General features: G+C 53.5%; 97 protein-coding genes and 3 tRNA genes (2 of these 100 only partly in view). 33 read left to right on the forward strand and 67 right to left on the reverse strand.

Annotation, left to right across the window (positions count from 1 at the left end; translation table 11 throughout):
- The 4 genes from CEK60_RS10675 to CEK60_RS10690 all read left to right on the forward strand — a co-directional run.
- Positions 1 to 449, forward strand: the 3' end of a protein-coding gene (locus tag CEK60_RS10675; RefSeq protein ID WP_089039008.1) for an MFS transporter. It extends 718 nt beyond the left edge of the window; the window shows 449 of its 1,167 coding nt (coding positions 719-1,167); the start codon falls outside the window, past its left edge; its stop codon occupies positions 447 to 449.
- Positions 450 to 680: 231 nt separating this feature from the next.
- Entirely contained in the window at positions 681 to 899 is a 219-nt protein-coding gene (locus CEK60_RS10680) for a DUF1656 domain-containing protein (RefSeq protein WP_089039009.1), read from the forward strand.
- Positions 899 to 1,771 (forward strand): efflux RND transporter periplasmic adaptor subunit, encoded by an 873-nt coding sequence (locus CEK60_RS10685; RefSeq protein ID WP_089039010.1) that lies wholly within the window; start codon positions 899 to 901, stop codon positions 1,769 to 1,771. The genes CEK60_RS10680 and CEK60_RS10685 overlap by 1 nt, the downstream gene beginning before the upstream one ends.
- Positions 1,772 to 1,774: 3 nt before the next feature.
- Positions 1,775 to 3,850 carry an FUSC family protein gene (locus CEK60_RS10690; RefSeq protein ID WP_089039011.1) on the forward strand — a complete coding sequence of 692 codons (2,076 nt, stop codon included), beginning with the start codon at positions 1,775 to 1,777 and terminating at the stop codon, positions 3,848 to 3,850.
- A gap of 65 nt (positions 3,851 to 3,915) precedes the next feature.
- Here CEK60_RS10690 and CEK60_RS10695 read toward each other — a convergent pair whose 3' ends face one another.
- Positions 3,916 to 5,112, reverse strand: coding sequence for an MFS transporter (locus tag CEK60_RS10695; protein ID WP_232471502.1), 1,197 nt, complete (start codon positions 5,110 to 5,112; stop codon positions 3,916 to 3,918).
- Positions 5,113 to 5,436: 324 nt separating this feature from the next.
- Entirely contained in the window at positions 5,437 to 6,465 is a 1,029-nt protein-coding gene (locus tag CEK60_RS10700) for an SO_0444 family Cu/Zn efflux transporter (protein WP_089039013.1), read from the reverse strand.
- Positions 6,466 to 6,538: 73 nt separating this feature from the next.
- On the opposite strand from CEK60_RS10700, the gene CEK60_RS10705 reads away from it, so the two are divergent.
- Positions 6,539 to 6,982, forward strand: a complete 444-nt coding sequence (locus tag CEK60_RS10705; RefSeq protein WP_089039014.1) for a MerR family transcriptional regulator — start codon at positions 6,539 to 6,541, stop codon at positions 6,980 to 6,982.
- 51 nt (positions 6,983 to 7,033) lie between these two features.
- Positions 7,034 to 7,561, forward strand: coding sequence for a hypothetical protein (locus CEK60_RS10710; RefSeq protein ID WP_089039015.1), 528 nt, complete (start codon positions 7,034 to 7,036; stop codon positions 7,559 to 7,561).
- Between the two features lie 79 nt (positions 7,562 to 7,640).
- Here CEK60_RS10710 and CEK60_RS10715 read toward each other — a convergent pair whose 3' ends face one another.
- On the reverse strand, positions 7,641 to 9,164 hold the full coding sequence (locus tag CEK60_RS10715) for an MFS transporter (protein ID WP_089039016.1): 1,524 nt from the start codon (positions 9,162 to 9,164) through the stop codon (positions 7,641 to 7,643).
- Between the two features lie 222 nt (positions 9,165 to 9,386).
- Here CEK60_RS10715 and CEK60_RS10720 point away from each other — a divergent pair, with 222 nt between their 5' ends.
- Both CEK60_RS10720 and CEK60_RS10725 read left to right on the forward strand, forming a co-directional pair.
- Positions 9,387 to 9,980, forward strand: a complete 594-nt coding sequence (locus CEK60_RS10720) for a TetR/AcrR family transcriptional regulator (RefSeq protein ID WP_232471503.1) — start codon at positions 9,387 to 9,389, stop codon at positions 9,978 to 9,980.
- Positions 9,981 to 10,006: 26 nt separating this feature from the next.
- Positions 10,007 to 11,188, forward strand: coding sequence for an AAA family ATPase (locus CEK60_RS10725; RefSeq protein ID WP_089039018.1), 1,182 nt, complete (start codon positions 10,007 to 10,009; stop codon positions 11,186 to 11,188).
- A gap of 26 nt (positions 11,189 to 11,214) precedes the next feature.
- Here CEK60_RS10725 and CEK60_RS10730 read toward each other — a convergent pair whose 3' ends face one another.
- From CEK60_RS10730 to CEK60_RS10740, 3 genes are all read right to left on the reverse strand, one after another.
- The gene (locus tag CEK60_RS10730; RefSeq protein WP_089039019.1) at positions 11,215 to 12,006 is read right to left on the reverse strand and encodes a PhzF family phenazine biosynthesis protein; all 792 of its coding nucleotides are present in this window, start codon (positions 12,004 to 12,006) and stop codon (positions 11,215 to 11,217) included.
- Between the two features lie 209 nt (positions 12,007 to 12,215).
- Complete coding sequence (locus CEK60_RS10735) at positions 12,216 to 14,342, reverse strand: TonB-dependent siderophore receptor (RefSeq protein ID WP_089039020.1); 2,127 nt, start codon at positions 14,340 to 14,342, stop codon at positions 12,216 to 12,218.
- Positions 14,343 to 14,678: 336 nt separating this feature from the next.
- Positions 14,679 to 15,788 (reverse strand): MFS transporter, encoded by a 1,110-nt coding sequence (locus tag CEK60_RS10740; RefSeq protein WP_232471504.1) that lies wholly within the window; start codon positions 15,786 to 15,788, stop codon positions 14,679 to 14,681.
- A gap of 223 nt (positions 15,789 to 16,011) precedes the next feature.
- Here CEK60_RS10740 and CEK60_RS10745 point away from each other — a divergent pair, with 223 nt between their 5' ends.
- The gene (locus CEK60_RS10745) at positions 16,012 to 16,308 is read left to right on the forward strand and encodes a DUF1330 domain-containing protein (protein ID WP_089039021.1); all 297 of its coding nucleotides are present in this window, start codon (positions 16,012 to 16,014) and stop codon (positions 16,306 to 16,308) included.
- Between the two features lie 235 nt (positions 16,309 to 16,543).
- Here the strand turns inward: CEK60_RS10745 and CEK60_RS10750 are convergent, their stop codons facing one another.
- Positions 16,544 to 17,173, reverse strand: coding sequence for a virulence RhuM family protein (locus CEK60_RS10750; RefSeq protein WP_198361496.1), 630 nt, complete (start codon positions 17,171 to 17,173; stop codon positions 16,544 to 16,546).
- 214 nt (positions 17,174 to 17,387) lie between these two features.
- On the reverse strand, positions 17,388 to 18,197 hold the full coding sequence (locus CEK60_RS10755) for a sulfite exporter TauE/SafE family protein (protein WP_089039022.1): 810 nt from the start codon (positions 18,195 to 18,197) through the stop codon (positions 17,388 to 17,390).
- Between the two features lie 107 nt (positions 18,198 to 18,304).
- Here CEK60_RS10755 and CEK60_RS10760 point away from each other — a divergent pair, with 107 nt between their 5' ends.
- A complete protein-coding gene (locus tag CEK60_RS10760) occupies positions 18,305 to 19,096 on the forward strand; it encodes an AraC family transcriptional regulator (protein WP_089039023.1) in 792 nt (263 codons plus the stop codon).
- A gap of 257 nt (positions 19,097 to 19,353) precedes the next feature.
- The gene (gene cml, locus CEK60_RS10765) at positions 19,354 to 20,547 is read left to right on the forward strand and encodes a CmlA/FloR family chloramphenicol efflux MFS transporter (protein ID WP_198361514.1); all 1,194 of its coding nucleotides are present in this window, start codon (positions 19,354 to 19,356) and stop codon (positions 20,545 to 20,547) included.
- 183 nt (positions 20,548 to 20,730) lie between these two features.
- Here the strand turns inward: cml and CEK60_RS10770 are convergent, their stop codons facing one another.
- Positions 20,731 to 21,681 (reverse strand): DUF808 domain-containing protein, encoded by a 951-nt coding sequence (locus CEK60_RS10770; protein ID WP_089039025.1) that lies wholly within the window; start codon positions 21,679 to 21,681, stop codon positions 20,731 to 20,733.
- A 147-nt stretch (positions 21,682 to 21,828) separates the two neighbouring features.
- Positions 21,829 to 22,962: a Fic family protein gene (locus CEK60_RS10775; RefSeq protein ID WP_089039026.1), complete on the reverse strand. Its 1,134-nt coding sequence runs from the start codon at positions 22,960 to 22,962 to the stop codon at positions 21,829 to 21,831.
- 150 nt (positions 22,963 to 23,112) lie between these two features.
- Here CEK60_RS10775 and CEK60_RS10780 point away from each other — a divergent pair, with 150 nt between their 5' ends.
- The 3 genes from CEK60_RS10780 to CEK60_RS10790 all read left to right on the forward strand — a co-directional run bounded on the left by CEK60_RS10780 (position 23,113) and on the right by CEK60_RS10790 (position 24,104).
- Entirely contained in the window at positions 23,113 to 23,361 is a 249-nt protein-coding gene (locus tag CEK60_RS10780; protein WP_089039027.1) for a type II toxin-antitoxin system ParD family antitoxin, read from the forward strand.
- Positions 23,361 to 23,660 carry a type II toxin-antitoxin system RelE/ParE family toxin gene (locus CEK60_RS10785; RefSeq protein WP_089039028.1) on the forward strand — a complete coding sequence of 100 codons (300 nt, stop codon included), beginning with the start codon at positions 23,361 to 23,363 and terminating at the stop codon, positions 23,658 to 23,660. Before CEK60_RS10780 ends, CEK60_RS10785 begins: the two co-directional genes overlap by 1 nt.
- A 102-nt stretch (positions 23,661 to 23,762) precedes the next feature.
- On the forward strand, positions 23,763 to 24,104 hold the full coding sequence (locus CEK60_RS10790; RefSeq protein ID WP_232471505.1) for a LysR substrate-binding domain-containing protein: 342 nt from the start codon (positions 23,763 to 23,765) through the stop codon (positions 24,102 to 24,104).
- Between the two features lie 119 nt (positions 24,105 to 24,223).
- Here the strand turns inward: CEK60_RS10790 and CEK60_RS10795 are convergent, their stop codons facing one another.
- From CEK60_RS10795 to CEK60_RS10805, 3 genes are all read right to left on the reverse strand, one after another.
- Positions 24,224 to 24,823 (reverse strand): lysozyme inhibitor LprI family protein, encoded by a 600-nt coding sequence (locus CEK60_RS10795; protein WP_089039029.1) that lies wholly within the window; start codon positions 24,821 to 24,823, stop codon positions 24,224 to 24,226.
- Between the two features lie 24 nt (positions 24,824 to 24,847).
- Entirely contained in the window at positions 24,848 to 25,612 is a 765-nt protein-coding gene (locus CEK60_RS10800; RefSeq protein ID WP_089039030.1) for a CPBP family intramembrane glutamic endopeptidase, read from the reverse strand.
- 90 nt (positions 25,613 to 25,702) lie between these two features.
- Entirely contained in the window at positions 25,703 to 26,569 is an 867-nt protein-coding gene (locus tag CEK60_RS10805) for a LysR family transcriptional regulator (RefSeq protein WP_089039031.1), read from the reverse strand.
- A gap of 122 nt (positions 26,570 to 26,691) precedes the next feature.
- Between CEK60_RS10805 and CEK60_RS10810 the strand changes: the two genes are divergently transcribed.
- The 5 genes from CEK60_RS10810 to CEK60_RS10830 are packed head-to-tail and all read left to right on the forward strand — an operon-like array spanning position 26,692 to position 32,454.
- Positions 26,692 to 27,918, forward strand: coding sequence for a pyridoxal phosphate-dependent aminotransferase (locus CEK60_RS10810; protein ID WP_089039032.1), 1,227 nt, complete (start codon positions 26,692 to 26,694; stop codon positions 27,916 to 27,918).
- Positions 27,915 to 28,787 (forward strand): phosphonopyruvate hydrolase, encoded by an 873-nt coding sequence (locus CEK60_RS10815; protein ID WP_089039033.1) that lies wholly within the window; start codon positions 27,915 to 27,917, stop codon positions 28,785 to 28,787. Before CEK60_RS10810 ends, CEK60_RS10815 begins: the two co-directional genes overlap by 4 nt.
- Before the next feature lie 16 nt (positions 28,788 to 28,803).
- Positions 28,804 to 29,805, forward strand: coding sequence for an ABC transporter ATP-binding protein (locus CEK60_RS10820; RefSeq protein WP_089039034.1), 1,002 nt, complete (start codon positions 28,804 to 28,806; stop codon positions 29,803 to 29,805).
- Positions 29,798 to 31,462, forward strand: coding sequence for an ABC transporter permease (locus tag CEK60_RS10825; RefSeq protein WP_198361498.1), 1,665 nt, complete (start codon positions 29,798 to 29,800; stop codon positions 31,460 to 31,462). Before CEK60_RS10820 ends, CEK60_RS10825 begins: the two co-directional genes overlap by 8 nt.
- Before the next feature lie 11 nt (positions 31,463 to 31,473).
- The gene (locus CEK60_RS10830) at positions 31,474 to 32,454 is read left to right on the forward strand and encodes an extracellular solute-binding protein (RefSeq protein WP_089039036.1); all 981 of its coding nucleotides are present in this window, start codon (positions 31,474 to 31,476) and stop codon (positions 32,452 to 32,454) included.
- 686 nt (positions 32,455 to 33,140) lie between these two features.
- Here CEK60_RS10830 and guaA read toward each other — a convergent pair.
- Positions 33,141 to 34,718 carry a glutamine-hydrolyzing GMP synthase gene (gene guaA, locus CEK60_RS10835; protein WP_009722237.1) on the reverse strand — a complete coding sequence of 526 codons (1,578 nt, stop codon included), beginning with the start codon at positions 34,716 to 34,718 and terminating at the stop codon, positions 33,141 to 33,143.
- Between the two features lie 96 nt (positions 34,719 to 34,814).
- A complete protein-coding gene (gene guaB / locus CEK60_RS10840; RefSeq protein WP_038481789.1) occupies positions 34,815 to 36,284 on the reverse strand; it encodes an IMP dehydrogenase in 1,470 nt (489 codons plus the stop codon).
- 175 nt (positions 36,285 to 36,459) lie between these two features.
- Here guaB and xseA point away from each other — a divergent pair, with 175 nt between their 5' ends.
- On the forward strand, positions 36,460 to 37,800 hold the full coding sequence (xseA, locus tag CEK60_RS10845) for an exodeoxyribonuclease VII large subunit (RefSeq protein WP_089039037.1): 1,341 nt from the start codon (positions 36,460 to 36,462) through the stop codon (positions 37,798 to 37,800).
- A 189-nt stretch (positions 37,801 to 37,989) separates the two neighbouring features.
- On the opposite strand, the gene argA is transcribed toward xseA, so the two are convergent.
- The 3 genes from argA to CEK60_RS10860 form a co-directional block, all read right to left on the reverse strand.
- On the reverse strand, positions 37,990 to 39,306 hold the full coding sequence (gene argA / locus CEK60_RS10850; protein WP_089039038.1) for an amino-acid N-acetyltransferase: 1,317 nt from the start codon (positions 39,304 to 39,306) through the stop codon (positions 37,990 to 37,992).
- 146 nt (positions 39,307 to 39,452) lie between these two features.
- Complete coding sequence (locus CEK60_RS10855) at positions 39,453 to 40,718, reverse strand: inorganic phosphate transporter (protein WP_089039039.1); 1,266 nt, start codon at positions 40,716 to 40,718, stop codon at positions 39,453 to 39,455.
- 9 nt (positions 40,719 to 40,727) lie between these two features.
- Positions 40,728 to 41,408: a TIGR00153 family protein gene (locus CEK60_RS10860; protein WP_089039040.1), complete on the reverse strand. Its 681-nt coding sequence runs from the start codon at positions 41,406 to 41,408 to the stop codon at positions 40,728 to 40,730.
- A 135-nt stretch (positions 41,409 to 41,543) separates the two neighbouring features.
- Between CEK60_RS10860 and CEK60_RS10865 the strand changes: the two genes are divergently transcribed.
- Entirely contained in the window at positions 41,544 to 42,452 is a 909-nt protein-coding gene (locus CEK60_RS10865) for a CYTH domain-containing protein (RefSeq protein ID WP_089039041.1), read from the forward strand.
- A gap of 29 nt (positions 42,453 to 42,481) precedes the next feature.
- Positions 42,482 to 43,405, forward strand: a complete 924-nt coding sequence (locus tag CEK60_RS10870) for an ion transporter (protein ID WP_089039042.1) — start codon at positions 42,482 to 42,484, stop codon at positions 43,403 to 43,405.
- A 73-nt stretch (positions 43,406 to 43,478) separates the two neighbouring features.
- Here the strand turns inward: CEK60_RS10870 and CEK60_RS10875 are convergent, their stop codons facing one another.
- From CEK60_RS10875 to CEK60_RS10890, 4 genes are all read right to left on the reverse strand, one after another.
- Positions 43,479 to 44,909, reverse strand: a complete 1,431-nt coding sequence (locus CEK60_RS10875) for an esterase-like activity of phytase family protein (RefSeq protein ID WP_089039043.1) — start codon at positions 44,907 to 44,909, stop codon at positions 43,479 to 43,481.
- Between the two features lie 366 nt (positions 44,910 to 45,275).
- Positions 45,276 to 46,052, reverse strand: coding sequence for a 5'-nucleotidase, lipoprotein e(P4) family (locus CEK60_RS10880; RefSeq protein WP_089039044.1), 777 nt, complete (start codon positions 46,050 to 46,052; stop codon positions 45,276 to 45,278).
- 269 nt (positions 46,053 to 46,321) lie between these two features.
- A complete protein-coding gene (locus tag CEK60_RS10885; RefSeq protein ID WP_089039045.1) occupies positions 46,322 to 46,945 on the reverse strand; it encodes an L-threonylcarbamoyladenylate synthase in 624 nt (207 codons plus the stop codon).
- Positions 46,946 to 47,008: 63 nt separating this feature from the next.
- Complete coding sequence (locus CEK60_RS10890; protein WP_089039046.1) at positions 47,009 to 47,953, reverse strand: PHP domain-containing protein; 945 nt, start codon at positions 47,951 to 47,953, stop codon at positions 47,009 to 47,011.
- Between the two features lie 164 nt (positions 47,954 to 48,117).
- Here CEK60_RS10890 and CEK60_RS10895 point away from each other — a divergent pair, with 164 nt between their 5' ends.
- Both CEK60_RS10895 and mnmC read left to right on the forward strand, forming a co-directional pair.
- Positions 48,118 to 48,417, forward strand: coding sequence for a YciI family protein (locus CEK60_RS10895; RefSeq protein WP_038481742.1), 300 nt, complete (start codon positions 48,118 to 48,120; stop codon positions 48,415 to 48,417).
- A gap of 171 nt (positions 48,418 to 48,588) precedes the next feature.
- Positions 48,589 to 50,607, forward strand: a complete 2,019-nt coding sequence (gene mnmC, locus CEK60_RS10900) for a bifunctional tRNA (5-methylaminomethyl-2-thiouridine)(34)-methyltransferase MnmD/FAD-dependent 5-carboxymethylaminomethyl-2-thiouridine(34) oxidoreductase MnmC (protein ID WP_089039047.1) — start codon at positions 48,589 to 48,591, stop codon at positions 50,605 to 50,607.
- Here the strand turns inward: mnmC and CEK60_RS10905 are convergent.
- From CEK60_RS10905 to ccmA, 13 genes are all read right to left on the reverse strand, one after another.
- A complete protein-coding gene (locus CEK60_RS10905; RefSeq protein WP_089039048.1) occupies positions 50,601 to 50,873 on the reverse strand; it encodes a YheU family protein in 273 nt (90 codons plus the stop codon). The genes mnmC and CEK60_RS10905 overlap by 7 nt on opposite strands.
- The gene (gene ligA, locus CEK60_RS10910; protein WP_089039049.1) at positions 50,870 to 52,933 is read right to left on the reverse strand and encodes an NAD-dependent DNA ligase LigA; all 2,064 of its coding nucleotides are present in this window, start codon (positions 52,931 to 52,933) and stop codon (positions 50,870 to 50,872) included. The genes CEK60_RS10905 and ligA overlap by 4 nt, the downstream gene beginning before the upstream one ends.
- Positions 52,934 to 53,020: 87 nt before the next feature.
- Positions 53,021 to 54,925 (reverse strand): cell division protein ZipA, encoded by a 1,905-nt coding sequence (zipA, locus tag CEK60_RS10915; RefSeq protein WP_089039050.1) that lies wholly within the window; start codon positions 54,923 to 54,925, stop codon positions 53,021 to 53,023.
- Between the two features lie 888 nt (positions 54,926 to 55,813).
- On the reverse strand, positions 55,814 to 59,305 hold the full coding sequence (smc, locus tag CEK60_RS10925) for a chromosome segregation protein SMC (protein WP_089039052.1): 3,492 nt from the start codon (positions 59,303 to 59,305) through the stop codon (positions 55,814 to 55,816).
- A 33-nt stretch (positions 59,306 to 59,338) separates the two neighbouring features.
- Positions 59,339 to 60,586 (reverse strand): c-type cytochrome biogenesis protein CcmI, encoded by a 1,248-nt coding sequence (gene ccmI, locus CEK60_RS10930; RefSeq protein ID WP_089039053.1) that lies wholly within the window; start codon positions 60,584 to 60,586, stop codon positions 59,339 to 59,341.
- Positions 60,583 to 61,053, reverse strand: coding sequence for a cytochrome c-type biogenesis protein (locus tag CEK60_RS10935; RefSeq protein ID WP_089039054.1), 471 nt, complete (start codon positions 61,051 to 61,053; stop codon positions 60,583 to 60,585). Before CEK60_RS10935 ends, ccmI begins: the two co-directional genes overlap by 4 nt.
- On the reverse strand, positions 61,044 to 61,571 hold the full coding sequence (locus tag CEK60_RS10940; protein WP_089039055.1) for a DsbE family thiol:disulfide interchange protein: 528 nt from the start codon (positions 61,569 to 61,571) through the stop codon (positions 61,044 to 61,046). The genes CEK60_RS10935 and CEK60_RS10940 overlap by 10 nt, the downstream gene beginning before the upstream one ends.
- Complete coding sequence (locus CEK60_RS10945; RefSeq protein WP_089039056.1) at positions 61,568 to 63,586, reverse strand: heme lyase CcmF/NrfE family subunit; 2,019 nt, start codon at positions 63,584 to 63,586, stop codon at positions 61,568 to 61,570. The genes CEK60_RS10940 and CEK60_RS10945 overlap by 4 nt, the downstream gene beginning before the upstream one ends.
- 52 nt (positions 63,587 to 63,638) lie before the next feature.
- The gene (gene ccmE, locus CEK60_RS10950) at positions 63,639 to 64,148 is read right to left on the reverse strand and encodes a cytochrome c maturation protein CcmE (RefSeq protein WP_038481712.1); all 510 of its coding nucleotides are present in this window, start codon (positions 64,146 to 64,148) and stop codon (positions 63,639 to 63,641) included.
- The gene (gene ccmD / locus CEK60_RS10955; RefSeq protein WP_089039057.1) at positions 64,138 to 64,371 is read right to left on the reverse strand and encodes a heme exporter protein CcmD; all 234 of its coding nucleotides are present in this window, start codon (positions 64,369 to 64,371) and stop codon (positions 64,138 to 64,140) included. The genes ccmE and ccmD overlap by 11 nt, the downstream gene beginning before the upstream one ends.
- The gene (locus CEK60_RS10960; RefSeq protein WP_089039058.1) at positions 64,371 to 65,111 is read right to left on the reverse strand and encodes a heme ABC transporter permease; all 741 of its coding nucleotides are present in this window, start codon (positions 65,109 to 65,111) and stop codon (positions 64,371 to 64,373) included. Before CEK60_RS10960 ends, ccmD begins: the two co-directional genes overlap by 1 nt.
- Before the next feature lie 14 nt (positions 65,112 to 65,125).
- Positions 65,126 to 65,824 carry a heme exporter protein CcmB gene (gene ccmB, locus CEK60_RS10965; RefSeq protein ID WP_172422509.1) on the reverse strand — a complete coding sequence of 233 codons (699 nt, stop codon included), beginning with the start codon at positions 65,822 to 65,824 and terminating at the stop codon, positions 65,126 to 65,128.
- Positions 65,825 to 65,872: 48 nt separating this feature from the next.
- The gene (gene ccmA, locus CEK60_RS10970; RefSeq protein ID WP_089039059.1) at positions 65,873 to 66,493 is read right to left on the reverse strand and encodes a cytochrome c biogenesis heme-transporting ATPase CcmA; all 621 of its coding nucleotides are present in this window, start codon (positions 66,491 to 66,493) and stop codon (positions 65,873 to 65,875) included.
- Between the two features lie 260 nt (positions 66,494 to 66,753).
- On the opposite strand from ccmA, the gene CEK60_RS10975 reads away from it, so the two are divergent.
- Positions 66,754 to 67,152 (forward strand): LexA family protein, encoded by a 399-nt coding sequence (locus CEK60_RS10975; protein ID WP_089039060.1) that lies wholly within the window; start codon positions 66,754 to 66,756, stop codon positions 67,150 to 67,152.
- Between the two features lie 27 nt (positions 67,153 to 67,179).
- Positions 67,180 to 67,806: an IMPACT family protein gene (locus CEK60_RS10980; RefSeq protein ID WP_089039061.1), complete on the forward strand. Its 627-nt coding sequence runs from the start codon at positions 67,180 to 67,182 to the stop codon at positions 67,804 to 67,806.
- 117 nt (positions 67,807 to 67,923) lie between these two features.
- Here CEK60_RS10980 and CEK60_RS10985 read toward each other — a convergent pair whose 3' ends face one another.
- The 3 genes from CEK60_RS10985 to CEK60_RS10995 form a co-directional block, all read right to left on the reverse strand.
- Positions 67,924 to 69,246, reverse strand: coding sequence for a sodium ion-translocating decarboxylase subunit beta (locus CEK60_RS10985; protein ID WP_089039062.1), 1,323 nt, complete (start codon positions 69,244 to 69,246; stop codon positions 67,924 to 67,926).
- 12 nt (positions 69,247 to 69,258) lie between these two features.
- Positions 69,259 to 71,073 carry a sodium-extruding oxaloacetate decarboxylase subunit alpha gene (gene oadA, locus CEK60_RS10990; RefSeq protein ID WP_089039063.1) on the reverse strand — a complete coding sequence of 605 codons (1,815 nt, stop codon included), beginning with the start codon at positions 71,071 to 71,073 and terminating at the stop codon, positions 69,259 to 69,261.
- A 93-nt stretch (positions 71,074 to 71,166) separates the two neighbouring features.
- On the reverse strand, positions 71,167 to 71,424 hold the full coding sequence (locus CEK60_RS10995; protein ID WP_089039064.1) for an OadG family protein: 258 nt from the start codon (positions 71,422 to 71,424) through the stop codon (positions 71,167 to 71,169).
- Between the two features lie 127 nt (positions 71,425 to 71,551).
- On the opposite strand from CEK60_RS10995, the gene CEK60_RS11000 reads away from it, so the two are divergent.
- Positions 71,552 to 72,550: a tRNA dihydrouridine synthase gene (locus tag CEK60_RS11000; RefSeq protein ID WP_232471506.1), complete on the forward strand. Its 999-nt coding sequence runs from the start codon at positions 71,552 to 71,554 to the stop codon at positions 72,548 to 72,550.
- 152 nt (positions 72,551 to 72,702) lie between these two features.
- Here CEK60_RS11000 and CEK60_RS11005 read toward each other — a convergent pair.
- From CEK60_RS11005 to CEK60_RS11075, 14 genes are all read right to left on the reverse strand, one after another.
- Positions 72,703 to 72,779: transfer RNA gene (locus tag CEK60_RS11005), tRNA-Arg, on the reverse strand.
- 67 nt (positions 72,780 to 72,846) lie between these two features.
- A tRNA-Arg gene (locus tag CEK60_RS11010) sits at positions 72,847 to 72,923 on the reverse strand.
- A 29-nt stretch (positions 72,924 to 72,952) separates the two neighbouring features.
- Positions 72,953 to 73,045: transfer RNA gene (locus tag CEK60_RS11015), tRNA-Ser, on the reverse strand.
- A gap of 124 nt (positions 73,046 to 73,169) precedes the next feature.
- On the reverse strand, positions 73,170 to 73,358 hold the full coding sequence (gene csrA / locus CEK60_RS11020; protein WP_009722197.1) for a carbon storage regulator CsrA: 189 nt from the start codon (positions 73,356 to 73,358) through the stop codon (positions 73,170 to 73,172).
- A 194-nt stretch (positions 73,359 to 73,552) separates the two neighbouring features.
- Entirely contained in the window at positions 73,553 to 74,803 is a 1,251-nt protein-coding gene (locus CEK60_RS11025) for an aspartate kinase (RefSeq protein WP_089039066.1), read from the reverse strand.
- 97 nt (positions 74,804 to 74,900) lie between these two features.
- A complete protein-coding gene (gene alaS / locus CEK60_RS11030) occupies positions 74,901 to 77,510 on the reverse strand; it encodes an alanine--tRNA ligase (protein WP_089039067.1) in 2,610 nt (869 codons plus the stop codon).
- Between the two features lie 169 nt (positions 77,511 to 77,679).
- Positions 77,680 to 78,141, reverse strand: a complete 462-nt coding sequence (locus CEK60_RS11035; protein WP_089039068.1) for a regulatory protein RecX — start codon at positions 78,139 to 78,141, stop codon at positions 77,680 to 77,682.
- A gap of 16 nt (positions 78,142 to 78,157) precedes the next feature.
- On the reverse strand, positions 78,158 to 78,706 hold the full coding sequence (gene rfbC / locus CEK60_RS11040; protein WP_089039069.1) for a dTDP-4-dehydrorhamnose 3,5-epimerase: 549 nt from the start codon (positions 78,704 to 78,706) through the stop codon (positions 78,158 to 78,160).
- Positions 78,707 to 78,709: 3 nt separating this feature from the next.
- Entirely contained in the window at positions 78,710 to 80,056 is a 1,347-nt protein-coding gene (locus CEK60_RS11045; protein ID WP_089039070.1) for an NAD(P)H-dependent oxidoreductase, read from the reverse strand.
- Positions 80,057 to 80,063: 7 nt separating this feature from the next.
- Positions 80,064 to 80,840, reverse strand: a complete 777-nt coding sequence (rfbF, locus tag CEK60_RS11050; protein WP_089039071.1) for a glucose-1-phosphate cytidylyltransferase — start codon at positions 80,838 to 80,840, stop codon at positions 80,064 to 80,066.
- Positions 80,837 to 81,955, reverse strand: coding sequence for an NAD-dependent epimerase/dehydratase family protein (locus CEK60_RS11055; protein WP_089039072.1), 1,119 nt, complete (start codon positions 81,953 to 81,955; stop codon positions 80,837 to 80,839). The genes rfbF and CEK60_RS11055 overlap by 4 nt, the downstream gene beginning before the upstream one ends.
- A gap of 48 nt (positions 81,956 to 82,003) precedes the next feature.
- Positions 82,004 to 83,038: a glycosyltransferase family 2 protein gene (locus CEK60_RS11060; RefSeq protein WP_089039073.1), complete on the reverse strand. Its 1,035-nt coding sequence runs from the start codon at positions 83,036 to 83,038 to the stop codon at positions 82,004 to 82,006.
- Between the two features lie 555 nt (positions 83,039 to 83,593).
- On the reverse strand, positions 83,594 to 84,655 hold the full coding sequence (recA, locus tag CEK60_RS11070) for a recombinase RecA (RefSeq protein ID WP_089039074.1): 1,062 nt from the start codon (positions 84,653 to 84,655) through the stop codon (positions 83,594 to 83,596).
- An 89-nt stretch (positions 84,656 to 84,744) separates the two neighbouring features.
- The gene (locus tag CEK60_RS11075; protein ID WP_089039075.1) at positions 84,745 to 85,278 is read right to left on the reverse strand and encodes a CinA family protein; all 534 of its coding nucleotides are present in this window, start codon (positions 85,276 to 85,278) and stop codon (positions 84,745 to 84,747) included.
- A 161-nt stretch (positions 85,279 to 85,439) separates the two neighbouring features.
- Here CEK60_RS11075 and mutS point away from each other — a divergent pair, with 161 nt between their 5' ends.
- Together mutS and fdxA are read left to right on the forward strand one after the other, a co-directional pair.
- Positions 85,440 to 88,007, forward strand: a complete 2,568-nt coding sequence (mutS, locus tag CEK60_RS11080) for a DNA mismatch repair protein MutS (protein WP_089039076.1) — start codon at positions 85,440 to 85,442, stop codon at positions 88,005 to 88,007.
- Between the two features lie 155 nt (positions 88,008 to 88,162).
- On the forward strand, positions 88,163 to 88,486 hold the full coding sequence (gene fdxA, locus CEK60_RS11085; protein ID WP_009722190.1) for a ferredoxin FdxA: 324 nt from the start codon (positions 88,163 to 88,165) through the stop codon (positions 88,484 to 88,486).
- 445 nt (positions 88,487 to 88,931) lie between these two features.
- Here fdxA and eno read toward each other — a convergent pair whose 3' ends face one another.
- From eno to pilM, 12 genes are all read right to left on the reverse strand, one after another.
- Positions 88,932 to 90,221, reverse strand: coding sequence for a phosphopyruvate hydratase (eno, locus tag CEK60_RS11090; RefSeq protein WP_089039077.1), 1,290 nt, complete (start codon positions 90,219 to 90,221; stop codon positions 88,932 to 88,934).
- A 70-nt stretch (positions 90,222 to 90,291) separates the two neighbouring features.
- On the reverse strand, positions 90,292 to 91,161 hold the full coding sequence (gene kdsA / locus CEK60_RS11095) for a 3-deoxy-8-phosphooctulonate synthase (protein ID WP_038481648.1): 870 nt from the start codon (positions 91,159 to 91,161) through the stop codon (positions 90,292 to 90,294).
- 17 nt (positions 91,162 to 91,178) lie between these two features.
- On the reverse strand, positions 91,179 to 92,834 hold the full coding sequence (locus tag CEK60_RS11100; RefSeq protein WP_089039078.1) for a CTP synthase: 1,656 nt from the start codon (positions 92,832 to 92,834) through the stop codon (positions 91,179 to 91,181).
- Positions 92,835 to 92,972: 138 nt separating this feature from the next.
- On the reverse strand, positions 92,973 to 94,391 hold the full coding sequence (locus tag CEK60_RS11105; protein WP_089039079.1) for an FAD-dependent oxidoreductase: 1,419 nt from the start codon (positions 94,389 to 94,391) through the stop codon (positions 92,973 to 92,975).
- Between the two features lie 33 nt (positions 94,392 to 94,424).
- Positions 94,425 to 98,882: a glutamate synthase large subunit gene (gene gltB, locus CEK60_RS11110; protein WP_089039080.1), complete on the reverse strand. Its 4,458-nt coding sequence runs from the start codon at positions 98,880 to 98,882 to the stop codon at positions 94,425 to 94,427.
- A 527-nt stretch (positions 98,883 to 99,409) separates the two neighbouring features.
- Complete coding sequence (gene aroB, locus CEK60_RS11115; protein WP_089039081.1) at positions 99,410 to 100,516, reverse strand: 3-dehydroquinate synthase; 1,107 nt, start codon at positions 100,514 to 100,516, stop codon at positions 99,410 to 99,412.
- The gene (aroK, locus tag CEK60_RS11120; RefSeq protein ID WP_038481630.1) at positions 100,513 to 101,079 is read right to left on the reverse strand and encodes a shikimate kinase AroK; all 567 of its coding nucleotides are present in this window, start codon (positions 101,077 to 101,079) and stop codon (positions 100,513 to 100,515) included. Before aroK ends, aroB begins: the two co-directional genes overlap by 4 nt.
- Positions 101,079 to 103,124, reverse strand: coding sequence for a type IV pilus secretin PilQ (pilQ, locus tag CEK60_RS11125; RefSeq protein WP_089039082.1), 2,046 nt, complete (start codon positions 103,122 to 103,124; stop codon positions 101,079 to 101,081). Before pilQ ends, aroK begins: the two co-directional genes overlap by 1 nt.
- 34 nt (positions 103,125 to 103,158) lie before the next feature.
- Positions 103,159 to 103,680 carry a pilus assembly protein PilP gene (locus CEK60_RS11130; protein ID WP_089039083.1) on the reverse strand — a complete coding sequence of 174 codons (522 nt, stop codon included), beginning with the start codon at positions 103,678 to 103,680 and terminating at the stop codon, positions 103,159 to 103,161.
- On the reverse strand, positions 103,677 to 104,303 hold the full coding sequence (locus tag CEK60_RS11135) for a type 4a pilus biogenesis protein PilO (RefSeq protein WP_089039084.1): 627 nt from the start codon (positions 104,301 to 104,303) through the stop codon (positions 103,677 to 103,679). Before CEK60_RS11135 ends, CEK60_RS11130 begins: the two co-directional genes overlap by 4 nt.
- Complete coding sequence (locus CEK60_RS11140) at positions 104,300 to 104,869, reverse strand: PilN domain-containing protein (RefSeq protein WP_089039085.1); 570 nt, start codon at positions 104,867 to 104,869, stop codon at positions 104,300 to 104,302. Before CEK60_RS11140 ends, CEK60_RS11135 begins: the two co-directional genes overlap by 4 nt.
- Positions 104,866 to 105,927, reverse strand: coding sequence for a type IV pilus assembly protein PilM (gene pilM, locus CEK60_RS11145; protein ID WP_089039086.1), 1,062 nt, complete (start codon positions 105,925 to 105,927; stop codon positions 104,866 to 104,868). Before pilM ends, CEK60_RS11140 begins: the two co-directional genes overlap by 4 nt.
- A 193-nt stretch (positions 105,928 to 106,120) precedes the next feature.
- On the opposite strand from pilM, the gene CEK60_RS11150 reads away from it, so the two are divergent.
- A complete protein-coding gene (locus tag CEK60_RS11150; protein WP_089039087.1) occupies positions 106,121 to 108,649 on the forward strand; it encodes a penicillin-binding protein 1A in 2,529 nt (842 codons plus the stop codon).
- Positions 108,650 to 108,728: 79 nt separating this feature from the next.
- Here CEK60_RS11150 and CEK60_RS11155 read toward each other — a convergent pair whose 3' ends face one another.
- The 3 genes from CEK60_RS11155 to CEK60_RS11165 are packed head-to-tail and all read right to left on the reverse strand — an operon-like array spanning position 108,729 to position 112,291.
- The gene (locus CEK60_RS11155) at positions 108,729 to 110,741 is read right to left on the reverse strand and encodes a TRAP transporter permease (protein WP_089039088.1); all 2,013 of its coding nucleotides are present in this window, start codon (positions 110,739 to 110,741) and stop codon (positions 108,729 to 108,731) included.
- A gap of 33 nt (positions 110,742 to 110,774) precedes the next feature.
- Entirely contained in the window at positions 110,775 to 111,287 is a 513-nt protein-coding gene (locus tag CEK60_RS11160) for a DUF1850 domain-containing protein (RefSeq protein WP_089039089.1), read from the reverse strand.
- 44 nt (positions 111,288 to 111,331) lie between these two features.
- The gene (locus CEK60_RS11165) at positions 111,332 to 112,291 is read right to left on the reverse strand and encodes a TAXI family TRAP transporter solute-binding subunit (protein WP_089039090.1); all 960 of its coding nucleotides are present in this window, start codon (positions 112,289 to 112,291) and stop codon (positions 111,332 to 111,334) included.
- 262 nt (positions 112,292 to 112,553) lie between these two features.
- Between CEK60_RS11165 and csiR the strand changes: the two genes are divergently transcribed.
- The 3 genes from csiR to CEK60_RS11180 all read left to right on the forward strand — a co-directional run.
- Positions 112,554 to 113,243 carry a DNA-binding transcriptional regulator CsiR gene (gene csiR / locus CEK60_RS11170; protein ID WP_089039091.1) on the forward strand — a complete coding sequence of 230 codons (690 nt, stop codon included), beginning with the start codon at positions 112,554 to 112,556 and terminating at the stop codon, positions 113,241 to 113,243.
- 83 nt (positions 113,244 to 113,326) lie between these two features.
- The gene (locus CEK60_RS11175) at positions 113,327 to 114,505 is read left to right on the forward strand and encodes an acyl-CoA dehydrogenase (protein ID WP_083001338.1); all 1,179 of its coding nucleotides are present in this window, start codon (positions 113,327 to 113,329) and stop codon (positions 114,503 to 114,505) included.
- A gap of 22 nt (positions 114,506 to 114,527) precedes the next feature.
- On the forward strand, positions 114,528 to 115,343 hold the 5' portion of the coding sequence (locus CEK60_RS11180) for a CaiB/BaiF CoA transferase family protein (RefSeq protein ID WP_089039092.1). The gene runs 399 nt beyond the window's last position; the window shows 816 of its 1,215 coding nt (coding positions 1-816); its start codon is at positions 114,528 to 114,530; its stop codon lies beyond the right edge, outside the window.

Genomic DNA, 115,343 nt, shown 5'->3' on the forward strand with positions numbered 1-115,343 from the left:
CGATTACCGGCTATTTATGGGTATGGGGGATTGGCGGCGTCGTGGGCAGTTTTCTGATTGGGCCTCTGGTGGACAGATTTATCGGCCCTGTGATTACCCTGGCAATTATGTTGCTGCTCTCTCTAGCGCTCATTGCTCTTCCTGTCACGGCGTCGGTTCACCCACTGCTGACGTTACTGCCTATTGCGCTTTGGGGTGCTGTGGGCTGGGCGCTGCAAGTGCCACAAAACAACGAGCTGATTCGTACGCGCCAACCCCACGGCGACGGTAACCTGGCGGTTGCCCTCAATGAATCAGCGCTCTATTTAGGCAGTGCGATAGGCGCTGCCAGCGGAGGCATTATATTGGCCCTCCAGCTTCCCGTTTCGACACTTGCGATTGGGGCGGGGGTTGTCGCCGCGGTAGGTGCGGCAACCCAGCTAATCATCGTCATGCGCACGAAGCGCTAGCTCAGTTCGTGCACGCCAAGTGGTATGAAGAGTGCCGCTTGGCGGTTGTGCATAGATCGGCCTCATGCTTAACACCTGAACAGCGCGTATTTCGATAAAGCAAGATTAGCTTACGCTTTCTATACTGCTGATTATTAGCAGTGTCAGAAGTGGTCGCAAAACAACTGACCCTCCGAGAGTTAACGTACTCATATTGTTTCTATTATTGTTCTCCAGCTATTCAAGGATATTATGGGTCTTCAGGAAATCGCTGTCGGTGGCATCCTTCTTAGCCCACTGCTGATCTATGCCCTCTTGGGCTTCATCGCCACGCTGGTGACCCGCACGCTGCTTCACTGGGTGCTGGGGCAGCATACATTGTGGTACGCAGCGTGGTTCGATCTGTCGCTCTTCGTCATCCTTACGGCTGGCATTACCTGTGTATTTACTATTCTGCTCGGGGGTTCTTGATGCGCCATTCGCTCCGACTGCTACTTACTCTGGTTATTGTCGCACTTGCTATTGCCGCCGGTACTTGGCTATGGCGTTACTATCTTTATACTCCCTGGACCCGCGACGCTCGCATTCATGCAGAGGTCGTCACGATTGCGCCTGATGTATCGGGCTGGGTGCATACGCTCAATGTTACCGATACCGATTACGTTACCCAGGGCGACGTACTGTTTGAGATTGATGACACTCGTTATCAAACGGCAGTCGACAGAGCCCAGGCCACGGTTGAACACCGTCAAGCAACGCTCGAACTCAGCCGCGCAGAAGAGAGCCGGCGGAACCAACTGCGTAGCAGTCGTGCGATTAGTGCAGAAGACCAGCAGGTTGCCCAAATCAACTCACGTATTGCTGCTGCCGATCTCAATCAGTCCCAGGCCGACCTCATCAGTGCCCAGCTTGATCTAGAACGAACACAAGTAACGGCGCCGGTCAGCGGCCATGTGCTTAACGTGCAATTTGTGGCGGGTAACTACGTAAATCGCGGCACCTCGGTAATGGCACTGATCGCCGCCAACTCTTATTACGTGGTGGGCTATTTCGAAGAGACCAAAATGGCGTCGATCAACGTAGGCGACCCGGTCGAGATCATTCTAATGAACGGCGCCCCCCATCTGGATGGCCGAGTGGCGGGTATTGGCCGAGGCATTGCCGATAGCAACACCACCCTTAACCAGCAACTACTACCACAGGTGGCGCCAACGTTTAACTGGGTGCGCTTGGCACAGCGCATCCCAGTACGCATTTCGTTAGACAACGTCCCTGACGACACGCTGCTTAGCGTCGGCATGACAGCAACGGTACGCGTCCACGCTGCCGAACAGCCTGAGTGATTCATGTCGCCGTTTGTTAATACCTACCTGACGCCCAATGCCACGGCGGTTAAGTTCGCTATCAAAACCACCTTGGCAATGATGCTGGCACTCTATGTGGCTCTCTGGTTCGACCTGGAAAGACCTTACTGGGCGCTAATGTCGGCTGCTTTTCTCCAGGTTCGACCGATGAGCGGCATGGTGATCGAAAAAGGCATCTGCCAGCTTAGCGGCACTTTTATCGGTGCCGTTGCAGGTATCGTGATAATGGCGCTGTTCGTCCAAGCACGCATACCCGCACTGATCGTATTGACGGCCTGGATTATGCTGTGCACTTATGTCGGTTCACTGTGGCGTAACAACTACACTTACGGCTGCCTGATGGCTGCCGTCACTGCGATGCTGATTGTGGTGATTTCCAGCGGCAGCACACCAGCGGGTATTTTCGATATCGCCGTGGCCCGGCTTTCCGAACTGGGGCTAGGTGCAGTCTGCGCGATGCTGGTCAGCTCGCTACTCTGGCCATCCCATGTAGGTGCACACCTTGCCACCCAGGCCGACAGCGTCATCAACGAAGCCTTCGAGCATGCCGCCCTGCGTTTGGAAGCCAGCAACGATATTCCAGCGATGCAGAAAGCTCTGCGGAGTAGCCTAGCGCCATTAACACTACTGGAAACCGATAGCCAAGCGGCCCGTTTTGAGGGCCCTGTCGGCCCCGGCCGAGTACGCGCCACCCACGTACTAACGCGGCGTACACTGCGCTTTTTCGCCAACCTTCAAGCACTCCATCAACTGATGTACGACCACGCCGATCGGCTCGACCCACAAAGTATCGAGCTTGCATGTCGGGTCGCTCAGGGCTTTCGTGAGGCAGAACACGTCAAGGGGGTCGCTAAAGCAAGAAAAGCACTCCAGGTGCTACGCCATCAGGTTCATGAAAGTGACCAGGAGAGCAGCATCGCCCCGCTCGACCAGCGCCTTCGCTTGGGACTTCGCGAATCGATTGGCCATGCGCTGGTGATGCTCGACGCCCGCGAGGCAATTGCTTCACCGGGGCGCCATAAACTACGCTCATCGCCGCTAGCCTGGCACCGTGACCACCTTGCCGCCACTATTAACGCCATACGCTCGGGATTATTGTTTGCGCTACTGGCAACCTTCTGGATTGTTACCGCCTGGAATAGTGCCATGATCGCTATGATGCTGGGCACGCTGTTCTCAGCCTTCTTCGCTAGCCGCGAAAACCCAGTCGCTATCACGATGATGTTTTACAAAGGCATGTTGGCGGCGATTCCCAGCGCCTTTCTATTCGGCCATGTACTGCTCTCCCAAGCCAATGGTTTTCCGATGCTAGCGATGCTGTTTGGCACGCCACTATTTTTAGGCTTACTGGGAGCCACGAACCCGGCCACCATGGGGTACTGTTTAGCCTTTGCTATTTTCAACATTCTGCTGACCATGCCTGGCAACGGCATGGATTTCACTTTCGACAGCTTCGCCAACCGGGTGGTGGCCGTGGTGATTGGGCTAACCTGCGTCGTTATGGCTTTCCGCCTACTGCCAGGGCCAGGTGCACGACTTAGGAGGCGGCGTCTGATTAAGGCGATTTCCCAGGATATCGATGGGCTACGCCGACGCTCGATTCGAGATGCTGAAACCCGCTTCAGCGGCCATATGGCCGACCGACTACTGCAGCTCGCTCAGCACGACGATATGCTCCCCGAGGACCAACGCCATCTGTTTATTTTAGGCCTGACAGGGCTCGACTTGGGCACCGCGATGTTGCGCCTACGTGACCGTCTCGACGATGCGCCGCACCCGTTAATCCGCCGAACGCACCAAGACCTACTGCAGACGCTAGCCAACGGTTTTGCAGAGAGTGCCAACGGGCGGCCGCCCCAAGGCATTCGCGAAGCCGGTAAGCAGTTGGAAGCGGCGATTGAGGCCTACGGTGACATTCCCGCCGACCGTCTCGTGCTCATGAAAGGCTTGGTTGAACGACTCGAACTGGCCTTAGAGCGTCTTGCGCGTATTATGGCGGAGCGGCCACATAGTAAGCCTTCAGCTAAACAGCGCTTGTCGACACCCGCATCACAGTGAGCGAATAAATCAATGTTATAGAGCGTTTCGACTTTGCCAGCGAGATTGCCGAGAATCTCCTTGCCCTAACTAAAGCGTAGCTGATGGGGCGCTTTAGATTGATCAAAACGGAGGCTCATCACTATCAGTCCAATAAAAATCACCCCAAGCATCAGCCATGCCTGCTCAAATCCTCCCAGCAAGTCTTTTATCAACCCCGCCGCGATAGGTGCTAAAGAGGCAATGAGATAGCCGATGCCCTGTACCCAAGCAGTCAACTGACCAGCTAGCACGGGATCGTCTGAGTGATCCATAGTGATGATCAAGCTTAAGGGAAAAAGGCCACCTATTCCTAACCCCAGCAGCGCGGTTGCCAACCAAGCCATGGTTTTAGGCATTAGCCCAAGAAGCAAAAAGCCTGCCACCGACAACAGCAGTACCAGCAATAACACCGGGCGACGGTCTTTCATTTGTTGAGCCAGTATCGGAAACGTTAGGCCAGCCATCACCTCGATGGCCGTTAGCCAACTAAGCGCCAGCCCCGCTTGCGTTTCAGACCAACCTAAATGGATAAAGGTGGGCGGAATCCAAGCCAGAAGGCAGGTATAACCCGCCGTGCCTAAACCAAAGAAAATTGCCAACGACCAAAACCGAGGCTGCCGCGCCATCGCTGAAAAAGCGATGCTAACGCTGTTGTTTTGACTAGGGGCTGGCAGTACTTGCCTGCGCATCACCCAGCCAGCGAGCCCTGCAAGTGCTAAAAGCCCCCATAACGCCAAGGCGTTCTGCCAGCCAATATAATCACTCACTACAGGGGTAATGGCAGAGGCAAGCGCCGCGCCCCCCATAATGGAGGCAATATAGAACCCCATCACCATTGGGGTTTTCTCGCCTGCTGCCTGTTTTATCACCGCAGGAAGTGCGGCCTGGATAAACGCTATGCCAATGCCGGCGCCCAGTGCAGCTGTCCATAAACCTGCATACCCGAAGTCAAACCAATGCAACGCGTCCGATAAAGCAATCGACACAAGCGCCAGAGTAATCACGCTGTTAAAGCCGATCCGCTTTGCGAGCAATGCGCTAGCAAAACACCCCAGCCCCATCGCTAATACCGGCAACGTGGTTAAAAGTGACAACTGTGTAAATGAAAGACTTACATCGTGACGGATTGCCTCAACCAGGGGCCCAATAGCCGCCATGGATGGCCGCAGGTTGAGCCCAATAAGAATGATCAGCAGGATCGTTCTTACCAACGGTATTGATCTCGAATTGCTATTGCGCATACCCACTGCCCACCCTTTATCGGCCATTGCTAAATAAGAATCGGCGTTTACTGTAAAACCTCAGGTTAACTTGAGGTCAAGAGAAATAAGGGTTACTGAGACATTTCCGGAATAAGGTAGGAAAGAGGAAAGAGGAAAGAGGAAAGAGGAAAGTATCGGCTACGCTTCCAAAAGAGCCATTTGCATGCCTATAAAACTGGCACGCAAATGGCTCTATTTATGGTCGACGCCTCCTAGCACAAATGCATTTCTAAAGTTAACGACTGGTATGAACTAGCTCTGTTTACCTTAAATTTTCCAAAACGCTTATTAGTGGTTAGCGGCCTAAAACCCTAACAACCGCTTACGCATAGGACGAATAGAGAACAGTACCAATGCGCCTAAAGCCAACCACTCGACAGATGCAGGTAGCAGCTCCTGAACTTGGTTCGCCTGCTGAACCGGATCCCAACCTGTCATCGCCAGCCCTTGATCAAACACCCAGCCAATCAGCACCGTCACCAGAAGAATGCTGACGAGATAAACCGCTAACGCTTGGTTTCCAAACTCACGCCGCAGAATAGCCAGGGTGGCTAGGCTCGTCACAGGGCCAGCCAGTAGGAAAACTAACGCCATCCCCGGTGAAATGCCTGCCAATAGCAAGCCAGCGGCTACCGGTGTGGCTGCGGTAGCGCAGATATATAAAGGAATACCGATGACTGCCATAAGGATTAGCGCCAACAAGCCACCCGAAAAACCTACCAGGGTTTCTGGCGGCACAAAGGTAACCAACACCCCCGCCAATAATAAACCGGCAAACATCCAACTACTGATGTCATCCAATAAATCACTAAAGGCATACTTTAATCCTGCGACTACCCCCGTCGACTCAGTGGCATGTGTGTGAGCATTGCCATCATCAGCCCCTTTTGATGCACAGCAGCTGCTAACAGGAGTGCTTTTCGGCAGCGCTGATTGGCCAGTAAAGCCCACTAAAATGCCCGTCACTATCGCAGTTACCAAGGCTCCCAACACTCGCGCCAGGGCCATTAATGGGCCCAAGAGCACACTGGTGATGAGCATTGAATCCACCCCAACGCCGGGTGTACTAATCAGGAAAGACGTGGTTGGCCCACGGCCCGCCCCACCCCGATGCAACGCCAGTGCGGTGGGAATCGCCCCGCACGAACACAGTGGCAACGGCATACCAATCACCGCTGCGCGTAAAATGCTGCCCAGTCCACGCCCTCCCATCCAACGCTGTAATAGATGCTCTGGCATTAAGGCCTTAATTAATCCCGCAATCACCAGCCCCAGCAGCAGCCAAGGCGCGGCACTTAACGCAATACTCAATAGCTCATTGATCAAACTCATCGTCGGTTACCTGCTTGTTAGTCAAGAGAATAACGACTAGCCTAAACCCTGTAATCGTTACAGGGTCAAGCCAATGAAACGCTACTATCGTATCGGTGAAGTTGCTAGCCGAACCGGATGCTCGCCGGAAAGCATTCGCCATTATGAAAAGCTGGGATTACTGGCACCGCCACAGCGGGGAGAGCAAGGCTACCGGTCTTATGATCAGGCGGCATTAGAACGCATTGGCTTTATTCGCCATGGCCGTAGCCTGGGGTTAGATCTGCACAGCATTCAGGAGTTGTTAGCACTTTCCGACAACCCCGACACCGACTGCACCGCCGCCGATAATATTGCCAGCCGTCATCTAGAGCACTTAGAAGAACGCATCGCTGCCTTACAAGCACTGGCGGGGGAACTGCGCCAAGTGGTGCATCAATGCCGAGGCGGCAAGGCGGCTAACTGTCAGATCATTCAAACGCTGTATGACCACCAACCCACCTGCACCGAGCGGGGATGCGGAGAAGTGACGGCGTAAAGACTGCCCCCTGCAATATCGCAGTTCAGTATCGTAAAAAAGGAACACCGCATGATTGAGACAAGGGAACAACTCGACGCCATTAAAAAGTCATGCTATTCGATGGTGACCAAAAGCGCAGGGATCTCAGCAGGCACCGCCATTATTCCCATACCTGGGCTGGATATCGGCTCAGACGTGGCCATCTTGATGCGCATAATTCCCAAAATTAATGCCCAGTTTGGTTTATCGCCTGAACAAATCGAAAGCCTAGATACTGAAACCAAGCTTTTTGTGATGACCGCCATTTCCAATACGGGAAGCAAGTTAGCCGGAAAATACATCACCAAGACGTTAATCATAACGCTACTGAACAAGATGGGCGTTAAAGTTGCTGCCAAAGGTGTTTCTAAGTTTGTTCCCTTTATTGGCAGCGCTGTGGCAGGCAGTATTAGCTTTACTGCCATGAAGTACATGGGCAACAGACATATCGAGGATTGCTACAAGATTGCCTTGGCAACTCTGGAAAACAAGCAGCTACCTCCAGCGGCAGAGCCTGCGACCTTTATCCCTGCCGACCACCCTGCTAATTCCCATTAGCGGGTAGCAATACGGTCTGACAGAGTAGTTTCCACCTTGAGACAGCGATTAACACGCCTAGAGGAAGTTACAGTGTCATCTATGGACTGGAACTAGGGCTATATCGCTGGCCTGCATGAATATTACCCATGAGCAGCAAGCTTAGTACGCCAAAACAGGCGAGCCCTGCCAACAACATTGCCAAATGAAAACCACTTTCCATCGCGCGGGTAAAAAGGTCTTGAAGTGCGATTGAGGTGTTGGGGAATACGTGCTGAGTGATAGCCTCGCGCGCAATCTGTTCCACACGACCCACTCCTTTCTCAACTCCTTTCTCAACTCCTCTCTCAACTACGGCAGAAGCAGAGGCAAAAACATGAATTGCCCGCTCACTCATTAATGTACCAAGCAGCGCAATACCAATTGTCATGCCAGCTTGGCGGAGTGCATTCATTGTTGCAGAGGCGGCTCCCGATAGTTCGGCCGATGCCAGGCTCATCACGGCAATGCTAGTGGCAGGAACTGCCAGCCCCACCCCGATACCGAGTAACGCAAACCATCCCCCCACAACCCAGTAAGGTGTCTGTGCCGTGGCCGTTGCCATTAAGAGCAAAGCAAGCCCAGCGAAGCCGTAGCCAACTGCCGTTAACCGCTGCAGGGGAATCAGCTTATTTAATCTTCCAAATAGCAGAGAAACACACAGCGTCATGACAAATTGCGGCATCATGCGCCAGCCAGCCTCAACAGGCGACCAATGCTGAATCTGCTGGAGAAAAATCGAGAAAAAGAACAGGCTGCTGTAGTAAGAAAATCCCAATATGAACGAGGCGAAATTCGCCACTAAAAAAGCGCGCTCCTGCAGAAGGGCTATCGGCAGCAAAGGCCGCTCTACTCGACTTTCTACCACCGCGAACAGAACAAAGCTGATCGCGGCGACAATCAATGCAATGCCCCCCATTGTGAAATTATTCCCTGCCTCAATCATGCCAAACGCCAATGCGCCCAGGGCTACCACACTGAGAACTTGGCCCAACGGATCACGTGCAGCGTGCTCGGGATACTTACGCTCGGTAATGCCGTACATGCCTAGCACAACGACCAATATCCCCAGAGGAAGATTAATCAAAAAAATGCTCTGCCAGCCAAAATGATGCAGCAATAGCCCCCCGCATAACGGCCCCAGGATTAGCGCCAAGGCGTTGGAGGCTGACCAAACACCGATTACGTGCGAACGCTCCTTTGGATTGGGAAAGGCAGAGGTAAGAATAGGCATAGCACCACAGATCAGGAAAGCGCCAGCAGTTCCCTGGATGGCCCTACCCACCAGCAACACCGGCAATGACGGCGCCCAGCCGCACAGTACCGAGCCCAGTGTGAACAGGATGACACCACTGAGCCAAGCGCGCTTTTGACCATACCTATCCGCTATTGGACCCGCAGACAGCATGAACCCAGATAGGCAGATCGCATAAGCGTTGACTACCCACTGCAGCCCTACGATATCGGTGCGTAATGCCGTCTGCATGGTAGGGAGTGCCACGTTGACGATGCTGATATCAAGTGTGGCAATAAAGCTTCCAAGACAAACAGCGCACAATGCGCCGTAGCGGCGAGAAGGCTGCATGACAGTTCCTTACGGTGAGATAGAAAATTGCGTGCTCTTTGCTTAAGCATACAAACCGACCGACCGTCGGTCAATGAATTATACAGTATCGATCGCCTATGCTCTGAGCCTTAGCTCGCCTAAACTAGGCCGTATTTTCTAAGGGATGTTGAAGCCAACCAAGAGTTAAAAATCGACATAATGGATCATAAGACAACGAAGCCAACGCCGCAGGCAGCTAAAGTGCCAAGAACCAAACCGGCTGAAATTCGCCTAAATGAGCTGATGACTGCCGCCGAAAAGCTCTTCCTGGCCAAAGGCGTTGAAGCCACAACAATCAACGAAATTGTTAAGGAAGCCCAAGTTGCCAAAGGCACGTTCTATCACTACTTCTCATCCAAGAACGACATGCTGGTTGCTTTGGGTGAACGGTACACGGCTGACTTTCTAGCGCGCCTCCAGAAAGCCCTGGACGCCTGCCCAGACCACGATTGGCTGCAGCGATTGAGAACATGGATTGAAGTCAGCGTCGACGTGTATGCACAAACATACCGAACGCACGACATCGTCTACACCAACCATCACCATCATGATCGTTCTAACCAAGCCAGGAACGCCCTTCTTGATCAACTGCTAGACATCATTGAAGGTGGACAATTGGCGGGCACCTGGCGAGTGGAGGAACCAAGGGTAGTGGCTCTGGTTATTTATTCAGGGGTGCATGGCGCCACAGACGATATCATTGCAGCCAAGGCTAACGACCGTGCACGCTTTGCACACCAAGTGGCAGATGCTTGTCTGCGTATGCTGCCCCCTCCGGAAAAGACAGCCAGATAAACTTTTTATCGCGGATCTCAGCGCCTATGATTAACGCCTTTGCCGTATCCAACTATCGCAGTCTGAAAAACGTTGTCTCCCCCCTAACAGGTCTCAATGTGGTTACCGGACCCAATGGGTGTGGAAAATCCAACCTGTATAAATCGCTGCGGCTACTGGCAGAGACAGCTAAAGGCAATTTGATCTCATCGATTGCCCAGGAAGGCGGGCTTGATTACACCTTCTGGGCTGGCCCGGAAAAACTCACCAAAAGCATGAAAGATGGCACTGCGCCCATAGAAGGCTCCGCCAAGAGAAACAATCCCCGCCTTAGGCTGGGTTTTGTGGGTGAAGACTTTGGTTACGCCATTTCACTGGGAATGCCCGCGCCGCAGGGGTTTGCTGGCTACGGGGACCCTTCCATGTTCCAGTTCGACCCCGAGATAAAGCGCGAGTGTATCTGGGCTGGCGACGTCTGCCGCCCCAGCAGTTGCCTGATCGACCGAGTCGGATCGGTGGTGAAAGTGCGTGTTGGCCGCAAATGGCAGGTTTACGACGCCCATCTCAATAGCTACGAAAGCATTTTGAACGAAATCAGTGACCCGATCGCCGTACCTGAGGTTCATGCGGTCCGGCAAGCCATTCGTAGTTGGCGCTTCTATGATCAGTTCCGAACCGATTCGCAATCTATTATCCGCACACCACAGATTGGTACCCGCACCCCGGTGCTGGATCACGATGGCCACAGCCTAGTGGCCGCATTACGAACCATCCACGAGATTGGCGACAGAGAAGCGTTGTACGAGGCGATTGAAGACGCCTTTCCCGGTGCAACCATCAATTTTGCAGCCGACGCCGGTAACCGCTTCCTATTACAATTTCTTCAGGATGGGCTGCTGCGCCCCTTAAACCAGTCGGAATTATCCGACGGAACGCTTCGCTATCTACTGCTGGTGGCGGCACTGCTTACCCCTCGTCCGCCCTCCCTATTAGTGTTAAACGAACCGGAAACCAGCTTGCATCCGGATCTGCTGCCTGCCCTAGGACGCCTGATTATTCGCGCATCGCAGGAAACCCAAGTGTGGGTGGTCTCCCACGCGCCACGCTTGGTGGCCACTTTGGAAAAAGAGGCTGCCTGTAACGCGATTGCTCTGAATAAAGAGTTTGGCGAGACCGTTATCCTCGGCCAGGGATGGTTGGACGAACCACCCTGGCATTGGATGGATTAAACAAGAGAAACGGCGCGGTAAGCGGCCTAGCAGCTGGGCAGCGTAATCACCCCCTTCAAGTAAGGCGCAACGCGGCCTTTGATAATCACGCGGTCGCCTTCTATCTCGCAGCTCAGCGCACCTTTGCGGGCACCACCCTGGCGTGCAGTAAGCTGCCGTTTACCCAGTTTTTTCGCCCAGTAAGGCGCAAGCGAGGTATGCGCCGAGCCAGTTACGGGGTCTTCTTCCACTCCGACTTTGGGGCCGAACCAACGGGAGACAAAGTCTACATCGCTGCCTTTTGCGGTAACGACAATGCCGCGCCCAGGAAGGTGCTTCAATTGCTGCATATCCGGCGTTAGCGATTCAATCAACTGCGCATCGTTAACCACTACCACGATATCGTCAGATATCAGCAACTCTTCGATCTGACGAAGCCCTAGCGCTGCCTTTACCTCAGCTTCCATCGCCAAGGGTTCGACTACCTTTGCGGGAAAATCCATCGCCAGCTCGTCGCCGTCACGCTGCACTAAAAGCTGCCCACTGCGGGTCTCGAACTGCAGTGTTTCAGCACTATCGCCCAGCACATTAAAAATCACCCACGCCGCCGCCAGCGTGGCATGGCCACACAAATCTACTTCTACAGAAGGGGTAAACCAGCGTAGGTGATAGCCAGACTCGGTCGGCACAAAGAAGGCTGTTTCAGAGAGGTTGTTCTCCGTGGCTATTGCCTGCAACAACGCATCATCCAACCACGTTTCCAGAGGGCAAACCGCCGCAGGGTTACCTTCAAACGGTTTAGAGGCAAACGCATCTACCTGGTAAAGATCAATATTCATTACAGCCAGCCTTTTCTAACATTAGGGGTCATTTAAGAGATCGCATTAAAGCCTGCCCACGATGATACCAAGCCTTGATTGACGGAGTGAGACTCAGCAGATGTCACAGCTGCTCGAACTCTATGCCACACAGGGAACTGGCCTGATACCAAAACGCCCCGAACCAAGTCGGGGCATTTTGCGATTGCTGGGATATAGACGAAATTATATCACCAGCGATAGCTCACTTTCGCGCTGATTTCACGCCCCGGATTATAGTAATCAGCCGTGCTTGAACCAACCACGTGTTGCTCGTCGAGCAAGTTACTGACATTAACGGCTAGGTCGGCGTCTTTGGTGAGCTGGTAGCTGAAAGCCGCGTCGAAGAGCGTTGCTGCACTGCTCTTTGACGTATTGGCAGTATCAAAGTAGTAGGAGCCAACATAACGGGCGCCGAGGCCAACACTCATATCCTGGCGTGGCAAGGTATAGTAGCCCCACAGTGACGCCGTATGTTTAGGTGCCGCAGTGAACTCGTTACCTTCTCTGGAGGCGTTGCTGTCGCGCACCACTTCCGACTCCATATAGGAGTAACCACCGGCTACGCTAAAGCTATCGGTCAACTCAGCCTTGGCTTCCAAATCAAGCCCCCGTACGCGGGACTCACCTACGGTTTCCCGCTCAATAACGCCATTGTCCTGTACAACCGAGATGGTGACGTCATCCCTGGTCAGGTCATAGATGGCCGCCGAAAACAGCGCATTCGTACCAAAGGGAGAATATTTCGCACCAATTTCGTACTGCTCGCCCCGTTCGGGATCGACGCCAATCGTTGGCGGTGCGACCGACTCCACCATGCTGACATAGGTAGAAATTTCGTCGGTGACGCGATAGGTCAGAGCACCACGAAGTGAGGTCTCCGAGAAATCATCGGAATCGGTAACGCCCTCCATGTTGGTACTTGAGACATCCATTGAGTCGTTGCGCACGCCCGCTGTCACGATGAAGCGGTCATAGAAGGACAAATTCTGTGTCAGGAAAACCGACTCGGTGGTGAAGTCCTGCTTGTTGCGGCTATAGACATTCAGGCTACTTGGGGCACCGCTAAAGGCGGGATTTGCGATATCAATGGAGGTCGCATCGCCGTAAAACGAACGGTCTTCGGTTGAGGCATCACGATACTCGATACCCACGAGCGTGCTGCTATCGACCTGATCAAAGCGGGCGTCGTATTGCAGGATAGCGTTGCCGATCAACTCCTGGGCTTCGTTGTCGGTACCAAAGTAGTCGCGATCCACCACGCTGCCAACGCGCGCCGCAGAGTCAGTGATATAAACGTAACCGAAGTCGTCGGTCAGGTCACTGTAGCGTAGATTCCCCCGCAGCGTCAGCCCGTTGTTGAAATCATGAGTGAACTGCCCGGTGAGACTGGTACGCTCGACGTCATGATAGTTAAAGCCGGGCTCGCCAAAGAACTCGCTGCGATCGTACTCCCGATCAAGCGGATAACCGCCGCTATTAGGGGTGTCGTCACGCTTCAGGTAATCGAAGATAACGCTTGCCGAGGTGTACGCCGTCGGCTCCCAGGTCAGGCCTCCCATCAGGAAACCATTGTTGTCTTTGGAGTGATCGTATTCGCGATCGCTGTCCCGGATGGTGCTGGTAAAACGGTAGGCCACTGTCTCGTCAGCGTTCAGCGTGTCCCCCACATCAACACCGGCCTCTTTTGCATCAAATGAACCGTAGGAGAGATAGCCCTCTCCAAAACGCTCAAAGCGTGGCCGTTTACTCACGAAGTTGACCGAACCGCCCGGATCCGCCGGGCCAAACATGGTGGAGTTGGCGCCACGCAACACCTCAACGCGCTCGTAGGCGTAAGGCTCTTCGCGTACACCGCGCATTGAGCCTAGCGTCAGTCCATCACGGTAGGTGGTCGCCTGAAATCCGCGAATTTTAAAGTAATCGTTACGATCATCGGTGCCGTAATAATCGGTGAGAACGCCTGGCGTATATTGCAGCACTTCCTCGGTAGTAGAAGCGTTGCGCTGCTCGATCTCCTTCTCAGTGACGACCGACACGGAGGCGGGGGTATCGAGGATACTGGTAGCTACCTTACCGCCGACCCATAGCTCCTGAGTCACTATCGAATTGGCATCATCATCAGCGTAGGCCTGGGCGTTGACGATAATAGGAGCAAGGCGATAGCCCTCATTATCGTCAACGCCTTCGCCTGTCTCCTGCGCATTCCCGATCATGGGAATAGTCACCAGCGTCGTGCCGCACAGAATGGCGGTAGTGGCCTGCTGCCACCGTAACCAATTTGCGTTGCGCCGGGCTGTGCTACGGCTATCAATCATGTTGAAGACCCCTTGAAATACATAAACCTACCCTGCTCGCTTCGTGGTTTTCTTTTGAAAGGCCGGGAGAGTATCCAAAGGGGGTAGCACGGAGTCAATAGCGCTAATGCCAATCATAATCATTTATTTTAAAATCTGGCCATATTGACAACCCGCCAGCAACACATGTTCACGAAATAAAAAAGCCCCATGTTTTGGACAACACGGGGCTTTTGGCAAGTGCGTACGTACCTTCTGGCTCAGTTTTCCTCGACAGCGGCACGCCCTTTGATGATAGAGCGGGCAAGCATCAGGTACGCTACCGAGCCACAGGCGGCCATGGCCAGGATGACCGCTTCAAGCGTATGCGGCAACATGGCAGACAGTGCGCTCAGCAGCCCGGCAACACCGAACTGGGCCGCACCCAGAAGCGCTGCGGCCGTCCCGCCACTGGTGGGAAAGTACTCCAAAAAGCAGGCCTGAATATTCGGCGAGATCGCCCCTACCGCACCGATGGTCAGCATCATGGCGGGCAAGAAAGCGTACAGCGGCCACTCCATAAAAGCCGCCATCACCAACAACAGTATGCCAACGCCCTGACAGCCCGTTGCCAGTTGCCAGTTGCAGGATACGCAGTGACGATAGCCTGGAAAGCAACACGCGATTGAGAATATTGAAGATAAGCATCGCGACGATATTCGCCGCAAACAGCATTGAAAAGGCTGAAGGCGACTGGCCGAAATGACCCTGATAGATAAATGACGCATAGGTGATGAACATCATCAGAGTAGAAAATGAGGCAGCCTGCCAAACGATGAACGGCAGGGCCGGCTTTGTCGACAGTACCAGCTTGTAACGCGCCAGCAGGCTCATCTTAGGGCTTTTCGCTCGAGACACCTTACCCGTACCGGTAAAAAGCACCCGCACCAACAACGGTACCAGCAGCACCGCGTATACCGCCAAGGCGAAAAAGATATAGTGCCAGGAACCCAACGCCAGAATCGCACTGCCCACGCTCGGCGCAATGCCAGGCGCCAGCACCATGATAAAGCCCATCATCGAAAACAGTTTCGCGGCATCGCGGCCCGCCACCCGGTCGCGCACCAACGCCGGCACAGATACCAGAGTAAAGCCAGCGCCAAGGGCCTGAACAGCTCGCCCGACGAGCAGCGTGTTCAAAGAATCCGCCATACCAATGACAATGCTTGAGAGCGCAAAAATCGCCAGGCCGCTCATCAACACCCGCTGGCGCCCGAAGCGGTCTGAAAGCGCACCGCCGATTAACTGACCAAACGCCATCGCGAAGACATACACTGAAACGCTCAGCGACACCGCCTGCTGAGAAACTCCCAGCGATTCGCCAATAACCGGAAAAGCCGGCAGGTACGTATCCATGGAAAACGGGCCCAGCATCATGGTCAATGCCAAGCTCAGCACCACAATGAACGGCGTTTTAGATTGGGTCATAGAAGCTCGCGGTAAAGGGGCGTAATGATAGACAACACCCACAATATGATACCGACAGTTGCTATCAAGGCAATCGAATAGGTAGGTGGTTTGCTAATGGGGCTTTGGGAGCAAGGTTTTGAGAGCTGGGGTTTGAGAGTAAGGCTATGAGAGTAAGTGGACAGCGCCCAAGCAACAACAGGTATGATTGCATAGCGCATTTAATACCAACGAGGAGAGCCGAATGCCCGCCTACATCGTACTAACCCGTGAACACACTCACGACAACGAAGAAATGAAGCGCTACAGCGAAAAGGCCAAAGCCGCCCGCGAAGGCCACGACCCACAGCCGCTCGCCTTTTATGGTGATTTTGAGGTGCTAGAAGGAAGCGCCATGGAAGGTGCGGTGATTCTACGCTTCCCCGACATGGCCGCCGCCCGCGCCTGGTACGAAAGCCCCGCCTATCAGGAAGCCCGCAAACACCGTTTCCAAGGTGCCGACTATCGCGTTTTTCTAGTGGATGGAATAGCAGAGGCTTAATGGTCAAAGCCCCTGCGGGTCGCCAGCGAGGGGTACAGCTATCGCAACAAGATGAAATGTTCGATCAGTCGAATCATCAGCGTTTTCTGATCCGGTAGGCTTTCTGCCACCAATAGGGCCAGGGCCACTAGGGTATTGTCATTAATCAGTTGCTCTACTGGCTTTGCCAGCAACGCGGCGTTGCGGCGCAGGTACCACAAGAATAGAAACGAGCCGCAGCGTTTGTTGCCATCGGCTAGAGGGTGAGGGTCTGCTTCAACTCACCGATGGCCTGAAGTGCCTCTTCCAATCCTAAAGGCTGCATACCCGGCTGTTTGATGCCCACTTCCGCCAACTGCTGCTCATCGTAGCCCTGTAGCAAGCTCCAGGAACGAGCGTAATCGCTAATCACACGGGCAACTGCTTCACCTTCAGTTGATACCAAGCCTTGATTGGTCAGGGTTCGGCTTAGCAAACTCACCGCCTGCTCAAACTCAATGCCACGCTCGGTTAGGCGGCGTTGGTTTAGGGTGTAACCTTGAACCAAATGGTCTTTAAGAACCTGAGTGGCCCATCTACGAAACTGGGTGGCACGCTTGGAACTAACCCGATAACCAACAGAAATAATGGCATCAAGATTGTAGTGTTTGGTGCGGTATCGCTGCCCATGCTCAGCCACATGTTCCAAAATGGAACATGTGCTGTCTTCACTCAGCTCTCCACTCTTATAAATATTACTTAAATGTTTGGTGATTGCAGGGCGCTTGGTGTTAAACAGTTCTGCCATCTGTGCCTGGCTTAACCAAACGGTCTCTTGCTCCAGCGTTACCTCAAGGTGTGATTGCCCATCTTCGCTGGTGAATATCTGTATTTGCTGATCATTCATGAGTGCTGCCTCCCTGGTTTACATCAAACGCTTTATGTCTTTAAAACAAGCACCTCCCAAGCAAGCAGCACTCAATACGGCAGTAGTCACCTTTCCATACTAAAAGAGAGATTCAAGCGCGCCCACAATCAGAGATTAAGTAAAACTTACCACAAAAGCTGTTTATTTATACAGCAAAATATCGCCATGATTCTGCCAAGTAAATCTGGGCGTTTCAACTCACAAAAATCATCACCACCAGCACCATGGTCAGCAGTAGCAGGTATACCCTGGCATGAATACGCTCAGGGATACGCCCGATCCAAGTCGATGCCAGTCGGATGCCGAGCCATGAGCCCACTGCGAGTACCAGCAAGGCGCGCAGATCCACATAACCGGCATACCAGTCCCCCAGCGCGGGGTGATTTGCCGACAGCAACACATACGTCGCGGTGCCACTTACCGCCATGGGCAACGATAACGGGTTGGCCATGGCGGTGGCTGCCGTCATGCTCGCGCCTCTACGGCGCATGAGCGGTACGGTCATCACACTGCCGCCAACACCCAGCAAGGCGGCCACCGCGCCAATCAATGTCCCTGTCATCGCCGTTACCCCACGCCCCATAGGGCGCACCTCGCTCTCCGCTTGATGCAGAAAACCGGGCCGCAGCACGGCATCCATAATCGTGAGGGCCAAATAGCCTATAAATGCCCAGCGCACCCACTCGCCACTTAACAACACGGCCGCCGCCGCGCCCAGCACAGCCCCAATGGCGATATAGCCCACCAACGGACGCACCAGATGCCACGGCACAGTCTGCAGTTGATGGTGACGCCATGTAGACAGTGAAGCAGCAAAGACCATCAACGCCGTCGAGGTAGCCACCGCGATATGCATAGCCGCCTGACCGATGCCACTATCCAGCCCATGGACGGCCATCAGCAGGGTATACAGCAAAGGAACCACCACAAACCCACCGCCGAAACCGAACAACACGGTGGTCACTCCGGCCAACCCGCCACAAAGAAGCAATACGCTATACACCGGCACTCTCCTGATGAAACGAAACAGCAGGCACTATATGCTGGCGAGGATTGGCCGACATTCGTCATTCGGACAACCATCAACGCGTTTCAGCCAGGTTCACGCTAATGCTCAATACGCCTCTTTCAGATGTGGATCATGTGGCACGGCCCATAGTGGCCATCGGTACTGATTACCGCCCCGGCACCCTCCTCGATTTTCATACCCATCGGCGTGCCCAGTTTCTCTATGGCATGAGCGGCGTGATGGAAGTCAATACGGATGACGGCACCTGGATGGTGCCACCCTACAGCGGCGTCTGGCTGCCTGCGGGCAAGCGCCATCAGGTGCGTATGAATGGAGTGAGCACCCGAAGCCTGTATATCGAGCCCCACGTCGCGCCACGCGCTTCGCCCAACTGCGAGGTGCTGGTCGTAACGCCTCTCCTGCACCACCTACTGCTGGCTTCCGCCCACATCCCCGCGCGCTATGACGAAAACGGCCGCGATGGTGCCCTGGCGCAACTACTTCTATACGAACTGGAGCAGGCTCAGGCCTTGCCGCTGTTTGCGCCCCTGCCCCACGATATTCCACTCGCCAACCTGTGCAGAGCATTTCTCGGCCAGCCAAACATTCACACGCTGCCTGATGAATGGGCCCGGCAGTTACATTGCAGTCAGCGCACTTTCAATCGCCTATTCCGTCAGCAGACCGGGCTCTCCTTTGGCGTATGGCGCCAACAGGCCTGCCTGATGGCGGCTATTCCCAGGCTGCTCTCCGGCAGTTCCGTTACCCAAACCGCGCTGGAACTCGGCTACGACAGCCCGGCCGCTTTCTCCAGCATGTTTCGCAAGGTGCTCGGCCAATCTCCCAGCGCTTTCGTCCGGGAGGCGTTAAAAGAGGACGGCGCCTTAAAATGATATATTCGGATCACAAATTGAGCCGAATAGGCTTTTTATTCGGCTCAAGGATGAAATAGCCCTGCGCTGCTTATTCCTGTTAAGCTGTTAATGTCGTTAAGCCAGTCATGAAGTACCGATATATGGATTCAAAAAAGTCAGACCACTAAGCCGCAGCAACTTTGTTTTCTCGTTGTTGCGGCCGCCTGCTTAAACCACTTCCTTACATGTAGGCCGCCGCCAAATCATCTTGTTTGCGCGGAGATTTTATCGTGCCTATTAAACATCCTCGGCTGTGGACTTACAGCCTGCCGGTAGCGCTGGTTCTGCTGGCTCCCTTCAATATTCTCGCGTCGCTCGGCATGGACATTTACCTGCCGATTGTGCCCGCCATGCCAGCGATTCTCGGCACAACGCCCGAGGTAGTTCAGCTAACGCTTACTCTCTACATGATTATGCTTGGCGTCGGTCAAATTATTTTCGGGCCGCTTTCAGACCGCTTGGGTCGGCGCCCGATTCTGATTAGTGGGGTATTAGTATTCGCGGTAACTTCATTGGCACTCGCGGTTACCACGTCAGCTTGGCTTTTCGTTTTACTACGACTAGTACAGGCTGCTGGGGCAGCTGCGATGCTAGTGGCCGTTTTCGCAACGGTGCGCGACGTTTATGCGGATACTCCCGAGAGCGCAGTTATCTATAGCTTAATGAACGCGATGTTGGCTTTCGTTCCCGCGCTCGGCCCCATTGCAGGAGCCACAATTACGAGATATTTCGGCTGGGAAGCCATATTTCTTGCTCTCTGTATCTCAGCACTCATAGCACTCCCCTTCGTATTACCAAAATGGCATGAGACACGAAAAAGCAGAGAACACTCCAGCAGAGCCGATTTTAGCTTAGTGCTTAAGAGCCCTTGCTTCTGGGTTTATACGCTGGCTTTTGGCACTGCGATGGGCTCGTTTTTTGTGTTTTTCTCTAGTGCGCCTCGGGTACTCATCGAAGGAACTGGCTTATCCGAAATGGGTTTTAGCGTTGCCTTCGCCACGGTAGCTATCGTGATGATTGCCACAACACGCTTCGCCAAGCGCTTCGTGGCACGCTGGGGAATCCCTGGCTGCGTGGCTCGTGGCATGCTAATGCTACTTTTCAGTGCGATCTTGCTTGGGGTGGGCGAGATCTTCCTGACACCCAGCATCTGGTCTTTCGTGTCACCCATGTGGCTGGTTGCGGTCGGTATCGTGTTCACAACATCGGTGACAGCCAATGGTGCGCTTCATGAATTCAGCGAGATGGCAGGTACTGCTGTTGCCCTGCACTTCTGCGTTCAGAGCCTTATCGTCGGTGTGATAGGCACAGGGGCAGTGATAGCACTTGATGGAAGCAGCGCTTGGCCACTTATCGCCTATACTGGCGGCATGGCAGCGATGACACTCGCTATGCTTATAGGACTAGCGCGATATAAACAGCAGAGGTAGGTTGATTCAATCAGCCCTAACGCCAATGCAGGTTTGCGGTAATTCTCTCTGAAGTACTGCTTATCTTTTCAGGCCATTCGTTCCAAAATGAATGGCCTGAGCCGTTAGCTCGCCCACCATCACCGCCACTAGCTTTCTCACTTCGAGTGTTACTTCGAGCGTGCCAATCATGATGGTGAGCACCTAGTCGGCGTGTACCTTTTTAGTCGGCATAAGGTGCAACACACCCACCACTACTGAGCCTACCAGCAAGCCAATCACCGCAGAACACAGCGTATTGAAACTCCAGCCCAGCAAACCGCCCAAGGCACCGGTTGCCTCGGCAATGCCGTGCTCGACATGGTGTACCCACGCATAGGGCGCGTTGAACCAACCCGTTCCATCGGCACCCAGATTGGCCATCAGAATATGCCCACCTACCCAGAGCATGGCGACGGTGCCCACGGCCGAGATGGTCGCTAGCACCTTGGGCATGGCCGTCACCAGCCCACGGCCCAAGGCCTGAATTCCCGAATTATTCCGCTGGGCAAGTTTCAGGCCGATATCATCCATCTTGACCAACAGCGCCACCACGCCATACACCAGCAGCGTGATAACAAACGCCACCACCACCAGGCTCGCCATCTGTGACCAGAATCCCTGATGGGAGACCGTGGCAAGCGCGATTACCATGATTTCAGCAGACAGAATCAGGTCGGTGCGAACGGCACCACTCACGATCTTTTTCTCGGCTTCCGGCCCCTTCTCTACCGCTGGTTTTTCGTCGTCATGCTGACCGGATAGCTTATGCCAGACCTTCTCCGCGCCTTCAAAGGCTAGGTAAGTGCCGCCCACCATCAGGATGATCGGCAATAGCGCGGGCAGAAAGTAATTCAGCAGCAGCGCCACCGGCAGGATAAAAATCAGCTTATTGCGGATCGACCCCAGCGCGATCTGCTTCACAATCGCCAGCTCACGCTCCGCTGTCACCCCCTGCAAATATTGCGGCGTCACCGCCGTATCATCGACCACCACCCCGGCCGCCTTCGCCGTTGCACGCCCAGCGGCGGCACTCACATCATCCAGTGATGCTGCGGTCAACTTCGCCAATGCGGCAATGTCATCCAGTAATCCTATCAAGCCGCCTATGGCCATGGATGTTTCCCTCCGTGAATAACAGGTGCAGATAGTAAAGCATACAGCGGGTGAGTTACCTTCAAAGTGCTTTGAGGCAAAGGCATTCACTTGCTATAGGTCGATTTTCATTGCAAGCGATATGATCTCACTGACCAAGCCCACTACTTACTGCGTGCCTTCATAAGCTTGCCCAAGTAACACCGTATAGCGCGTACTGCGCCCACCGCCGGGAAGCTTGGAAAGGCAGCCTTTTTCCAGCAGCTCGGCCAAATCCCGCGTTGCGGTGGCTTTACTCACTTTGGCCAACGATTGGTACTTACGAGCATTGATGCCCTGCTCAAACCCCTCCCCTGCTGTATCCAATAAGCGGTTCAGCACCTTGATTTGCCGTTCGTTCAGCACGGTAGTGGCATGGCGCTGCCAGAAGGTGGCTTTCATTAACACACGGTCGATTCTTAACAGCGCCTGCTCAAGCGCCTCTTTCAGCGTATCCAGAAACCACAACAACCACGGCGTAATATCTAGGCTGCCTTTCTGAGTGCTTTCGAGATAATCGTAGTAAGCTCTACGACGCGACATGATCGCTGCACTTAGAGAGTAGAAACGCACCGATTGACGCTCTGCTTGTGCAAGCGCCCGGTCGGTGACTGCACGAGTGACGCGCCCATTGCCATCATCAAAGGGGTGCAAGGTAATCAACCATAGATGGGTAATGCCCGCGCGAACCAGCCCATCAAGCCCCTGCGGCGGCTGGTTGAACCAAGTAATAAAGGCATCCAGCTCAGCCTCCAACTGCCCACGGGGCGGAGCTTCAAAATGCACATTAGGTTGATCAAGACGCCCCGACACCACTTGCATGGGGTGATCCCCACGCAGCTCGCCTACTCGTACATTGCCAAGCACGCCGGGGCCTTGCACAAAAAGCATGGATTGCCAGAGGCACAACTGTTCGCGGGAAAGTGGCTCATCCAACTGGTGCGTGGATTGCAGCAATAGCTCTACGAGTGCTTCAGATTCCGGTGTTGTTCTGGCAGAGACACCGGCCTGTTCTAAACCCAGCTGGCGCGCAACGGAAGACCTCACGGAACCAACATCCAGGCGCTCACCTTCGATTTCGCTGGTACGAATCGCATTCTGGATCAGTGCATCCATCTCCACATCCAAATCGGCCTGACCGTGGACAGCCTCTGCTTTACCCAACACCCGGCCCTGCAGTAACCGCAAGGCATCCAACGTAGGTCGTAAAGCAGGCTCATCCCACTCAAAACGCGGCCAATTTCGCTGTTCCCAGATATACATGAGCCGATTGCCCGCCTATTCAGATCATATTATGAGCCGATTATGGTTGATATTCGGCTCATAGGCTAGTCAGAGAGCTTGTGAGTATTGTCTTTCTTGTCAAACATACCTATGTTCATATTTGTTACTTTTGAATATAGGAAGCAAATCATGGCTACCACCAGTCTTAGCTTAGGGGAGCACTGGGAAGTCTTTATCAGAAACGAAGTCTCTAGCGGACGCTACGGCTCGGCAAGTGAGGTTGTGCGTGATGCGTTACGTGCAATGGAAGAGCGCAAAAGCAAACTTGAAGCGCTTCGAACTCACTTGGCCCAAGGTGCAGAGCAAGCAAGAACCGGTGAATTCGTGGATGATTTTTCGATGGATGCATTAATCAACGATTTGGATAGTGAAACGTAATGCTCAGCTTCCGTATCACGCCAAGGGCAAGAGACGATTTAAAAAATATCGGCCGCTATACGGAGTGGCAATGGGGCAAGAACCAACGAAATACCTATCTAAAGAATTTTGAAAAACGGTTTCACTGGCTCGCAGAAAATCCCCAGTTGGGAAAGCACCGCTCGGATGTTAGCGAGGGTTATTACAGCTACTCTCAGGGCCAGCACGTTATCTTTTATCTTATCGGCCAGGAATGTATTGAAATCATTGGCATTCCTCACAAAGAGATGGATATCGTTTCATATTTTCTGCCTGAATGAGCCAAAATAGTTTAACGACGGCCTACTTAAATGTTTGCCAAGCGCACATCCTGAATAGCCTTCAGCGTTTTGCCATTAGCATCCTTCCAAGCAAGCCGACCGTTGGCGCTGCCGCCCACCAATACGCCTGCCGCTGTTCCATGGCGCTTTCGCATTGACGGAAAAAGTACTGAGTATCAACATTTGACTGGCAACGTGTGCTTTGACCATGGCGATCCATTGGTCGACGCCGCCCTAGGCATAATACAAGTACTGCGCTGCGTGGTGAGCACTCAATTGGCACGAGGTGAACTCAAAGAAGTCTTAGCAGAATTCCGCCCGCAAGCGTATCCGTTTCATTTGCTGTACCCGCCATCACGCCAACGCTCGGCTAAGCTCACGGTGTTACGCGATGCTCTGGACCTGCACTGGGGGCGAAAACCTCTTAACCCGCGACAGGTTTAATACCAATGTTCCAATCTGCCGTGTTCTAAGGCATGAACTGAGCTTTCTCCTTAGACTAAACCGAACCGGCCGTCATCAGACGGCCTCTTGAAACCCTCAAGTGTTTGACGCGAGGCCGATCAGCGAATATCGCAGGTCGTTTCCTTGCCATAGACATCGCTGACACGCGGTGCCCCGTCGCCCATTACCAGCCCTCCGGCGCTACGCAGGTAGTAAGTACCGGGGGTATCAGCAGCGAATTGCGCCCCGATGTAAACGCTGTCGCCTTCTTCGACTCGGATACCGGAAAACTCGGTTGCGAAGGTATCCACAGTTAGGGCCCGCTGACCGCAGACCAGTTCGAGAGTTTGTGACGGCGGCTCGAGCATCAGTTCAGCCACCAGCTCGGCCTCGCGTTGTAAATACTCGGTCTTGACGCAAGCCCTGAGGTCGGGCTCCTTCCAGCACTCGTCCCGGCCCGAGATCCAGCCGCGCTGCATGGCGCGCAGGGTATCGGTGGTTTCATCAGCTCCCACGTCCAGACCCTGCGCCGCAGTGACAGCCGCGGCGAACCGGTCGGCCAGACGCCGATCCAGCGCGGCCAGCTCGGTGTCTTCGCAGATCAGTTTTTCCGCAGAACTTTCGGCCTGCGCGCAATCGAAGGAGGGCCCCTCTTGCGCCAGTCCTACAGCGGGCACCAGCGCCAAACAGGTGAGGATCGAGAGGGATCGCATATTCATCGGTTTTCCTTTTCTTGATGGGGTTCAGTCCGCCTGCATCCCGGCATAGACAACCATACCGAACGTCGTCCAGTCGTTCAGAATATGGGTGCCGGTCGAGGCCCAGATATTACGGGTGATAAGGTAAGGCAAAAGCAGGACGATTCGGATCGGAATGAGCGCAACGGCCTGCGCCATGTTCCCCTGATACGTCGGCAAGTGAGCCAGCCCGAAGATGATCGACGCAACCAGCACAGCGAGACACAAAGCGGATTTACGCGGCATGGCTCGGTGCAGCAGCGCGAGGCTACCGAGAAAAATCAGGACGGTAAAGATTTCTTCGCCCAACAGTTGAACAGCACTCCAGCCAAAGAATAGGACCTTGTCTAGCCCAGATGCCGTCGTCAACATGTCCCCCACCGGATTCGCCGCGGTGTGGAACACACTGTTGATCAGGGTGCCGACGACGATCGTCACGATCACGTTCAGCAAGAAGAACAGTACGATGAGTCCGATATCTCTAAGACCAAGCGGCCGGAACAAGGCGAACGGCGCCTTGGCGCCGCCGACTGCGGCGACCGCAACCAAAGGAATGAGGACGAACAACAGCGGAGGGATGAAACCGCCGAAGCCGCTGTGGAACAATGGCTGGGCGACGATGAGCACGACGAAAGAGACCGCGACGGCTGCAAGCACGATGCCCCAGCCTGTCAGGCTGAAGCCGTTGGGAAACCTCCGATAGTAAGGCAAATCCAAGTCTTGCCTCTCGAAGAACAACATAGTGTTGGCCGCAAGATCGTTCGCACTCATGGGCGTAAACCTTTTCACCTATTCACACCGTTCAATCTGGTCTGTGTCGACTGACGCCAGTTCCACCAGATATTAGGCACCTGAGTTCAGTTAAGCGTACAGCTGTAGTTTAAGCCAGCGGCAAAAATCGATGGCCAGCTGCACTTTCAGGCTGGATCGGTTGATAAAAGCAGAGTACTGCGCGGTATACCTGAGGGGAGCGTGCACCGCTACCAAAGAGCCAAGCTTGATTTGTTCACGCACCAGTATTTCAGGCGTAATTAAAAAGCCGATGCCTGCCACTGCCGCCGCGACCGAAAGGTAAAGATGGTCATAGGTGGCTTTGGTCTGGATTGCGGCAGCAGACACTTCCCGAGTCTGACTCCAGAAAGGAATAACATCCGGTCGTGAACGTGTTTTGATCATGGGCCAACTATGCACCTGCGTCTGCATCGCATAAGCGTTCACCAGTTCGGGAGCCCCCACACAAACTAGCTCTTCCCCGCACAGCTGCCAGTGGTCTGTGCTGTTCAACTTCAGATCCCGGGAAATCAGAATATCAAATTCATCATCAGGTTCCGGCTGTGACATGGAGGTCAGCAGGCTAACCTCCACACGTGTTTGTCGTGTGTATTCCGCAATCAACGGCACTAATACCGCCATGGAGAAGCTAGCCATGGACGTCCGTAATAGCAGGCTGGATGGAGCATTAGCCACCTGTGGCAACTGACGTGCAGCCATTTCAATCGTTCCGACAGACTCTTCCACCAGTTCGAAAAACTGCAACCCGGTCGGCGTGAGCTTAAACGGAGCACGTTCAATAAGTTTCTGGCCGGCATAGTGTTCCAAAGACGACAGATGACGGCTGACAGCACTTTGTGAAATGCCAAGCGCACGTGCAGCCAGCGTCAGGCTGCGATTCTGGACAATGGTGACGAAGACACGAATAGCATTCAGTGGTAGTTCGGACTTTGACATAACAAAAAGTCAATCCAACATGAGTTATTATCAATTAGAGCGTTTTTTGTCATTAAAATGCAAGGGCCTCACACCATACTGCGCCCTCTTTCACGATTCAGCAGTTTGGAAAAGGCACTCTTATGACCATAAACTCTTTCTTGGCTCGGCGCGTTTTGACAGCCAACCCTTCAGCAACCAAAGCGGTGACACTGAAAGCAAAACAACTGCGAGATCAGGGGCATGACATCATTACCCTGAGCCAAGGTGAGCTTGATTTCGATACACCTAAGCCTATCCGTGAAGCGGCCCGTACTGCGATGGATCAGGGACAAACCCGTTATACAGAGGTTGCGGGTAGCGCCGAGCTGCGTCAGGCGGTGCAGCACAAGCTCCAGTCTGAGAACGGCCTGAACTACTCACTTGATCAGATACAGGTTGCCAGTGGGGCCAAGCAAATCCTGTTTAATGCCTTTCAGGCAACGCTGAATGAAGGAGATGAAGTCCTCATTCCTACTCCCTCCTGGCCGTCCTATCCAGAAATGGTGCGACTGGCATCCGGAGAACCCCATCTCTTGCGTTGTGAAGAGGAGGCCGGATTCAAACTGACGCCCGAGCAACTACGCGCAGCAATCAGTGACAACACCAAATGGTTGTTACTGAATAACCCCGTCAACCCCTCAGGTGCACTCTACACCCGCTCGGAACTCAGGGCGTTGGGTGACGTGCTGCAAGATTACCCACAAGTATGGGTGATTACAGATGAAATCTATGAGCACCTGCGCTATGACGATCAGCCTTTCACCAGTTTTGCTGCCGCCGTGCCGGAACTGCTGGAGCGCACTCTGACGATCAATGGGCTGTCCAAAGCCTGGGCGATGACAGGATGGCGCGTAGGTTACTGTGCAGGACCGGAGATATTGATCAAGGCACTGAATCTGCTGCAGTCCCAGTCTACATCCCATGCCAGCTCCATCAGCCAGGCGGCAGCGCTGAGTGCCCTGCAACAGCCGCATACCTTTATCACCGACTGTGTGGCTGAGCTGACACGACGTCGGGATCTGGTTATGACGTCGATACAGCAAATCCCCGGGCTCAGTTGTCGTGTTCCGCAAGGAGCCTTTTATATGTTCGTTAACTGCCAATCCTTGCTGGGATTGGTAATGCCCTCGGGCCAGACACTACAAACCGATCAGGATGTAGCGCTTTATCTACTGGAGGAAGCTGGCGTGGCGGTGGTCCCCGGAAGTGCCTTTGATCTGCCAGGATACTTCCGCTTGTCTTACGGCAATGCATTACCGCAGTTGGAAGAAGCCATGCGTCGTATTGCAGTCGTCTGCAACAGCCTGATGACGAGGGATAACGCATGAACAGAAGCCGACAGTTACGTGAATTTCTAAAAGCCGGGCACATGCAAACTGCCATGGCTGTGCACAATCCACTCTCAGCCAGACTGGTCGAAGAAGCAGGGTTTGATTGCCTTTGGGGCAGCGGGTTTGAGCTGTCTGCCAGCTATGCAGTACCGGATGCCAATATCTTGCCCTTCGGGACACACCTGGAAATGATGCGGGCGATTGCCAGCGTAACAACCATACCGCTCATTGCTGACCTGGACACCGGCTTTGGCAATGCCGTGACCCTGGGATACATCCTGCCGCAGTATGAGGCAGCCGGTGTGGCAGCAATAGTCGTAGAGGATAAAACCTTTCCCAAGGACACCAGCTTGCGTGAAAACGCACGTCAGGTGCTAGTAGATGTGGCCACGTTTGAAGGCAAGATCCGCGCCTGTAAAGCGGCACAGCTAAATCCGGACTTTGTGGTGATCGCGCGCACCGAAGCACTGATTGCTGGACTGTCAATTGAAACAGCGTTGGAACGGGCGAAGGCCTATGCCGGTGCCGGTGCTGATGCGGTGCTGGTGCATTCTAAACAGACAACGCCTGACGAAATACTCGCCTTTGTCGAGCGATGGGATCTGGATACACCATTGGTTCTGGTACCGACTGCATATCCCCAATTGCGCGAAGCCGATATCCGGGCCCTTAAAAAGGTTGGCATCGTGATCTATGGCAATCATGCCATTCGCAGCGCGACCTGGGCAATGCGTGAAATCTTCCGGCAAATCAGGGAGCAAGGAGGTATTCATTGCTTGCCGGACGACTTCACCAGCGTCAACGAAATCATTGAACTTCAGGGGGACGCTAAGATGCGTGACCTGGAGCGCCTATATCTGCGTTAAGTATCCGGTAACGATCATGTCTGATATCCATATCAACAACCTCAGCATTCAGTATGAACAGACAACGGTCATCGAGCAGCTCAGCCTGCACATTGATCAAGGCTGCTTTTTTACACTCCTGGGACCCAGTGGTTGCGGTAAAACAACCCTGCTGCGTACCTTGGCGGGTTTCATAACCCCTGCAGGCGGAGAGATCCGCTTCGGGCAGCAGAACGTGACCCGACTGCCAGCACACAAACGCGATATAGGGCTGGTGTTTCAGGACTATGCGCTGTTTCCACACCATAACGTCGCTGACAATATCGGCTATGGCCTCAAGGCCCGGGGAATTGCCAGAGGCGAACTTCAGGCTCGCGTGGATGAGGCACTTGAGCAAGTTGCCTTGAGCAACTATCGCGACCGTTTTCCTGCCCAGTTGAGCGGTGGTCAGAAGCAGCGTGTCGCCTTGGCACGCGCCCTGGTCATCAAACCTCGCTTGCTGCTAATGGATGAACCTCTCTCCAATCTAGATGCTCGCTTGCGTTTACAGATGCGAGAGTTGATCTGCCGCCTGCAGAGCGAGAGTGGTATTACCACAGTATTTGTGACCCACGATCAGGAAGAAGCCTTGGCCATGTCAGACCAGATCGCCATTATGCAGTCTGGCAAGATTGAGCAGGTCGGCACGCCCAAAGAGGTATACGCCACCCCTACCAATGCTTACGTCGCGGACTTTATCGGCTCAGCTAATCTGTTGCCTTCCCATGTGCAACAAACAGATGCCCATGCATCTCGAAAACAATGGGTAGTGCGTCCGGAACAACTGATACTGCACCGTTCGGCACACCCGGATTGCCAACAAGTACTGGTACGCTCTGCGCAATATCTGGGCTATAAAACCAGCTACCGGGTCGAGTGGGCATACGAAGGCGAAGTGTATCAGCTGCGTGTGGATAGTCCTTATCCTCACCATCAGATTGAGCTCAATGAAGGAGACCGAGCTTATCTGGCGTTTCCAAAGAGGATGCACCGTGTCTAGTTCGAGCTGTTCATCCTGGCTGGTTTACCTATTTTCTTGGCGCAGCCTGAGTATTGTCCTGCTGATTCTGTTGGCGCTCCTGATTGCCTTGCCACTGGTCAACCTCTTGCTGATGAGCATTCAGGGAGTGGATGGAGGTTTTTCGCTGCAAGGCTTTCGCACGTTTTTCAGCGAATCTGAGTACCTTGAAGGGCTGTTTAATTCGATGCTTCTAGCAGCCCTGGTGACACTGACGGCATCCATACTCGGCGCCTCCCTGGCCTATATCACTCAGGTTTACGAGTTTCCGTGCAAAAGGTTGCTGAGCTTACTGCCGATCAGCATCATCGTGATACCTGAAATCATCAGTGTGCAGTCCTGGTTACTGGTATTTGGCAACAACGGTGTCCTGACGCGCGCCTTATCGGATCTCGGGATGGAGCTACCCAGCTTTTATGGCTGGTTTGGCATGGTGTATGTGATGACATTCACTTACTACGCCTACGTCTACATGGCGGCACTGTCGGCGCTGAAAGGCTTTGACCGTCAGTTGCTGGAAGCCGCGACCAACCTCGGTCTGTCAGAATTTCAGGCACGCCTGAAAGTGCTGGTACCGCTCTTGTCCCCGGCGATCATTTCCGGAGCCCTGGTGGTGTTCACACTGGTACTGGGTAACTTTGCCATCGCCATGACACTGGGGCACGGGATTCCACTGCTGTCTATCCTGACCTACAAAACCTTCCTCAGTGAGATTGGCTTTAACCCCGCCATGCAAAGCACACTGGCAACTGTTTCTACGCTGCTGTTGGTCTCGGTCATGCTGGCCCAACGCTGGATTTTGGGACGGGGACGCTATGAAATGGCCCAGGGCCGCCCCTTGCTGGCCAAACGGCTCACAGGGCTTTCAGCCTGGCTGCATACCCTGCCGGTTTTACTGGTCGTGATTGGTTCACTGCTGCCGCTGGCATTGCTGCTGGTAGGTGCCTTTACTCGTGCTCAGGGCCCGGTAATGCAATGGGGCGAGTGGACTCTGGACAATTTTGAGCGTGTCTGGACCTATGGTATGGGGACCATTCTTAATTCGCTTAGCTTTGCGGCTTTGGCAACACTGATCGGAGTTATTCTGGGCACCCTGGTGGCCTATGCCACGGTGAAAAAACGTGGTGGCCTATCTCCAGCACTAGAGTTCATTGCCATGTTGCCATTGGCCGTATCCGGTACGGTATTGGGTATCGCTCTGGCGCAAGGTGTCAGCAGCTTCGCGGTGGGACTGGCAGGCAGCTCCATGCTGATGGTATTGGCTTATTCCGTTCGCCGCCTGCCTTTTGCTGTGCGCAATGCTGCCAACAACCTGCATAATGTGGATGGCAGCCTGGAAGCTGCCTCTATCAGCCTGGGAGTGTCACCGTGTAAAACTTTCTTCAAGGTATCCCTGCCGTTGATGTCTGCAGGTATCGCTGCAGCCGGTGTGTTGATGTGGGCAACCAGTGTGGCAGAGCTTAACTCCAGCATCGTGGTGTATTCCGCCGGACAGGAAACCCTCCCTATTCAGATTTTCCGTTTGATCGACAGTGACATGATGGCCATGGCCTCCGCCTATGGTGTGATCATGATCAGCCTTATTTTACTGCCGGTCATCGCTGCAACCCGAGTGTTTAACCTAAAACTTTTTGCCTGACTGGAGGCTTTATGAAAAAGGTATATGCAGGTGTTTTGCTGGGAATGACTATGACGTTTAGCGCAGCGGCCCAAGCGGACGAAGAAGTGACCTTCTATGCCGCTAATAGTGAAGATGCAATACAGACAGTGCTGGATGTTGCGCATGAACTGGAGCCGGAACTTAAAATCAATGTTGTCACAGCCAGTACTGGAACCTTGTTGCAGCGAATTCGTGCCGAAAGCCAAGCACCCCAGGCCGATGTATTCTGGAGCAGCGGGTTTGGTACCCTAGCGGATTACACTGAATTGATGCAGCCGGTTCAAGCCAGCGCCGAGCTACCTGTTCTGGCAGCCCTGAATGGACCAGACCACCTTTGGACCGGTTCCAATGTGCATGTTGTGGTACTGATGACGAACGCCAGCCAACTGGATGGAGATGCCCCTAAAGGTTGGGAAGATCTTCTGTCCGGTCGTTATCGAGGGCGTATTGCGTTTGGTGATCCGACCGCCTCCAGTTCCGCATATTTGCAGCTATTTGGCATTTACAAGAAGTATGGCGAAGAAGGCGTGCGTAAACTGGCCGAGAATGTGGTGGTTACAGGCGGATCCAGCAGCGTTTACCGCGGCGTGGCTAACGCAGAATACCCTGTGGGAATCACCATTGAGTATGCGGCCTATCGCTATGTAGCAGGTGGCCAGCAAGACATTGAATTAATCTATCCCCAGGAAGGTACTTTCCTGTCACCTGAGGGTCTGTTCATGGTGAAAGACGCGCCGCACCCTGAAGCGGCCGGCAAGCTGTATGCTGTGCTAACATCTGCAGAATTTCAACAAGCCATACTGGAAAGCAGCTACCGCCGTCCAGTCCGCTCCGATATTGACCTGAACGCAGTCTCCTCATTGCCCAACCTGGAACAGATTGAAGTATTCGAACTGGATCAACAAGAAGCAGGTGAACAGCGCGAGCTGCTGATTAACATATGGCAAGATGCACTGGACGCCGCGCAATAACCTGCCCCTCGGAGCGCTCCAGAGGGGCGCTCTATTCTCCCCCTTCCGCTCACTTTCCCCTATTTCGCCAACATACAACAAGACAGCTTGTAAATACCTGCACATCGGTAACGGCGGACATTCCCGCTCGCTACGATTTACACCTTGAATGAGAAGTAATTGCCTGAGATATTCTTAGCAAGTTCATTACTCTTGTGCCGTCTTACGCGGCGACCTGAGCCTTAATATTCAGCATAAACAAGTCATCCATACCATACTCAGGCCAGGACCAAGCCCACTTAGCTGAAGCAAAATGCTGCCCGACATTACTAGGCGTATCCTTGACCTGACTTCCTTCAAGAGCATCCCGCTAGGCTCGCCAGTGTGGTTTTATAGTCATACCCCATGGCTCTTAAACACAACCGTTTCGATGACCAGCATGTGGTGCTCTTCACATTTTCAATAGCAACTTTGGCTACAAGCAAATCACTGCGTTAAAAGACAAGGTGATGCAGTACAGGCTATGGAAGTCCAGACCAGCGTATCATTACCGACCTTACATACCTTTAAAGCCGATATCGTAGAGCCCGAACACGCTTAGTAAGGGGTCTGTTCCCGTGCCTTTCTCATTTCAGACGACACAAGGCATGGGAAGGCCATAAAAACCCCTGCATTGCAGGGGCTTGTCTTATTCACCAATAACCGACCTACTCCCACTCAATAGTAGCAGGCGGCTTGCTGCTCACGTCATAAGTCACCCGAGAAACGCCTTCCAACTCATTGATAATCCGGTTGGAGACCTTCTCCAGCAGCTCGTAGGGCAGGTGCGCCCAGCGGGCGGTCATGAAGTCGATGGTTTCGACCGCGCGTAGCGCGATGACCCATTCGTAGCGGCGGCCGTCGCCGACGACACCTACCGATTTCACCGGTAGGAACACGGCGAAGGCTTGGCTGGTTTTTTCGTACCAACCAGCGGCGCGCAGTTCTTCGATGTAGATGGCGTCAGCATCACGCAGGATGTCGGCGTACTCTTTCTTCACTTCACCGAGGATGCGCACGCCCAGGCCGGGGCCAGGGAACGGGTGGCGGTAGACCATATCGTAAGGCAGGCCGAGTTCGAGGCCGAGTTTGCGCACTTCGTCTTTAAACAGTTCGCGCAGCGGCTCTACCAGCTTGAGCTTCATGGTTTCCGGCAGGCCACCAACGTTGTGGTGGGATTTGATCACGTGCGCTTTGCCGGTTTTAGAGGCAGCGGATTCGATCACGTCCGGGTAGATGGTGCCCTGAGCCAGGAAGTCGACGCCTTCAATTTTGCTCGCTTCTTCATCGAATACGTCGATAAAGGTGTTGCCGATAATCTTGCGCTTGGCTTCCGGGTCGTTTTCGCCCTTCAGCTTGCCCAGGAACAGCTCTTCGGCGTCGACACGGATCACCTTCACGCCCATGTGCTTGGCAAAGGTTTCCATCACTTGGTCGCCTTCGTTTTTGCGCAGCAGGCCGTTATCGACGAATACGCAGGTCAACTGGTCGCCAATGGCTTTGTGCAGCAGCGCCGCCACAACCGAGGAGTCGACACCACCGGAAAGGCCAAGCAGTACATGGCGGTCGCCCACTTGCTCGCGCACGCGCTGTACTTGGTCTTCGATGATTTGCGCAGGCGTCCAGAGTTTTTCAGCGCCGCAAATATCCAGCACGAAGTGCTCAAGAATGCGCTGACCTTGCAGGGTGTGGGTCACTTCCGGGTGGAACTGTACGCCATAGAACTGCTTCTCTTCCCAAGCCATGGCGGCAATCGGGCAGCTCGGCGTGGAAGCGGTCACGGTGAAGGTGTCAGGCACCTGGGAGACCTTGTCGCCGTGGCTCATCCATACGTCTAGTAGGCCTTTGCCGCTGTCGGTATCGATGTGGTCTTTGATGTCTTTGAACAGCGGGGTGTCGCCGTCGATTTGAATTTGGGCGTAGCCAAATTCGCGCTGATTGGAACCTTCAACTTTACCACCAAGCTGCTCGGCCATGGTCTGCATGCCGTAGCAGATACCAAATACCGGCAGGCCCATTTCGAACACGCACGCCGGTGCTCGCGGGGAATCCAACTCGGTCACCGATTCCGGGCCACCGGCCAGGATGATGCCGTTAGGGTTGTATTCGCGAATTTCTTCTTCGGTGATGTCGAAGGCGCGGATTTCGGAGAACACACCGATCTCACGTACACGGCGGGCGATCAGTTGGGTGTACTGGGAGCCGAAGTCGAGAATCAGGATCTTATGGGCGTGAATGTCACTCATGGCGGGGTCTCGGTTAAGCGGTGTGGGTGCCGCTGTTAAGGCCAAAAAGCAAGCGGCGGGGCAATGCCCGCCGCGCCATTTAACTAAACGTGCTGGTTAGCTCACCCGGTAGTTGGGAGCTTCTTTGGTGATCTGCACGTTGTGAACGTGGGATTCGTTAAAGCCAGCGCTGGTAATTTGTACAAATTCCGGCTTGGTGCGCATTTCTTCAACACTGCGGCAGCCGGTGTAACCCATGGAAGCGCGCAGGCCGCCCATCAGCTGGTGAACGATAGCGCCCATCATGCCTTTATAGGGTACACGGCCTTCAATGCCTTCCGGCACCAGCTTCTCGGCACCTTCGCTCTTATCTTGGAAGTAGCGGTCGGCGCTGCCCTGGTTCTGAGACATGGCACCCATGGAGCCCATGCCACGGTAGGCTTTATAGGTGCGGCCTTGGTAAAGCTCAACTTCACCCGGCGCTTCTTCGGTACCGGCCAGCAGGCCACCGACCATCACGGCGCTTGCGCCAGCGGCGATGGCTTTGGCTAAATCACCCGAGAAGCGAATGCCGCCGTCGGCGATCAGCGGAATATCGAACTCTTTCAGCGCTTCCGCGACGTTAGACACTGCAGTGATTTGCGGAACGCCAACGCCTGCCACAATACGTGTGGTGCAGATAGAGCCAGGGCCAATGCCCACTTTAACGGCGTCTGCGCCCGCTTCAGCCAACGCTTTAGCGGCAGCGCCGGTGGCAATGTTGCCGCCAATCACTTGAATGTTGGGGAAGTTCTCTTTGATCCAGCGCACGCGGTCGATAACGCCTTTGGAGTGGCCATGGGCAGTATCAACAATGATCACATCGACACCGGCTTCAGCCAGCGCAGCAACGCGATCAGGCGTTTCCGGGCCAGTGCCAACGGCTGCACCTACCAACAAGCGGCCGTCGCTGTCTTTGGCAGCCATCGGGTAAGTGCGGGCTTTTTCGATGTCTTGGAAAGTTACCAAACCGCGCAGATGAAACTCGTCATCGACGATCAGCATTTTCTCGATGCGGTGTTCGCGCATTTTGGCTTTGCTGGTTTCAAGGTCGGTGCCTTCCTTGACGGTAACCAAGCGCTCGCGGGGGGTCATAATGTCCGCAACGCTGTCGCCGTGGTTGGGCTGGAAGCGCATATCACGCTCGGTCACAATACCCACCAGGGTTTCGCCTTCTACGACGGGGAAGCCAGAAAACCCGTTCTCACGCGCCATCGCCAGCAGGTCATCCAGCTTCGCCTTAGGGCTAACGGTGACTGGATCTTTTACAATCACGCTTTCGTGCTTTTTAACCTTACGCACTTCAGCGGCTTGCTGACTCATGGTCATGCTTTTATGGATAATGCCAATGCCGCCTTCCTGAGCCATCGCAATTGCTAGACGCGCTTCGGTAACGGTATCCATTGCAGCGGAAAGCAGCGGGATATTGAGTGAAATATTGCGGGTCAGGCGGGTTTTGAGGCTGACATCCTTGGGCAGAATATCGGAGAAGCCGGGAACGAGGAGTACGTCATCGAACGTAAGTGCTTCTTGGGCCATACGTAGCATAGCGGCAACACCCTGATAGAAGAGGAAGTGGGGCGTGGAAAGTTAATCCCCTATTATAGCGTTTTGAGGGCCTTTCCAGCAATGTGAAGAAGGTTTTCAATCCAGACCAATGGCTAATAAGCTAGGATTCTTACGAAAGCTACCCGCTCGCTCACTCTCTTTTTAAGGTTGCTCTATGCCCGATACACCACAAGCGCTTTCTGTTAGTCAGTTGAATCAGCGCGCCAAACAGACCCTTGAGCGCGATGTGGGCGAAGTGTGGGTAGAAGGCGAGCTTTCTAATGTTTCCCGCCCGGCGTCTGGGCATATTTACTTCACCTTGAAGGATGACCGGGCACAAATTCGCTGTGCGCTGTTTCGCCAGCGGGTGCGTTTTGTATCGGCGCCTATGCGTGATGGCGATCAAGTAAAACTGCGCGGCAGGGTCTCGTTGTTCGAACCGCGCGGCGATTATCAGTTGATTGCCGACGCCGTACAGGCGGCGGGCTTGGGGGAACTGCTGGCGGCGTTTGAGCGCCTAAAAGCGCAGCTGGAAGGCGAAGGCGTGTTTGCCAACACGCGCCCCCTGCCCTTTCCTCCCCGCAAAATTTTGATATTGAGTTCCGCCAGCGGCGCAGCGATTCGCGATGTATTGGCGGTACTGGCGGCGCGCTGGCCACTGGCAGATGTCACGCTGATTCCAGTGCCTGTACAAGGCAACGAGGCCGCCCCTGCGATGATTTCGGCACTGGGGTTACTGAACCGACAGGCGCGCTTAGACCCTGACCAGGATGTGGTGCTGATCACCCGCGGCGGCGGTAGCTTAGAAGACCTGTGGGCGTTTAATAACGAGCATCTGGCACGGGCGATCTTTCACTCCCGCTTGCCAGTGATGTCGGCGGTGGGTCACGAAGTGGATGTCACCCTGGCGGATTTCGCCGCCGATATGCGCGCCCCTACCCCGTCAGCAGCGGCCGAACGTTTAGTGCCTGACCAACATGCGCTTAAGCAACAATTAACCCAGGCCGAAAACCGCTTACAGCGTGCCATGCAGGCACGCTTAGAGCGCGATAGCCAACGGTTGGATACCTTGCGCGCCCGCCTTCGCCACCCAGGCGAGCAGCTTGAGCGTCAACGCCAGCACGTTACCGCCCTTTGCCAACGGCTGCAGCGCGCCATGCAGCAACACGTTTATCAGCAGCAAGCGCGGGTCACCCAGTTAAGCAAACGCTTATCCAGCCAAGACATGGTGCGCCTGCACCGCGCAGAGCAAGAGCGTGTTAGTCAGCTGCAACGCCGTTTAGCCAGCGCTATGCAGCGGACGTTGGAAGTGCGTCAGGCACGCTTGAGTAGCGCCGCCCGTGAACTAAATGCCATCAGCCCACTGGCGGTGCTGGGGCGTGGCTATGCCATTGCCCAGGATGAAAAAGGCCATGTCATCCGCCGGGCAGAGGACACCGCGCCAGGCCAGAAGCTCTCGCTACGGCTGGGAGAAGGTCGGCTAAACGTAGAAGTAAAACGGCGCTACAAGCAGTAGCGCTGTGGGAATAACATCTTATTGAAGGGCGGTTACACTTGCTTATGTTGCTTCCTATCCCATGATGACCATCATGGGACTATCGGTTGACTGGCCACGCTTAATATAACGTGGCAATACTTACTTCAGCTGCAGCAGGAGGTCTTGCCGCTGATGGCGCACGATTTGCCCCTCACGAATCACTACGTTCTATCCTGCCAGCGTCTTCACCAACACCTTGGATTTACGGGCGTGGTTGTAGGCTTCGCGTTTTAGCGGTGGCAGATCATCTAGGCTAGCAGCACGGAAGCCGTGCTCCACAAACCAATGGGCCGTGTGGGTAGTTAACACAAACATTTCGGAAAGCCCACGCTGCCGGGCGCGGCGTTCTAACGCTTCCACTAAGCGCTCGCCGCGCTCACCGCCGCGATAGTTACCGTGCACCGCGACACAGGCCATTTCCCCCACCGTGGTGTCTGGAAAAACATGCAGTGCGGCACAGCCAATCACCATGCCATCACGTTCGATGACCATGTAGTCGTCGATTTCGTGCTCTAGGCGTTCCCGCGAACGAGCCACCAACATGCCACGTCGCTCCAGTGGCTCCAGCAGCTCTAGCAGGCCAGCGACGTCGTTCAACGTGGCTGGGCGCAGTTGCTCGTAGCGGTGTTGGGTGATCATCGTGCCAACGCCGTCACGGGTGAATAACTCCCCTAGCAACGCATCGTGGTTGCGCCAGGAAAGTAGGTGGGTGCGCGCCACCCCTTCCCTGGCGGCGGTGCAGGCGGCGTTCAAGTGGCGTGCCAGCTCACTGCCCGGTAACGCCTGCAGCAGACGTGGTTCGGCCTCTGCCGGGGAAAGCTGGCGCAATAGTGCACCGTGTTCGTCTTCAAGCCCTTCCGACTCGCCTAATAGAATCAGCTTATCCGCTTTCAGCGCGACGGCAGCCTGTTGTGCGACTTCCGAGGCATCTAAATCAAACACTTCACCTGTGCTGGAGAAGCCCAGCGGCGGCAGCAGCACCAGTGAGCCTTTTTCCAACAGCCCTTCAATAGCGCTCGAACGCACTCGGCGGACTTCACCGCTGTGATCAAAATCGATGCCTTCACGCACCCCTAATGGCTTAGCGGTCACCAAGTTGCCGGAAATCACGCTAAGCTCTACACCGTGTAGTGGCGTGCTAGGCAGCCCCAAGGAAAGACGAGCTTCTAGCCATAAGCGCTGGTGCGCGGCCACCTGTTCCACGTGGGCCATCACCGCTCGGTCAGCTACCCAACGGCCATCCACCCGTGTTGGCTCGACACCGGCAGCCGTCAATGCGTCATGCACTTGTGGGCGAATACCAAACACCACAACTAGCCGCACCCCCAGGGTGTGTAGCAGCGCTAAATCTTGAATCAGCTGCTCTCCTCGGCCAGACGCCATGGCTTCGCCCTCAATTAAGATGACAAAGGTTCGTCCCCGGTGCGCGTTAATGTAAGGGGAAGCGTTACGAAACCAATCAACAAAAGGGAAGCGTGTGTCCAAGGGCCGCTCTCCGGCAGCAGGTGAATGAAAGTATCAGCGTTTACTTTAACAGAGCATAAAAAACAGCGGCACCTTCTTGTGTAAAAGAAGATGCCGCTGTGCGTTTGGCCAAGCAGTCACGTATTGGGCGGGGTTACCCCTTGCTGTTAACCAAACATGCCTTTGAACATAAAGAAGAACAGAATAGCCAAACCAGCCCCGGCAGGTAGCGTAATCAGCCAGGACATGGCGATGGTGCCAATAACACGCAGGTTAAGCGCCGCCATACCCCGGGCAAGCCCTACGCCTAATATCGCCCCCACCAGTGTGTGGGTGGTTGAAATCGGCAGACCCGTGCCGGAAGCTAATACCACTGTGGTCGCGGCTGCCAGCGTGGCGGCAAAGCCACGGCTGGGGGTAAGCTCAGTAATACCGGTTCCCACGGTGGCAATGACTTTGTGGCCGTAAGTTACTAAGCCCACCACGATGCCAGCACCGCCCAGTACCAATACCCACCAGGGCACTAGCGCAGAGCCTTCAATTTGGCCGCCAGTTTGCACCACGCTAATGACCGCCGCTAGCGGACCAACCGCGTTCGCAACGTCGTTAGAGCCGTGAGCAAACGCCATGGCACACGCAGTAAAGATCATTAATACGCCGAAGACCCGTTCAACGTTGGCGTATCCAAAGTGGTCGTTGACATTTTTCTCGAACTTGATACGACGCTGCATCACCAGGCCTACACCCATGATCACAAGTCCTAACAAGATAGACAGCAGCAGGCTTTGACTAAAGGTCAGGTCCAGCCCAACGTGAGACAGACCTTTGGTTAGCGTGACCATCGCCACAATAAAACCAACCAAAAATACGTAGCCCGGTACATAGCGTTTGGCAGCCGTGAAGGGATTATCATTTTCAAAAATCAGGTGGTGCACTGATTTAAACAGCACGAAGCCGATAGTACCCGCTAAAAGAGGAGAAACGACCCAGCTTGCTGCAATGGTGCCAACAGCGCCCCAATCAACCGTAGAGGCACCCAGTCCCGCTACGGCAAAGCCCACAATGGCACCTACAATGGAATGCGTCGTGGAAACCGGCCAACCTTTCATCGATGCTGCCAGTAACCAAGTACCCGCTGCTAGCAGCGCTGATAACATACCGTACACTAGTAACTGTGGATCTTCCTGGAGCAATTCTGGGTCGATAATGCCTTTACGAATGGTGTTGGTCACCTCACCACCCGCCAGCCATGCGCCTAAAAATTCAAAGACTACCGCAATCAAAATTGCTTGTTTGATGGTGATCGCTTTCGACCCCACCGAGGTCCCCATCGCATTGGCAACATCATTCGCGCCAACGCCCCAAGCCATAAAAAAGCCAAACAAACAGGCCAGGATGATAAAAATTTCACCGTGCTGGGCAATAATCTGCATGGGTACCCCTTAGCGTGCGGTCAAAATCTGTAGGCGGCTGCCCACGCGTTCAGCGCGATCAGAAACTTCACCGACCCACTCAATGATTTTGTAAAGGAAAATCACATCAACAGGCGGAAGTTGGCTTTCAAGCTCAAACAGTTGGCGACGTATCGCGATCTGCTGGCTGTCGGCTTGGTGCTCAAGTGTGTGCAGCTCACGGATCATATTCTGAATAACATCGGAAACATTGCGTCCAAAACCGGACTCAAGCAGCTCTTTCAGCTCTTCAAGCGCTTGGCGAGCCTGGGACACACACGCCACGCTGGTACGCATATAATCGCGCATGGGATCGGCCAACTCATTGGGCACACGCATTTTACGCCCCAGCATAATGCCGGTAATGTCGCGCACCTTGTTGGCGATTTTATCCTGCACGCTGATAAGGTCGAGCAAGTCGGACCGCGAGACGGGAAGGAACATCGTATTGGGCAGGTTAAGCCGAAGCTCTGTTTTCAACGTGTCGGCGTCATGCTCTAAGCGGGTAACGTTTTCACGCAGTACAGCTGCGGTATCCCAATCACCGGCAAGCGATGCTTCGAAGAACGGCAACAGTTGGTCGGCACATTCATTGGCCTTGACGATGTGGGCCAGCAGCGGCTGGAATGGCGAGCGGCCAAACATCGCGGAAAAAGGGTTGGAGGTAACCATATAGCCTTTAGCCTGTTTTCGGGGAGCCTGGAAATGGCGGCGCCAGTATAAAGAGTGCGCTCGCCGCCGTCATGAAAAGTTCACAATGTCATGAAAAATTAATTGAAACGTCACAATACAAAGGTGGCTAATGTCATGAAAAATTCAACATCTACTGCTGATTCTGTTTCAGCGCCTACCGAAATAGAGCTTAAACTCGCCCTTGCGCCAGCTCAACTAAACACGCTGCTGTGCCACGCAGCACTAGCCGAAACACCCCAACGGCAACATCTTTCGAACACCTATTTCGATACCCCTGCGGGCGATATGGCGAATGCACGGATTGCCGTGCGCTTACGCCAAGTTGATGATCGCGTGCTGCAAACGGTGAAAACCGCCGGCCATGGTGGTGGCGGCCTTTCTACCCGACAAGAGTGGGAGTGGCAAGTTCCTAGCCCACAGCTTGACCAGCATGGCTTGGCTGCCCTTCCGCCGTTCAACGGTTCACTAGGCACCGTCATTTCCGCGCTACAACCTGCGCTGCGCACCGACTTTACCCGGCGCAGCTGGCAAATCGACTGGCAGGGCAGCCATATCGAGCTCGTGTTGGACGAAGGAGAGATTGTCAGCGGTGGTGCTCAAGCAGCTATTTGCGAGGTCGAGCTGGAACTAAAAGCGGGTGAGCCAGAGGCGCTTTGGGGGCTAGCATTAACGCTCGCGGAAAGCGTACCGCTGCGCCCTTCGGATACCAGCAAAGCCGCTCGCGGCAATGCGTTAGGCGTGCAGCAGTGGTCACTACCTGAAGCTGACGCACCGGCTGAGTGGCTACACAGAGCCACAGTGGCGCTGGACGCCTACCACGACAGTGGCCTTGCGGAACACTTAACCATTGCACAGCAGGCGTTAGCCACACTGGCGACCCATCCGCAGTTGGATGAAGGTACCCGCCGTAACGCTCAGACGCTGACCACAGCACTGACTGATAATGGCCACCCAACGCCCGCTTATGGCGCTGCTGCGTTAACCCTGGCGCATCGCTTCGCCTATCAAACCACGCTACGCTAGAAACATTCAGCCCACTTCAGGATGTCGCGATGAGTTTTCAATTAACTCCCGGTGCAGAAGGACTGCGCACACGGCTTTTCCATATTATTTTCGAGTCCGATACGCCGGGAGCCAAAGGGTTTGATATTGCGCTGATTATCGCCATTCTGATCAGCGTGGCGGTCATTTTACTGGACAGCGTAGCGAGTTACTCCGAACGCTACGGGCACATTTTTTACTATGCAGAGTGGCTATTTACGCTACTTTTCAGCATTGAACTGGCGGTGCGGATTTACTGCTTAGAGCGCCCAACGGTTTACCTAAAAAGCTTCTACGGTATTGTCGATGTGATCGCGATTTTGCCAGCCTGGTTAGTACTGCTGGTGCCTGGTGCTCACGGGCTGGTCATCGTACGGGTACTGCGGGTACTACGCATTTTCCGGATTTTGAGATTGATGGAGTTTATCGGCGAGGGGCGTTTACTACTCGATGCGCTTAGACGCAGTCTTCGTCAAATCCTGCTGTTTTTTAGCAGCATCATGATGGTCGTCATACTGTTTGCTGCGCTGATGTACACCATCGAGTCACCAGAAGCCGGTTTTACCAGCATTCCTATGTCGATGTATTGGGCGATCGTGAGTATGACCACGGTAGGCTACGGCGATATTGTCCCCGCCACGTCGATAGGCAAAGCGATCACGATGATTCTGATGCTGTTGGGGTATTCGATTATTGCCGTGCCTACCGGGGTATTTTCCGCCCAGGTAATCCGCTCTATTCGCGAAGACCGTTATTCAGAAGAAGCCTGCCCCGGCTGTGGCCATGACCGCCATGAAAAGCGCGCTCGTTACTGCCTGCGCTGTGGCACCTGGCTGGATGAAGAAAGCGAAGACCCGCGTAAGAAAGCAGCAGACCAAAAAGAAAAAGATAGCCACGGGGGAGACGAAGACACAAACACGCCCCAGGACAGCTAACCAAAATAGCCAAACCCAGGGCGCGCAGTAATTCATTTAGGGAGATTATGTGATTGCTAGGCCGTTACGTTGATCAATCGGTGCTCAGGTCGGCCTCGATAATAAACAGGCGGCCGCCATCCACAGTGTTAGCGTCCAGCATTTTCTGCTCGAGTTGACCATCGGTGGACCAGGTGGCGAAATCATCGTCGTTCAGTACCCCCAGGCGTTGGTCATCAATCACCCATAGACCTTCCATTTTATCGTGGGGATAGTTGACTTCCGCCACCATATCCACCACCAGAGACTTGCTCACTGGCTCAATTCCAGCGCTGGCCAGAGCGCCCCACCCCTGCTCTAGAACCACTTCTTCCAAGGTTTTGCCTGCCAAGGTTAGCCCCAGTTCGGCATCCTGTTTCAGGTCGCCGTTGGCTGAGACCGCCTCAAGATTGGTGCCCGAGGTAAGGTCAATGCGATAAACCTGCTTCTGAGCATCCGGTGTCGCGGCCTCGACACCGTCGGGACCACCGCTTAGAAAACGGCCATCTCGTTCAAGCACCAAAAACTCAGTGGCGCTCAGCGCAACAAGCTCTGAGTTGGAATTCTGATTTTGCTCTTGGCGGTAGAGGTACTGTCCAGTCTCGCCCGAGTCCAGGTCCACTGTAACGATGCGGGTGATATCCAGGTCTTTCACCGTACTGCCCGGGTTGTACAGAGTGGACTGCATAATGCCTACCAGCGTTGTCTCATCCGGTGTGATAGCCAGCCCTTCCATACCTCGGTTGGCACGCCGATTGGCAAACTCTGCTGGCAGGTTCATCTCGACCCGGTCATCGTCGGCAAAGGGGTTGATTCGACCGATTTCACGACCTTCGGCATCGAAGTGGACCATGTGCGGACCGTACTCATCGCTAACCCAGAAGGTGCCGTCCGATAGCGCCACCAGCCCTTCGCCATCCAGACCATAATCATCCAAGCGGATCGGATTAGTAACTTCATTATAGGGCTGGCTATCGTCTACTAAGATCGGCTGGCCATTGGCATGGTAAGGGGTTTCACCTGTTCCACCGAGTGCCAAGCTGTTAGGCAGACCACTGATCTCGGTTCCATCGGGGCGCTTAAGCAGAATGGTAGCAACCTGTTCGATCACACCGTTCGCTTGAAGCTCAAACAGGCCGATACGGGGCGTATAGTCCGGTGTCGGAAATATTTTCCCCTTGCCATAGTCACCAACAAAATTGGCATTGGGGCCGCGGTCAGTCAATGCATAGAAGCGCGTTGAATCCGTGGGATGAGCCGTCATTGCCGACCCAAAGCCGCCATTACGTATCTCAAAAGCCTGCTGAGATTTGCCATCTAGTAGATCATCCCGTAATACGCTGTGGGGAAGAAACACACCAGCGGCGGGGAAGCTGTCGAACACGGAGGCATTGGTGTCATCAGCGTTAGCGTTAGCGTTATCAGCGCAGCCCACCAGCAGAGAGGACGTCAGTAAGGATGCCATAAAAAGCTTATGACGGTTCATTGGTTGATTTCCTTATTGAATACAGGTTGACGCCCGTTGGCGTCTCAGCCGCCTCCACAGGCACAATTTCCAGCGTGCCCCAGGGCAAGGCAAGTTACGAAAAGTCTAGTGGCAGGAATATCGAATGGGGGTGGCGCCGTCACAGCTGTCTAACTGAAACGCGCTCACACCGACAAGGTTCGATTTGTTATGGCATATCGCTATGTTCACGGCCACCACGATAATTTAGTGACAACCAATGACAGGTGAATGACATGTTAGTGACTAGCGGCACGGGGACAACTTGCGGGGCTAATAAGGAAAACGCCCTGGCTATTAACCAGGGCGTCTCCTCTATAGTAACGGCACGATGGAAGTGGTTACATTTTATTCGCTTTCAAACGGTGCTTCCCACGCGTTAAGCTCCGCGTCGCTCCAGCTTCCGTAACTGGCATTGGGGAAAACAATCCAGTCTTGACCAAAGCGCTCGGCGTGGTCGTTAACTAGGTCGCGCTGCTCTTCAAGACTTGCATCGACAAAATCACCCGAGAAGTCATGCAGCGTATCGCCCAACTGCATCACCAACGTATGACTGTCTTCGACGATAGCGCGACGCTCGGTCTTGGGTGGGCCAAGTAGCATGACGCGCTCGTCAGATACCTGGGGAAGCTCTAATGCTTCCATAGTGGCCAGCGTATCCGCTTTATTTTCTTGGTAGCGATCCGACACATAGTAGATCGACACACCTTGCTCATCGGCAAATTCGAGAAAGTCTTTCGCGCCTGGGATCAAACGTGGCTCGCCCTCGCGCTCCCAATGCAACCAAGTATCCCAAGTAGTGAAGTCGTGGCAGGCCTGCATATCGCGCACTAGCAAAGCGCTATTATCGATGAGCGTCTCATCCACATCGGTAATGATGGCCAAATCGGCACCCTCACCATGCGCCTCAATTTGTTTTTCCAAGCGATAGGTCGCCAGTTCAAAGCCTTGGCGCTGTAAAGCAGTTATTTCTGCGGATTGCTGTTGGTAACGAAGCCCCATGGCGTACTCAACTTGATCACAAGCGCTAGCGTCGTCGGCTACTGCGTTCCCTGATAAAGGAAGTAGCGCCAAGCTTGCAAATGCGGTTGCAGTGGCAGCGTTGCGGTATCGAGATATCGTCATTAAGCAATCTCCTGTCAGTGATGGTTATCAGGTTAAGAGGGGAATCCCACACCATCCATCATTATTAATTATCAATAATAAGCATAATCATCATAATTTATTTTTATTGATCATTCAAATAAGAAAGATAGCGCGCTAAATGAATAAGTTGATACGCATGCCTTGTTTAACGATTTTGTGGATTTTAGGTGATGGAGAGACAGGCGGACGACAGCAACCCCCTCGTGACTTGTCACCAGGAGGTTGCCAATACAGGCTAGAGAACGGTGTTAACTCGTAAACGGCGTAATATCGCCGCGCCCTTCCCGCACAATTTTGGGCGGCAGCTCGCGTAGGTCAATCACACTGGTGGGGTCAAGGTGGCAAGCACCGCCATCGATAATGGCATCAAGGTGTGACCCGAAGCGGTCGCGAATCTCCTCAGGATCGCTCATTGGCAGGGTATCTCCTACCGGAATCAAGGTGACGCTCATCAACGGCTCACCCAACGCATCAAGCAGCGCGTGGGTAATTTGGTGATCAGGCACACGCACGCCAATGGAGCGGCGCTTCGGGTGCAGCAACAGGCGCGGCACCTCTGTGGTGGCATCCAAAATAAAGGTGTATGGGCCAGGGGTATGAGCCTTCAGCAGCCGAAACACTGCGTTATCCACTTTCGCGTAAGTGCCAATCTCGGAAAGATCCGAACACATCAGCGTGAAATTGTGCTTATCGTCTAACGAGCGCAGCCATTTGATCTTCTCAATGGCTTTTTTTTCACCCAAGTGGCAACCCAGTGCATAGCCCGAATCCGTCGGATACGCGACCACACCACCTTTGCGGATAATATCTATCGCTTGATCAATCAAGCGTTTCTGCGGGTTTTCGGGGTGAATCTGGAAATATTGACTCATCGCTTGCTCCTGCCCTTGGGCATATCGTTGTCCATTTAGTTTCTAGGTTAGCCGATATGCGGTTTAAGACCCAGGACCTAACATACCACTGGGCGCATCGCGCAAATGAACTAAGCGCGGATGCTGCCAAATCGGCGGCGCAGCAGTGCGCGGTATTAAACTCATACTGCCGGGGGCGGCGTGGCTGCCAGGAAAATGAAAATCGCTGCCCATGGAGGCGTATAAATCACGCTCCACTAATTGCCGAGCGAGATCGCGAGTGCTGTCGGGATTCTGCTGACCACTCACTAGCTCAACGCTCTGCCCACCGGCGGCTTGAAATGTATCCATCAGCAAACCTCGCTTGCGCCGGGTAAGCCCATAGCGCAGCGGGTGCGCCAGCACTGCCACACCGCCTGAGGCCACCACCCAGGCGACTGCATCACTGATTTCCGGCCAATGAGCTTTTACATCGCCTTTTTTACCACTGCCTAAATAGCGCTTAAACGCCCCGGCCCAGTCATCAACCACTCCTTCAGCGACCAGCGCGCGGGCAAAGTCGGGCCTGCCTAAGGGGCGGTCGCTGCCTGCCTGGGCCCGTGCCTTTTCGAGCGCGTCAGGTAAGCCCATTTTTTCCAGCCGCTCGGCGATCACTTCAGCACGTTTGATCCGTGCTTCGCGCTGCAATGCAAGCCCTTCTACCAGAGGCCCCTGCAAGCCGCCGGGCATAAGCGCCACTACGTGGATATTAATTCCCTGCCAGCGCGTGGATAACTCACAGCCAGGCACCAGGCAAAGCCCTGCTTGCTGCGCCGCGATGCCAGCTTCTTCAATACCTTCCATGGTGTCGTGGTCTGTCAGCGACATGTGGGTAAGACCACGTGCAGCACACAGCTTTACCAACTCGGTAGGGGTAAGCGCGCCATCTGACGCGGTAGAGTGCATGTGTAAATCCACCGTATAACGCTGGTCGGCATCAAACACGCGGGGCAGGTTTACAGGAAGATAGTTCGCAGGAAGTAGGGGCATAAGCATGACGCCGTGTGGCGAGTTTGTCAGAATAGGGTGGTGTGAATAAAACAGGCACCCTGTTTTCCCTTAACGGTATACAGTCGCTCACCATGGTGCGCGCTTACAGGGGCGCGGTCAATTCAGTACGGAACAACCGCCCTAGCATTCAAGGAGTTATCCCCATGCTTTACGCTATTATCAGTGAAGATGTATCCAACAGCTTGGAGCGCCGTCTAGCGGCACGCCCGGATCACCTTGGTCGCCTGGAAAAGCTACGTGATGAAGGCCGTTTGGTTCTGGCTGGCCCCCACCCCGCTATTGATACCGATAACCCAGGCGATGCAGGCTTTAGCGGCAGCTTGGTCGTTGCCGAATTTGACAGCCTTGAGGACGCGCAAGCCTGGGCTGACGCCGACCCATACATCATTGCTGGGGTCTATGCCAAGGTAATTGTTAAGCCATTTAAAAAAGTAATGCCTTGACCGATAGAGGCGAGTGTGAAGAGTCCGCCTTCTTTTTCACAGAGCCTGTGGAAAACTCTGTGAAAACTCGGCGGACGCTTTCCCCAAAGCTAGAGCTGATGCCCTTATCAACAAGTTGATCAATTTTTAACCTATCTTTAACACAAACTTCATCAGTACGGGGATACCCGCGTGACTCAACGCTCTACTGCCCTGCCCCCGCTCGCGGCGTTAACGGCTCCTTTACTCACTTGGAACGAGGCATCCCCCCATTCAGAGGCCTTCGACGATGTGTATTTTTCCAGGGAAGATGGCCGGGCTGAAACCGAGCACGTTTTCCTGGGGGCGAATCACCTGCCTAAGCGCTTTGCGGACTGGCGACACAGCCGCGCTTTTGTGATTGGCGAAACAGGCTTTGGCACCGGGCTTAATATGCTGTGCGCGTGGGACTGTTTTGAACAACACGCACCGAGCACTGCACGTCTTCATCTGTTATCCACCGAGAAATTTCCGCTTGACCGAGTATCTCTTGAGCGCGCGCTAAGCGCTTGGCCTTCATTGGCACACTATGCACAAGTGCTATGCGCCCAATGGCCTGAAGCCGTCAGCGGCATTCACCGTCTGCATCTCAACGAGCGAGTGACTCTCGACCTGCACTTTGGCGACACCACCGAACGACTGAACCTACTCGACGGTCAAGTCGACGCATGGTTCCTAGATGGCTTTGCTCCTGCTAAAAACCCAGAAATGTGGCAGCCTGAGCTATTCGAAGCCATGGCTGCACGCTCTCGCCCTGGGGCAACATTTGCCACGTTTACCTGTGCCGGTGTCGTTAAACGAGGGTTAAAAGCAGCGGGGTTTAGCTGGCAAAAGGTCCCTGGGTTTGGGCGCAAGCGGGAAATGTTAGCAGGCGATATCGACACACCGCCCAAAGACACTCGCCGCCAGTCAACACCATGGTTCACACCGCCTGCGGCAAGACCAGCGAACCATGTGGCGGTCATTGGGGCAGGCATGGCCGGTTGCAGCGTGGCAGCGGCGTTAGCCAAGCGTGGGGTTCAGGTAACGGTCATTGAACGCGATGCACCCGGCGCAGGTGGCTCCGGCAATCGCCAGGGAGCGCTGTATGTAAAGCTAGCCGCGGAAACGAATAACCAGAGCCGGTTTTATTTATCAGGCCTTCTCTACAGTCAACGCTGGCTTAGCCAACGCCAGCGGGCGTCCTCCTCGTCACAGGAAACGCCACTGTGGCAGCCATGCGGCGTGGTACAACTGGCGTTAAGCGACAAGGAGGCTGCTCGCCAGCAGCGCTTTATGGCACGCCACCCACTGCCAGAAGCGGTAGTATCCGCTCAAACCGAGACGCTTGGCGAGCTGGCGGGTGTTCCGATCACAGCGAATCACGGACTGTTTTATCCCCAGGCAGGCTGGGTGCGCCCCAAATTACTCTGCGAACAGCTGCTACAGCACGCGAATATCACCTTGCACCAGGGAGAAGTGACAACCCTTCAGCCCGACGGTAAAGCTTGGCAGATCGTGCTGGCCAGCGGCGAAACGCTGACCGCTGATCACGTTGTGGTAGCCAATGCGTCTCTGGCTAACCGCTTTGAACAAACCGCAGCGCTACCGCTACAGCAGGTTCGCGGACAAGTGAGCGAAGTGAAGCTGCCCGAAGGAGTTCAAGGCCCGCAACGTGTGGTATGCGCGGGTGGCTATGTGTCGCCGCCAGTGGAAGGCGTACTGACGTTCGGGGCCAGCTTTGTGCCTAATAACGCCACGAGCGACGTTACGGCAGCAGACCATCAGCGCAATATTGAGGAACTACGCCAAACACTGCCTGAATGGGTCGCCACCCTTGAAACGGCGGGCGTAACGCTAAGCCCCGACACGCTAGCAGGTCGTGCTGCGGTAAGGGCAGCCAGCCCTGACAAAAGCCCCTACGCGGGGCCAGTGCCCAATGCTGACGCATGGCAGCAGGATTACGCGGTGTTGCAAAAAGATGCTTCTAACGTGCCAGATACCCAAGGAGAGCACCATTCAGGGCTGTGGATATCTAGCGCACACGGCTCTCGGGGCCTTTCCAGCGCTCCGCTCTGCGCCGAAATCATTGCCTCGCGAATGTGTGATGAGCCGATGCCGCTAGAGCTATCGTTAGTGGATCATTTACACCCTGGGCGACGGATTATCAGTGCGCTAGTACGCGCTCAGTAATCGCCCTCTTCCTCATCATCGGCAAGTTCTCGCCCAAAGGAACGCCATTGGGCGAGCGTCATCACCTCAGTCATTTCTAACTCAAGATCGTGAGCAATAATCAGCTCGTGACGCTCAAGCTGCTGTTTAAGCTCGACTACCCAGCCGCTCATACCTGCACCGGTATCGGTGGTATCGTATCCTTGGCGTGTCACAAATGCTTCAAGCAAAGCATCCAGCGTTTCCGGCGGCAGCATGCGTGCTGGCACTTCAATAAAACGGCTCATTCACTCTGCTCCCAGGCAGCTAGACGCTCGATAAAGGTGGCTTCATCGATCACTTCAACGCCCAGTTGCTCTGCTTTGGTTAATTTGCTGCCTGCAGCCTCGCCCGCTACCAAGCAGGTGGTTTTCTTGGAAACACTACCCGCTACTTTAGCGCCTAGCGCTTGCAGCCGTGCCTTACCTTCATCGCGGGTCATGCTGTCCATCGTGCCGGTGAGTACCCAGGTCTGTCCCTCTAAGGGCGTCGGGCCTTGCGTCACTTCACTCTCTTGCCAGGTGATGCCCGCATCAAGCAGTGCTTTCAGCGTTGCCAGATTATGCGATTGACGGAAAAAAGTATGAACATGGGCAGCGACAATCGGACCAACATCATTCACCGCTTCCAGCGCCGTTTGATCAGCTTCTTGCAAGGTCTGAAGTGTACCGAAGTAGCTGGCTAAATTTGCCGCTGTGGCTTCGCCTACTTCGCGAATACCCAAGGCGTAAATAAAACGTGCCAGCGTGGTGTGCTTAGCCTTATCCAGGGCATTTACCAAGTTGGTCGAGGACTTTTCACCCATGCGTGGCAGCGTCTGAAGCTGCTCAGCGGTGAGATGAAATAAGTCTGCTGGCGTTTTCACCCAGTCCAAGTCCACCAACTGTTCAATCAGCTTCTCACCCAGCCCATCGACATCTAGCGCTTTACGGCTAGCGAAATGCTTCAGCGCCTCTTTACGCTGCGCGGCACAATAAAGCCCGCCTGAGCAACGAGCGACCGCCTCGCCTTCCAGCCGTTCAATATCCGAACCACACACCGGGCAGTGCTCAGGAAAGGTGATCACGCGCGCCTGGGCAGGACGCTTGTCGATATCGACGCGTACCACTTGGGGAATCACGTCGCCTGCCCGACGAATGGCCACCGTATCACCAATCATCACACCTAAGCGGGTGATCTCATCCGCGTTATGCAGCGTCGCATTTGATACCGTTACACCAGCAACGGTGACCGGCTCTAACCTAGCAACCGGAGTGATCGCGCCGGTACGGCCTACCTGGAACTCCACATCGTTAAGGGTCGTGACTTCTTCTTGGGCAGGAAATTTAAATGCTACCGCCCAGCGTGGCGCCCGCGCTACAAAGCCAAGCTCTCGCTGGTGGCGCAGATCGTTTACTTTAATCACGACGCCATCGATGTCGTAACCCAGCTGGTCTCGCTTTTCACCCAGCTGCTCGCAGTAATCAGCCACCAGCTCAGGGCCATTGACAGTCCGCAGCTCCGTGCTGGAGCGAAAGCCCCATGCCTTAAGCCTTTCCATTTGCTGGCTATGAGTTGTCATTGGGCTACTGCTAAGCTCACCGTCGCCAAGATTCGTCATATCGAGCCGGGCAACTTGATAAGCATGAAACTCTAATGGGCGCGTTGCGGTAACCCGCGGGTCAAGCTGGCGCAGGCTGCCAGCCGCCGCATTACGCGGGTTAGCAAATACCTTACTGCCTTCCTCCCTCGCTCGATCATTCAGCGCTTCAAAGCCCGCATGGCGCATAATAACTTCGCCGCGTACTTCTAATAACGCAGGAATATTGTCGCCCATTAGCTTTAACGGAACAGACCGCAGGGTGCGCAAATTCGATGTAATGCCTTCGCCGGTACGGCCATCGCCACGGGTTGCGCCACTAACCAATACGCCCTGCTCGTACACTAACGATACCGCGGCTCCGTCGAGCTTTGGCTCACAGCTAAACTCAACGCTACTCGCCTGACACTCCAAACGCTCAGCGACACGCTCGGCAAACGCAGCAATATCATCACGGCTAAATGCGTTATCCAAGGAGAGCATGGGAATCGCATGAGCAACTTCAGGAAACCCTTCCGCTGGCGCGGCCCCTACGCGCTGGGTAGGGGAATCCGGTGAGACTAAATCGGGGTACTCAGACTCCAATTGCTTCAACCGCTGCAGCTTGCGGTCGTAATCTGCGTCGGTCAGCTTAGGTTCATCTAAGATGTAATAGCGGTAATTAGCGTCATCCAAATCGGCACGCAGTTGGCTAATTTCTTCCAGAAGTTGTTTCTCAGGCTGACTCATTCAGATGTTCCGGCATACAAAAACAGGTGTTTAGTAACAAAAACACCCGCCTTCTTTGGGAAGGCGGGTGTTAACGCAATGCGATGCTTAACGCGCTTGCAGTTGGCGCTGCAAGCGATGGCGACGTTCAAACTCATGAACGCGCTGCCTTGCAAACTCAATGGTTTGCGCCGTCATTACGCTACGGTTTTCATCTTTAAGCTCACCGCCCATATGGCGTACGACAACCATTGCCGTTTCGACCATCGCTTCAAACGCTGCTGAGCTATCTTCAGCGCCCGGCAGCGGCATCAGGAACGTAATACCTGGGGTCACAAACTCATCCATTTCTTCAATGGGGAACGTACCAGGCTTAAGTACATTCACCATTGAAAATTGCAGTTCGCTATCGAAGCTTTCTGTTTCAAAACGGTGAAAGACGCCCATCTCACGGCTGTAGCGAAGACCGCAGGCCATGATTAGCTCAAGCAATTTACCGCCATCAAAACCTTCAGGTTCCCGCGAAAGCACACTGATCACGACCATTTCAGAAGCGTCGGTGAGTGCATCTCTGGCCCGCTCGCTATTAACATCGTGGCGTAACGCTTTTTCTAACGTCGGGTGTGTACGAACAACATTATCCCGATGACCCGTTTCAGGCACATAATCGTCGTAGTCATCAACATCGTGATAACTCTCGTCGTGCGCAGAAATCGTCGGCTCATTGTATTGCGCAGCCTCGCGCTCCGCGGCAGCGGTCTCACGCGCTTCGGCTTGCTCTTGAGCAATACGCGCTTTTTCAGCGTCGGCTGCCTCTTTTGCTTCACGGCGCTGCTGCGCCTCAAGCGCTTTACGCTCGGCTTCAAGTGCTTTACGTTCTGCTTTTTGCTTGGCTAGTGCTTCCGCACGTTTCGCCTTCTCTGCTTTCTTACGCTCTTTCTCTTTACGACGCTCAATCAAACGGCGTTTAAAGGAACGCCCAATGCCTTCGAAGTCAACCAAGCGGTATTCATCAACCTCATCGTCGTCTAGCTCTCTGTCTTCACCGGCAGTATCTGCACGTAGTTGACGTCGCTTGGGCGTGTCGGCTGCATGTTGTACGGCATCTTCAGGTTCAACTCTTAGCGTCGGTTCTGCTTCTGCAGTCGGCTCAGCTGCAGCACTGGGTTCTTCTGACGCTTTCTCGGTTGAAGCCTTTACGGTTGATGCAACTTGTTCTTCAGTTCCAGCTGATACCGCCTCTAGGCGACTGTTAGCTTCAAGATTTTCAGCTTCTTCGTGTTGCGCCGTTGGCTGTTCTTTCTCAACATCAGCTTGCTGACCGCTAACGCTCTCGTAATGCTCGGTTGGTTCAGATACTGGCTGTGGATCGTGGCTATCAGGGCGATGGGCTTCAGCTGTAGAGGCAGGCTTGCTACTCGTCGTTTGGCGAGTAGCGTCTGTGTGCTGAGTTTTATTGCTAACAGTATTGCTGGGATTCTCATCAGCCATAAATATGCTAGGCTCCCGGCGCTCGGGTTCAGGAATTGCAGACATGCCTAACGTGTGCTCGGCTGAAGCAGTATCTGGCTGAACGGATGTATGATTCGTCGACGTGGGATGCCCGACAGCAGAAGGCTGTTCATGTTTTCGAGGCTCATTTTTACGAGACCACGAAAAGTGCGCATTGGCTTTTGACTTGGCCGAACTGGCAGAGCTGGAAAAAGAACGGCGAAAATCAGACAGTACTTTGGAAGGCCCCGGGTGCTCTTGGCGTTCCAGCTTAGGTTTTTGACCAAGGTTGCTGTAGTCAGCAGGCTTAACGACCCGCGCACCACCGTTAGGCAGTTCCCAGTTTATTTCCGCCTCTTTGACTTCATCATTAAATTCTTCGGATTTAGCGGCTGGCAAGTCTTTGACTGCTTGATCCAGGCGGGGCACACGGCGTTGGCGCTGAAGCCTTCGCACACCGTCAACGACGATGAGCGAAACCAGTGCCAGTCCTAGAATGATTAACCACTCTCTTAATTCCATGTCGAGCATTCCATGGGTCAATATACCGGTTGCAAAGGCGCAATGCCTTAATGACGTAACATATCCGAAATTAGCTAATTATCATCAAGCATAGCGCGGTTGCTACGAAAAGGGCCACTTTTTGCAGATTTTCACGCTTTAACACCCCCATAAGGTGTGTTTTAGGCCAAATCTTTGACTATATCAACTAAGAAAAGTGCCATTTTAGCGCTAATTTATCCCGACAGGACACATCGTCACATCATCGTCTGCTTTCTATAGGGAGAATTTCGCTCCCTTGCTCGCCTTCTCACACCGTAATATGACAAGCCCACATTCAAACTTACGTAACGAAACGCCACTGCTCTTCTGCTCAATTGCCCAGCCAACTGCTGTTCGATCAAAAGCTATTCTGCTACAAACCTATCTGTTACAAACCTACTTCACCAAAAATTCCGTCGTAACGAATAGTATTTAATAGCTAATGAAATCATAGCATATATGTTTTAAACCCTTAACTAACGCTATACAAAGGTAATGAAAGTTCACATTTCAGATTTGTCAATTTTAGATAGATGAACATGCTTAACTGCACGATACGCTTTAGCAGGAGCAGTCCTCAGCGCCCATGATCAAAGCAGTTAATCAGAAACCGAGAATAAACATAAATCGCTGATAAATAAGATATTTTACAATCAAAAAAAATAAAGAAAGAAACGCTATCAATAGCCACTAATGAAGCTAATCTGGGATAGCTAAGCAAAAGCAGAAAGGCTCACTATCGGTTCAGCACACAACCCGTCATAGGCTTGCTCTACCGCAATTTTTGCATATTTCCCGAGGCTTTTAATGGGTGAAAACTCGTTTAGTTCACCACCATTGAAGGCACCGCATTTGCCGATAAAGCATTTAATCAACCAGTGCTGCAGCCTCATCAATCCCTACCGAAACAAGCCTAGACACACCAGGCTCCTGCATGGTTACACCCATCAAGCGCTCAGCAGCCTCCATAGCAATTTTGTTATGGGTGATATAGATAAACTGAACGCTTTCAGACATTTCTTTAACAAGTTTGGCGTAGCGGCCTACGTTGGCATCATCCAGCGGAGCGTCGACTTCGTCCAACATACAGAAAGGCGCAGGGTTCAACTGGAAAATTGCGAAAACCAACGACAGTGCAGTTAACGCCTTTTCTCCCCCCGACAGTAGATGAATAGTACTGTTTTTCTTACCTGGCGGCCGCGCCATAATTGCCACACCGGTTTCCAGCAAATCATCCCCGGTGAGGGTTAGCCAAGCAGCTCCCCCACCGAAAACCCGTGGAAATAGCGTTTGTAGACCCGTATTAACCTGGTCAAATGTTTCTCGAAAGCGAACGCGAGTTTCCTGATCGATGCGTTTAATCGCACGCTCTAACGTTTCTAATGCTTCGGTAAGCTCAGCATGCTGAGCTTCCAAATAGTTACGCCGCTCGGCTTGCTGATCGTACTCTTCGATCGCGGCAAGGTTAATGGCACCTAAACGACGAATCTTATCTGTGGTGTTTTCCAACCGCTCCTGCCAAGCAGTTTCACTGGCGTCGCTAGGCAAGTGCTCTGCTAAAGCATCGGGATCATGGCCTAGTTCTGCTAATTGCTCATCTTGGGTTGCCGCTTTCAGCGCCAGTGCTTGTACATCCATACGGCGCTGTTGTAACTGCTCACGACTTTGTTCCAAGTTGCGCTCGTGCTGCTGGCGAGCCAGCTCGTCGTTGCGCAGCTGCTCTGCCAATGCCTGAGCCTGCTGACGAGTATCATTAAGGCGCCGCTCCTGCTGCTCGCGCTGGTGTAGCAACTCCTCTAATTCTTCAGCAGCCAGTTCGTCTGGCTCTACCAGCATTTCCCGAGACTCTTCTAACTCAGCAATACGCAGCGAAAGGCGCTCTTCACTATCGCTACTACGACTTTGCTGGGCTTGCAGGCTATTCCGCTCAGCATTCAACCGCTCTCGCTCTAGCGCCAATGCCTGCTGACGCGCCTTCATGGGAGCATGTTGTTGATTTAACTGGTCACGCTGCTCACGCTGGCGACTGCGATGTTCAGCGCTGGTTTCACGGGCTTCGGCAGCAGCTTCTAACTGCTCCATCGCTGCATGCCAGCGAGCACGCTGCTCTTCTAAAGTGAGCGTTAACTCCGCCTCATCCTCTTGTAGTTGGGCGAGTTCATCATCCAACTCAGTGGCGCGGCTCTCTAAATGTTCCAGGCGTTGAGCTAGTCGCTGCTCTTTCACCGCAAGCTGCTGAAGCGAAGCGGCGTGGGCACGCTCTTGCTCAGCCTGCTGCTCACGGGTTTGCTCTAGCACTTCAATGGCTTCGCTAGCGGCTTCGCACTGCTCATCCAGCAACGCTAACGCGTCTTCATCCTGTGTAAGACGGGCGTCTAATTCGTCAAACCGACGGCGTGTCACCAACAGTGCATCAACACCTTCACCATTGGCCTGTTGATGCAACCAGCCGCGTCCACGCCATACGCCTTCTCGGCTGACAACACTCTCTCCAGGCGCCAAATTACCTAGTAGCGTCTCAGCATCTTCGTTCGTTTCTGCGAAGTGAATACTCGCTAACCATTCGCCTAACGCACCTGCCCCAGACACCAGAGAATCCAAGCGCTGCGCGGATGTCGCTGGCCGCTCAGCCTGGTCGATTAAGCACCAATCAGTGGCTAGGGCATTAGGTAGCGCGTTTAGCTGGTTCGCTGACACTAAACGGGCGTTTAACCACGGCGCAAGCAGCCAGGAAATCACTCGCTCCCAGCCAGATGCAACACTAATCGCTTCACCAAGCCGTGGCGCATCGGCTAAGCCGTGAGCCGCTAATGCATCGCTAAGATCTGGGTCGTGATCAGCCAAGGCGGCATCAATTAACGCCTTCAATGACGCGAGTTCGCCTTGATGTTGACTTAGTTCAGCACGCTGCTGATCACGCGCCTGGGTGGCCTGCTGATAAGCGGCTTTGGCATCGCTATAGCGCTGCTGCCAATGGTCACGTTCGGTTTGAAAGGCTTCAGCACGCTGTTCAGCCTCTTCCCGCTGGGCTTGGCATTCAGCGTGTTCATTGCGCAGCTCAGTAACATCGGCAAGTTCGCCACGCTGCTGACGGCGGCGCTGGTTCTCCGCCTGCATGCGCGCAATACGCTGCTCTAAATCGCGTAATTGGTCTTGGCTACGGTCCGCTTCCCGGCTGGCATCGCGCCAGTGATTTTCTGCATCGGCCCACTGCTGTTCGGCAGTTTCAAGAGCAGGAGTCGCATCCGCTAAGGTTTGTTCAAGTGTTTCTAGCTGCTCTTCAAGGGCTTCATGCTCTGGAAGCAAGTCCTCTAAACGAGCTTCTATCGCGACAAGTCGCTCTTGATCGCCTTCGCTGACTCGGCGCTGTTCATCAAGGTCGCGGCGCGCCGTTGCTATATCGCTCGCCAATTGAGCTTCACGGCTGCGGCGGTGCGCTTGGTCCTGCTCCAGGCGGGCAATCCGGGTGGTGGTTTCAAAGAACTGTTGCTGGTGGCGCTCTAGCACATCGGCAAGTTCATCGTGCTGTTCGCGCGCTTGTTCCAGGCGCGTTTCACACTGACGTACGCCAAATACGTCTTTCTCAACCGCAATTTCCAGCTCGCGCACTCGGCTTTCTTGGTGAGATTGCTCATTGCGCAATGCGCGTCCGCGCACTAACGCCAGCTCACCTTTTAGCCGGTACTCCTGCTGCTTTAACTCTTGGTAGCGCTTGGCTGCTTCTGCCTGACGCTTAAGGCGTTCGAGCTGTTTGTCCAATTCTTCACGGATATCATCCAGGCGTTCCAAATTCTCCTGGGTGCGGCGCATACGGTTTTCGGTTTCCCGGCGGCGCTCTTTATATTTTGAAATCCCCGCAGCCTCTTCCAGCGTGGCACGCAGGTCATCGGGGCGTGCTTCGATTAGCCGTGAAATCATCCCCTGGCCGATAATGGCGTAAGAACGCGGGCCTAAACCAGTGCCCATGAACAGATCAGCGATATCTCGCCGACGACACTTTTGACCATTAAAGAAGTAATTGGATTGGCCGTCGCGGGTGACTAAGCGCTTTACCGCAATTTCTGAGTACTGCGCGTAAACGCCCCCCATGCCACCATCGCGGTTATCGAACTTGAGCTCGATAGAGGCTTGGCTGATCGGCTTACGACCGGTGGAGCCGTTGAAGATAACATCGGCCATCGATTCACCGCGCAGGGTTTTAGCTGAGGATTCCCCCATTACCCAGCGCACCGCATCGATGATATTAGATTTGCCACAACCGTTTGGCCCAACGATGGCGGTCATATTGCCATCGAAGGGCACCGTTACTGGATCAACAAAAGACTTGAACCCAACAAGACGAATAGAGGTTAAGCGCATTGCGACCCTTAGCTGCGGTTGTTTGCGTGGACGTTATTCAAAAACGCGGTCAATAACAACATTTGCCGCATCATCCTCATTAATAGGTCCAACGCTTACGCTCTCCAGCTCGCCAAACAGATCACCAGGTTGAGGGGTCGCCTGACCAGATTGCGAAACGCGAACAACTAAGCGTGCTTCACGCACCTGGGAGATTTGCGCTTGGGGGGACATAGCTGCGGTGTCGTCCAACACGACGGTCATGGGAAGCTCTGACACCTGGGCACGAATAACAGCCAGTGGCGGCAGTTCGCCTTGCATGTCTCGAGCAGTAATAAACACGCTAGCATCGTCACTGACGTTATCCATCAGTGCTTCGTCTAATGAAACATTCACACGCACGCCTTGGCTTTGGGCGGCCTCAACCGCCGCTGCTTCTGGCTCTACTCCTAAACGCTCTTGAGCAACGCGAATACCTTCGCGCAAGGAGGATGCCGTTTCGGGATCTTCTATGTTTGCGACAGCACGACGCCAGTGGTCTACCGCTGTTTCATAGTCACCATTATCAAACGCATGAATGCCAAGCAAGCCGAGCACTGTGGGCTGGCGTGGGTCTTGCGCTAGCGTCTCATCCACTAGCGACTGTACCTCAGGAGTCAGTTCACGCTCCGCCATAAAAAAGCGCAGTTGAGCAAGTTGCGCCAACAGCGGAGGAATCCGCCCTTCAATAGCAATCAACCGTTCTAACGCATCGGCTGCTTTATCGGCCTGACCGGTTTCACGGTAAAGCGGAAACAGTGAACTCCACACATTGGGATTATTCGGCTGACGCTCGGCTTCTGCTTCCATGCGCTCTAAATACATGACCAGTGAGCCATCGGGGTCGTTTTGCACTTCTTGCTGAATAGCGTAAAGTGTTAAATCGCCTTCCGCGCCGTTCTGCTGGTACCAAAACGTACTCGCTCCCACCACGGCCACCATCACCAAGGGGATAGCAAGCCTGCCTGCCGTCGCCGTTTTTAAGGGGCGCTTAGTACGGCTGGCGGTGTCTTCCAACAGGCTACGCTCTAGCTCCAGGCGGTCTTCTTTAAACCGCTCCTCATCCATATCGCCACGTTCGCGAGCAGCTTCCAACGAGGCCAAACGACGCTTAAAAATCGCCACGTTTTGCTCATCAGCAGTATCGTTAGCTTCGAAGTGATCTAACTTGTCGCGTAGCGTGCGGGCATCGCGCATCGGCGCTATCAATAACCAAAGCGCGGGGAGTAATAGTAAAGCAATCGCAATCCACAGCGGTGTCATGAAGACCTCTCGCGGTTAATCAGGGCATCCAGGCGGGCACGTTCTTCGGCGCTAAGCGCTTTCGCTGAGGCATTACGACGAGCGCGAACCATCATCACGACGACCACTACGCCGAGCAGCACCAAACCTATCGGCAACCCCCACAGCAGGTAAGTGCGGTTTTCTAAACGCGGGTTATAGAGAATGTACTCTCCAAACCGCTGCACCATGTGGTTAACAATCTCGATATCCGATTGACCATCCTGGAGCAATTGATAGACACGTTCACGCATATCCGCGGAAATTGGCGCATCAGAATCATCGATTGCCTGGTTCTCACACAGAGGGCAGCGCATCGAAGCGGTGAGATCATGGTAACGCTGCTCCGTAACAGGATCGTCGAACTCACGTATCTCAATCCCGCCGGCCAACGCGCCGCTAGTCAGTGTCAGCAGCGCGACGGTAAGCATTAAGCGTATTAGCGCCATTTTTCCACCTCCGGCAGAATGCGTTCACGAACGTCTTCCGGTGACACGTAACCTTTGTGGTGGTAGCGAATGACACCGTCAGCATCAACCAAGAAAGTTTCCGGCGCACCGTAAACCCCCAGATCAAAGCCAAGGTTACCGTCAGGATCAAACACATTAACTTCGAAGGGATCACCAAACTCGCTCAAGAACTCCAGCCCTTTTTCGCGAGTATCACGATAGTTAATGCCGACCATGCGAATGCCCTGATCAGCCAACTCCAGCAACTGCGGCATTTCCTGCTTACAAGCGGGGCACCATTCGCCCCATACATTCACCAAGGTGACATCGCCAGTTAACAGGGTTTGATCAACTTGGCGATTTTCATCGCGCAGTGTCGTGGCTTCAAAGGTAGGAAATTGCCTGGCCATTAGCGCCGAGTCGCGGTGCGAAGGGTCGCGCCCTAGCCCTTGATAAAGGAACAAGGCAATCCCCAGAAAGCCAATCGGCAGTAGTAAAAGTAGTAGGCGACGTGTCATACCATAGCTTCCTTCGACGTTGCAGGCTCAGACGTTGCAGAAGCCGGGCTAGCAGGCGCTTTGCGCGACACGACACGACGGTACCGCTTATCAACTATCGCCAGAATGCCACCGAAAGCCATCAACAACCCACCGAGCCATAACCAGCGTACAAACGGTTTGTATTGAACACGCATCGCGTAGCTACCATCGCCAAGGTCTTCCCCCATGGCGACATAGAGATCGCGGAAAAGCCCGGGACGAAGCGCCACCTGGGTCATTGGCATTCTGGTAGCGAGATAGAGGCGCTTTTCTGGACGCATCACAAAACTACGTCCGGAGTCGCCACGCTGCACTTGAATGATAGACGTGTCTGCCAGGAAGTTCGGGCCCCGGCGATTTGCCAGTTCCGTCATGGTGAACTGATAACCTGCCACTTCAACAGTCGTGCCCGGCGACATCCGCACGTTGCGTTCGATGTTGTAATTGGAAACAACCGCCACGCCAACAATGGTGACCGCAATGCCCACATGACCAAGCACCATGCCCCAATATGCTAACGACAGCTTGCGCAGCCCCGCCAAAAAGGAGCTGGCATGGCGGACTTTATTGAACACGTCACGCACGATAGGCAGTACGATCCAGAGCGCCGAAACAATGCCCAAGGAGACCCAAAGATTCCACTCGCCGCCATATAGCAACGGCATAGCACCGCCCAGGACCAGTGCAGCGGCGCCTGACAGCCAAAGCTTATGCCACAGTTCACTGGCACTCATGCTTTTCCAGCGGGCGATCGGGCCAAGTCCCATAAACATGCACATCACCACCGTTAGCGGTACAAAAAGTGCATTAAAGTACGGAGGCCCTACGCTGATCTTACCTAACCCAAGGGAGTCCAGAATTAGCGGGTAGACCGTGCCTAACAGTACGGTGACCGTCATAATGACCAGTAGAATATTATTGACCAACAACAGCGAATCACGGGATAACCAATTAAAGCCGACTTTATGGCTCACACGGGGCGCGCGCAGCGCAAATACCAGCAGCGACAGCGTTACGGTAATCGCCAACAGCATTAAGATAAAGAAGCCGCGGGAAGGGTCATTAGCAAACGCGTGCACTGAGGTCAGCACGCCAGAACGCACCAGGAACGTGCCCATTAATGACAGCGAGAAGGTTGAAATAGCCAGCAGTACTGTCCAGCTTTTAAACGAACCGCGCTTTTCAGTGACCGCCAACGAGTGCACCAGCGCCGTTCCCGTTAACCAGGGCAGCAGTGAGGCGTTTTCAACCGGATCCCAAAACCACCAGCCGCCCCAGCCCAGCTCGTAATAAGCCCACCAACTACCTAGCGCGATGCCTACGGTTAGAAATGCCCAGGCCACATTAGTCCAGGGACGTGCCCAACGTGTCCAGGCAGCGTCTAAACGCCCACCTAGCAACGCGGCAATGGCAAATGCAAATACCACCGAGAAGCCGACATACCCCATATACAGCATCGGGGGATGCACAACCAACCCGAAGTCCTGCAGCAGCGGATTCAGATCAGCCCCGTCTTGAGGCATATTCGGCAGTAGCCGCTCAAATGGATTGGAGGTCATCAAGATAAACAGCAGGAAGCCAACGCAGACCATTCCCATGACGCCTTGCACTCGCGCCACCATATCGCGCGGCAAATCACCGGAAAATACCGAAGCGGCATACCCCCAACCAGCCAGCATTAAGCTCCACAATAAGACGGAGCCTTCATGATTTCCCCACACGGCACTAAACTTGTAGTACCAGGGCAGTAGCGAGTTGGAATTATTGGCAACGTTCGCAACGCTGAAGTCATCCAGCATATAACTAGCTGTTAGACACAAATAGGCAATGGCAATAAACAGGAACTGCCCTGTTGCCATGGGCTTGCCATAAGCCATCCACAGCGGACGCCGAGTGGCCGCGCCTGCCAGCGGCATCACAGCTTGTATCACGGCCATCAACAGGGCAATGACCAGAGCAAAGTGGCCTATTTCAGGAATCATTTTGATGAACATGCGCGCTCCGAATTAGCAGTGGGCATAACCGCCTGCTTGACACGATAAGACATTAATAATCGCTTGCTTGGGGGGTGCCTTCCTGCTCCAAACGCTTACCCACCTCAGCCGCTTTTGCCTGATAATCTGCCGGGGAGTAACCTGCTTCTTCCAATGCTTGCGCCACTTCGGGCGGCATATAATTTTCATCGTGGCGGGCTAAGACTTTATCGGCATATAAGCGCCCATCTGTCTGAAGCTCTCCTACCACGACCACCCCCTGCCCTTCACGGAAAAGATCCGGCAGAATCCCGCTGTAGTAGACCTCCAAGTCATCGACGTAATCCGTCACGGTAAACTCAACATCAAGGCTTTCAGGATCACGCGACACCGATCCCTCTTTAACCATTCCGCCCGCGCGAATCTGGCGCTCCATGGGCGCGTCGCCCTGAGCAATCTGTACCGGGCTAAAAAATAAATTGATGTTGGAGCGCAGCGCATAAAGTGTCAGCCCCACCGCTATCGCGGTTAATGAAACCAACCCTAAAATAACGAACAGCTTCTGTTTACGTTTAGGCGTCATGACGAACGTCCCTTTGAGCAGAGTTAACTGGTGCTTGCGCGGCCTGGGAGTGGGCGTTTTGGCGGCGCACACGGCGCTTCACGCCTTTCAGCAGTTGGCTGCGCTCGAGGCGCGCATGCCAAACTATCACCAGCATCAACAACGCAGTCATGCCCCAAGCAGCCCACACATAAAGCCCGTGGCCACCCATGGCAAAAAATTCATTAAGTGAGGAAAAAGCCATTATCTCACCTCCTCTACTAGCTCTTGCACCCAGCGCTTATTGGTTTCACGGCGCAGTATTTCACTGCGCGTGCGCATCAGGGTTAACGCTATAAAAAAGCAGTAGAAGCCGAGTACCATAATGAGCAGCGGTGCCCACATTTCCATAGGCATTGCCGAACGTCCGGTAATCGTAAACGAGGCAGGCTGGTGCAGGGTGTACCACCACTCCACCGAATATTTGATGATCGGAATATTAATCACGCCCACCATCGCCAGCACTGAGGCTGCACGAGATCCACTATCGCGACTACTGAAAGCACCGCGCAGTGCAATGACCCCTAAATACAAAAACAGCAAAATCAGCATGGACGTTAAGCGTGCGTCCCACATCCACCAGGTTCCCCAGGTAGGCACCCCCCATACTGCGCCTGAAAAAAGTGCTACAAAGGTCATCGCAGCACCTAATGGTGCCATCACGGTGGCTGCCATATCGGCTACTTTGATTTTCCAGACCATATATACCAAGCCTGAAATTGCCATTGAGACAAAAATGGATTGTGCTAGGAAAGCGGCAGGAACGTGGACATAGATAATCCGAAAGCTATTGCCCTGCTGATAATCCGCGGGAGCAAATACCAGCCCCCAAACGCTTCCCAGCAGCAACAGGAGCACCGCCGCTGCCCAGAACCAGGGCTGAAGCTTGGCGCTAATCGCGTAGAACCACTTGGGTGATCTCAGTTTATTTATAAAGGCCCACATGGTGTTTTCGTCCTTTAACCGTTGATGCTGATGCGTAGCGAGGCGGCAATAGCCCAAGGTGCTAGCATTAACGAAATCGCTAAAAGTGCGCCCAAAATAGCCAGATGCGCCGCGATACCATCGCCTAAAATAGCGGCCTGCACGGCGCCAGCACCAAAAATAAGCACTGGAATATAGAGCGGCAGCACCAGCAGTGACAGCAATACACCGCCGCGAGCTAATCCGACGGTCAGCGCGGCGCCAATCGCACCAATCAAGCTGAGGCTTGCGGTTCCCAATGCCAGCGATAGCGCTAAAACCATGTAACTACCGGCAGGAAGTGCCAACATGATACCTAAAATCGGCGCCATAAGTGCCAAAGGCAGTCCTGTCAGCAGCCAGTGAACAGCAACTTTGGCAAGGCTAAGCGCCGCCAGCGGCTGAGGGGCTAACAGTAGCTGCTCCAAACTACCGTCGTCGTAGTCGCTCCGGAACAGACTATCCAGAGAAAGCAATGCCGCTAGCAATGCCGCCACCCACAGCAACCCAGGCGCTATTTCTGCCAGTAACTGGGGATCAGGTGAAATGCCGATCGGAAAGAGCGTAATCACCAAGGCAAAGAACACCAATGGGTTAAGCACTTCACCACGACGACGTAGCAACAGCGTTAGATCTCGCTTAAAGGTGGCACTAATGGCGACCATGAGCCCACCGGAAGGCGCATGCATCGACATTTCTGGGATGCCTGTCGTGGCGTGTGAGCTTGGCAACGCTGTCTCCTTCTACCCCAGTTGAACGCGCCTAAGCACGGATGATGCGGTTAACTCATGATGTGTCGTCACTAAGACACAGCCTCCCGCGTTGGCATGCGCAACAAGCTGCGCTTCTAGTGCTGCCACTCCGTGGCGATCAATGGCTGTAAAAGGTTCATCCAGGACCCACAATGCCCGCTTAGTAAGCGTCAGTCTCGCAAGGGCAATTCGCCGCTGCTGCCCAGCAGAAAGCTGCCCGGCGGGTACATCCTCAAAGCCACTCAGCCCAACCTGTGCCAGCGCTTCTTCACGCTGGTAATCGTCGCCTTTTTCGCCGCTAAGCGCTTGGTACCACGCTAAGTTTTCCAGCGGAGAAAGCCCCGCTTTTATGCCAGGGGCATGCCCTAAATAGAGTAGATTGGCGAGAAAATGTTCACGCACCTCGCGCATTGAGTCGCCATTCCAATAAATGTCGCCATGGTAGTCGCTCAACTGGCCTGAAAGAATTTTCAACAGTGTCGTTTTTCCGCTCCCGTTAGGGCCTTCGATACGCACTATTTCGCCACGTTGAATATCAAGATCTAGCCCCTCAAACAGCCAACGATCATCGCGTTCACAGGCTAGCTGTCGGGCTTGTAGGCAGAGGCTCAAGGATATCTCCAGGCACGTAGATTTTGCGTCGAACTCTACACGGAAAGCCCCTTTCTCGCCAGTCGCTCTCTGCGGTCAGGGGTCGCATCACACTTCAACCAATCTTCGCTTAAGAACAATAGACAATGCAGAGCACTAGCACTGTATGCAAAAACAGGTCTATACTACAAACACTGTATGAAAAAACATTACCGATTATAAACACAGCAATCTGCTCAATTACACGCCTAGGGAGCGGGCGCTGCATTGGAGAAAACTGCATGACGATGACAATGCCAACACCCTTGAACATAACTCAACATGCGCTATCTCAAACGACGTCGAATACAGGTCGCCCTATTTATTCGGCACCTCGTGTAACGCGGCGCAACACTTATGCGCTTCGCGTGCGCGGCAACAGAATGCGTGAATGCAATCTATTCGATGGCGATGTCATCATTATTCGCCGCTATCAACAAGGTAGCCATCAAGAAACCGCTATCGCGACGATAAACCAGCGAGAAGTTGCCCTAAAGCAACTTTCCATTAGTCGACTTGGCGTTCACTTATGGCCCGAAGATGCAGCCATGCCTGCCGTCTTCCTGCATAATTGTGATATTCAAGTGCTGGGAATGGTAATGGGCGTCGAGCATGGCGCTAACAACACTCGGCACCACTAATTCGCCACCCGCTTTAGGGAGCATCGATTGCGTTACCGAGTTCCAGACCTAGCATCCGCCACATGGCATACCGCTGAAATTGAGGTTGAAAAAAGTCGCTTCCTCACGTGGATATGCCATGCACCCAGCACAGCTGACCATCATGCAATGTTGCAGGCGGCAAAAACCGCTCATCCCAATGCAAGTCATCACTGCACGGCCTTTATTGCGGGCCCTCCTGGTGAACAAACGCACATAGGGTTCTCTGATGATGGCGAACCCGGCGGCACTGCCGGCAGACCCATGTATCAAGCCTTGCTCGGTAGCCAGATGGGTGAAATAGGCTGTGTGGTGATTCGTTACTTTGGCGGCACCAAGTTGGGCACGGGTGGACTTGCCCGGGCTTACGCACAGTCGGTTAACGCCGGGATTGAAACATTACCTACCCGCGAAGTCGTCGAACGGGATAACTACCAGCTGCGTGTCAACTTTGCCCATGAAGCCGTCGCGCGCGCTTGGTGTGACGAGCAGAAAATTCCCGTCCAACAGGCAGAGTACGATGGCAACGGCGTATGCCTTACGATTGGCTGGCCAAGAGATGAGACCTTAAATTTCACTACGCTTGAAAATCGCCTAAAGACAGCCCTCGATATTCAAAAAGTGCCGCCACAATAAGATTATTATATCGCTGACAAAAAAAACGCGACTTACGCGAGCAATTGCTCGGTAAGCCGCGTTTTAGTCGCTAACCATTACGTAACGATAACTGCGCAATGGTACTGCTAGCGGGTTTTAGCCCAAATATTTAATCATCACACCCGCCGCAACGGCAGAACCGATAACACCGGCCACATTAGGGCCCATGGCATGCATCAGCAGGAAGTTATGCGGGTTCGACTCCAAGCCAACCTTATTAGCTACTCGCGCAGCCATCGGCACTGCCGAAACACCTGCGGCACCAATCAGCGGATTAATGGGCATTTTGCTGACTAGGTTCATCAGCTTCGCCATCAACACGCCTGCGGCCGTGCCAATACCAAACGCCACAATACCCAGGCCCAAGATACCCAGCGTTTCGAATGCCAGAAAGCTATCTGCCATCAGCTTGGAACCCACCGATAGCCCTAAGATAATCGTCACGATATTGATCAGAGCGTTTTGCGCCGTATCCGATAAGCGCTCAACCACACCGCACTCACGCATCAAGTTACCAAAGCAGAACATCCCTAACAGCGGCGCTGCATCAGGTAGGAAAAGCGCGACGGCAATCAATAACATCAGCGGGAAAACGATCTTTTCCAGTTTGGATACCGGACGCAGCTGCGTCATCTTAATTTGACGCTCTTTCTGCGTGGTCAGCAGCCGCATAATCGGCGGCTGAATCAGCGGCACCAGCGCCATGTAGGCGTACGCCGCCACTGCGATAGCACCCAGCAACTCAGGAGCCAATACGCTTGATACATAAATAGACGTTGGACCATCAGCACCGCCGATAATACCAATGGCGGCCGCTTGATTAAGCGAAAAGTCCATCACCCCCAGTGAGGTCAGCATCACAGCACCAAACAGTGTGGCAAAAATGCCAAACTGAGCAGCCGCGCCTAAAAAGAGCGTCCGCGGGTTAGCCAGTAACGGGCCGAAGTCGGTCATGGCCCCCACGCCCATAAAGATAATCAATGGCGCAATACCAGAGGCAATCGCTACTTTATAGAAGTTATAGAGCATCCCATCGCTATAACCTACGCCAACCGCAATATCCTTTGCCGCACGCAATTGATCGGGAGCTGCAGTATCGTGGGCAATCGCTTTAAGCGACTCTCGCCAAGCTTCCACACCACTTAATGGATCAAGGGTAGCGCCCAGTACGGAAGCTATCTGCTGCAGCACAGCAGGTTTTGCCACCTCAATCGCTTGATCGAGCGCTGAGATTGCCAAGCCCGCCTCAGGGATATTGGCAAGAATGCCGCCAAACCCAATTGGCACCAGCAGCAACGGCTCAAACTTCTTGTGAATGGCAAGATAGAGCAGCCCAAGCCCTACCAAAATCATGGCCGCCTGACCAAGCTCAAGGTTATAAAGCCCCGAGCCCTCCCATAAGGTAATTAGTTTTTCCATTGCCAAATGCCCTTAAAGCTCGATCAGCGAATCGCCGACGGTGACGCTGTCACCCTCGCTGACGTTAACTTTCGATACGGTACCGGCACTACTGGCACGCACTTCGGTTTCCATTTTCATGGCTTCCAAAATAATCACCACATCGCCATCCGCTACTTGGTCACCCGGGCGTACATTGACCTTGAAGATATTGCCAGCAAGCGGTGCATCAATGCTTTCTCCACTAGATGCAGGCGCTTCCTCTTTGGGTGCGTTAGCACTCATTGCCGCCTGTTCCTGCACCGCGCCTATCTCGCCACCTTCAGACACTTCCACTACAAACGCTTTGCCATTGAGCTTAACGGTATACGTTTCCGGGCCACTCGAAACCGCTGGCGCTTTGTTTGCGGCTTTTGCCGGTACGTTAGCGCTTTTCGCCTCAGCCACTTGAGGGGCGGGTTCGAAGGCATCCGGGTTGTCACGATTTTTAAGGAATTTCAGACCAATTTGCGGGAACAGCGCGTAGGTCAGCACGTCATCTATTCCCTGCTCGCCGCTGGCAATACGAATGCTGTCTGCGCTCGCTTTTTCTTTAAGCTCGGTCGCTAGTCGGTCCATTTCTGGCGACAGGTTATCTGCCGGGCGACAGGTGATCGGTTCGCCACCTTCGAGCACGCGTTTTTGCAGCTCTGCATTAAACGGCGCGGGCGCGGAGCCGTATTCACCTTTTAGCAACGCCTGAACTTCTTTGGAGATGGACTTGTAACGCTCACCCATCATCACGTTCATCACTGCTTGAGTACCCACAATCTGAGAGGTCGGCGTCACCAGCGGAATAAAGCCGAGGTCTTCGCGTACCCGGGGGATTTCATTCAACACATCGTCGAGTTTATCGCCGGCGCCCTGCTCTTTAAGCTGGCCTTCCATGTTGGTGAGCATGCCGCCAGGCACTTGGGCAATCAAAATGCGTGAGTCAATACCGCGCAACGAGCCTTCGAACGCCGCATACTTTTTGCGCACTTCACGGAAATAGCTGGCGATATCTTCCAACAATTCCAGGTCAAGACCGGTATCACGATCGGTATCTTTGAGCATGGCCACGACAGATTCAGTCGGACTATGACCATACGTCATGGACATGGAAGAGATCGCAGTATCGACATTATCGACGCCTGCCTCGACGGCTTTCAAAATTGTCGAGGTCGACAACCCGGTAGTCGCATGACAATGCAAGTGAACGGGAATAGACAGCTCTTTTTTCAACCGCGTGACAAGATCATAGGCAATATAAGGCGTCAGAAGCCCCGCCATATCCTTGATAGCCAGTGAGTCAGCGCCCATTGCGGCAATGGTTTTAGCGAGCTCTACCCAGCTATCCAGGGTATGTACCGGGCTAACCGTATAAGAGATGGTGCCTTGTGCATGTCCACCTACTTGGCGAACCGCCTTGATCGCACGCTCAAGATTGCGCGGATCATTCATCGCGTCAAACACGCGGAACACATCAACCCCGTTGGTCTTAGCGCGCTCGACAAATTTATCAACCACGTCATCGGCGTAGTGGCGATAGCCTAATAAGTTTTGGCCACGCAACAACATCGCTTGAGGTGTATTCGGCATCGCCTCTTTCAGTGCCCGAATACGCTCCCAAGGGTCTTCACCCAAATAGCGAATGCATGAATCAAACGTTGCTCCACCCCAAGTCTCTAATGACCAATAGCCAACATTGTCGAGTTTTTCGGCAATCGGTAGCATGTCATCAAGACGCAAACGGGTGGCAAACAGCGATTGATGGGCATCGCGAAGAACAACATCAGTGATCCCCAGAGGACGTTTTGTTTCATTCATGGTCGTGGCTCACAATTTTCACGTTATGGATTTGTAGTAAATTTAACAAAATAAATAGTAATTGAGCGGTAGGATAGCTACAAAACTAGGGCCTTACTTACGGCGCGAAGAACGATAACGGTGCACTGCAGCACTAATCACTGCCCTGACTTCATCATCCTGGCCTTTCGGTGCAGATGGTTTTGCATTATTTCGGCCGCTTGGCGCTGCTATAGGAGCAGGCTGAAAACGGCTAATCAACTTCGACATTAGCGTAACGCTAATTACCAAAACCGTAAGAAAAACAAATACAAAACCCATACCCAACCCCATAAGGGCAAGCCCTTCCTGGAGCAACTCTGACTCTTGCATACCGCATTCCCCCTCTTTCAAATGCTTTTCGGCACACCAATAGCCTCTAAAGGCGCTTGGCGCAGTGAGGCTAATACACTAACCTGCCACATCCAGGATAGATTGCAATCGCGCCATAGTGGAAGTCATGGTTGTTAATTTACTACATAAAGGCAGGATAGGCCTAGCGCCTATGGAAGGTGTCATCGACGCCTTAACGCGTGATTTACTGACTCAGCAGGCAGGTTTTGACTGGGCAGTGACTGAGTTTGTCAGGGTGGTCGACACACGACTCCCCCCTCGCGTGTTCTATAAACATTGCCCCGAACTGTCAGCAGGCAGCGTCGCCACCCCTAGCGGCGTTCCCGTGCATTTGCAGCTTTTGGGATCAGACCCCGTGGCGCTAGCCAGCAATGCGCAACAGGCGCTCTCGCTGGGCGCTATCAGCATTGATCTTAACTTTGGCTGTCCCGCCAAACTGGTTAATCGTCATGATGGTGGCGCATCGCTACTTCGCCAGCCAGATCGCGTCTATCGCGCCGTAAAAGCGGTCGCCGAAGCATTAGACGGCGAAATTCCAGTGACGGCTAAAATCCGCCTTGGCTTTTCCGATCGTCGCTTAGCAGTCGCTTGTGCCCAGGCCACAGAAGCTGGCGGCGCTGCACAGCTTGTTGTCCATGGCCGCACACGAGATGAAGGCTATCGTCCACCTTCACACTGGGAGTGGATTGGCAAAGTTCGCCACCAGGTATCAATCCCTGTCGTTGCAAACGGCGATATTTGGACACTAGAGGACTACTGGAAGGCTCGCACGCTATCAGGTTGCGAGGATGTCATGCTTGGCCGTAGCGCCCTCTCAGACCCATGGCTTGCAGCTCGCATACGCCACTGGCAGCGCACAGGAGAGCGCCTCCCTGACACCACCTGGGCAATGCGTGCCAACGTGCTAAAGCGATACGCCGACCTACAGCGGCGACAACTACCAGATAGAGTCGTGGTGTCACTCGTCAAGCAGTGGCTAGCACAAATGCGCCAAGGCAATAGCGAAGCGAACCAACACTTTCAGCGCCTGAAACGCCTTACGGATCTCGATACGCTGCTTAACAACCTGATTCCCAGCGCATCACTTTGCTGCGAGCCCGCATAAGTCGTTTTCAGCATTAGATTAGAACAAAAAAAGCGCCCTTCTGCTGTGCACAGAAGGGCGCTTTAAACGATCGCAAGACCAAAGTACGAGCCACCATGGCCAGGCTAGAAAAGAAAAAACCCGCTTTCAGTAGAAAGCGGGTTTTTCGAATTTGGCGCGCCCGGGAGGATTCGAACCTCCGACCCCCTGATTCGTAGTCAGGTACTCTATCCAGCTGAGCTACGGGCGCTTAACAGTTTTTAACATCGCCTTCGCGAAGAAAAACATAATAACATCAATAACTTCTGAATTCAAGCTGGCGCGCCCGGGAGGATTCGAACCTCCGACCCCCTGATTCGTAGTCAGGTACTCTATCCAGCTGAGCTACGGGCGCTTATCCAAATTGATGTTACTTTATGCAGTTGGCGGAGAGAGAGGGATTCGAACCCTCGATAGGGCTATAAACCCTATACTCCCTTAGCAGGGGAGCGCCTTCAGCCACTCGGCCACCTCTCCTCAACGGCACGGCGCGAATATTACCGATTTTGACGACTGCTGTCCAGCCCTATGCCAATTTTTTTCGCACCGCCCCGTAGTTACCGCTTAAACGCCTTGTAGTAGACGCAACACAGACAACCATTTACTCAGATTCGCTTTCGCTGTTGCGTTCACGCTGAATGCGCTGGTAAATCTCTTCACGGTGAACCGCGACGTCTTTTGGCGCGTTTACACCAATACGTACTTGATTACCTTTCACACCTAACACTGTAACGGTGATCTCATCACCTATCATCAGTGTTTCGCCGACACGGCGGGTTAGGATGAGCATGGCTGATCTCCTTCTCAGACGTTTTTATACAACGGGTTGTGTCCGCTCACAGCGGCACCACACTATTATGCGGTATGGGTGCCGCCACCACCAATGGCTCAAGCTCCTATGACACCTTAACCTCCCGTTGAAAGAAAGCTCACCACCACACGGCAGCAAGTATCCTTCAGCGTAGAAGGTTTAGTGCGCAATTGTTATTCAGATTCGATATCAGATTTATCTAAACCGAATGCTTTGTGCAAGGCATTAACCGCAAGCTCCATATGCTTTTCATCAATAACGACGGAAATTTTAATTTCCGACGTGGAAACCATACGGATATTGACGTTCTCGTCGGCCAAAACACGGAACATTTTAGAGGCAACACCGGCATGAGAGCGCATACCAACACCCACAAGCGATACTTTGGCAATGTTGTCATCGCCACGCAGCTCACCGCCGCCCAAATCAGGAATTACCGTCTCTTCAAGTAACTTCTTGGTCGCTTTGTAATCGCCTTTAGCAACCGTAAAGGTGAAGTCAGTGTAATCGCCAGCAGGCGCCACGTTTTGCACAATCATATCGACTTCGATATTGGCATCGGCGATAGGACCAAGAATACGCGATGCGACACCTGGCACATCAGGCGTATTCAACAGGGTCAATTTAGCTTCGTTTTTAGTAAAAGCGATACCGGAGATTAGCGGTTCTTCCATAGCGTCCTCGTCTTGGTCTGCGTCTGCAACAATTAGGGTGCCGGGGCCATCTTCAAAGCTCGACAGCACACGAAGTGGTACGTTGTACTTGCCCGCAAATTCGACGGCGCGAATCTGTAGAACTTTGGAGCCCAGGCTTGCCAGTTCAAGCATCTCTTCCACGGTAATGCTCTCAAGGCGCTGAGCCTTGGAACACACGCGAGGGTCAGTGGTGTAAACACCATCAACGTCGGTGTATATCTGACACTCATCAGCACCAAGCGCTGCAGCAAGCGCAACACCTGTGGTATCAGAACCACCACGCCCCAGCGTCGTAATATTGCCGTCTTCATCGACACCCTGGAAGCCAGCCACCACAACCACTTTGCCTTCATCAAGGTCAGCTTTCAGGTCATCGGTTTCAATGCGCCGAATACGTGCTTTGGTGTGGGCGCTATCGGTGTGAATGCCGACTTGAGCCCCCGTATGAGAAGTAGCAGAAACACCTATCTGCTGAAGCGCCATTGCCATCAGCGAAATGGTCACCTGCTCGCCCGTTGAGAGCAGCATGTCCATTTCACGCGGCGCTGGGTCATCATTGATTGCGTTTGCCATATCCGTCAGGCGGTTGGTCTCTCCGCTCATCGCGGACACCACCACTACCACTTGGTGGCCTTGATCGCGAAAGCCTTTAACCTTTTCCGCCACGGCCTTGATACGGTCGACAGAGCCCACAGAGGTGCCGCCGAACTTCTGTACGTATAATGCCATATGCCGTTTTTTCCTATAGGTTCGGGAATGGAGAGTGAGTATTGTTATTGCTATTTAACAAAAAGCCGGTAGCAAATAGTGCCACCGGCCTTTGTAATTAGCTAAGCGTATTTTCCAGCCAAGCCGGCACGCTGCCTAATGCTGCTGGCAAGGCATCGGGTAAACTTCCACCCGCTTGAGCCATATCCGGGCGACCACCACCCTTTCCGCCTACCTGCGAAGCCACATGATTGACTAATTCACCCGCTTTTACGCGGCCGATTAAGTCCTGGGTAACCCCAGCAATCAAGCTCACCTTACCTGCCGCGGTATCTGCAACCCCAAGCAGGATAACGCCTGAGCCAAGCTTGTTTTTCAACTGATCAAGCACGCCACGTAAATCTTTACCCGAAACACCCTCAAGCTGGGTGACCAGTAACTTAACACCGTTGATCTCTTGCACCTGGCTAAGCATGTCACTCCCCGCAGCGCTTGCCAGCTTCGCTTTAAGTTGCTCAAGCTCTTTTTCCAGCGCGCGGTTACGCTCAACCAGCGATTCAACCCGAGCTTCCACTTGCTCGGGCTTGGTTTTCAGTCGTTCGCCAAGCCGCTGAACACGAGCTTCCTGCTCACGGAAGTAAGCCAGCGCATTTTCACCGGTAATCGCTTCGATACGACGCACGCCAGAAGCGATACCTACTTCGCTCACCACATGGCAACAACCAATATCACCACTGCGGTTCACGTGAGTACCACCACACAGCTCGATAGAGAAGTCATCAGCGCCAATGGTCAGCACCCGCACGTTATCGGCATACTTAGCTTCAAATAGCGCGGCCGCCCCTTTAGCTTTCGCCTCTGCAAGGCTCATCTGCTCCGTTTTGGTCGGCGCATTCGCTAAGATCTGCTCATTTACCAGCCGCTCTACTTCCGCTATTTGCTCTGCGGTCATCGGCTCGAAGTGGCTAAAGTCAAAGCGCAGGCGCTCTGCGTTTACCAGTGAGCCTTTTTGCTGAACATGATCACCCAGCACCATACGCAGTGCTTTATGCAGCAAGTGAGTCGCCGAGTGATTACGGATGGTCGCGCTACGCAAGCTGGCATCCACCTCGCCTCGCACGTTAGCGCCGACGCTCAACGCGCCATCGACCATAATCCCCTGGTGAAGGTGGTGGCCACTCTGTTTCTGCGTGTCGGTTACCTGGAAGCGACCGCCATCAACATATAAGTAACCGGTGTCGCCCACCTGGCCGCCCGATTCACCATAGAATGGCGTACGGTCCAGTACAACGGTGCCTTTCTGGCCAGCTTCCAGAGCCGCTAACGCATTACCTTCGCTATCCACGATGGCAGTAACTGTCGCTTGGTCGGCCAGATGTTCGTAACCGGTAAACTGGGTTTCACCCTCCAGGTCAATAGCAGCGCTGTAGTCAGCGCCAAACTGGCTGGCCGCCCGCGCACGTTCACGTTGCGCTTCTAGCTCGCGCTGAAAACCGGCTTCATCCAGTGTGACTTCACGCTCACGGCATACATCCGCCGTCAGGTCGAAGGGGAAACCGTAGGTATCGTAAAGCTTAAAGACGGTTTCGCCAGGCAGCACGTCACCTTGCAGCTCTTCAAGCGCCGCATTCAATAGCCCCATGCCGTGGTCCAGCGTGCGAGCAAACTGCTCTTCTTCTTTAAGCAGCACGCGGGTAATTTGTTCACTCGCTTCACGCAATTCAGGATAGGCGTCGCCCATCTCAGTATCTAGTGCGGTTACCAGCTTGTGGAAAAACGGCTCGGAAGCACCCAGTTTATGCCCATGGCGAATCGCCCGGCGAATAATCCGACGTAGCACATAGCCGCGCCCTTCGTTGGAAGGCAGAACGCCGTCTGTAATCAAGAAGGCACAAGAGCGAATATGGTCGGCAATCACGCGTAACGAAGGCGTCGTGGTGTCACCATGGCCTGTCGCTTCAGCAGCAGCTTTCAGCAGGTTTTGGAACAGATCGATCTCGTAGTTGGAGTGAACGCCCTGCATAACAGCAGCCACCCGCTCCAAGCCCATTCCCGTATCGATGGAAGGCTTAGGCAGCGGATTCAATGTTCCAGCGGCATCACGATCGAACTGCATGAACACCAGGTTCCAGATTTCGATGTAGCGATCGCCATCTTCTTCAGGGCTGCCAGGCGGGCCGCCCCATACTTCCGGACCATGATCAAAAAAGATTTCAGAGCTGGGGCCACAAGGACCGGTGTCGCCCATTTGCCAGAAATTATCTTCATCAAGCTTTGAGAAACGCTCAGGGTCAATGCCGATCTCATCTTTCCAGATACGCTCGGCTTCATCGTCACTGATATGCACCGTGACCCAGAGCTTCTCTTTGGGCAGGCCCAACGTTTCCGTCAGAAATGTCCAGGCAAAGCGAATGGCATCACGCTTAAAGTAGTCACCAAAGCTGAAGTTACCCAGCATTTCAAAAAACGTGTGGTGACGCGCCGTGTAGCCAACGTTATCTAGATCGTTGTGCTTACCGCCAGCACGCACGCAGCGCTGGGCTGACGTGGCGCGTACATAGGGTCGCGGGTCACGGCCAAGAAAAACGTCTTTGAAGGGCACCATGCCTGCATTGGTGAAGAGCAGCGTCGGGTCATTGCCCGGCACTAGAGAGCTGGTGGGCACAATAGTATGCCCCTGCTTTTCAAAAAAAGATAAAAAGGCCTGTCTGATCTCTGCGCTTTTCATAGGGTATCCGTGACAAGAAAGCATGATGCCCCAGGGCGCTATCGCCGCCACCCGCTGGGGTCGCAAAAGGGGCATTATAACGCAGTTGTCAAACGACTAAAGCCGCAGTTAGTGCCAGAACTAAAACAGAGGGTGAAAAAATACCCGGAGAAGGCTCATATAAGGGGAGTTACAAGCAAGACAACGCGTAGCGGATTTGCTCAAAATTAAAGCCGCGTGTGGCGAGAAAACGTTCGCGTTTAGCACGCTCTTTGGGAGTATCACCTGGCGAGGAAAAGCGCCGAGCCAAGGTATCGCGAGCTAGCTCAAACCAATCTACGGCCTCGCGCTCTTCTACTGTGGCAAAAGCCGTCGTTGACGTTTCTTGATCTACGCCCCGCTGGCGCAGTTCCCCCTTAATGCGAATAACCCCTTGCCCACGAAGAATCCGTGAACGTATAAAGCTTTCGGCAAAACGTTCATCGGACTGTAAATCCTGCTCTTCTAAGCTATTCAGACAGACATCAATTTCATCAGGCTGAAATGATTTTTGCTGCAACTTGCGCGCTAGCTCAGCACGAGAGTACTCGCGCCGAGACAGCATTTGAATCGCCACTTCACGCGGCGTTAACTCACTACTGGGGGGGAACATACTGTTCTCTCAACGGTTAGAAGAGTGCGTCAATTCGCTCACTGATCAATGGCCAATTGGCGTCCTTCTCGGATACAACTGTGGGCGGAATAGGCCATTCAATCGCGAGGCGCTCATCATTATAGCGCAAACCACTTTCAGCCTCGGGATGATAGGCAGCCGACACCAGATAACTGACCTCAACATCGTCGCTCAGCGTCTGAAAGGAGTGCGCAAAGCCTGGCGGCACATAAAGCTGGTACCGATTGGTCTCGGTCAGCTCGAACAGCTGATGGTGCAGGTAGGTTTCTGAGTCTTCACGAATATCCACAATAACGTCAATAATGCTCCCCCGGAGGCAGCGCACCAGCTTGGCTTCAGCATGCGGCTCTCGCTGGTAATGCAGCCCCCTCAGAGTACCTCTCTTGGCTGAGAACGAGGTATTCTGCTGTACAAAATCGCCCAGCAAACCATGGCGCTCAAACTCCGCGCGGCACATAGTCCGGGCAAAAAAGCCCCGCTCATCACCATGGGCCTCAAGCTCTATCAGCTTGGCATCCTTGAGTTTCGTTTGATGAAATAGCATGGCTTACTCCACAAAAGTAGCGGCGGTGCCAGATAGGGGTTCCAAGGCAAACATGGCTTCTTGTTCAGCATACAGACGATCGATCAAGCGCAATGGTGGAATAAGAACATCATCGAAGGTCAGTGCCGCGTCCTTTTCGACACGACCAACCACCTGGCACCCCAGCGCTAGACCGATAGGCAGTAGCCGTTCACGCCGTATCACCTCGATGTTTTCAGCCATGCCGTAGACTTCGAAGCCTCCGAGTTCTTCGATTTTATCGCCCTCATGCAAGGTTTTCTTGGCCATAGCGATCACACCCACCCTTGGGCCGCCTAAAGGAGATAAAACCGGATCACGGAACAACACTGCTCGCGCAACGGACGTGGGCACTTCAAAATGGCAAAGGTGATAAGGCGTTGAAAAGCAGTAATATGGCCCCTCGCCCATTTTATAAAGCTCGAGATAATGCCGTTGACGGGGATTATCGATGGTGCCCAATACGAACACACCCGGCCCCGGCCGTGCTCCAACAACGTAATCCACCAGCCCCGGCCCTGCCGGATCTAGGTAGGGTTCAAACGCCGCTATCGTCTCCTCGATAGGTACCAAGGGTCCACCAGGCACACCACCGGAAAAATCAGGACCGAGCATGCCGCGTTGAGCGACTCGCATGCCGGTACCATTGGCGACAATCGCCTGTTCAAACGAAATCTTGGTGCCATCGGCAAAAGACGCCACCATCGCCGCCTTCTGTCCCCAGCGTTTAGCAAAACTTTCCTGGGTAGCCGGATTGCGATAAGGGTCATGCAGCCCCTTGATGTTGCCACACAGCACAGGCTTAACACCCAGACCGGCGACGAAGCGATAGAGATTCATCTGTACGCCTGGCTGGTCGCCATCGGCAAAACTATAGATAACGCCTGCAGCATCAGCCTTCGCTTTTAAAATAGGGCCGATCGTACCGTCGAGTTCCGCGTTCATTTGGATGACGTCTTTACCACTTTCAAGTGCCGCTAGCACAACATGTGCCGCGTACTCCAACGAGCCGGTTACCTCGATGATCGCATCCAGCCCTTCCGCGCGAGCCAGAGCCACGGCATTCTCAGTAACTGCCGCTCGCCCCGCAGCAATCGCCATTTCAAGCTCCTGCTGAGTGTCACAGGCGATTGGTTCAATATCGGCTTGTTGATAGACCTTGACCGCTGCATCAAGGTGACGATTGGCAATAGCGCAAAGACGCATTCCCGCTGTTGCCGTCATAATCTGCAGGCCGATCCCCCTCGCTTGGAACCCGGCTCCGATCATTCCTACTCGAATGGGATTGCCTTGAGCCTCTCGCTTGGCAAGTGCTGTATCAACGATAATCATCGGAGACTCACTCCTTCCAAAGCTTCCAGGGAGCACTTTCCGCCCAAGCGGCCTCCAGTACCATCTTGTCCCTCAGAGTATCCATGCTTTGCCAGTATCCGTTGTGATGGAAATATCCCAATCTGCCCATTTCAATCATTCGCTGCATGGGCTCGTTTTCCCATACGGTCTGGCTGTCGTTAATCGTCTCGAATACTTCCGGCTCACAGACGAAAAAGCCGCCGTTGATCAGGCCACCATCTATTTCTCCCTTTTCGCGAAAGCCTTCCACCTGATTGTTACCTTCTTGCAAGCGCAGCGCACCATAGCGGCCCGGCTGCGTTACTGCCGTCAGGGTGCACCAATTTTTTGAGGCCAGATGAGAATCGATCAGCGCGGTAATATCCAGGTCGCTCAGCCCATCGCCATAGGTCAAGCAGAAAGGCTCATCCGCCAGTAAATGCATGGCCTTCTTAAGCCGCCCACCTGTCATGGCATCGGCGCCGGTATCCAGCACGGTGACTTTCCAGTCATCGTTCACGCTTTGAAGCCAGGCGACTTTGCCTGTTTTCAGGTCAATGGTGTAGTCGGTTCGGTTACCGCGATAATTGAGAAAGTAGTCGCGAATATACTCAACCTTATAGCCACCCAGCACGACGAATTCCTTCAAGCCGTGATGGGCATACATTTTCATGATATGCCAAAGAATCGGTCGCCCTCCTACTTCCACCATAGGCTTTGGACGAATCGCCGTTTCTTCACTCAAACGCGTGCCAAACCCTCCCGCAAAAATTGCAACTTTCATGGCTTAGCCTCCATTTCAGGCATCGAAGTAACCGAGGAAGAGCCCGGCGAAGCAGTGGGAGTCACTCCATTACGAATTTGCCAACTCAGGTTCTCGGACAGGCGACCCTCGTCGATATGCGCTTGTAGCGCGTGCAGGCGCACATAGCGTGAGGTTCGGAATTGGGCATCAGTAAACTTCATGCCTTTTAGCCCATTAGCCACCCCTATTATCGAATCCCAAAGTGTCATTTTTGGCTGATGTTCTGGTGCTAACTTAGCGAACAGGCTGAAATCTACTTGGTAGGAGCGGCTGTCCGCCGGTGCTTGGGTATTGATACTCAGAGTGGTACCAGGAATTGCCTGGGCAACCGCCATCGCTAGATCCCGCACCTGATGGTTGCGTTCGTTAGAGCCGGTATTGATATTGAGGATGCGCCCCCCATTTTCGGGCTTACGCTGTATCGCCCAACTAATGGCCCTTGCCATATCGGAGACATCGATCAAGGGTCGCCAGGGTGACCCATCGCTAAGCACGGTAATATGCTGCTGACTAAGCGCGCAGGCGACAAAATCGTTGAGCACTAGATCCAGGCGTAGACGTTCCGACATTCCACAGGCAGTCGCAAAGCGTAAACTAGTAATCACCATGTCCCCCTCAATGCCCGCCAAGGCTTCTTCTGCGGCAATTTTTGAACAGGCATAGGCGGTAACCGGAGCCACAGCATCTGCTTCACAACGCGGCGCACCGAGGGCAATACCATAAATACTGCAACTCGAGGCAAACACGAAGTTTTCCACTCCCGCTTGAGCCGCTGCTTTGGCCATGGCCACCGTAGCGTATTGATTGACGTCAGCCGTGACGGCAGCAAAACGATCTCCCATGGGGTCATTGGAGATAGCAGCCAGTTGCACCACGGCCGTGTAGCCTTCAAAAAAACCAGCAGGAATATCCCTAACGTCGCCCAAAAACTGTTGGGCGAGATAACGTTCGGGAAGGGAATCGGCTCCCGTGAGACAGTGCGCGAAATAGGCATTGTCGTAACCATGAAGAGTGGCAGATGGATATCGTGCGGCTAACTCTCTTACCAGTACGGAGCCGACGTACCCCATATTGCCCACGATTAATATTTTCAAAATATCACCCCATCATTTAGCGCCTGAGCGTCATTAAACCAAGTATTCTCACGACCCTGTCTTAAAGCTGCTTTTATTTTTTATCCTGTTTTTTTCCTTCAAGTCAGCTTGCTCTTGGCATAGCTGGTCTAACCGCCACGTGGAAGTTTGCATTTTTTCAATAGGTGTATCTGCAGCTTCAGACTCAGGGTAAAACCACAGACTTTCTAACATTCCGTGCAGAACTATCTTGGCCTTACGAACTTCACCTCTAAACAAAAGTATAAAAAAGAGCCGAGCAACTCGATAAACTTCTGAAATCATAAGGTAGCGATAATGTGGAAAATGGCGATATTTACGAGCGATATAAATTTTATTTCTAATAAAGTAGCGGTATAACCTAAAGCGCTCCGGATTACTTTCATTAAGAATACTGATAGGGCCATTTTCTTGGCGTAAATGTTGCACTTTACTCATACCAACAACATAACCGGGGTTTTCTTGAGTGACTCTTAAGGTAAATTCACTATCTTCTCCCCAGATGAACATCGCGGTAATTGGTAAGCCATGTTGCGCCAAGGTAGTCCGCGGCAGCAGTATTGAAACGAAAGTAGCGCGATGCACAGCCACTACACCCAGCTCAAGCAGCTCGTGCCAGTCTCGATAACCAATGGCATTTTTCAAAGGACTAATAATAGGAGTATTAGTAACCAGTCCAGTTTCAGTGAAGGCCTGGGAAAGAAGAAAAGCTGGTTTTTTTCCTTTATCTTTAAGCGCTTCATCGGCTAATAACAAAAAGTGAAGTGCGTCAGAACCAGGTATGACATCATCGTCCATTGTCCAAATAAAATCGGCACCCTCTTGATAGGCGAGACGCATACCTGCATTAAATCCCCCAGAGGCGCCAATATTATCCTTCAGCACATGTACCATAAGACCAGGGTAACTGCTTTCGGACAACATCTTTTGGGTACCATCAGTGCTTGCATTATCAATGACGATGACACGATCGCAAGAGCGGCACTGGGAATACACTGCATCGAGACATCGCTTCAGTAGTTCCTTTCGATTATAAGTAAGGATTACCGCGAATACTTTATGCATAGCACACTTTCCCCAAAGATGAGCTTTTTCTTTTCGCGATAAAGGTTAGCCTTTAAACTTAACCACCAGGCTCTCCATCATATGAAAAGTTATATTTCATTCTTTTATAATTATATAAGCAGCCCCTAACCTACAATCACCGAACGCTCCGTCATAGAAACGTAGTAGCAACGAAACGTAGTAGCAACGGCGACTGCAAGTTACAATCTGATACCTAATGATATTAAAAGTTACATTTAAAAAATAAGCGACATGTTTTTTTCTGTCAAGCGCATGGACGGATCAAAAATCTAGTTTGCAGTACCATTTTTCTCATACAGAAAAGCAAAAGGGGCACCTTTTTAGGTACCCCTTTTTTTCATGCTAAAAATACAGGCTAGGCTTATCGCCAAATTTAGCTTGCTACTGCAGACAGCAATCTCACCAGGCTGAAATGCTTTTTGCTGCAACTTGCATACTCGCTCAGCGCGAGAGCACTCGCGCCGAGACAGTATTTGAATCGCCACGTCACACGACGTTAACTCAACGGCTTAGAGAACGGCATCATAAAGAGGCTTACAGCAAATCATCATCGCTCTCAGCGGCAACATCTGCCTCAGGAGCTTCTTCTTTTTTTGCATCCGGCGGAGCAAGCAATTGTGCTCGGATTTGCGCTTCAATTTCTTCCATGGTTTCAGGGTGCTCTTCTAAATACTGAGCTGCATTGGCTTTGCCCTGACCAATCTTTTTGCCTTTGTAGCTGTACCACGCGCCCGCTTTGTCTACCAAGCTGCACTGCACGCCCAGGTCAATCACCTCGCCCGCATGGTAGATACCCTTACCGTAGAGAATTTGAAACTCTGCCTGACGGAATGGCGGCGCCACTTTATTTTTAACTACCTTCACACGGGTTTCGTTACCAGTGACTTCGTCACCCGATTTTACGGAGCCTGTACGTCGGATATCCAGACGCACGCTGGAGTAGAACTTAAGTGCGTTACCGCCGGTCGTGGTTTCGGGCGAACCAAACATCACACCGATTTTCATGCGGATCTGGTTGATAAACACCACTAAACAATTGGCGTTTTTGATATTACCGGTAATTTTACGCAATGCCTGAGACATTAAACGTGCTTGCAGACCAACGTGGGAGTCGCCCATTTCGCCTTCGATTTCAGCACGCGGCGTTAGTGCAGCCACGGAGTCGATCACGATCACATCTACCCCGCCAGACCGTACCAACATGTCGGTAATTTCCAGCGCTTGCTCACCGGTATCAGGCTGGGAAACCAGCAAGTCGTCTAGATTAACCCCGAGCTTTTCTGCATAGCTGGGGTCCAGAGCGTGCTCTGCATCGACGAACGCACAGACTTTGCCCTGTTTTTGCGCCTGCGCAATGACTGACAGGGTCAGCGTCGTTTTACCTGATGACTCTGGGCCATAAATTTCACATACGCGCCCAAACGGCAACCCGCCGATACCAAGCGCGATATCAAGCCCCAGTGAACCGGTGGAGACAGACGGCATTATCACGCGCGGTGCATCGCCAAGGCGCATAACAGTCCCTTTACCAAACTGGCGATCAATCTGGCTAAGTGCAGCATTTAGCGCTTTGGTGCGGTTGTCATCCTGAGCCATGCAGAAATTCCTCATCACAAACTGTATAATTAGCCAGTAGTATGCCAAAGATTAGCGGCTAAACAAATCCTCAGCACCATATTTAATGTTTATTTCTTTTCACTGCCGTTGGCCTGGGCCGTCAAGCGCGCAACTAGGCCGGCCAATGCTTCACGTACGGCTTGTTCGCGTACCGCCTGTCGGTCGCCGTGAAAGTGGAAACACGCTGCCTGTTGGCTTTCTGCACTGCCCCAGGAAAGCCATACGGTACCAACAGGCTTCTCTTGACTGCCACCATCAGGACCAGCCACTCCACTGACGGCAACCGCTAAGTCAGCCCCACTTGCTAAGCAAGCACCTTTAACCATTGCATTAACTACTTGCTCACTGACCGCGCCATGGGCTTCGATAAGCGCCTCGGGCACATCCAACATACGCGTTTTAGCAGCATTGGAGTAGGTTACATAACCCGCTGTAAAATACGCAGAGCTACCTGCCACAGAAGTAATTGCGCTGGCGATACCGCCGCCTGTACAGGACTCTGCGGTAGAAACTTCAACCTCAAGCTGCTGACACAGCCTTCCCAAGCGTTGAGCGAGCAGTGATAGGTCAAGATTCTTCAGGCTTGAAACGCTAGGTGCCATGGTGACTCCTTCATGTGAGACCTCAGTTCAGCGTAGAATACCGTGTTTAACTTTCTCAAAGAAATTGCTCAAAGAAATTGCCCAAAGAAGTCGCTTAAAGTAACTGCCAAAGAACATGCCGCAAGCTGAGACTGCTTGCGCAACGCTCAACCAGGACGCCCATGTCACAGGCCAGCCCCGCTCATACGCCAATGATGGCGCAATATCTTAAGATCAAACGCGATCACCCTGAGGTACTTCTGTTTTACCGGATGGGGGATTTTTACGAGCTATTTTTCGATGATGCCAAGCGCGCCGCATTGCTGCTGGATATCACCCTTACCCAGCGCGGCCAGTCAGGTGGCAAACCTATTCCTATGGCAGGTGTGCCCTACCATAGCGCTGAAGGCTATTTAGCTCGCTTGGTGTCAGCCGGTGAATCCGTCGCTATCTGCGAGCAAATCGGTGACCCTGCCACTAGCAAAGGGCCCGTTGATCGACAAGTAGTGCGTATTGTCACCCCTGGCACGCTTCACGATGAAGCCTTACTGGATGCTCGCCGAGATAACGTGCTGGTCGCCGTTGCGCCCGGCAAAGACGGCTGGGGCCTTGCATGGCTGGAGCTTTCCAGTGGGCGCTTCAATGTCTTGGAAGTAGAAAGTGAAGCCGAGATGCAGGCAGAGCTAACCCGCCTGTCGCCTGCCGAACTGTTAGTGCCCGAAAGCTTGACCCTGCCCGACGCATGGTCACAAAAGCGCAGCTTACGACGCCAAGGGGAGTGGCTGTTTGACTTAGACAGCGCCACGCGCAGCCTGTGCGATCAGTTTGAAGTCCAGGATTTACGCGGCTTTGGTTGTGCGCACTTAACCAGCGCACTCATCGCGGCGGGCGTACTGATCGATTACGCCCGAGATACCCAACGTTCACGACTGCCCCACGTAACGGCCATTAGCGTCGAAAACCGCGATGATGCCGTAGTGATTGACGCGGCCAGTCGGCGCAATCTGGAAATTGATATAAATCTCGGCGGTAACAGCGATAACACCCTGGCCAGCGTGTTAGACACCTGCACCACCGCGATGGGTTCGCGATTACTGAAGCGCTGGCTTAACCGCCCGCTGCGCCAGCGTAATATCGTGGAAGGACGTCACGCGGGCGTGGCGTTGCTCTCTATTGAAGCCGCCTACCTACCGCTACGCGATACGTTGAGTGATGTAGGCGACGTCGAGCGCATCCTGGCCCGCGTCGCACTGTATAGCGCGCGCCCCAGGGATTTGGCGCGCCTGCGCGACGCCCTGGTAACGCTACCCGCACTTGAGCAATTGCTAAGCGAAATTGATAGCGGTAGCGCTATCGATGGTCTTAAACCTCACATTCGCCCCTACCCAGAAATAGCCGATACCTTAACTCGCGCATTGGTTGAAAATCCGCCTGTGGTGATTCGCGATGGCGGCGTGATTGCGAATGGCTTTGACGCCGAGCTAGATGAGCACCGCGGCATGGCTGAGAATGCCGGTGAGTACTTAGTGCAGTTGGAGCTGCGCGAGCGCGAACGTACTGGCCTGGCCAATTTAAAAGTCGGCTATAACCGGGTTCATGGCTACTTTATTGAACTACCTCGCTCTCAGGCTCAGCAGGCACCCGCCGACTACATCCGTCGTCAAACGCTAAAAAATGCTGAACGCTTTATTATTCCAGAGCTTAAAGAGTTTGAAGACAAAGCACTCTCGGCCAAGTCCAGGGCCCTCACGCGAGAGAAATGGCTCTACGAGCGCCTGATGGGCGAGCTCAACGCGGCGCTTCACGCACTGCAAAACACCTCGCGGGCATTGGCTGAACTTGACGTACTCTGCGCCTTTGCCGAGCGTGCAGAGGCACTCAATTGGGTAAGGCCCCAGCTACGGGATGCCACTGGCCTTAGAATTACCGCTGGACGGCACCCCGTGGTCGAACATGTCAGCGATACACCGTTTGTACCCAACGATGTCACGCTAACACCTGATCAGCACATGTTGATTATCACCGGCCCCAACATGGGCGGTAAATCAACCTATATGCGCCAGACCGCGCTCATCGCGCTGTTGGCGCATAGCGGCAGCTTCGTACCCGCCGATAGCGCTGAAATAGGCCCTGTAGATCGCATCTTTACCCGTATAGGCTCGTCAGATGATCTAGCGGGTGGTCGCTCTACATTTATGGTAGAAATGACCGAAACCGCTAATATCCTGCACAATGCTACCGAGCATAGCTTGGTGTTAATGGACGAAATTGGTCGTGGCACCAGTACTTTTGACGGCCTTTCACTGGCCTGGGCAAGTGCTGAATACCTAGCCGAAGCAAAGGCACTCACCCTGTTTGCCACACACTATTTTGAAATGACCGCGCTGCCGGAACAGGCCGAGGGTGTGGCAAATATTCACCTAACAGCCACCGAGCACGGCGACAGCATCGTGTTTATGCACCGCATTGAAGCGGGCCCTGCGAGCCAGAGCTATGGCTTGCAGGTAGCCCAGTTGGCAGGTGTTCCCAACCATGTAATACGCAGAGCCCGTGAAAAACTAATGGCCCTCGAGCAGCGCGATGTGGATGAGTTGCAGCGCCCTAGCGGCGTTTCTGCAGCACCGCAACAAAACGACTTGTTCGCCAGCGCACCGCACCCGGTGGTGGAAGCGTTAGGCAAAGCCGATGTAGACGATTTAACACCCCGCGAAGCGCTAGCGCTGCTATATCAGTGGCGAGAGCTACTGTAATGGTATGAAAGGAAAGCCATGAGCGCTTGCCGCCGCGTAAGGGCACCACTAGAATGTCGCCCATACTGTTTTATCTTATAAGAAACGGCCGATTTATAACCATTAACTATTGACCACGACCGGGAAGCTCCCGGTCCCGCAAGAGGGATAGCAAGATGACGTTTGTCGTTACCGAGAACTGCATCCAGTGCAAATACACCGACTGTGTTGAAGTCTGCCCGGTCGACTGCTTCTACGAAGGCCCCAACTTCCTGGTCATTCACCCAGACGAGTGTATTGACTGCGCCCTGTGTGAACCGGAGTGCCCCGCAGAAGCTATCTTCTCAGAAGATGAGCTACCGGATGGCCAAGAGCAGTTTATAGAAATTAATGCTGAATTAGCCGATGTATGGCCGAATATTGCCGAGAAAAAAGACCCGCTGCCCGATGCAGAAGAGTGGGACGGCAAAACAGGTAAGCTGGAAAAGCTCGAACGCTAATCTTAGAAGCCACGCATTTTCAGACCAGCGTTCGCGCTGGTTTTTTTGTGTGCCACGGGCTGGGCACACAAAAAAAGGCGGCCCGTAGGCCGCCCGCTCCAAGCACTTCCTCTGACCACTCCCTGTGTCAAACTCCTCAGATAACATCCTTGCCAGAACCCACATCACTGTGTCACCTAGCGTATCTGACCTGCATCCCGTTGCATCCTGCCTGAAGCATCCTTGCCTCCCCTGTCCTGAATGCATTGTGGCAGAAAGCCATCACAACTCAAGCAGACCAAAACGGCAACGGGCGAGCCACTGCGGCTCGCCCGTTATAAAAAAATCATAAAAATCAAAAGCATAAACTAAAACAAAAAAGCAATTAAGCGATTAGCGCCGGCATTTGTAAGATATCTCTTACAAAATCTTGAGACATCTCTTACACGCCGACGCCCATTTGCGCTTACTGCCCTTTAATGGCTTTCAAGCCAGGGTAAGCCACATCGCCCAACTCCGCTTCGATGACGAGCAGGCGGTTATATTTCGCGACACGGTCGGAACGACACAGAGAGCCCGTTTTAATTTGGCCGGCACAGGTGCCCACGGCCAAATCGGCAATCGTGGTATCTTCAGTTTCACCACTACGGTGTGAAATAACCGCGGTAAAACCAGCGTCCCGGGCCATTTTGATCGCATCCAGCGTTTCAGACAGCGAGCCAATCTGGTTGAATTTGATCAGAATCGAATTACCAATTTGCTCGTCGATACCACGCTTAAGAATCTTGGTATTGGTAACAAACAAATCGTCGCCAACCAGCTGTACTTTGTCGCCTAGCTTGTCAGTCAGTGCTTTCCAGCCTGCCCAGTCTGATTCATCCATACCATCTTCGATGGAAACGATCGGATAGTCCGCACAGAGGCCCGCCAGGTAATCGGCAAACCCTTCGGCATCGTAGCTTTTACCTTCGCCGGAAAGGTTGTACTGGCCATCTTTGTAGAACTCGGAAGACGCGCAGTCTAGCGCCAAGGTAACGTCTGTACCCAGTGCGTAACCGGCATCAGCAACAGCTTGCTTAATGATCGCCAGGGCATCTGCGTTAGATGCCAAGTTAGGAGCAAAGCCACCTTCATCACCCACGGACGTAGAAAGACCTTTAGCAGACAGTACTTTTTTTAGCGCGTGGAAAATTTCCGCGCCCATGCGTAGGCCTTCACGGAAGTTTGCCGCGCCTACTGGCTGTACCATGAATTCCTGGATATCAACGTTATTATCGGCGTGCTCACCACCGTTAAGAATGTTCATCATCGGTACCGGCATGCTGTACTGCCCCGGCTGGCCATAAAGCTCAGCAATGTGCGCATATAGCGGCACACCTTTAGCGTTGGCAGCGGCTTTAGCGGCAGCCAGCGACACCGCCAGAATGGCATTCGCGCCCAGATTCGCCTTATTTTCAGTGCCATCCAGGGCTAACATTGCGTCGTCCAGCCCACGCTGATCACGCGCATCCATTCCTAACAACGCAGCACTGATTTTGCCATTCACGGCCTCAACGGCTTTTAAAACGCCTTTGCCAAGGTAGCGTGTCTTGTCGCCATCGCGCAGCTCGAGCGCTTCGCGGGAGCCTGTAGAAGCACCGCTGGGCGCACATGCTTCACCTACGGCGCCACTTTCCAGGCGAACCATGGCCTGAACGGTCGGGTTGCCGCGGGAATCGAGCACTTCTAGTGCGCTGATTTCAACAATTTTGGTCATAACAGTGTCCTTTGGTTGTCAGTCTAATGGATGATTGTGGGTCCAATGTATACCATATTTGCCGTCGCGGTTAACGGATGGTCAAAGGCGTAAACCCCTTCACCAAGGCATCTAGCTGCGAAAGCTGAGTCAAAAACGGCTCTAATTGATCTAATGGCAGTGCGCAGGGTCCATCGCACTTAGCATTATCTGGGTCAGGGTGGGCTTCCAGGAAGATCCCCGCCAAACCAACGGCCACACCCGCACGAGCCAACTCTGCCACTTGGGCACGACGGCCATCGGCACTGTCCGCACGGCCACCTGGGCGCTGCAAGGCATGGGTGACATCGAAAAACACCGGGTAACCGGTCTGTTTCATATCGCCAACGCCCAGCATATCCACCACCAGGTTGTTGTAGCCGAAGCTGGTACCACGCTCGCATAGCATCAAACGGTCGTTACCGGCTTCCTGAAACTTAGTGAGGATATGGCGCATTTCGTGAGGTGCTAGAAACTGCGGTTTTTTGATATTAATCGCCGCGCCGGTGTTAGCCATCGCCACCACTAGATCAGTCTGGCGGGCAAGAAACGCCGGCAACTGAATTATGTCAGCGACTTCAGCCGCAGGCTCTGCCTGCCAAGGCTCATGAACGTCGGTAATGATGGGCACGCCATAGCGCGCTTTAATATCCGCTAGAATCTGCAAACCTTTTTCTAGCCCAGGTCCACGATAAGAGTGGATAGAACTACGGTTCGCTTTATCAAAGCTTGCCTTAAAGACATAAGGCATTCCGAGCTTTTGCGTCACATTAACGTAGGCCTGCGCCACTTCATCAGCAAGCGTCGCTGACTCCAGCACATTCATGCCGCCCAATAACATTAGCGGCAAAGAATTGCCGGCGGTTAGGCCGGCAACGTTAATATGACGCTCTGGAAAGGATGATTGAGAAGTCGAAGACATGTTATTCGCTCTCCCTCTTATTCCTGAGTCGTTGTATGAGCGCGCGTACGTGCCGTTTTGTGCTCTAAGGCAGCATTAACAAACCCAGAGAACAGCGGGTGTCCGTCACGTGGTGTCGAGGTAAACTCCGGATGGAACTGACACGCCACGTACCAAGGGTGGTCAGCCAGCTCGACGACTTCTACCAAGGACTGATCGACGCTCTTGCCAGAAATGACCAGGCCTGCCTGTTCTAACTCATCAATAAACTGGTTATTGACTTCAAAGCGATGGCGATGACGCTCGACAATCTCATCAGCACCGTAGGCTTCACGAGCTTTGCTACCAGATTTCAAGTGGCAGACCTGACCGCCTAGACGCATGGTGCCACCTAAGTCAGATGCAGCATCACGCAGCTCGATCTTACCTTCAGCGTTAATCCACTCGGTAATCAGGCCCACCACGGGGTGCTTGGTGTCGTGGGTAAACTCGGTAGAGTTAGCATCTTCCCAGCCAGCCACATTGCGGGCAAATTCGATGACCGCTACCTGCATGCCCAAACAAATACCCAGGTAGGGAATGTTGTTTTCACGCGCGAACTGAGCGGTAAGAATTTTGCCTTCCACACCGCGCTCGCCAAAGCCGCCAGGTACCAGGATGGCATCTTTGCCAGCTAGCCGCTCGGTACCGTGACGCTCGATATCTTCGGAGTCGATATAGTCGACATTGACCTTAATACGTCCTTGAATGCCCGCGTGAATAAGCGCTTCGTTGAGCGACTTATAGGCGTCCAGCAGTTCCATGTATTTACCGACCATGGCAATGCTCACCGACTTCAGCGGATTCAACTTGGAATCCAGCACCTTGACCCATTCGGAAAGGTCGGCAGGCTCTGCTTCCAGACGCAGCTTATCGCAAACAATGTCATCTAGGCCGTGCTCGTGCAGCATCAGCGGAATCCGATAAATAGTATCGGCATCCTGTAACGGTACAACGGCACGCTCTTCCACGTTAGTGAACAGGGCGATTTTACGGCGCTCGCTCTCTTCGAGCTCTACTTCGCTACGGCAAATCAAAATATCCGGCTGGATACCAATCGAACGTAGCTCTTTGACGCTGTGCTGAGTCGGCTTGGTCTTGGTCTCGCCTGCCGTCTTGATATACGGCACCAGCGTAAGGTGCATGTAAATCGCCCGACTAGCGCCAAGCTCACTACGAATCTGACGAATAGACTCTAAGAACGGCAGTGATTCGATATCACCCACCGTGCCACCGATTTCTACCAGCGCCACATCAAAGCCTTCACCGCCAGCATAGACGCGCTGTTTGATTTCATCGGTAATATGAGGGATGACCTGAACGGTACCGCCCAAGTAATCACCACGGCGCTCTTTGCGTAGTACATTCTCGTACACGCGCCCCGTCGTGAAGTTATTCCCTTGGGTCATTTTGGTGCGAATAAAACGCTCATAGTGCCCTAAGTCCAAGTCCGTCTCGGCGCCATCTTCGGTGACGAACACCTCGCCGTGCTGGAAAGGACTCATGGTGCCCGGGTCCACGTTGATGTAGGGGTCGAGCTTGAGCATGGTGACCTTAAGGCCGCGGGCCTCTAGAATCGCCGCCAGCGAGGCCGACGCGATGCCCTTGCCAAGAGAGGACACAACGCCGCCGGTCACGAAGATATATCGTGTCATGGAAAACCTGTCGAAACGTGATCAAAAGGCGTAACAGAAAGCCACACCAGGATGGGATGACAGAATAGCAGAGTACGCCTAAAGGCTCAATTTGAACTGCAGGTGGCAGAGGGGCGAAGACGCCCCTCACTATCAAAACTAAACGCCTAGGTAATCCAAAATCCCCTCAGCAGCTTGGCGGCCTTCGTAAATCGCGGTGACCACCAGGTCAGAGCCGCGCACCATATCGCCACCGGCAAAAATTTTCTCATTGCTGGTTTGGTAGGCGTACTGGCCATGCTCTGGCGCTTTTACGCGATCGCGCTCATCGACCTGGATGTTGGCGCTATCGAACCACGGTGCCGGGCTTGCCTGGAAGCCGAAAGCTACCACGACTGCGTCGGCGGCAATAATTTCTTCAGACCCAGGCACGACTTCAGGACGTCGACGGCCATTTTCATCGGGCTCACCCAAACGTGTGCGCACGACCTTCACCCCTTCGACCTGCTCTTCGCCCACCACTGCAACCGGCTGGCGGTTGAACAGAAACTCAACGCCCTCTTCTCGCGCATTAGCCACTTCACGGCGGGAACCGGGCATGTTTTCTTCATCACGGCGATAAGCGCAGATCACGCTGTCGGCGTGCTGACGAATCGAGGTCCGATTACAATCCATCGCCGTATCACCACCGCCAAGCACCACCACACGTTTACCTTCCATCGAGATAAAATCGTTAGGATCTTTTTCAAAGCCTAAGCGACGATTAACGTTGGCGATCAGGAAATCGAGCGCTTTATACACACCAGGTAAATCTTCGCCGGGGAAGCCACCTTCCATGTACTTGTAAGTGCCCATCCCCAGAAAAACAGCATCGTACTCCTGCAGCAGCGTATCGAATTCGATGTCGGTACCAATTTCGGTATTCAGTCGAAACTCGACGCCCATCTCTTCAAAGACGGCGCGGCGACGCTCCATCACGTTCTTTTCCAGTTTAAATTCTGGAATACCGAAGGTAAGCAGACCGCCAATCTCGGGATACTTATCAAATACGACGGGTTTGACGCCATTACGTGCCAAAATATCAGCGCAACCAAGACCCGCAGGCCCGGCACCTACGATGGCGACCTTCTTATCGGTCCACTCCACCTTAGACATATCCGGGCGCCAGCCCATCGCAAACGCGGTGTCGGTAATGTACTTCTCTACCGACCCAATGGTAACCGCACCAAAGCCATCGTTCAGCGTACAGTCGCCTTCACACAAACGATCTTGCGGGCACACGCGGCCACACACTTCCGGCAGCGAATTGGTTTTGTGTGAAAGCTCGGCTGCTTCAATAATATTGCCTTCCACCACTAGCTGAAGCCAGTTGGGAATGTAGTTATGTACCGGGCACTTCCACTCGCAGTACGGATTGCCGCAGTGCAGGCAACGGTGCGCCTGGCTCGCCGCATCGGTGGGCTTAAAGGGTTCGTAAATTTCAGCGAACTCTTTGGACCGTGTGTGTGCGGCTTTTTTCTGCGGGTCTTGACGACCCACATCAACAAACTGGAAATCGTTATTTAAACGGTTAGCCATGATTTCTCTCCTCGAAGCGTAGGCTCTGGCGGGTTATTCCGGCTGACGCCGAGATTGATTCAGCAAACTACCCAAGCTTGCCGCTTTTGGCTTCACTAGCCAGAAGTGGCGCGCGTAGTCGCCGAAGTCTTCCAGAATCGCCGCGCCTCGAGCAGAGCCTGTCGCTGCAACGTAGGCTTCAATCATTTCACGCAAATGACGACGATACGCTTCCATCGCTTCGGTATTGACCCGGTGGATTTCGACCAGCTCGTGGTTGTACTTGTCCACAAAGGTACGGTCTTCATCCAAGACGTAAGCAAAACCACCGGTCATACCCGCGCCAAAGTTAACGCCCGTTTCACCCAATACGCAGACCAAGCCCCCAGTCATGTATTCACAACAGTGGTCGCCTGCACCTTCAATCACAGCAGTCGCCCCAGAGTTACGCACGGCAAAGCGCTCACCCGCAGTACCTGCGGCAAACAGCGTGCCGCCTGTCGCACCATACAGGCAGGTGTTACCAATAATGGCGGTTTTGTGGCTTTCAAACTGGCTAACCTTGGGCGGCACAATCACAATGCTGCCGCCGTTCATGCCTTTGCCCACGTAGTCGTTGGCATCGCCTTCGAGATAGAGGTTTAAGCCACGGGCGTTCCACACCCCGAAGCTTTGACCAGCCACCCCGGTAAAGCGCGCAGTGACCGGGGCTGATTCCAAGCCATCTTCACCGTAGCGTTTGGCAATCGCGCCTGAGCTCAATGCACCTACGCTGCGGTCACAGTTAGTGATGGTGAAATCAAACTCTCCGCCAGACTGACTTTCAATGGCCTCTTTTAGTGCTGCCAGCACTTCCTGGTTCTTAGCGCCTGGATCGTGGGGCACATTACGACTCACCTTACAGAACTGCGGTGCATCTGCAGGCACAAAATCATTCGAAAGCAGCGGGGTTAGATCCAATTTACGCTGAGCGGCCGTATTGCCTTCCAACACCTCAAGCAGATCGGTGCGGCCAATCAGGTCCGTCAACTGACGCACCCCTAGCATCGCCATCAGTTCACGCACTTCTTCAGCAATAAAGCGGAAGTAGTTTTTGACCATATCGACAGTGCCGCGGAAGTGCTCGCCACGCAGGAAGTCATCTTGTGTCGCTACGCCGGTGGCGCAGTTATTCAAGTGACAAATACGCAGGTACTTACAGCCCAGCGCCACCATCGGCGCAGTACCAAAGCCAAAGCTTTCAGCCCCCAGAATCGCCGCCTTAACGACATCCAGACCCGTTTTGAGACCACCATCGGTCTGCAGGCGAATCTTGTCGCGCAGGCCGTTAATACGCAGCGCTTGGTGCACTTCGGGTAACCCAAGCTCCCAAGGAGAGCCCGCGTGTTTGATAGAGGTCAATGGGCTTGCCGCGGTACCACCGTCGTAACCAGAAACAGTGATCAGATCCGCGTAGGCCTTCGCCACACCGGTGGCAATAGTGCCAATACCTGGCTCAGAGACCAGCTTCACGGAAACCTGGGCATCTGGATTGACTTGCTTGAGGTCGAAAATCAGCTGCGCCAAGTCTTCAATCGAGTAGATATCGTGGTGTGGCGGCGGTGAAATCAGCGTCACACCAGGCACCGCGTAGCGTAACCGAGCAATCAACTGGTTCACTTTGCCGCCCGGCAGTTGACCACCTTCACCGGGTTTGGCACCCTGGGCAACTTTGATCTGCAGTACTTCCGCATTGACCAAATAGGCCGGGGTAACGCCAAAGCGGCCAGAAGCAATCTGCTTGATTTTCGAACTACGGATGGTGCCGTAGCGAGCTGGGTCTTCACCACCCTCGCCTGAGTTGGAGCGCCCGCCCGCCTCGTTCATCGCTTGGGCCAACGCCTCATGGGCTTCCGGAGAAAGCGCACCTAGCGACATACCGGCGCTATCAAAGCGCGGAATCAGCGCCTCAATCGGCTCAACATCCTCTAATGGAATGGGCGCTGCAGCAGGCTTTAGCTTAAGCAAGTCACGAATCGTGGCAACCGGACGCTCGTTGACCAGCAGAGCAAACTTTTTCCACTTTGCGTAGCTGCCTTCTTGCACCGCCGCCTGAAGCGACTTCACGACATCGGGGTTGTAGGCGTGATATTCGTAGCCATGAACATACTTCAGCATACCGCCTTGAGAAATGCCTTTGCGGGCAATCCAGGCATCCTTCGCCAGCAGCTCTTGCTGCATTTGCAGCTCAGCAAAGCCAGCGCCCTGAATGCGGGATGCCATGCCGACAAAGCAGGTATCCATGATCTCATCGGACAGCCCCACCGCTTCGAACAGCATAGAGCCGCGGTATGAAGCTAACGTTGAAATACCCATTTTCGAAAGAATTTTGAACAACCCTTTCTGCAGGCCTTTGCGGTAATTCTCACGAGCATCGGCAGGGTTGCCTGTTAGCTCACCGGTGCGATGCATATCGGCCATGACCTGATAAGCGAGCCATGGGTACACAGCCGTTGCGCCCACGCCAAACAGCACGGCCATTTGGTGGGCATCCCTTGCAAAGCCGGTTTCCACCACAATGTTGGCGTTCGGCCGCAGCGCCAAACGACCAAGATGAGAGTGAACGGCTCCCACCGCCAAAGCCGCCTGGATGGGCAACTGTCCTTTGGGAAGGTCAGCATCGGTCAACACCAGAATCACCTTACCCGCTCTTACCTGCGCCTCAGCTTCCTGGCAAAGCAAGGTGACTGCCCGCTGCAGACTGGTGTGCTCCGGGTCGTACCCGAGTGACAGCGTGTGGCTAGCAAAGGCAGGATCATCCTGGCTGACCAGCGCAGTAAATTTACGCGGTGACAGCACGGGTGTTGTCAGAATCAAGCGGTGGGCATGCTCAGGCGTTGCCTTAAAGACGTTTAGCTCCGCACCACAGCAGGTCTCCAGTGACATAACAATCGCTTCACGCAGGGGGTCGATCGGCGGATTGGTCACCTGGGCAAACTTTTGACGGAAGAAATCAGTTAGCAGACGCGGACGGCTAGACAACACCGCCATGGGGGTATCATCACCCATCGAGCCAACCGCTTCCTGGCCACTTTCTGCCAGCGGGCGCAGCACCTGATCACGCTCTTCAAAGCTCACCTGGAACATTTTCTGCTGAACATTTAGCGCGTCAGTGTCCATTGTCTGGAAACGCGCAAGCTCAGTCAGCGCTGACTCTAGGTAATTGGCTTCCTGCTTGAGCCAGCGCTTGTAAGGGTAAGCTGACTTCAGGCGGTTATCGATATCCTGAGTGTGCAGCACTTCGCCGGTCTGAGTGTCTACCGCCAGCATCTGGCCTGGGCCAACGCGCCCCTTAGCGACGACGTCCTCAGGACGATAATCATAAGTGCCAATCTCAGACGCTAGCGTAATGTAGCCATTCTTGGTAATCACCCAGCGTGCGGGACGAAGGCCGTTGCGATCCAGCATACAAACAGCTTGGCGACCGTCGGTCATTACTACACCGGCCGGGCCATCCCAAGGCTCCATGTGCATGGAGTTGTATTCATAGAACGCACGTAACTCGGCGTCCATGGTCTCAACGTTTTGCCAAGCAGGCGGCACCATCATGCGCACCGCACGATGCAGCTCCATACCGCCAGTTAGCAGCACTTCCAGCATGTTATCCATGCTTGAGGAGTCTGACCCAGTGGTATTAACAATTTCCTCAAGCTCAGCAATATCGGGCAAGCGCTCGTTAACAAAATTGGCTTTACGGGAGTTCGCCCAGCCACGGTTGGCTTCAATCGTATTGATCTCGCCATTATGAGCCAGCAGGCGGAATGGCTGGGCCAGCGGCCAGCGCGGTGCAGTGTTAGTAGAGAAACGCTGGTGGAACACGCAAATGGCGGTTTCCAGACTTGGATCATTCAGGTCTTTGTAGAATGCCGGCAAATCTTCCGGCATGACCAAGCCTTTATAGGAAACAACTTCTGATGAGAGCGAAGCTACATAAAAGTCTTCATCGCTACGTAGCGCTTGCTCTGCATAACGGCGCGCCATAAACAGATCGACATCGAAGCGATCACTGCCTAAATCTCCACGACTAGCTGGCTGAACAAACAGCTGCTCAATTCGCGGCAGACAGTCCAGTGCCATCGGACCACATACGCTAGAGTCAGTGGGCACTTCGCGCCAGCCCAATACCTCTAAACCACGGCTGCTTAGTTCACGCTCAAGGGTTTCTTTAGCATGAGCGGCACGCGCATCGTCATCTGGCAAAAAGATGACACCTACAGCAAAGCGCTCGCCAAGCTCCGCATCAAGCGCTTGCTTCGCGGCAGCGCGCATGAATTGCACCGGCATTTTCAGCAACAAACCGCAACCGTCACCGGTTTTTCCGTCTGCCGCAATACCGCCGCGATGGGTCATGCAGGTAAGTGATTCAATAGCAGTTTTCAGCAAGTCGTGGCTGGCCTGCCCTTCCATATGGGCAATAAGGCCAAAGCCACAGTTATCGCGAAACTCGCCAGGCTGGTGAAGACCTCTATTCATGGGCGTGCCTCTAGTCAGCGTATTTATTTAGCAGTGTTTTCATGTTATCGTAACGGGTTTTTCTTATTTTTGGCTTCTTACTGCTCATTAAAAACAGGGCATTTCCCGCTTCCACCGCTTCAAGAAAAGGTCGCTCAGCATAGCGATTTGCCTACGTGTAGCGCAATCACCCAGAACCTGCCAATCCTTAAAAAACCTTGTCAAATCTTGCATTTGCATTCGCGCTTAATAAAAAAACATATTAACTTCAACCACTTGCAAAGCAACTAAACGATGTTTAAACGATCACAGCACGTAATTAGACTTTAGTATCAAACGGCTCAAAAAACCCATGCCGATAGCGCATAAGGCATACGGATTACATACAGAACGATCATCACTTAACGGCCAGACAACAAAAAACCCACGCGATGGTGGGTTTTCCGTGCAGCTTTGCTTGCTAAATCTGTTTAGCAATACGGTCTATCAGTACTGTTTATCCATAAGGGCTGTCGATTGTTTATCTATACGCTAATACGCCTCGGCATTTAGTCGCGCGGATAGTGATGAAGCAGCTCACGCAGCATATCAGGCGGCGTGGCGTCACTTACGCAGGCGTCGCCCAGGGCATTGAGCAGCACCAAACGTAGACGAGTATCAATATTCTTTTTATCTAGCTTCATGCGAGCTAAAAAGTCGTCAGCTGACATTCCGGCAGGCGCCGCTAGCGGCAATCCGGCGCTTTCAACAACCGCCTTAGCACGCGCGAGTGCCTTGCTATCAATCCAGCCAAGCTGATGCGAGAGCGTTGCTGCCATCGCCATGCCTGCACCCACGGCCTCACCGTGTAACCAGTTGCCATAACCTTGATGCGCTTCAATAGCATGACCAAACGTGTGCCCCAGGTTCAGCAACGCGCGAACGCCCTGCTCAGTTTCGTCATCCGCCACAATGTCGGCTTTAATCTGACAACTTTGAGCAATCGCTTCAGCAATCACTGCAGGCTCAACACTGAGTAGCGCCTGCATATGCTCTTCTAACCAGCTTAGAAAGCGCTCATCACGGATTAACCCGTACTTGATCACTTCTGCCAAGCCTGCGGAAAGCTCCCGGCTAGGCAGTGTGGTCAAAGTGTCGATATCCACGATGACGGCTTTTGGTTGCCAAAACGCACCGATCATATTTTTACCCAGCGGGTGATTAACACCGGTCTTCCCACCCACCGAAGAGTCTACCTGGGATAATAACGTAGTAGGCACCTGAATAAAGGCAACGCCACGTTGATAAGCTGCCGCTGCATAACCGACCATATCGCCAATCACACCGCCCCCTAAGGCAATCAGCGTACAGCGACGATTGAAGCCGGCCTCTAACAGCGCATCCCAAATCCGGCTTACCTGCTCGATGGTTTTATACTGCTCCCCGTCAGGCAGCACTACTGTGCGAATATCTAAATGACCAGGCAGACCGGCGCAAAGTGTTTCTAAATAAAGCGGCGCGATAGTCTCATTGGTGACGACCATCACCTGCTGACCCGCGAGATACGGCTCCAGCATATTGGCGCGCTTTAGCAGCCCAACACCAATATGGATCGGGTAGCTACGCTCACCCAATGCGACGGTTAGCGTACGCTGGGCACTTGTCATTTCAGTCATTGTGATACCTTTTTACTTTGAGCCCGCGCAATTTCCAAAGGGTCCACCATGCGATGGACACGACGCAGAATTTCGTTGACCACCGCACGTGGGCTGCGCCGATCCGTGCGCACCGTAATATCCGATGTCGCTCGATACAGCGGATCTCGTGTGGCGAACATGTCGTTCAGCACCTGTTCGCGATTATCACACTGTAATAGCGGTCGATTTCGATCTTTAGCAGTGCGCTTCAGTTGCTGGTCAACGGTGGTCAGCAAATAAACCACGGCGCCTCGCTCACGCAGAGCACGTCGATTCTCTTCGCGCAGCACTGCGCCACCGCCAGTAGCCACTACCACACCAGACAACTGAGTGAGTTCGTCAATCATCTGACTTTCGCGCTGACGAAAGCCGGGCTCACCTTCAACGTCAAAAATCCAGGGGATATCCGCACCACAGCGGTCTTGTATGGCGTGATCGCTGTCAAAGAACGAGCGCGACAACTCAGCCGCGAGTAAGCGGCCTATCGTGCTCTTGCCAGCCCCCATGGGGCCAATTAAAAAAATATTGGGTAACTCTTGCATCAGCGAACCGCCAAACCATCATCAAGTAGTCGTGGAGTAATAAAGACCAATAACTCTACCTTTTCATTGCTCTCTTCGGTATAGCGGAATAGCCGCCCAAGCCAAGGAATATCTCCTAGCAGCGGTGTTTTCGCTATTTGGCTCAACTGCTCTGTTGTCAAAATACCGCCTAACACTACCGTTTGCCCATTATCGACCAGCACTTGGGTCTCTATCTGGTTAGTATCAATCGGCGGCTCACCACCAAACTCACTTTCCCGGAAGCTATCGTTTTTAATCACCAAATTCATAATGATGCGGTTATCCGGAGTAATTTGTGGCGTTACCTCCAAGGAAAGCTCGGCCTCCTTGAACTCTGTATCTGGATTCCCTTCTGTATCTACACTCTGAAAAGCACGCTCTTCGCCTTGACGAATAATAGCTGTTCGTTGGTTAGCTGTGATCACTCGGGGCTGAGAAATCGTCTGGCTTTTGCCCTCACTTTCCAGCGCTCGCAGCTCAAGATCTAGCAGTACGTCCCCTGATAGATAACCAAAACTAAACCCCGTGTTGGCAGCCGCCGCTGAACCTAGATCTACCGCAAGGCCACCCTGGGCACGGTTAATGTTGCTAGGGTTAAGGTTACGCCGAGAAAACGTACCATCATCGTTTTCTAAAAAGCCGCGAGTACTCGACACGCCCCAGTTAATCCCTAGCTCCCGAGACGCGGTATCTCGGGCAATGACAATTCTTGCCTCAATTTGCACCTGACGGACGGCGACATCCAAGCGATCTAAAGTGCCGATAATAGTGCGCACCTGCTCTGCAGTATCTTGCACCAGTAACATATTAGTACGCTGATCAATACTGACTCGCCCTCGGTCAGTTAACAGCCCAAAGCCGTCGCCACCACGTAACAGCTGAGCAAGGTCTTCGGCGCGGGCATATTTTATTTCAATAAACTCAGTGACTAACGGCGCAAGCGTTTGGCGTTGGTTGCGTGTTTCTATCTCTTGCCGCTCAAGAGCCGCTAGCTCGCTGGCAGGCGCCACTACGATCACATTACCCTGCTCCCGACTTGCCAGCCCTTGGCTTTGTAAGATCAGCGCTAGCGCTTCATCCCAGGGAACATCGTTCAAGTTAAGCGTAATGCGTCCAGCAACGCTATCACTGGCCACTAGGTTTAGGCCAGTAAACTCTGCCAGAGTAGCCAGCACTGCACGCACTTCAATATCTTGAAAGTTCAGGCTTAACCGCTCTCCGGTAAAAGATATTCCCTGCTGCTCTCGCTGCTGTTGTGTAGCTTGACTCACCGGCTGCACTTCAATCGTCAACGTACGCCCGCTTTGCGATGAAGCCATCGCGATGGGGCCGTTCGTTTGTAGCTCCAGCCGCACATCACGCTGTCCAAGATGAGGGGTAATACGGGTAACCGGCGTCGCAAAATCAGTGACATCGTAAACCTGGTTAAGCGCATCAGGCAGCGCCACATTACGCAGCTCCGCTACAATGCTGCCCTCACTACCTTCACGCACGTTAGCGACCACGCCAGCACGATCAAATGTCACCACGACACGCCCTGCACCATCACCTCCACGCCGGAAATCAATATTTTCAACACGCAACCCCTGGATGGACGGGGAAGGCTGGGGAACGTTAGTCGCTTGGGGTGCCGGCATAGACACAGAACTACCTGATGCGAGTGTGACTCTTAACTGTTCACCGACTACTCGAGCGGTATAATCAAGGGATTCATTCGAATCAACCACGAGGCGCGTCCGTCCACTACCCTCTAACACCGTCACTTGTTCAACAACACCACTACTGACGCCGATACGGCGTTGGGCAAGCGCACTTTGCGTATCTGCCAAATCCAGCGCTAGACGAGGAGGTGCATCTAATCGATAGCCACTTAGCTGGGCAACGCCGCCACTGAACTGCAGCACTAGCTCTATGTCACCGCTATGAGTTTGCCGCACATCGACATTAGTAAGCACTGATGCCATGCAGACCGATGGCACTACCGCAATTAATAACAGCAACGTTCGATAACATATAGCAGCCATAAGCGATATCCATATCTGATAGCGAGTGAAGAAGCTATTCCTCAAGGGTGAGCGTTACCTGGCGTTGTTGCCACCCTTGCTGAGGGCTAAAAACACGTTCAACAATAGTGATTCCTTGTGGTTCAATCTGGTTAATAAAGCCATGGTTGGTGCCTAAATAATCACCTTCTCGAACACTAACAACCTCCCCCTCGGGAGGCTCAATCAATGCAACTTGCTGCGCCCCCATACGTAGCGTACCCACTAAGCGCAACGTCTGGAGTTGAAAACGCTCTAAAGGCTCTTGAGCGCGCTGCTGTTCGGGGGCAAACTCGCTCACTGCCTGCTCCACTTGCAATACGTTTTCGCGCATATCCTCCGGTGCTAAGAAGGGACTGCGCGCATCGCTAAAGCGATAATCGAGCGACTGATACGTTGGCAATTCCTCCACTACCTCGGGCACTTTCCCATCAGCAGTACGGCGTATTTCTGCAAGGGTTTGATCTAACTGCCCCAGCTGAGGGTCACTGCAGCCAGCTAAGCCAGCAATACACAGCAGGCCTACCAAACGCTTCATGGTGCAGCCTTTTCGCTGTAAGTGCGTGCAAGCAGCGACATGCGTAGCGTGTCGCCATTCTGCTCAACAGGCGCTAGCGTTAAATCGTGCTGGGTAATAATTCGCGCCAAACCGCTAATGTCCGAAACAAACTGCGCCAATGCATGGTAATCACCGCGTACCTGTATATCTAAGGGGTGCTCTATATAGTGCGTGTTACTCACCGTAGGTCGCAAACGGATAGTTTCAATGGTTAGTCGATTTTCGATAGCGGCATCACTGATGCTATCTAATAAAGAAGGAATTTCTGCACTGGTAGGCAGCATCGCCTGCATCTGCACCATTTGATTTTCAAGAGCAGTCAACTGACTGCGAATATCCGGCAGAAAAGCGGCTTCAGACGCCTTGCGTCGATACTCGACCAGCAGACGCTCCTCTTGACGCTGCTCTGCTGCAAGCGAATCGCGAGCCTCCCCCACCAGCCACCCGTTGATAGCTAATAGAGCAACTAAAAAAGCAAGTACCGCTATCACGGCTTTAAACAGCCAGGGCCACTCACCTGCTTCTTTGATATCCAACGATTGCCATTCAACGCTGCGCAGGCGCTGCCAGTCATTTTTTATGCGTTCACGGATAGGCGTCATGGTGCCGCCTCCATGGAAACGGCTTCTTCAGGAGACAGTTGCCTTACTTCAAACTGGAAAACACGCCGACTGTCATCTTGGCCACTAGCAACCTCGGAAAACAGCGGTACGCCTAACCCTGGTATAGCTGCAATTTGGCGTAGTTGCTCAGAGACCTGACGTTCATTACTGGCAACCGCTGAAAGACTGATTTGCTGTCCGCTACGTGACAGACGCTGATAGACAACCCCATCGGCGACGCTAGCAGCAATATCGTTAAACAGCCCCACTGTACTCATGCGTTCGTTATTAAGCGTGTGGAACAGCGCCAATTGCTCTTCCAACCGCCCGATATCGCCCTGATAGCGTTGTACATCAGCGATTTCATTGTCTAACTGCTCAATACGAGTAGAGATATGGGCATTGCGCTGCTGCTGGGCAGCTAACTGCTGTTGATATACGTGCAATACCACAACGCCACACGCCACGCCCAGCAGCAACATAAACAACATAACACCGTAAAATTGCCGCGTCCGTCTCTCTCGCCACCCCTCACGCCAGGGTAAAAGATTAATATTAATGCTCATTGGCTAACTCGCATCGCCAACCCACCCGCCGTTAGCATCGCTGGGGCAGCGTTTCTTAACGCTTCTTCACTTAGCCGCTTGTTAATGCGTAAACGTTGCAATGGGTTGGCGATACTCACCGACATACCACTATCATCAGCAATACGCTCAGCGAGGCCTGGAATGACACTTGAGCCACCCGCGAGTACCGTATGTTGTACCTCATGCTGACGACCGACAGTGTAATAAAGCTGCAGCGAGCGTCTCCCCTGCTGTACCAGCGTGTCTAGAAAAGGAGTGAGCACTTTCTCTTGGTAGTCGCCTGGAAGACCTCCACGCTTCTTAGCAACTCCGGCCTCAGCGATGTTCATGTGGTAATAGTCGCGGATGGCCTCTGTCAGTTGGCGTCCGCCAAACGCCGTATCACGGCTATAAACAATATGCCCACCCCGCACGACATGGAAAGCGCTCATATTGGCCCCGATGTCGAATAGCCCCACACAAGCAGCTGAGTCGTTTGCCGCGCTTGACTGCTTACGTAGCTCGGCCAATGCGCGCTCTAAGGCGAACGTTTCTACATCGACAGCGACAGGCTCCAGCCCCGCACGCTCCAGCGTTTCGGTAAGCAGAGTCACGTCTTGCTGACGACACGCTACTAAAACAATTTCTTGCTGGCTCTCATCGAAAGGAGCAGGGCCTAGGCACTGAAAATCAAACGCCACCTCACTGAACGGAAAGGGAATATAGCGGTCAGATTCGGCGGTTATTCGCTCTTCGATTTCCTCTTCGCTTAACGAAGCAGGAAAAGTAAGCGTTTTAGTAATGGCAGCGCTCGCTGGGACGGCCACTGCTGCTTTACGAGTAAAGGGCTTTGCACGCTCGACAGTACGCCGAAGCACACTCGCCACTTCATTAATGTCGCGGATGCGGCGCTCAACAACTGCACCTTCGCGCAGCGGTTGAACAGCGTAGCTGTCTACTTGGTAGTTATCGTTAGACTGTTTGAGCTCTAACAGCTTGACGGTCGCCGATGTAATATCGACGCCAATCAACCCTTTACCGGGCTTGAGTAAACGCATCCTGGGTTCGGCTCCGCCTGCCTATCATGCGAATTTCGAGGTTACATGATTTTTAGTGAAGTCACACGCGAATGGCATTACGGCATATCAACACTGGTGACTGCTGCCTCGCCTTCCTATAATGGCAGCCAATTGCGTGATACGGTCGTTTAGTTACCGTGTCTATTCTCCTTTTCACGGGTGCACTCTGTTCATGACGTTTTTTCGAACCCTCATCCTGTCACTTTTTTCGCTAATCGTTGCGCTCATTGGCGCCACCGTGTTGGCAGTGGTGGGTGCCGCTATCTATTTTTCCCCTGGCCTGCCTGATGTACGCCAGTTGCAAGATTTCGAGCTACATACACCGCTTCGCATCTTCACCAATGATGGCAAACTCATTGGTGAATTTGGCGAAGAGCGCCGTATGCCCGTCGACTTCGCTGATATCCCACAGGACATGATCAACGCGCTGATCGCAGCGGAAGATGCCAGTTACTTTGATCATGCAGGCGTTGATCCTCGTGGTATCGCCAGGGCGGCGGTTGAACTGGTCCAGAGTGGCGGCTCCATTCAGTCTGGCGGCTCGACCATTACCATGCAGGTTGCGCGTAACTATATGTTGACGCTTGACCAGACATTCACGCGGAAAATTCGCGAGATTCTGCTTGCCCTACAAATGGAGCAGATTCTTGATAAAGATGAAATCTTCGAGCTCTACGTCAACAAGATATTTCTCGGTCATCGCGCCTATGGCATCGCAGCCGCATCAGAGACTTATTATGACAAGCCATTGGCGGAATTAACGCTGGCTCAAACGGCAATGATCGCGGGACTGCCTAAAGCACCCTCAGCCTTTAACCCACTGGCTAATTCAGAACGCTCGCTTATTCGCCGCAACTGGATTCTGTTTCGCATGCGCGAGCTAGGACATATTGATAATGATGCTTATCTAGCGGCGGTGCAGGAGCCGGTGACAGCCCGCCGGCACTACACCCAAACTGAAGTCGACGCGGCTTATGTTTCAGAAATGGCTCGCCAATATGCCATCGAACGATTTGGCGATAAGGCGTATACCGGTGGCTACCGAATTTACACCACGATTGATAGCGAAATGCAGCCCTATGCCCACCAAGCATTAGCAAATGGCCTGCTGGCTTACGACCTTCGCCATGGCTGGCGCGGTTCAGAACAGCAAGATATCGCAGCCAGCTTGGTAGAAGCTCAAGAGCAAACCGCTACTCAAGGGCTTGAAGAGGAACTTTCAGAATCACCGGAAATTCGTCAAACCGCTCGCCAAGCAGCTGAGCGTAGCCAAACACAAGTTGAGGGTGTCGATGGTGACGTCAGCAACTGGCTGCAGGTATTAGAGCGCACGCCCAACTATGGCCTGCTTCAGCCAGCGATTGTGGTTGAGAGCAGTGGCCGTGAAATGCAGGTACTTACTCGCGGTGGCGAACTGCAAACGATTGCCTGGAGCGGCCTAAACTGGGCACGCCCCTATTTGAGCCCACGCAGTCGTGGTGCCGAACCAAGTAGCGCGGATCAAATTGCTGTTCGCGGCGACTTAGTCCGCGTGATTGAAAACGAAGATGGATCGCTACGCTTGTCGCAGCGCCCCGACGCCGAAGGCTCTTTGGTTGCACAAGATCCACGCACTGGCGCTATTTTAGCCTTACAAGGCGGGTTTGATTTTAATGCCAGTAAGTTCAACCGTGCTATCCAGGCTCAGCGTCAATCCGGCTCCATCTTTAAACCGTTCATCTATCTGGCAGCCCTAGAAGACGGCGGTATGAACGCAGCAAGCGTGGTCAATGATTCCCCCGTCGTATTAGATGACGGTAGTAATTCATTATGGCGCCCAGTCAATTCAAGCCGTGATTTCCTAGGCCCGATGCGCTTGCGAACAGCGCTTGCTCGTTCGCGTAACTTGGTCACCATTCGTGTGCTTCAAGCCACGGGGTTGGACCATACTATTCGCTACCTAGAAGGATTTGGCTTCTCCCCCGATCGCCTACCACGCGGGCTGTCTCTCGCCTTGGGCAGCGCCAGTTTAACGCCCATGGAAATGACCAACGCGTATTCTGTTCTTGCCAACGGTGGTTTTCAGGTCGCGCCATGGTTTATTGAACGCGTCACGCGTAACGATGATGAGGAACTTGTCGATGAAGCAACACCTCAGGTTGCCTGCCCTAGCTGCGCTGAGGGGCAGGAAACAGTTGAAATCGACGGCAAGGAGTACCCTGTAGCTGCTCGGGTCGCTGACCCTGCTGCTGTCTATATTCTGCGCGACATGCTGCGTGACGTCATTACGTCTGGCACCGGTCGTGGTGCTCTTAGCCTGAACCGCGACGATATCGTCGGCAAAACGGGCACCACCAATAACCAGCGTGATGCCTGGTTCGCAGGCTTTAACAGCGACTTAGTGACCACAGTATGGGTAGGCAAAGATAGCAACGAGTCCACCGCTGAATATGGCTCTAACGCAGCACTACCTATCTGGGTTGACTTTATGGGCGATGCACTAGAAGGCACCCCTTCAGCGATACCCGAACGCCCGGATACTGTTGTTAGCGCACGGGTAGACCCCTCCACCGGATACCGCTTGGCGGATGGTCAGTCAGGGGGCATTTCTGAGCTCTTCCACCGTGACCATCTTCCCGGCTACCAGCAACGTCGCATTAGTCGTGAACTGGAAGAAGCCAGTGGCTCGCAGGGGTCTGGTACCGCAGAGTCCATTTTCTAAGCCGTACCTGCACAAAGCAAAAGCCCGGAGACCTAATGGTCTCCGGGCTTTTTTTATGGCGTACATTAACGCCCTACGATTAGCCGTCCATCGGCAGACGTTCTCGCTTGCTGGCAAACCAGTTGGCACCAATCGCGGCAATCATCACCACCACGCCCGCAATTTCCGTTAGTAGATTTGGGTAGAAAACCCCGAAAATAGCAGCGCCAATCGCCAAACGCGGCAACCAAGACATCTTGGCAAACAGATAACCTTCAAGCGCGGCAGCAAATGCACACAGTGCCAAAATAGCAATCAGCGCATTCCAAACCACCACGGGCACGGGGCCACCGACAATGATTTCGGGATTAAACACCATAAATAGCGGAATTAAATAGAGACCTTTGGCAAATTTCCAAGCTTGGAAGCCAGTCTCCATGGGTTTACTGCCTGCAATTGCGGCCCCCGCAAAACCGGCCAGGGCGATAGGCGGTGTCACATTGGAATCTTGGGAGTACCAGAACACCACTAAGTGAGCAATCAGTAGCGGCACTCCAAACTCAGCGGTCAACGCTGGGCCCACCAGTACGATCAAGACAATATAGCTCGCGGTAACCGGCAGTCCCATCCCCAAAATCAAGCTTGCCAGCAGCACCATCACCAACGCCAACACTAGGTTGCCGCCAGAAAAAGCCAGCATCATTGAGGAAAACTTCAACCCTAGCCCTGTCAGGCCCACAACGCCGACAATAATCCCCGCCACGGCACAAGCCATAGAAACCGCAACGGCATTCCGCGCACCCAGCTCCAACCCCTGAACCAACTTAACGAGCCCCGCCCACACCACACCTTTGGTGCGGCTCATGGTGACCGGCTGACCTTGCTTGGGAGCAATAAAGAAGTACCAAAGCGCATAGCGAAGAACCGCCACAGCGATGATGGTGACCACGGCGTAATACCCCACGCGCATTGGCGACATACTCATCGCTAGCAGCCACACTAGTACCGCTAGAGGAAGCAGGAAGTGCCAGCCATCTTTCATGACTTGGCGCATTTGCGGCAGCTCGCTTTTCGCCAATCCCTGCATTCCCTGCTTCAATGCAATGATATGGACAAATAGATACACCGTTGCAAAGTACATAATCGCCGGCAGAATGCTGACTTTCACGATTTCCAAATAGGGCGTGTTGGTATATTCCGCAATTAAAAACGCCCCGGCCCCCATTAAAGGCGGCATAATTTGCCCACCGGTAGAGGCGGCTGCTTCTATTCCTCCCGCCTGCTTTGGCTGATAGCCCAGCTTTTTCATCAGCGGAATGGTAAATGCCCCGGTGGTCACCACGTTGGCAATCGCACTACCCGAAATAGAGCCCATACCGGCTGAAGCCAGCACGGCAGCTTTCGCAGGGCCGCCCCGCTGGCGGCCAGTGGCCGCATAGGCCATATCAATAAAAAACTTGCCTGCGCCAGTGCTTTCCAAAAAGGCACCAAAGAGTACAAATATAAAGATGTAGGTCGCCGCAACTCCCAAAGGCAAACCAAAGATGCCTTCTTGTCCTAAATAGAGCTGCCCTGCGACGCGCTCCAAGGTATAGCCACGATGCTCTAAAATGCCGGGCATCCATTCGCCTAGCCATGGCAGTTCGCCCCTAGGCCCTGCAAATGCGTAGATAATGGCAAGTAGGCCGATCACCGTCATGCCAAACCCAACGGCTCGACGACTTGCTTCCAACACGGTAACCGTCGCAATACAGGCCACTAAAATATCGGTGTCACTCCAGAAGCCGGCTCGATTGATAATCTCATCCAAAAAGAGCACCAGATAGCCACCGGTAGTCAAAGCCCCAGCAAAGAAAATTAGATCAATGCCCCACCCCAGCACTCCACGTTTGCGCGTTGGCCCAAACACAGGAAACATCAAAAATGCCAGCAGCATAATCAACGCTAAGTGAATACTGCGCTGATAGAAAAGCCCAAGGGGCTGGATACCAGCAGAATAGAGCTGGAAGAGTGAAAGCCCCACCGCAACCACGGTGATACACCACAGAACCATGCGGGGCTGCATCGCATTCGCGCCGGGCATCACAACCGGCGGTGGAGTGGATTCGTTCATGAACGTCCTCGGAAGCGTTAACTACTATCGTTTTTATTCACGCGGAGCGGTGCTAGGTGATAATAATTGGATAATCACACGTTGCCCGGCTGCGTACTCACTTAAACTCACCGGTGAATGCTCACCATTCGGCCACACCACTTGATGATTGACGGCAGGAGAACCGACTCTTAATGCATAACGGTTATTTGCTACGGGCTCATTAATAGCATTAATCCAATAACCGCCCTCACCATCTGAGACTTGTTCCCCACGGCCAAAGATATGACCAAGCCCTGCGGCAAAGTCTGGTTGATGACTACGCTCAAGTTGCATAACGCCTGCCGCATTACGATAACAATCCAGTACCGTAAAGTGCTCAACAGAGTGTCGCCACTGGATACACCAGCGCCCTTCTGAAGGCACCAGCGCATCCACTAGAACATCGCCTTGTTCAGTCACTACAGCTAAACGCATAGACGCATTCACCGAAGCGGGGGAAGCCCCCACTTCGGTGAGCGGTAGACATGCAAAAAGTAGCGCCATCAGTCGTTGTTGCCACTGCATGGCAATATCCTTATGGCAATGTCTATGGCAAGACCCTTTAACCGTTAAGGGCGCAGACGATCAGGAATATCCGCTCCTACTTCTTCAAAGTAGCGAATTGCCCCCGGGTGCAACGGCACAGGCGTAGAGTTCATGGTGAACTCAATAGTGGTGTCGTTGGCGGCCGGGTGAACAGCAATCAGCTCATCGGTGTTTTCAAACAGTAGCTGAGTCAGTTGGTAAGCAAGCTCTTCGTCCATATCAGAATTCACCACCAAGACGTTAGGAACACCGATAGTCTGAACAGACTCGTCCATACCGTCATACATACCCGCTGCCAGCTCGTAGGGGGCGAACACTGCCTCCGCTTCCTGTGCATTGGCAACTTCTTCATCGGAGAGGCCAATTAAGCGGATATCACGGGTAGCGGCAAGGTTAAGAATAGAACTGGTGGGAGGACCAACGCTCCAGAAACCGGCGTCGATATCACCATCACGAATGGCATCTGCGGTTTCGTTAAAATTAAGCCGCTGAGGGGTAAAATCTTCATAACTAATGCCGTTGGCTTCCAAAACGGCACGCGCATTTAGCTCGGTGCCACTGCCTGGTGCACCCACGGAAACGCGTTTCCCAGCCAGGTCAGCGATGGTCTCGATATCCGACTCAGCCAGCGTTACCAACTGCACCGCATTCGGGTAAACAGAGGCCAGAGCACGGGTATTTTCAATCTGACGACCGTCAAAGTCGCCGCTGCCGTTATAAGCCTGATAGACCGTGTCGGCCAGCGCTAGCGCCAAATCGGCGTCGCCACGCATAATCAGCCCCATATTTTCAACTGAGGCACCAGTAACCTCAGCCGTCGCCTGAGCGCCTTCAATATGGTTATTAATCATTTCAGCGAAGCCACCGCCGATCGGATAATAAACCCCGCCGGTACCGCCGGTCGCGATTGAAAGCTGTTGCGCACTGGCTGGAAGTGCAACAGCCAACAAGGATGCTGCCACTGTATATTTTAGAGTTCGCATAAGCGGTTCCTCCGTCCTGTTTGGACTTATAAGTATGGTTGACGATAAGGAGGTGTGAAGTCCCAGCCTCTGGTTACCGTAAACGGCAAGCAAACGCGGTGCAATGACGTTAGCACGGCTTTAGCGTGAGATGCTAATGCAACGCTATTCGCCGATGGCATCCGTATAAATGTCGTTACCTGTGCTAAATGTCTAAAATTTATTGATAATAGCGATTAGTTAATGCAGATCGCCACGCCCAACGTTGGCCTAAGGAGATATCATGGAGCACGATGCGCCGCGCCCGAACCTAGCCATCAGTGCCTATCGCGCCCTGAAGCACGACATCATTCGCGGCCGTTATGCGCCTGAAGAGAAGCTTTTAATGAGCCGCCTCAAGGAGTATTACGGCGCCAGTACCGGTCCTCTACGCGAAGCGCTTTCCCAATTAGTTGCCGACCGCTTGGTGATTGCGATTAGCCAACGTGGCTATCGCGTTGCCCCCATGTCGCTGGCCGAGCTGAACGATATTTACGACGCACGCGCTCAGTTAGAAGGCCTGATTTTGCGCCTGGCCATTGAGCGCGGCGACGACGACTGGGAAGCCAACGTCCTCGCCACCGCTCATCGGCTAGCTAAAGTGACCGAGGTCAGCTCCCCCGATGAGCTGCTTGATGGCTGGGATTTGCGCCATAAAGCATTTCATACCGCCATTGCTAGCGGCTGCAACTCGCCACACCTGTTACAGATGCGCGACACGCTGTTTGATCAGGTAGAACGCTACCGCCACCTGTGGTTGCAGGAAACGGTGATGTCCCCCCAGGCACTTGAAATCAAAAGACAAGAGCATGCCGCCTTGGTAGACGTCATCCTGGCTCGTGATACAGAGCAAGCGGCCAACCTCATGCGTGATCACTTAATGACACCGGTCCCGATTATTACCCGTGTTCTCGAGGAACGAGGGATCAATTAAATTGTTTATTTTAAAATGTAGATATTTCAATAAAACGACGATACATTGGATCGTATCAAAATGACTACGTAGGAGTTCACGCCATGACCCGCTTCAACTGGGACGACCCGCTGCTGCTCGAACACCAACTCACCGATGAAGAGCGCCAAATTCGTGATGCCGCTCACGACTACTGCCAGGAAAACCTGCAGCCACGCGTGCTGAGTGCTTTTCGTGAAGAGCGCTTTGATCGTGAGATCATGAGCGAGATGGGTGAGCTTGGCCTGCTGGGTGCCACTGTTGCCCCGGAATATGGCGGCTCAGGCGTGAACCATGTGGCCTACGGACTGATTGCCCGCGAAGTAGAGCGCGTTGATTCAGGCTACCGCTCAGCCATGAGCGTGCAGTCATCACTGGTGATGTACCCGATTGAAGCCTATGGCTCTGAAGAGCAGAAGCATAAATATTTACCTAAGCTCGCCAGCGGAGAAATGGTCGGCTGTTTTGGTTTAACCGAACCTGACCATGGCTCAGACCCTGGTTCAATGATCACTCGGGCAGAAAAAGTTGACGGCGGCTACCGCTTAACCGGTGCCAAAATGTGGATTACCAACAGCCCGATTGCCGATATTGCGGTGGTTTGGGCAAAGTCCGCCGCCCACGACAATCAAATCAAAGGCTTTATTGTTGAGCGCGGTACCGAAGGCTTCAGCACACCCAAAATTGAAGGCAAGGTGTCACTTCGCGCCTCCATCACCGGTGAAATCGTACTGGACAATGCCTTTGTCCCTGAAGAAAACCTATTGCCTAACGTTAGCGGTTTAAAAGGACCTTTCGGTTGCTTGAATAAAGCGCGTTATGGCATTGCCTGGGGCGTTATGGGCACCGCTGAGTTCTGTTGGCATGCCGCACGCCAATACACCTTAGACCGCAAACAGTTTGGCCGCCCGCTGGCTGCAAATCAGTTGATCCAGAAGAAACTCGCAGACATGCAAACCGAGATCACCCTGGGCTTACAGGCAGCACTACAGGTAGGTCGCCTGATGGATAGCGGCAATTGGGCACCGGAAATGGTCTCACTCATCAAACGCAATAACTGCGGTAAAGCGCTGGATATCGCTCGCCAGTCTCGCGACATGCACGGCGGCAACGGCGTTTCCGATGAGTACGGCGTTATTCGTCATATGGTGAACTTGGAATCGGTAAACACCTACGAAGGCACTCACGATGTACATGCCTTAATCTTGGGCCGTGCCCAGACCGGTATTCAGGCATTTTTCTAAATAGCGACAAGTGAGGCACTTAATGAGCACAGCAGCCAAGCCACTAGCAGGCATCAAAGTACTCGATATTTCACGTGTACTGGCTGGCCCGTGGTGCGGGCAAATGCTCGCAGACATGGGGGCTGATGTGATCAAGGTAGAGCGCCCCGTCAGCGGCGATGATACTCGCCACTGGGGCCCTCCATGGCTCTCTGGCAGTTCAGAGTCGGCCTACTACCTCTGCGCCAACCGGGGCAAACGCTCGGTCACCGTCGATATGGCCAAGCCTGAAGGCCAGGCATTGATTAAGCAGCTCGTCGCCACCTCCGATGTGTTACTTGAAAACTTCAAAGTGGGCGGTTTGAAAAAGTACGGTCTGGACTATGAGAGCCTGAAGGCACTGAATCCTCGGCTTATCTACTGTTCAATCACCGGCTTTGGCCAGGAAAGCCCTTACGCACACCGCGCCGGTTACGACTTCATGATTCAGGCAATGGGCGGCATTATGAGCCTGACTGGCAAGCCTGATCATGAACCCGGCGGTGGCCCCGTCAAAATCGGCGTTGCCTTTACCGATATTTTCACCGGCCTATATGCCGCCAATGCCGTGCTGGCAGCGCTTTACCAGCGCCGCGATAGCAACGTTGGATGTCATATTGATATGGCGTTGATGGACGTGCAGGTGGGCGTACTGGCGAACCAAGCGCTCAACTACTTAACCTCCGGTCAAGTGCCTCAGCGGCTGGGGAATGCACATCCCAATATCGTTCCCTACCAAGCATTTGCCACTGCCGATGGCCATATGATTGTTGCCGTCGGTAATGACGAGCAGTTTAAGCGTTTCTGCCAAGTGATCGAT

This window comes from Halomonas sp. N3-2A, from assembly GCF_002216165.1.
In the GTDB taxonomy this organism is placed as follows: domain Bacteria; phylum Pseudomonadota; class Gammaproteobacteria; order Pseudomonadales; family Halomonadaceae; genus Vreelandella.

Coding starts and splice junctions, on each gene's coding strand:
- CEK60_RS10680 (WP_089039009.1), top strand. CDS start 681: ATGGGTCTTCAGGAAATCGCTGTCGGTGGCATCCTTCTTAGCCCACTG.
- CEK60_RS10685 (WP_089039010.1), top strand. CDS start 899: ATGCGCCATTCGCTCCGACTGCTACTTACTCTGGTTATTGTCGCACTT.
- CEK60_RS10690 (WP_089039011.1), top strand. CDS start 1,775: ATGTCGCCGTTTGTTAATACCTACCTGACGCCCAATGCCACGGCGGTT.
- CEK60_RS10695 (WP_232471502.1), bottom strand. CDS start 5,112: ATGCGCAATAGCAATTCGAGATCAATACCGTTGGTAAGAACGATCCTG.
- CEK60_RS10700 (WP_089039013.1), bottom strand. CDS start 6,465: ATGAGTTTGATCAATGAGCTATTGAGTATTGCGTTAAGTGCCGCGCCT.
- CEK60_RS10705 (WP_089039014.1), top strand. CDS start 6,539: ATGAAACGCTACTATCGTATCGGTGAAGTTGCTAGCCGAACCGGATGC.
- CEK60_RS10710 (WP_089039015.1), top strand. CDS start 7,034: ATGATTGAGACAAGGGAACAACTCGACGCCATTAAAAAGTCATGCTAT.
- CEK60_RS10715 (WP_089039016.1), bottom strand. CDS start 9,164: ATGCAGCCTTCTCGCCGCTACGGCGCATTGTGCGCTGTTTGTCTTGGA.
- CEK60_RS10725 (WP_089039018.1), top strand. CDS start 10,007: ATGATTAACGCCTTTGCCGTATCCAACTATCGCAGTCTGAAAAACGTT.
- CEK60_RS10730 (WP_089039019.1), bottom strand. CDS start 12,006: ATGAATATTGATCTTTACCAGGTAGATGCGTTTGCCTCTAAACCGTTT.
- CEK60_RS10735 (WP_089039020.1), bottom strand. CDS start 14,342: ATGATTGATAGCCGTAGCACAGCCCGGCGCAACGCAAATTGGTTACGG.
- CEK60_RS10740 (WP_232471504.1), bottom strand. CDS start 15,788: ATGACCCAATCTAAAACGCCGTTCATTGTGGTGCTGAGCTTGGCATTG.
- CEK60_RS10745 (WP_089039021.1), top strand. CDS start 16,012: ATGCCCGCCTACATCGTACTAACCCGTGAACACACTCACGACAACGAA.
- CEK60_RS10750 (WP_198361496.1), bottom strand. CDS start 17,173: ATGAATGATCAGCAAATACAGATATTCACCAGCGAAGATGGGCAATCA.
- CEK60_RS10760 (WP_089039023.1), top strand. CDS start 18,305: ATGCTCAATACGCCTCTTTCAGATGTGGATCATGTGGCACGGCCCATA.
- CEK60_RS10770 (WP_089039025.1), bottom strand. CDS start 21,681: ATGGCCATAGGCGGCTTGATAGGATTACTGGATGACATTGCCGCATTG.
- CEK60_RS10775 (WP_089039026.1), bottom strand. CDS start 22,962: ATGTATATCTGGGAACAGCGAAATTGGCCGCGTTTTGAGTGGGATGAG.
- CEK60_RS10780 (WP_089039027.1), top strand. CDS start 23,113: ATGGCTACCACCAGTCTTAGCTTAGGGGAGCACTGGGAAGTCTTTATC.
- CEK60_RS10785 (WP_089039028.1), top strand. CDS start 23,361: ATGCTCAGCTTCCGTATCACGCCAAGGGCAAGAGACGATTTAAAAAAT.
- CEK60_RS10795 (WP_089039029.1), bottom strand. CDS start 24,823: ATGAATATGCGATCCCTCTCGATCCTCACCTGTTTGGCGCTGGTGCCC.
- CEK60_RS10800 (WP_089039030.1), bottom strand. CDS start 25,612: ATGAGTGCGAACGATCTTGCGGCCAACACTATGTTGTTCTTCGAGAGG.
- CEK60_RS10805 (WP_089039031.1), bottom strand. CDS start 26,569: ATGTCAAAGTCCGAACTACCACTGAATGCTATTCGTGTCTTCGTCACC.
- CEK60_RS10810 (WP_089039032.1), top strand. CDS start 26,692: ATGACCATAAACTCTTTCTTGGCTCGGCGCGTTTTGACAGCCAACCCT.
- CEK60_RS10815 (WP_089039033.1), top strand. CDS start 27,915: ATGAACAGAAGCCGACAGTTACGTGAATTTCTAAAAGCCGGGCACATG.
- CEK60_RS10820 (WP_089039034.1), top strand. CDS start 28,804: ATGTCTGATATCCATATCAACAACCTCAGCATTCAGTATGAACAGACA.
- CEK60_RS10830 (WP_089039036.1), top strand. CDS start 31,474: ATGAAAAAGGTATATGCAGGTGTTTTGCTGGGAATGACTATGACGTTT.
- guaA (WP_009722237.1), bottom strand. CDS start 34,718: ATGAGTGACATTCACGCCCATAAGATCCTGATTCTCGACTTCGGCTCC.
- guaB (WP_038481789.1), bottom strand. CDS start 36,284: ATGCTACGTATGGCCCAAGAAGCACTTACGTTCGATGACGTACTCCTC.
- xseA (WP_089039037.1), top strand. CDS start 36,460: ATGCCCGATACACCACAAGCGCTTTCTGTTAGTCAGTTGAATCAGCGC.
- CEK60_RS10855 (WP_089039039.1), bottom strand. CDS start 40,718: ATGCAGATTATTGCCCAGCACGGTGAAATTTTTATCATCCTGGCCTGT.
- CEK60_RS10860 (WP_089039040.1), bottom strand. CDS start 41,408: ATGGTTACCTCCAACCCTTTTTCCGCGATGTTTGGCCGCTCGCCATTC.
- CEK60_RS10865 (WP_089039041.1), top strand. CDS start 41,544: ATGAAAAATTCAACATCTACTGCTGATTCTGTTTCAGCGCCTACCGAA.
- CEK60_RS10870 (WP_089039042.1), top strand. CDS start 42,482: ATGAGTTTTCAATTAACTCCCGGTGCAGAAGGACTGCGCACACGGCTT.
- CEK60_RS10875 (WP_089039043.1), bottom strand. CDS start 44,909: ATGAACCGTCATAAGCTTTTTATGGCATCCTTACTGACGTCCTCTCTG.
- CEK60_RS10880 (WP_089039044.1), bottom strand. CDS start 46,052: ATGACGATATCTCGATACCGCAACGCTGCCACTGCAACCGCATTTGCA.
- CEK60_RS10885 (WP_089039045.1), bottom strand. CDS start 46,945: ATGAGTCAATATTTCCAGATTCACCCCGAAAACCCGCAGAAACGCTTG.
- CEK60_RS10890 (WP_089039046.1), bottom strand. CDS start 47,953: ATGCCCCTACTTCCTGCGAACTATCTTCCTGTAAACCTGCCCCGCGTG.
- CEK60_RS10895 (WP_038481742.1), top strand. CDS start 48,118: ATGCTTTACGCTATTATCAGTGAAGATGTATCCAACAGCTTGGAGCGC.
- CEK60_RS10905 (WP_089039048.1), bottom strand. CDS start 50,873: ATGAGCCGTTTTATTGAAGTGCCAGCACGCATGCTGCCGCCGGAAACG.
- ligA (WP_089039049.1), bottom strand. CDS start 52,933: ATGAGTCAGCCTGAGAAACAACTTCTGGAAGAAATTAGCCAACTGCGT.
- zipA (WP_089039050.1), bottom strand. CDS start 54,925: ATGGAATTAAGAGAGTGGTTAATCATTCTAGGACTGGCACTGGTTTCG.
- smc (WP_089039052.1), bottom strand. CDS start 59,305: ATGCGCTTAACCTCTATTCGTCTTGTTGGGTTCAAGTCTTTTGTTGAT.
- ccmI (WP_089039053.1), bottom strand. CDS start 60,586: ATGACACCGCTGTGGATTGCGATTGCTTTACTATTACTCCCCGCGCTT.
- CEK60_RS10935 (WP_089039054.1), bottom strand. CDS start 61,053: ATGGCGCTAATACGCTTAATGCTTACCGTCGCGCTGCTGACACTGACT.
- CEK60_RS10940 (WP_089039055.1), bottom strand. CDS start 61,571: ATGACACGTCGCCTACTACTTTTACTACTGCCGATTGGCTTTCTGGGG.
- CEK60_RS10945 (WP_089039056.1), bottom strand. CDS start 63,586: ATGTTCATCAAAATGATTCCTGAAATAGGCCACTTTGCTCTGGTCATT.
- ccmE (WP_038481712.1), bottom strand. CDS start 64,148: ATGACGCCTAAACGTAAACAGAAGCTGTTCGTTATTTTAGGGTTGGTT.
- ccmD (WP_089039057.1), bottom strand. CDS start 64,371: ATGGCTTTTTCCTCACTTAATGAATTTTTTGCCATGGGTGGCCACGGG.
- CEK60_RS10960 (WP_089039058.1), bottom strand. CDS start 65,111: ATGTGGGCCTTTATAAATAAACTGAGATCACCCAAGTGGTTCTACGCG.
- ccmB (WP_172422509.1), bottom strand. CDS start 65,824: ATGTCGATGCATGCGCCTTCCGGTGGGCTCATGGTCGCCATTAGTGCC.
- CEK60_RS10975 (WP_089039060.1), top strand. CDS start 66,754: ATGACGATGACAATGCCAACACCCTTGAACATAACTCAACATGCGCTA.
- CEK60_RS10985 (WP_089039062.1), bottom strand. CDS start 69,246: ATGGAAAAACTAATTACCTTATGGGAGGGCTCGGGGCTTTATAACCTT.
- oadA (WP_089039063.1), bottom strand. CDS start 71,073: ATGAATGAAACAAAACGTCCTCTGGGGATCACTGATGTTGTTCTTCGC.
- CEK60_RS10995 (WP_089039064.1), bottom strand. CDS start 71,424: ATGCAAGAGTCAGAGTTGCTCCAGGAAGGGCTTGCCCTTATGGGGTTG.
- CEK60_RS11000 (WP_232471506.1), top strand. CDS start 71,552: ATGGTTGTTAATTTACTACATAAAGGCAGGATAGGCCTAGCGCCTATG.
- csrA (WP_009722197.1), bottom strand. CDS start 73,358: ATGCTCATCCTAACCCGCCGTGTCGGCGAAACACTGATGATAGGTGAT.
- CEK60_RS11025 (WP_089039066.1), bottom strand. CDS start 74,803: ATGGCATTATACGTACAGAAGTTCGGCGGCACCTCTGTGGGCTCTGTC.
- alaS (WP_089039067.1), bottom strand. CDS start 77,510: ATGAAAAGCGCAGAGATCAGACAGGCCTTTTTATCTTTTTTTGAAAAG.
- CEK60_RS11035 (WP_089039068.1), bottom strand. CDS start 78,141: ATGTTCCCCCCCAGTAGTGAGTTAACGCCGCGTGAAGTGGCGATTCAA.
- rfbC (WP_089039069.1), bottom strand. CDS start 78,706: ATGCTATTTCATCAAACGAAACTCAAGGATGCCAAGCTGATAGAGCTT.
- CEK60_RS11045 (WP_089039070.1), bottom strand. CDS start 80,056: ATGATTATCGTTGATACAGCACTTGCCAAGCGAGAGGCTCAAGGCAAT.
- rfbF (WP_089039071.1), bottom strand. CDS start 80,840: ATGAAAGTTGCAATTTTTGCGGGAGGGTTTGGCACGCGTTTGAGTGAA.
- CEK60_RS11060 (WP_089039073.1), bottom strand. CDS start 83,038: ATGCATAAAGTATTCGCGGTAATCCTTACTTATAATCGAAAGGAACTA.
- recA (WP_089039074.1), bottom strand. CDS start 84,655: ATGGCTCAGGATGACAACCGCACCAAAGCGCTAAATGCTGCACTTAGC.
- CEK60_RS11075 (WP_089039075.1), bottom strand. CDS start 85,278: ATGGCACCTAGCGTTTCAAGCCTGAAGAATCTTGACCTATCACTGCTC.
- mutS (WP_089039076.1), top strand. CDS start 85,440: ATGTCACAGGCCAGCCCCGCTCATACGCCAATGATGGCGCAATATCTT.
- fdxA (WP_009722190.1), top strand. CDS start 88,163: ATGACGTTTGTCGTTACCGAGAACTGCATCCAGTGCAAATACACCGAC.
- eno (WP_089039077.1), bottom strand. CDS start 90,221: ATGACCAAAATTGTTGAAATCAGCGCACTAGAAGTGCTCGATTCCCGC.
- kdsA (WP_038481648.1), bottom strand. CDS start 91,161: ATGTCTTCGACTTCTCAATCATCCTTTCCAGAGCGTCATATTAACGTT.
- CEK60_RS11100 (WP_089039078.1), bottom strand. CDS start 92,834: ATGACACGATATATCTTCGTGACCGGCGGCGTTGTGTCCTCTCTTGGC.
- CEK60_RS11105 (WP_089039079.1), bottom strand. CDS start 94,391: ATGGCTAACCGTTTAAATAACGATTTCCAGTTTGTTGATGTGGGTCGT.
- gltB (WP_089039080.1), bottom strand. CDS start 98,882: ATGAATAGAGGTCTTCACCAGCCTGGCGAGTTTCGCGATAACTGTGGC.
- aroB (WP_089039081.1), bottom strand. CDS start 100,516: ATGACTGAAATGACAAGTGCCCAGCGTACGCTAACCGTCGCATTGGGT.
- aroK (WP_038481630.1), bottom strand. CDS start 101,079: ATGCAAGAGTTACCCAATATTTTTTTAATTGGCCCCATGGGGGCTGGC.
- pilQ (WP_089039082.1), bottom strand. CDS start 103,124: ATGGCTGCTATATGTTATCGAACGTTGCTGTTATTAATTGCGGTAGTG.
- CEK60_RS11130 (WP_089039083.1), bottom strand. CDS start 103,680: ATGAAGCGTTTGGTAGGCCTGCTGTGTATTGCTGGCTTAGCTGGCTGC.
- CEK60_RS11135 (WP_089039084.1), bottom strand. CDS start 104,303: ATGACGCCTATCCGTGAACGCATAAAAAATGACTGGCAGCGCCTGCGC.
- CEK60_RS11140 (WP_089039085.1), bottom strand. CDS start 104,869: ATGAGCATTAATATTAATCTTTTACCCTGGCGTGAGGGGTGGCGAGAG.
- pilM (WP_089039086.1), bottom strand. CDS start 105,927: ATGCGTTTACTCAAGCCCGGTAAAGGGTTGATTGGCGTCGATATTACA.
- CEK60_RS11150 (WP_089039087.1), top strand. CDS start 106,121: ATGACGTTTTTTCGAACCCTCATCCTGTCACTTTTTTCGCTAATCGTT.
- CEK60_RS11155 (WP_089039088.1), bottom strand. CDS start 110,741: ATGAACGAATCCACTCCACCGCCGGTTGTGATGCCCGGCGCGAATGCG.
- CEK60_RS11160 (WP_089039089.1), bottom strand. CDS start 111,287: ATGCAGTGGCAACAACGACTGATGGCGCTACTTTTTGCATGTCTACCG.
- CEK60_RS11165 (WP_089039090.1), bottom strand. CDS start 112,291: ATGCGAACTCTAAAATATACAGTGGCAGCATCCTTGTTGGCTGTTGCA.
- csiR (WP_089039091.1), top strand. CDS start 112,554: ATGGAGCACGATGCGCCGCGCCCGAACCTAGCCATCAGTGCCTATCGC.
- CEK60_RS11175 (WP_083001338.1), top strand. CDS start 113,327: ATGACCCGCTTCAACTGGGACGACCCGCTGCTGCTCGAACACCAACTC.